Below are 115,343 nucleotides of genomic sequence, written 5' to 3'. Positions count from 1 at the left end.
ATTCCGAGTCGTTTTGCCTCCTTTGTAAGTGCATTTATTACAGCATGGGAGTCTTGTGCCTTGGGAAACACACATTGGTCTTCCTGAATAATGAGTGGAACCCCATGAGAACGAAACCATTGCATACATGCCTCGTTGTCAAACGATTTGAAAAGGCGCTTCATCAGTTTGCTACCACGTGGATACGCCTGTTTCAGATCGGTGATATTAGCAAATGTGTTGGTAAGGTTGCAGCGCCCACCTCCTGTTACTTCGACCTTTGCCAGCACTTTGTTGCCTCTTTCAAAAATGGTTATGTTAGCTTTGGGGTAAGTTTTCTTTGCTGTGATGGCTGCAAAGAAGCCCGCAGCTCCACCACCAATAATGGCTATATTGAGAATATTATTCATTGGCGTCAATCTTTTTATCTACCGCAAAGGTAAGACCTATTTGTATAAAAAACTATTAAAAGGTACTTTTTTATTTGAAAAGAATTGTGGTTACTTAAAGTAGTTTTTGTATATTTGCAGCAGATCTATAACTTATGAAGCCATTCAATGGTAACCTTACAAATGGTGGCTTTATCTAAACATTTTTTATAACTTATGAGAAAAGATAATACTGTTTTCGATTTAATCGAAAAAGAACATCAACGCCAGTTAAAAGGCATTGAGCTAATCGCATCTGAAAACTTTGTCAGCGACGAGGTTATGGCAGCTATGGGTTCATACCTTACCAATAAGTATGCTGAAGGCTATCCTGGTAAGCGCTATTATGGTGGTTGTCAGGTTGTTGACGAGGTAGAAACTCTCTGTATTGAGCGTGTTAAGAAGGTATTCGGTGCATGCTGGGCTAACGTTCAGCCACACTCTGGTGCTCAAGCTAATCAAGCTGTGCTTCAAGCTATTTTGAAACCCGGCGATTGTTTTATGGGTCTTGACTTGAACCATGGTGGTCATCTTTCTCATGGTAGCCCTGTAAACAATTCTGGTATTCTTTATCGTCCAATAGGTTATCAATTGAACAAAGAGACGGGTCGTGTTGACTATGACAACTTAGAGCAGCTTGCTCGTGAACATAAGCCAAAGCTAATCATTGCTGGTGCTTCTGCCTATAGCCGTGAGTGGGATTATGCTCGTATCCGCAAGGTAGCCGATGAAATTGGTGCTATCTTTATGGTAGATATGGCTCACCCTGCTGGTTTGATAGCAGCTGGTTTGCTAGAAAATCCTGTTAAGCATGCTCACATCGTTACTACAACTACTCATAAGACACTTCGTGGGCCTCGTGGTGGTGTGATCATGATGGGCAAAGACTTCGATAACCCATGGGGCTATACTACTCCTAAGGGCGTGGTTAAGAAGATGTCTCAACTGTTAGACTCTTCTGTATTCCCTGGCAACCAAGGTGGCCCATTAGAGCATGTTATTGCTGCTAAGGCTGTTGCTTTTGGCGAAATTCTTGAGCCAAGTTGGAAAGAATATGCTACACAGGTAAAGAAGAATGCTGCTGTTTTGGCAGAGGAGTTGGTTAAGCGTGGTTACGGTATCGTTTCTGGTGGTACGGACAACCACTCAATGTTGCTAGACCTTCGTACTAAGTTCCCAGAACTTACGGGTAAGGTAGCTGAAAATGCGCTCGTTGCAGCCGACATCACTGTTAATAAGAATATGGTACCATTCGATACACGTTCTGCTTTCCAAACGTCAGGTATTCGTCTAGGTACTGCTGCTATCACTACTCGTGGTGCTAAGGAAGATTTGATGGTTCTTGTTGCTGAACTTATCGACAAGGTGCTTTCTGCTCCAGACGATGAGAAGGTTATCGCAGAAGTTCGTGAAAAGGTTAATGAAACAATGAAGGCTTATCCTTTATTTGCTTATTAAAATTTTTCATAAGAAATAAGTTTTTGCTCCCGCAGCCCTTTGTTGGTTGCGGGAGTTTTTTTTATATCTCATAGCCTTGTTATAGGACGATATATAATAGGCTTCTGTTTCAACCCTTTCGTATATGTTTGTTAAAAAACAGCTTTGAAGTAGTATGAAGTGGGGGGATATGATGTACAAAAGTGTAAATTATATTCAAGAATAAAAAGTAAGACATAAGCTATTACATTGCAAAACATGATCTTTTTTCAATGAAAAGGTGATGTTTTACGGCATAAAAGGTTACCTTTTACTACGTAAAACATCACCTTTTTCAAGATGTTGAAAAACAGATAGTTAAGTAAGCATTTTTTCAGAATACTAAGCAATATTGTTTGTAAGAATATTTCTTTTTCCTTTCCCTTTCGCCTTAAAGTTAAGAAAAACTATATAGGAAAGTCTTTTTGTCTTTAAATAATGCCTTTATCTAATATAAAGTGAGTATATTTGCTATCAGATAAAAACCAAAATATTTCGTGCATGTTGACACTAGAAGACAAAAAGCTCTTAGACGAGAAAGGAATTAATGAAAGTACATTAGAAAAGCAACTGAATCGTTTCAAACAAGGTTTCCCCTATATCCGATTAGAGGATGCTGCCACCATTGGTCATGGTATTACCGTTGTGGAGGGTGATGAGCAAGAGCCGCTTACCACGCTGTGGCAAAAATATCTTGATCAGGGGCATAGTGTAGTGAAGTTTGTGCCTGCTTCGGGTGCAGCAAGCAGAATGTTTAAAGATTTGTTTGCTTTCTTAGAAGCTAGTTATGAGGAGCCTACAACTGCGTTTGAACAGCGTTTCTTTGAAAGTATTCGTAGCTTTGCATTTTATGACGAATTGAATGAAACATGCAAGCGTAACGATGCTTTGGGAATAGATGCGCTTTTAAAGCAAGGGCATTACAAGGCTGTTATAAGAAATTTGCTCTTGCCACAAGGTATGAATTATGGGCAATTGCCTAAAGGATTGTTGCTTTTCCACCGTTATGCTGAAGGTACACGCACACCTATGGAGGAACACTTGGTGGAAGGCGCACTTTATGCTTCGGCAAAGGGAAAGGCTAAACTCCATTTTACGGTCTCGCATGAACATTTAGATTTATTTAAACACAAGGTGGCAGATAAGGTGGCTTTGTTTGAAAATCGCTATGGACAAAAATATGAAATAAGCTTCTCGGAGCAGAAGTCAAGCACCGATACAGTGGCTGTAAATGCCGATAATACGCCTTTCCGCAATGATGATGGGTCGCTATTATTCCGCCCCGGAGGGCATGGTGCTTTGATAGAAAATGTAAACGAGATAGACGCCGATGTTTTGTTTATTAAGACCATCGACAACGTATCGCCAGATGCGTTGAAATCGACCACCATTCTTTGGAAGAAGATCATAGCAGGGTTGTTGGTAAAATTGCAAACAAAGGCATTCAACTATCTTCGCTCGTTAGAGGCAAAATGCTATTCTTCGGAAGATTTAAAAGAAATGTTGAACTTTTTAGAGCGTGATCTTTATTGTAAAAAGGCAGAAGCAGCTAGCTTTACCGATGAGGCTTTAGCAGCCTATCTTCAAGAAAAATTGAACCGCCCTATGCGTGTTTGTGGTATGGTGCGCAATAGTGGTGAACCAGGTGGTGGACCATTTGTTACTATTGCTGCCGATGGTGGTATTAGCTTACAAATATTGGAAAGTTCACAGATTGATAAGAATAACGCTGCAGATATGGCTTTGTTTAAAAATGGAACCCATTTTAACCCAGTCGATCTAGTGTGTGGTTTGAAGGATTTTCATGGTAATCGCTTTGATCTTCGCCAATATGTAGACGAAACAACAGGGTTTATTAGTGCTAAGTCGAAGAATGGACGTGAACTTAAAGCGCTCGAATTGCCCGGTCTTTGGAATGGAGCTATGAGCAATTGGAACACTGTTTTTGTGGAAGTTCCTGCCGTTACTTTTAATCCTGTTAAGACGGTTAACGACCTATTAAGAAAGGAGCACCAAGAGAGTTGAGGGTTGAGAGTTGAGAGTTGAGAGTTGAGATTTTTCCCATTCCTATATGTTCTCGTTATGGACGAAGCTCTTATCAAGTCCTCTTAACGCTACGACGATTGCCGCTTTTAGATATTTTCCAACCACTCCATAAGCACCATGCAATACCTAAACCTATGATAAAAATATAGACGATAGTACCCATTCCAAGGAAAGTATAAATGCGTCCTGTGTGAATTTCTATGCAAACATTGCGTAAAGACATGGGGAGCGTTGCCATCCAGTGGGGTTGTGGGAGATTATCGCACCCTGTTTTATAGTCGGCAATCACTTCTCCACATGTAAAATCATGGCTATAACCCGCCACTGCATGTGTCCCAAAAGGTATTCCTTTAATAGGTTGTGCTGGTTGATGAGTGAAGTGATCGATAAGTGTACCATGTTGGCGATCCCACTCATACATACCACTAAATGAGCCTATAAGCCAAACCCCATGGGCTGTTTGTTGCATCACATTCACCCCCATAACGCTAACGGGGGGGTGATGTAGCACGGGGGTAGGCGCAGCCATAAGGTCTTTTATCGCATAAAATCCCTCAGAAGTATAGAGGAGCCAATCTTTTTTCACACGATCATAACGCAAGGCTCTTAAGCCATCGTTCCAAGAATTGTCAGTATCCATTGTAGAGAAGGGGACGGCAGATACTCTAGCAGAGGCGATAGCGATGAGGGCAGGAGGGCGAAGTAGCCATCCCGTAAAGCATAAAAAGAGGGTTAAAGCGATAGATATTCGTCCGATATAGTTATGCCAGCGTAACCAGCGACTAGCCAATTTGCTACTACCTTGTCGCTTGCGTTTGAGTATAAACCAAAAGACAAAACCTGAAATAGTCAAAAAGAAGAGTGCAAGACCGATGCCGTCGGCTATCAGTTTGCCCACAAAACCAAACAGCGCACCGCTATGCAACTGCCATACGGTGCTGAATAACGATACCTTTCCATCGTAGTTGGTGGGCTTTTCAAGCGTTATCTTCTGGTAAGTTTGATAAGGTTTTACCAATAAGTAAATGTAGGATCTGCTTGTTACGATAAGGCTATCGCCCTTTGTCGTAATATCGCTCAGGCGTTCTTCTTCACCGTTTGAAAGAGGTATTTTCTTCCAAGTATGATGACTTGTTAAGGTATAAAGCTCATATTGGCTTACCATGAATAGCTGATGCGAAGGCGTTTCTGCTATCCCACGGATATTTCTAGCGTCGGCATCAGTGGGTAATCCACGATTGAAGTCGGAGAAATGTTGTCCCAAGCTATCAGTGAGCCACAATCCATTATAGCCATAAGCGATAACATGGTTGTTCCATTTCAGCGTACCGCGCAACAATCCCTTATCCCATTTCTTATATTCATAGTCCTTTGGGAGATAAGCGCGACTGATGCTATATTGTGTGATAAGAGAAGGATGATTGAGCATTACGCCAGAAATGCAGAACATAATAAGGAAAAATCCCAATACCAATCCCAACCATTTATGATGTTTTCGCCAAGTTGCTTTCTTCATGATGTATTCTAAAATTTTGCAACAGCAAAGTTAATCATTTCCGCATTAATATTTCCTTTAAGGACATATAATCACTACCGTACACCCGTTGTCGGAATTACAAAGGCAAAGTCCTGCGTGGACTCGTCAAACGAAGAAAGGTGGAGTTTTGCCTGGTTTTTCGTGCCGTGAGCGAAAAAATGGCGAGGGCTTGCGAGCCCTCGCCAAATTCCGATGTCTATGTAGTCGCCGCTTACGCTATCCGCTCCGTGTCTGTGCCTGCCGCCAGTACGGTGAATTTGACCGCCCCAACGGTGAAGTGCGAGCTCTGCTCGTACTCGGCAATCAATGTCTTGAGCCTCGCCAGCTCCTCGGCGTGCGGGTCGGTAAGGTCGCCGTACTTTCTGAACAGCTGGTACACCTATTGAGCGGTGCCGGCGATGTCCCCCCCCTCGGGGTTCAGAACTTCTTTTCTCGCGGAAGTGTTGTTCCCCTGGGGGTTGGTGTTATTTTACGACGCGCACCAAGCGCACGGAGTTGCCGCCGAGTTCGCCTTTCGAGCCGAACACCGCGCCGATCGTAATGTTGTAGTGGATCATTGACACGTTCTCCGGTATCGCCTTACCGTCGGACGTGGAGGTCCAGTAGTTGAAGTGGCGGCCTATCTGATCTATCTTGCATTTGCCTTTGTTAAAGCCTGTGTTCCATCCGGCAAAGGGCAAGAAGAGGCAGCCCTTCTCGGTGACGGCTTCCATCTTGAGGATCTTGCCCTTATTGCCGCTCGGCCCGTTGGTGTCGAGGGTATGCTTGCCGAAAGTAGAGCCATTCGGTGCGGTGAAGAGCGACATTGCAGTCGACTTGTTCATTCCATCGGGGAATATCACGATTCCAGCCTGGTCCACTTTTCTCTCCACAGTACCGTTGCCGTTGAGGTCGAGGAACGCGAGGGCGAAAGCAGGCGTGCTGGCGTCGTCAGGAAAACGGCGCACGTCGAATAGGTACTGCCAATCGCTATTGCTGGGGGTTACTAATGGGTCGGGGCTGTCGGCCAGCTTTGCGTATTTGGTCCAGTCTTGGTCCGTGCCCTGGTACTCTGTGTTTTTTATGGGCAGGAAGTATTTGCCCTTGTTCTTTTCGATGAGGGTGGGGTACTTTGGGCGTCCGAAGAAGAACATGTCGAACACGGGGTTGTCGGTGCAGCTCACGTTCCATGCGCCGTCGACGTCCTGCACACAGGTGTACTCACCGAAGTAGCCGTTTTCGGTCGTTGTGTTGGTGGGGGGCACTATGATCCACTGCTCGGGGGCGAGTCGGTAGTATCCCTTCAGCACGTTGTACTTGGCTTCCAGCGCTAGTGGTTGGTCCTTGCCCTTGCGGTAGAGGGTGTTGGAGTCGATGTGCTTGCGCACGGTGAGTGAATATACCTGCTTAGGCATCATGTACTGCAGGTTGCCGTCGGTGAAGTTTACCTTCTTGCCATCCTTGCTCACGGTGAACTGGGATGGGGTGCCAGCGGCGTTGCGCACGAAGGCGTCGGCGTTGTTGCCTACGGTCGCCGGTTCGGCTCCAGCGGAGACGATTTCGTTGGAGGTTTGCTTGTCGGTGTAGATGTTGGAAAAGCCACACTAATTTGACCCACGCTGGCAAAGTATTTTAGACCCAGTAAAACGATTTATTATTGACCCACTAAATGCCCTGGTCGGGTGGGTCATTTTATTTCGCTATTACCTACCAATATTCTTTGCTTTTATCTTTCTAAGACTCTCTCCAGTTAGTTCTATTTGATATGAGCTATGCACGATTCTATCTAGTACAGCATCTGCCACGGTAGGGTCGCCTATTGCATCGTACCAGTTGTCCACAGGAAGTTGAGAAGATATGATAATCGACTTCCTTTCATGCCTATCTTCTATAATATCAAGTAATATAGGACGCTCTTTTGCATCTACAGGTACAAGGAAGGCATCGTCGAGGATTAACAAGCGACATCGCTCTATCTTCTTTAGCTCTGTTTCTAACGTTCCTTTATTCTTGGCGACTTTAAGTATCCCTAGTAATTTTGACATATTAGCATACATCGTTCTAATACCATTTTTACAAGCATGATAGCCTATAGCTGTAGCGATAAAACTTTTACCAGTTCCTGATGAACCAGTAATAAATATATTGCGTCCTTGCTTGATAAAATCAAGTGAGAGTATTCTCTCCATTTTGTTTTGGCTAAGGTTGCGATTGATATTATAATCTATTTGCTCAGGATAGGCTTTATATCTAAACCCTGCTGATTTTATGAGTCTTTCAATAGCAGCTGCGGAACGATAGTCCCATTCTCGAGATAAGAGCCATGATAAAAAGGCATCTGGTGTCATCGTATCTGCAATTGTAGTTGTTAGACTTTCTTCAAAGGCAGTTGCCATACCCGTAAGCCTCATTCTATGCATTAAATCAAGAGATAACTGATTCTTATCCATTTCTTGCACAATAGGTGCTGTCTTATTATTATTTAGTTCCATAGTTGTTTACTTTAATTGTTTGCTATTATTGTTATTATTGGATAATTGCTTTGAGAAATAATCCTTGCCTCGTATGTTCTTATGCGTTTTTGATTTATATTCAGGAGATAGCTCCATATTATCTTCATCCATAGATATATAGGAAGCATCATCACCCTTCTGTAGTATATCCTTTATCTCATTATAGCCATAGCGTCGTCCTTCCGAAGCACAGTTACAAGCTGCTACTAGACGAGCCATGCCATACTTCTTCTCCAGCGACATGATACCACGGCAAGAGCGGAAGGCTTTTGGTGGATATTTCATCTGCGTAGCGACTTCCTTGAGATAAAGCAGAAGGATGTTGTCTATTTGCCCTGCCCGTTGATATATTTCCTCCAAATCCTTTTCAAAGCTACCATGATGACCAGGAAGATTATGTGCATCTTTCTGTGAGTAGGTATAGGGAGTATCATCTCGCTGATGGATGGTAACTAACTTTAACCCATAGTAGATTTGAACATTGTCATTATCGTAAATAAGCTCCATACGTTTGCCGATATACTCTGTTGGAACACTATAACTATGCTTTCTTAGCATAACGAAGCTATTAGCCATGACAGTAGCAGACTTTCTAGACTTCATCTGATAGCGAGCGGTAGGAAGAGGACGAAGAAAATCTTTTTCCATTTCCTCAAATAGTTCTTGGCGGGATTCCTTACGTCCACTCAATCTACGGCTATTAAATGCTTCTAAAGATGTGCGTATAGCAATATTAAGTGATTCTAGATTATGGAAAATTTGCCCTTCAATATCTACATATACCGACCGATACATTAGCTTTACAGCATTCTCAACCAGTGCCTTGTCCTTGGGACGGCGCACCCTAGCTGGATAAACAGCCATGTCATAAAATTCAGCCATAGCAGCGAAGTCGTCATTGATAACAGGCTCATTACGATCACTGCGGATAACGGCTGATTTTAAGTTGTCAGGCACAACAGCCTTGGGTACACCACCAAAGAAATGAAGAGCATTCTCGCAAGCAACGATAAGGTCTTCCTTCTTCTGCGACCACACTGCCTCGCAATAGGTGTAATGACTGCATGGAAGGGTAGCCACAAAAACCTCTACCTTCCGCACCTCACCCGTCTGTTCTTCGACTATCTCTAGTTTATCACCCGCATAATCAATATACATCTGATCGCCAGCAAGGTGCTCTACATGTCCTACGGCTCGTGTTTGACATCTGTAGGCATGGATTGCGTGTTTGAAAGTAGAATACTGGTAACCATTAGGATGAGTTTTGAGATACTCCGTGTGAAGAGATAAGATAGAAACACCCTTCTTGCTAAGCCGTTTCACATAATCAGGAACAAGTGCCTCTAACTCCAACTTACGAGCAGAAGGCGGACGGTTACGAGAATGCCCATCTGAAAACAAGTCCGCTAGCTTATCATCTGAAAGCGACAGAATTTGCTCCATAGACAAGCCACTTTCTTGGAATTTACGGACATACTTGCGGAGGGTGTTACGAGATATATGGAAAGTACTAGAAATACTTCTTATTCCCATACCAGATGCGTAACAGCGCAATAAATTCTTTAATTTTGTCATATAAATAATAGTTTTATGTTTTTAATGCCGACCAGGACAGTAACACAAAACTACAAAATGACCCTAAAAAACTAGCGTTTCAAAGGGTCATTCTTATTTTGGCAAGGTGGGGCTGGTTATTTTAACCTTACTGGGTCTAAAATACTTGCCAGCGTGGGTCAAATTAGTGTGGCTTTTCCAACTTCGTCAGAGTATTAATCAGTCCTATCTCGTTAAGGGACAAACTCCTGAGCTTTATTGTAAGGATAATTTAGGAAGTGTTGCTTTAGCTATTGGACCATTTGTTCCTAATAAGGGTGTTAGTGGCGATATGAAAAAGATGCATATGCAGCTCTACACTTATGAAAATAAGGCTGACGAATTAATTGTTGAGGTGCAAGGTCTCTACAAAGGGCAGAAAGCTCAATTTGCAATTCCTTTTACTGGCAGAAAAGTAAAGCGTAATACACGTTATATCGTTCAGCTTCGCAATGCAGATGATATTTCTCATGTGACTTTTAATATTGTAGAAGTAAAAGATTGGGATGAAGGAGGTGTATCGACACTGAAGCCTGGAACAGATGCTGCGATGCCTACAGTAAAATCGATTGCAGCTTCTAATGACAAAGGTACTGCTGCTACTGCACACCATACTGCCAACAATGCAGAGGCTAATAAGGTAACAAGCATTAACGTCACCACTCCTGAAGCTTACTATTTGAAGGTGAATGTGGAAAGCCCTGCTATGGAAAGCCGTATCTTGATAAATAAGGCAGAATACCCTTGGATTTCTGTTAGTGAATTGGGTACGGCTAATATTAGCGGTGGCAAATTACAACAGACTTTTTTGGTGAAGATTGGCAAAAATGTGGATTTATATGACCGCTCAGCAGTATTGGAAGTGCAGAATGCTTACGCTCCTAATAAGGTTGCACCCAAATTGATTACTTTGACCCAGAAAGCTGCTACTACATCGTTAAATCCTGTTGCATGGATAGCAAAGGCTTATGTTACAGATCTAAATACTTTTGGTCCTGTTGTAACAGACGATAATTTCGGTCAAAAAAATCTTGGAAAGCTCTATCAATGGGGACGTAATAAAACAGACTTAACAGGCGGAAATGAGAAGGCTTCTATGCAAGCAACAGATGCTCGTTTGTGGAGTAGCAATAAAGTTTTTTTAGGTGATAATATTAATATGTATAATTCCGCTTTGCCTTCTGTTAAAAGTTGGAAGGAAGCTATTGCAAAGTCTACCAATGCGCCAGCGTCCTATAAAGGTAACAATGATGGAGATCCTTCGCCTAAAGGATGGCATCTTCCTAAATGGGAAGAAGCTATGGTTATAACGTATTATGTGTGGACTTTTGATGGTGCTCAAACTTTCTTTTCTGGTGCAGTAAATGCACAGAATGTTAAAGAAACTGTGAAATTTCATGGAGAGAAGGCTCCTTTATCCATCACTTCTGATTATTATTCTACTGAGAAAAATGTAGCTTATGCTCTTAGATTTAAGGGGGCTAATAATAAGTATCTTACAGCTTTTAAATTTACGTCTCGTTATCCAGGCGTTGTTGTACAAACGCGTTATTTAGGTGAGAAAGGTGCCTCTGTAAAAGTGCAGGATATAGCTAACGAGAATTATTGGAACCAATCTGCTGGTAGTGATGTTGTTAGATATATAATAGGAGATTTGTGGACTGGTGATAAAGAGTTGGGAACTACAATAGGTTCAGTAGGTACTAAGTTGGGTACTTTATTATATGTATATTATTATCCCAATCAAAATTATCTCTCTTTCATTCTTCCTTTCCGCAATTAAGGTTTAAGTAATTAGTTTTTTTTAGGCGTGTTAGCACTCGGGCTCCCGAAAGCGCACGCCTAATATATTTTAAGTAAGATTTCTATATATTCTTTTTGCAGTAGCGTTAGAACAAGCTATACTGTAGAGGATTACCTAATTGATTATATCGTCTTATCTTTGCTTTTATGCGTATAATAAGTTTATGTTTTGTCTTTAGTTTCTTTATTCTTTTTTCTTGTTCGAAAGAGGAAAATATCTATCAACAGCAGTATAAGACCCGTACAGTTTTGGCTTATATTGCAGCCGATAATGACCTATCGGCAGAAGCTAAAAGTAAGTGTGAAGCATTGTTAACAGGTTGGAATGCTAGTATGGGTAAGCTCTTAGTGGTTACAGATGATGGGAAGCATCCCCCCTTGTTATTGCAAGCTACTATGAGCAATGGTCAAAAGCAATGGGATACGCTTCGCGTTTATACTCAAGATAATATGGCTGACCGCGTGCTACTCACAACCGTTATTGCTGATATGTCTCATTTTGCTCCAGCAGATACTTATGGTTTCATTGTTTTTAGTCATGCTACGGGATGGCTACCTGCAGAAAGAAATACTTCTGCTGCTACTAACATACAGGAAGCTCATATGCAAGGTATCCCCAAGGTGCAAGGTGAAGGGATTGTAACACGTGCGCTCATTAAAGATGGCACACACTATATGAATATCGACGATTTTGCAGGAGCAATACCCGATCATCGATTTACATTTATAGCTTTTGATATGTGTTTTATGGCAAATGTTGAAGCACTTTATTCGTTGCGTAATAAAGCCGATTATTTTATTGCCTCTGCTACAGAAATTCTCAGTCCAGGGTTTACCCCTATTTATCGTACCCATTTGAGTAAACTCTTTTGTACTCGATGCAATCAGCCTCGTCCTCTAATAGCTTTTGCAACAGCTTATTTTGACTATTGGAATAAGCAGGAGGGTATTTATCGTTCTGCCACTATTAGTGTTATTAGAGCTAGTGCGTTTGAGGAAATGGCAGAATTAAGTAGGCATATCCTTTTTAAGAGTTCCTTGTATAAGGATTTGTCTAGCCAAAGGAGTTTGTTTCAACCTTATGATCGGTATTCTACGCATCTATTTTTTGACTTTAGCCAATATCTTAACTATTTAGCTCTAACAACAGAGCAGCGTAAAGAGATAGCTAGGGTGATGAACCATCTTGTGATTTATAAGAATAATACATCTCATCTTATTTCCCTACCAATTATTCAGCATTCTGGGTTGTCTGTATATATCGATAATCCCTATAATCCAGCTCTCAATAAAGCTCATAATCATACTGATTGGCAAAAACGAGTGATATCAAATTAGTAAATGCTCCTGTTCGGGATAAGAATTATTTAAGGTGGGTTCTATAAATGAGCTTTTATGGATTTTTGAATTATTATCGAGATCAGTTTGAAAGTTAATGAAGAAGTTATGCGGGCATAACGACTGAAGAAACTTACAAAATGAGCCGATAAGAAACGAAAAGACATAAAAAGGTAAGTAGCTCATCAATGATATTAATAACCGTAGGAATTAATAGAACCCACCTCTACACCCTAGACCGTGGGTTGAGTCGATTACAGATGATAATGTGGAGTCAAATTGCTCCATGATTGAAAATAATCCCCCAAAAGGAGTGAGTCTCTCAGATTTAATTTGTATCTTCGCCATATCTATCGTCGGATTCTCTTGTTTTTTTTGCAACACTAAGATAAGTAAAAATTCTGACATGGCAAAATCCTGAGCAACTTTTTGTTGCTCAGGTACTTAAAAAGTTTAATTTATAATAGTGTTGCGGAATTAAGGTTAAATATAATCCTCACTATCCAGAATTTCGGCAAGGGAAATTAAGATGATCACTATCTCAAGTAAAATCACATAAATGAAAACATACTTTATTCCACAAAAAGACAAGATATCATTTTGTGATAATATATTTTATTGGCTTTGGCACAATACACCCAAAAGAGGTTTTCCTGATCGTACTTTTGCTATAATAGCAGTTCTTCAATTTTCTTATATAGTGTTCTTTGTAATAATGCTATTAATTTTACTAAATATAGTAATAGAGAGAAGTATTGCCGATAGTTTTGAACTATTGAGTAGCCCATTGTTCATATTATTTGTATTTTTAATTCTTATCAATATGAAAATATACAATGAAAACAAATATGAAAAACTACAGACACACTTCAATAAACTCTCATTGAAGGAAGTGAAGATTTATAAAAAGAAATTCTTCTACAGTATGCTTATAAGCGTTATAATAATAGTCATAGAATTATTGTTTTTTTTATTATCCTCAAATCCGCAACTAAGCCCTTGAACGTCCTTATTGCGTGTACATGTCCTCTCATTACTGAATTAGCAGATAATTTGAACTTGAAGCACCCACTTGCGGCCTACAATATCCCCTTACCCCACAATGCGACTTGAGGCAATACGCTGTATCATACCCATAAGTTGTAGGCATTGTCCAAAATCAGTCTGGAATACATCTGCGTAAGCATTATTACAGGTATAGATATTCAGCACATACCGCCTTGATGTCCTGATCCTTAAAAACCTAGACTAACTCCACCGAGCAAATAGGTCTTGTCGGAGGAAGGTGCCACAATAGCTTGCACAAATAGCGGAATTGAAAATCGCTCTGTAATTTTTATATCCTTGCTTGCCTTGAGTGCAATATCTGCAACAGTAGCTCCATCTGCATTATACATACCTTTCCAAGGCGTAAAACCAATTGACGGAGTAAGAGTTACCTCATAAGGGCATTGAATATTGTATGAGGCATTGATGTAGGTTGAATAAGCACGGTTGCCCGATTGATTGTCATCTCCCCCTGCAAACATTGTTGACCAACTTAATGTAAGTGGGATTCGTTCGCTAATGGTATAGCTCAATGATGCTTCGAAATGGTGATCATGTTTGTAGTCACCATAGGGTGCGGCAATACCATTCCACCAATAGTCTAATAATGTTATACCAAACCGACCAATGGAATAGTTCAAAATCAAGTCAAACTCCTGTGCACCATCTGACTTAGTTAAACTTTGACTGCCCCATGCCGATAAGGATAGATTGCGGTAGGAAAGCGCCAAAGTAGGTTGTACTGAAAATCCTGAATTCTGATAGGCACCACGCCACACATAATCGCTTACCAGATCTATTTTCCCATTCACTTTGAAATCATGTGCTTGAAGTTTAGGCGACACAATAAGAGTGCTTAGCAGGAATACTGACAATATTTTTTTCATAAGATCCTTACTATTTGGTTATATTATTTAGTGCTACATTAAGCTTCAATACATTTACTTTCTCAGGTCCGAAGAGTCCAAAGAGAGAACCTTGTACTTGCTCATCGACAATCTTCTTGACATCCTCCTCACGCCATCCGCGAGCATGGGCCACACGTTTCACTTGTACGTATGCACATTCGGGCGTGATATCAGGATCGAGTCCAGAACCACTGGCTGTGACCATTTCGGCGGGGACTTCGCTACGCTTCAAGTAGGGGTGATGTACCAAGAATGTATCAATGTGTGCTTCGACTTCAGCTAGATACTCCTCATTCGTCACACCCTTGTTGCTTCCGCACGACGAGGTCGCATCATAGCTATCGCCCGCACACGATGGACGTCCCCAGAAGTATATGTCTTGGGTAAAGAGCTGTCCCACATTGGCAGCTCCAACAGTTTGTCCATTCAGCGTTATCGTTTCTGCATTTCCATCACCCGGAGAAGCGATACGTGCAAAGAGCCATAATACAAATATGTATCCTATACTAAGAACAAGGCAGAATGCGATTGTAATTCGTGCCGACTTGATTAAATTTTTCATTGTTATGATAGTTTTTAGAGATTAAAAGAAAAGACCTACTAGCAGATCGATGAGTTTGATGCCTACAAAGGGGGCGATGACTCCACCTAATCCATAGATAAGCAAGTTGCGACGGAGCAGGGCCGATGCACCTATAGGCTTATACTGTACTCCTCGCAAGGCCAATGGAATCAGGATAGGAATGATAATGGCATTGAAGATGACAGCAGATAGTATCGCACTCTCGGGGCTATGCAGTTGCATAATATTTAGAGCTTGTAACTGAGGAATGGACACCATAAACAAGGCCGGAACGATGGCAAAGTATTTGGCTACATCGTTGGCAATAGAGAAGGTGGTCAGAGTGCCGCGAGTCATGAGCAGCTGCTTACCGATCTCTACAATTTCTATCAGTTTGGTAGGATCGTTGTCGAGATCTACCATATTACCGGCTTCCTTGGCTGCCTGTGTACCGCTATTCATTGCCACACCCACATTGGCTTGTGCCAAGGCAGGAGCATCGTTGGTGCCATCGCCCATCATAGCCACCAGCTTGCCTGCTTGCTGTTCGCGCTTGATATACTCCATCTTATCCTCGGGTTTGGCTTCGGCAATGAAGTCGTCCACGCCGGCTTGCTCGGCAATATATTTGGCGGTGAGCGGATTATCGCCTGTCACCATCACCGTTTTCACTCCCATCTTGCGCAGACGGCTGAAACGCTCTTGAATGCCCGGTTTGATAATATCTTGCAATTCGATAACTCCGGCCACCTCTTTGTTGATGCTGACTACCAACGGAGTGCCACCATTGCTGGTTATCTGATCAATGCGCACCTCAATCTCCGTGGGGAAGGTATTGCCTGCCGCCTCTACGATGTGACGGATAGCTTGATAAGCGCCTTTACGGATTTCGGTACCGTCTTGCAGGTCGATGCCCGAGCATTTGGTTTCGGCCGAGAACTTGATCATGTGTGAACCCTCTATGCAGAGCTGCCGCATGTGGGCTCCTTGTTGGCGGCCCAAGTCGATGATTGATTTTCCTTCAGGGGTATCATCGGACACGGACGAGAGCAGACAGGCTGATACAAAACGTTGCGGATCCATACCTTTCACCAGATAAAACCCAGTAGCTTTGCGGTTGCCGATGGTGATGGTTCCTGTCTTGTCGAGCAAGAGGGTATCGACATCGCCAGCCGTTTCCACTGCCTTACCGCTCTTGGTGATGACATTGGCACGCAAGGCACGGTTCATACCAGCAATGCCTATGGCTGAGAGCAGCCCTCCGATGGTAGTGGGAATGAGGCAGACGAAGAGCGAGAGGAAAGCTGCGATGCTAATGGTAGCGCCCGAATAGTCGGCCATAGGCTTTAAGGTGATGCACACGATGATGAACACCAAGGTAAAGGCGGATAGGAGGATGGTCAGCGCTATCTCATTGGGAGTCTTCTGACGCGAGGCCCCTTCGACCAAGGCAATCATCTTGTCGAGGAAACTCTCACCCGGACTGGTGGTGACGCGGGCTACGATGTGGTCGGACAGCACCTTCGTTCCACCTGTTACGGAACTCTTATCACCACCTGCCTCACGAATTACGGGGGCTGATTCACCGGTGATGGCACTCTCGTCGATGGATGCCAAACCTTCGATAATCTCACCATCGGCTGGAATCACATCGCCAGCCTCGCAAGTGAACAGATCGCCTTTACGGAGCATCGAACTACTTACATGCTTTACCTTACCATCTATCAATTGCTTGGCTGGTGTCTCTTCTCGCGTCTTACGCAGGCTATCGGCTTGGGCCTTGCCGCGAGCCTCGGCAATGGCTTCGGCAAAGTTTGCAAACAGCAAGGTGACCAGTAGAATAATGAAAACCAACAAATTGTAGGTAAACGAGTCTTGAGCAGGACTAAAAAGCGAATAGCCGGTGACTAACATCATGAATACTGTGCATACCTCTACGGTGAACATTACCGGATTCTTGATCATCAAGCGAGGATTGAGCTTTACAAAAGATTGCTTGATACTTTCTTTGACTTGGTCTCTCTGAAACAGAGAGGCTGATTTATTATCTTTCATACTTCTTGTTATTGCTAAATGATTAGAGACTAAAATGTTCGGCGATTGTACTCAGTGCTTGTGCAGGGAAGAACGACAAGGCGGCTATGATGAGGATCACGGCAAAGGTCATCACACCGAAGGTAGCGGTATCGGTGCGCAGCGTGCCTGCACTCTCAGGCACATAACGCTTCTCGGCCAACAAACCTGCTATGGCTACTTGTCCGATGATGGGGACGAAACGGCCTAATATCAACACCAATCCACAAGAGAAGTTCCAAAACCAAGTATTATCTCCCAAACCCTCAAAACCAGAACCATTGTTGGCTGCCGAAGAGGTATATTCATAGAGTATCTCACCCAGTCCATGATAGCCAGGATTGTTGAGCCATCCGCCTTCACTCGCTACAAAGTCGGGGGCATAGACAAAGAGATAGGCAGCCAAAGCTGTTCCCACCAAGATAATAAAGGGATGAAGCAGGGCTACGATAGAGGCAATCTTCATCTCACGCGCTTCTACCTTATGCCCTAAGAACTCAGGCGTACGACCCACCATCAATCCGCTGATGAATACAGCCATGATGATGAATGTGAAGTAATTCATCCAGCCTACACCCACGCCTCCAAACCAAGTGTTAATCTGCATATTTAGCATCTCCATCATACCAGAAAGTGGCATGGTAGAGTCGTGCATACCATTGACTGAACCGTTGGAAGTGACAGTGGTCACTACGCTCCACAAACCGGTAGCAGCTGAACCAAAGCGCACTTCCTTGCCTTCCATGGAGCCTCCGTTTTGGGCGATGCCCATAGCATCAATACGCGAGTTGCCACCCATCTCCTGGCTAACATTGATGCCCACACCCATTAAGAAACCCACCAGCATCACACCATAAATCACAGAACCCAAACGCTTACGTTTCAGATAGAAACCAAAAGCGAAAGCCATGGCCATGGGGATAAGCAGGATGGAGATGCACTCTACCATATTGGTCAGGTAAGTGGGGTTCTCAAGGGGATGAGAGGAGTTCACACCAAAGTAGCCACCACCATTGGTACCCAGTTGCTTGATGGGAATAATAGCGGCCGCAGGACCTTGTGAAATCTGCTGAACGGTTCCTTCCAAGGTAGTGACTTCCATCTTGCCATCGAAACCCATAGGTACACCTTCTACAATGAGGATGAAACCTACGATAAGGGAGAGTGGTAGAAGGATGCGGGTGACACTCAGCACTAGGTAGTTCCAGAAGTTGCCAATAGTCTGGGTAGTCTTGGCCGCCAATGCTTTCATGATGCCCGCCATAGCTGCCATACCACAAGCAGCGGTGATAAACTGGAAGAGCATGATGACGAAGAGCTGAGTGAAATAGGTCAAGCCACTCTCGCCGCTATAGTGCTGTAGGTTGCAGTTGACCATGAAACTGATGCAGGTGTTGAACGCCTGATGGGCAGTCTGTCCTAAGTTGCCGTCAGGATTGAGCGGCAGGCTACCTTGAAGTACCAGCAGCACCATGCCCCATACAAACCAGAAGAGGTTCACCGTGAGCAAGGCACGAAGAAACTGTTTCCAGTTCATTTCTTCCCCAGGATTGATTCCACTCAAGCGGAATATCATCCGTTCTACGGGACGCAAGAAGTCGAGCCACGTTTTCTCTCCTTTATAAACTCTCGCTATGTATTTACCCAAGGGATAGCTGAGCCCCACCATGAGTACGATTTGCGCCGCAACGCCTACTAATTCTGTATTCATACCTAAATTGTTTTTTAGTTTAGAACCTTTCCGGCTTCAGAAGTACATACATCATATAGCCGAACAGGAGGATGCCTACGATAAATAAAGCTGTGTACATCATTTTTTGAGTTTTTTAGATTTTCTCGAACCAGTCGATACATTTGTTGAACATCACAAAGCAGCCGATGCCACTGAGCATACAGACTGCAAAACCTACTGAAAATAATTCCGTCATTTCATACTTTTTTAGAGTTAAACTTCTGTTATAAAATTCTACTTCTCTATGGGCAATGCACATGCCAGATGAGACAGACACTCCGTAAGGAGCTCATAACCAACGAGAAATAATTTTATCTCTCGAAATTGAGTTATTTTATCCTTCCCAAAATGGAAAGGTGTATTTTCGGAATAATAAGACCTGTCTGAAGTGGACTTTCAACTATCTGAGACAATCATTTTTTCATTTTGAAAAACGACCCTTCCAAAATAGAAGGGTATAAGCCGGGAAAAGAAAGAAATATACTCAAATATAACACATTACGATGCTGGCATATAATTTGCACGACTTATTAACGATAGTAAAAAGGAATAAACTTCATGAATAAAACAGATACGCATAGTGCCGAATACTTTCTGCAACTCATCAAACGCCAGCGCAGGGGGAAGTTCAAGATCTACATCGGAATGATTGCCGGTGTGGGCAAGAGCTATCGGATGCTGTGCGATGCGCACGAAATGCAGCAGCAGGGAGTGGATGTGCAGATTGGTTATATCGAAACACATGGCCGACCAGGAACGAAGGCTCTAATCGACGGACTGACTGTCATCCCCCGCAAACAGGTTTACTATAAAGGCAAGCTGGTAGAGGAGATGGATGTGGATGCCATCGTGGCCAGACATCCTGAAGTTGTTATAGTAGATGAACTGGCTCACTCCAACATCGATGGAAGTCGAAACGCCAAACGCTGGCAAGATGTGATGAATCTGCTGGATGCAGGTATCAACGTCATCAGTGCGGTCAATATCCAGCACATCGAAAGCCTGAACGAAGAGGTGCACCATATCGTTGGTATTGATGTAGGGGAGCGCATCCCCGACACCGTGTTGCGCGAAGCGGATGAAGTGGTCAATATCGATCTTACCGCCGAGGAACTTCTTGACCGCCTGAAAGCCGGAAAAATATACCGGAAGGAAAATATCCAGCAGGCCTTGGACCACTTCTTCCAAACCGACCATATCCTCCGTCTGCGTGAACTGGCGCTGAAAGAGGTGGCTTTTCGAGTGGAAAAGAAGGTGCTGAGTGAGTCTAGTGCTGAGACTCAACAATCGCCTACCAAACGGGGGCCTCTCTTGGCTTGTATCAGCAGCCATCCCACCTCACCACGACATATCATCCGACGGGTATCGAGGTTGGCCGAACAATACGACTGTAGTTTTCTAGTGCTCTATGTACAAACTCCACATGAAAATACAGATAATATTCCTTTAGCTGACCAACGTCACCTGTTGGATCATTTCAAGCTAGTGGCAGAGTTGGGTGGAAAGGTGGTGGAGCGCACTTCGCCTCATGTGTTGGAAGCCATCATCGATTTATGTCATGAGCAACCTATCTCCACCGTCTGCTTGGGACAGCCTGCTTTCCGAATGCCCAGAATTTTATGGGATATCAAAAAATATCGCACGTTTTTGGACGCTCTGAAGCAACTGAATACTGATTTAATCATATTATCCTGAAAAACAGGGAGCATTAATAGAAGAATAAGCGTGCTTTTGTAGGTACAAAATGAAAGAAGAATATAATTTATGAATCAAAATAAGAAAGTATTGATAGTAGATGATGAACCGAGCCTGCGTAAACTAATGGCACGTCTCATCTCGCTCGAAGGATATACGGTAGTCGAGGCTGACTCATTGACTACTGGTAAGAAGATGTTGCAGAAGGAGGCGCCTGATGTAGTGCTGCTCGACGTATTCCTGCCCGATGGCAATGGGGTGGAAGTAGTGTCCGAATGGAATAAACTGCTACCCGAGGGGAAAATTATCCTCTTGACCGCCCATGGAAACATCCAGGACGGAGTAAGTGCCATCAAAAATGGGGCTTACGATTACTTAGTGAAAGGAGATGACAACATTCGCATCATCCCGATGATTGGCCGTGCGTGCGAGGAAATCGGACTGCGCCGCAAGGTGACTCAACTGGAAAAAATCATCGACAAGGAGTATTCGTTCGACACCATCATCGGGAAGTCCAAACCCTTATTGGGGGCTATTGATATGGCTCGCAAAGTAGCTCCTACCGATACGACCATCTTACTTACGGGGGAAACCGGTACGGGTAAGGAAGTCTTTGCAGGGGCTATACATCAACTGAGTAACCGTCGTGGTGGCTCTTTTGTGGCCGTCAACTGCGGTGCGTTAAGCCCGGAACTGCTCGAAAGCGAGCTCTTTGGTTACAAGGCTGGCGCCTTTACGGGGGCTACAAAGGACAAACGAGGCTTGTTTGACCAAGCCAAAAATGGTACACTCTTTCTCGATGAAATTGGCGAAATGCCCCTATCGCTACAGGTGAAGATGCTGCGTGTGCTAGAAACAGGCGATTACATCCCAGTGGGCGATATGGTAAGCCACCATGCCGATGTGCGTGTGATTGCCGCTACCAACCGTCATCTAAAAGAAGAAATTGCGCAGGGCAACTTCCGCGAAGATTTATACTACCGCCTCTCTATCTTTTCCATCGACTTACCTCCTCTTAGAGAGCGTGGTGAAGATATCCGTCTATTGGCTGAAAACTTCATGCAGGCTTTTGCCCATAAGCAAAACAAGCCGATTGATGGCATGGATGATTCTTTCATCGCATTGATTAGACGATATCCGTGGAAAGGAAATATCCGCGAACTTCGCAATGTGATGGAACGGAGCGTGATTCTTGCCTCAGGAGACAAGCTGACGGCTCAAGATCTTCCCTTGGAGGTGCAATGGAATGAAGGTGAAAGTGGAAGTGGATTGGAATTAGCCACAATCGAAAGACATCACATCATCAAAATGTTAGCTTATACAGGGGGCAACAAGACAGAGGCGGCTCGACTGATGAAGATTGGGCTGACTACTCTCTATCGGAAAATCGAAGACTATGGTCTCAAATAAATCTGAGCGAATATGAAAATCAAGACCAAAATATCCTCTCTCTTTGGTTTGCTGCTGGGCACCATTCTGTTGATGGGTGCCTTTGCTTGCATCACTGTGTATCAGCAGAAAGTGAGCACGGAGCGTATTCTCAAGGACAACTATCACTCGGTGACTTATGCGCAGCAGATGCTGAGTGCCACCAATATCTATTATACAGATAGTGTCAACTCGCTCAAGAACTTTCGAGAAAATCTGGCTCTGCAGAAAAAGAATGTCACGGAGCAAGAAGAACGGATGATGACCGAACGACTCGAATCTCGTTTTAATGCTTTTTTGGCGCAACCTACCACTACCAACATGCTGCAACTACACGAAGCTATCAACACCATTATTCGTCTCAATACAAATGCTATTTATTACAAATCGGAACAGGCCTCAGATAGTGCTAAAACCGCCTTGTTATGGACCATATTGATGGCATTGCTTTGTGCTGGTGTAGCAACATTCATGCAGATTCATTTTCCCAAATCATTATCTTCGCCTATCCAAAAGTTAATAGAAGGCATCACCGAAATTGCCAATGGCCATTATGGCAAGAGATTGGAGTTTGCCGAAGACGCTGAGTTTGCTCCTGTAGCTACTTCCTTCAATCACATGACCGAGCAGCTGGCACTCTATGAAGAGAGCAACATGGCTCGTATTATTGCCGCCAAGCAGTATCTGGAGACCGTGGTACGTGCCATCAACAAGCCAATTTTGGGCTTGAACCAACAGCAAGAGATACTTTTTGCCAATACGGCTCTAAGTAATCTGATCAATCTGCCTGAAGATAAGTTAGTAGGTCAGTCCGCTTTGGCTCTCTCCGTAAACAATGATTTATTGCGCAGGTTGGTGAAAGGAATGCCTGAAAATGGAGGCTCTGAAAAGGAACCTCTCAAGATTTATGCGGATAACAAGGAGAGCTATTTTGAGGTACATTATCTGAAGTTGGCCGACGAATATGGCACCGTGGTGATGCTCAACGATGTGACGAAGTTCAAGGAACTCGACAATGCCAAGACCAACTTCATCTCTGTGATTTCCCATGAATTGAAGACTCCTATATCAGCCATTCTGATGAGTCTGCAATTGCTCGAAGACAAACGCATAGGCACGCTGAGCGACGAGCAGCAGGAACTTGCCAAAAGCATAGGTGACAACAGTGACCGTCTGCTCAAAATCACTGGTGAACTGCTCAAAATGACTCAAGTAGAGAGTGGCTCCTTGCAACTTAGCCCCAAGGTGACCAAACCTATTGAGCTTATTGAATATGCTATCAAGGCTACCCATGTGCTGGCCGAGCGATTCGAATGCAATATTGAAGTAGAATATCCTACCGAGAAGATGCCCAAACTTTTTGTGGATTCAGAGAAGATTGCTTGGGTAATCACAAATCTGCTCGGCAATGCCATTCACTATTCACCACAACATGGGCGTATCATAATCGGTGCCCGCCAAACAGAGAATCGCATTGAAATCTATGTACGTGACTTTGGAAAAGGTATTGATCCTCGTTACCATGACACTATCTTCGAACGTTATTTTCGTGTACCAGGCACCAAGGTGCAAGGATCTGGCTTGGGATTGGCCATCTCGAAAGATTTTGTGGAAGCGCATGGAGGAAACATTCGAGTGGAGAGCGAAATCGGAAAGGGAAGTTGCTTTATTGTAACTTTAGATTCGATGTAAGCAAGAAAATTTATCTATCTTCGGATATTTCACCTTATTTTTGACAGCGGCATTTATAGCAATAGTTCGTTAAAATTTGAGGATATGGCTACGCAGCCTTAGGCTGCCAGCCAATGAGTTCTTTGACAATCTTACTAATTAAAGTTCGGTTCGGTCGGCATCGGGACATGTCGAAAATTAATTTTGTATAGTTCGCATTGAACATCAACGACTTAACTTTTGCTATGGAATTGTACATACCATTGTCTTTCATAAAGACCTTGGCGGCATTCAGTGAGGCGAACGATGCGTTGAACGCAAAGTCCAACTGTCTCTTGTGTCTTGCCTGACAATCCATAAGTCCCGTAAACTGCTTGCTGTCGCGATAGCAGAACTCTATCTGGAAACGAGTGCGGTATGTCTTCAATACTTCCTCACCCGTCATTGAGAGTTTTGTCGAGAAGAACAACTTGCACTTTCCACCTGGCATTCGCCAGATGACAAGTCGCACCCTCTTCTTTAGAGCCTTGGCATAAACCTCGAGGGTGTACGCCTTTCCGTCCAGTCCATCAATGTGCAGTTCTTCCATACATGAGAGGTTGAGGTTTGCCAAGTCAATCTTGTCTCCCTTGACTCTTGGTCGTCCACGCCTCTTTTCCCTCTTGGAAATGTAATGCAGGCAAGCGTTGTCACGGAAGCGGCTGACCAGATAGAAGCCAAGCTCCGACATACCCTTCTCGAACGTGGATGTGGAGAAGAATGCGTCAGCCACTACTATATCAGTGATACTCAGCAGTTTCTTTGAATACCGCTTCATAACATTGATGTAATATTCGACGAGTGTCTTGTTCCTCATCTTCAGCGCGAGCTCCCTATTGTCTGATGGGCACGCAGCATCATGCACTTGTTGTTGGCAACATCCAGCAAGCCGATGCCTATGATTTCAAGTCCGTGCTTCACCGCCCCTGCACATCCCGACCAGAACCGTCCGATATGAGGAGTCTTCTTCCCGACCTTGCTGATATAGCATAGGTCTATGGCAATGGCAAGTAAGCCATCCATGTCCAACACACGCCTTGCAAGAGACAGGTTCAACAGAAGCCAATCGGTGCAGTCTTTCTTCTTTCGGTTGAAATTCTGACGATAGGTCTGCTCGCCGTAGCGAGCCATCTGTGTGAAGTTTATGCAAGTTCGTATTCAGAGCTTCGGTGTGACGACCTTTTACTCGCTCTTTTTCGTGATCCCATTGGGACTGCACGATGGTGATGCCAGTGGAGCCTAGTGACATCCGCTCATTGTTGAGATAGATGCGTAGCATTACTGGCGTTTTTCCTTCCTTGTTCACATAGTTGCTGCGAAGGTAGAATGCTGTTCTGAAAATTGATTGCATACATTGTCTGTTTTTATTGTAGACAAGCATAGAAAGTTTGCTACCAGAAAAGCTACACATTTACGGTGCTAATAACTCTCTACAACTCGCCTACAAAGTTGCACATAATTATTTGAACTACAGCAATGTACAAGTACTCTAAACAGACTCTCTACGTACTCTTGGCTACAATTATTTTTTGCGAGAAAAAAGTGTAGCCAGATTGTAGCCATTGGAGAGTATTTTGGGCGTTTCGGCTATCTCTGTAACTACTCTGAAGAGGTAGAGGCTTATAAAACAAAAGTATCGTAACTCGTTAGAATTACGATACTTAGGCTTTTCTAGTAGTGCTCTCTGGCGGTGCTGCCAGAGTACTTAAAGCGGAGAGAGAGGCTCTTTCTCTTGAACTATCACAACCTATCAAATCGCATCAATCTATTGTAATATAGTCGTTTACGTAAAGTGTTATTAAAATGAGATTTCACGGAAAATCTTTGGTTATATCATTTTTAGGGTGTAACTTTGGGTGCATAAATCAATACACCCGAAGGTATGAATATCAAACGGAACATCATCTTCACGTTGGAGAGCAGGAAGAAGGACGGAGTTCTTATCACAGAGAACGTGCCGATTCGTATGCGTGTTAATTTTGCGTCCAAGCGGATTGAGTTTACCACTGGCTACCGCATCGATGCTACCAAATGGGATGCAGATAAGCAACGTGTGAAGAATGGTTGTAGTAACAAGTTGAAACAATCAGCTTCCGAAATCAACGCTTCGCTCTTGGAGTATTATACAGAAATACAGGCAATCTTTAAGAAGTTTGAGGTAGAGGACGTAATGCCAACACCCGAACAGATTAAGGAGGCTTTCAATGCTTTGCACAAAACTGCGAGCAAAGAGCCTAAGTCCCAAAAAGAAGCATTGCCTTGCGACTTCTTTCAGGTGTTTGATAATTTTGTCGAGGATTGTGGACGTCAGAACAATTGGACGGACTCCACTTTTGAGAAATTTGCAGCCGTGAAAAATCATTTGACCAACTTTCGTGAAGGACTTACCTTTGAGTTCTTTGATGAGCGAGGCTTGAATGACTATGTGGGTTATCTCCGTGACGTAAAGGAAATGCGCAATTCGACCATTGGCAAGCAACTGAGTTTCTTGAAGTGGTTTTTGCGCTGGGCTTTCAAGAAAGGTGTGCATCAAAACAACGCCTACGACAACTATAAGCCGAAACTCAAGAGTACGCAGAAGAAAATCATCTTTCTCACTTGGGACGAACTCAATCGTCTCCGAGAGTTCAAAATCCCCTCCAACAAGCAGGCTCTCGAACGTGTGCGTGATGTATTTCTCTTCCAATGCTTCACTGGCTTGCGTTATTCAGATGTATTCAACCTCCGCAGGAGTGATATTAAAGGCGACCATATTGAAGTTACAACGGTCAAGACTTCCGATAGCTTGATTATCGAGCTGAACAATCACAGTAAAGCGATTCTTGACAAATACAAGGATGTGGCGTTTGAAAATGATAAGGTCTTGCCTGTGATTACCAATCAGAAAATGAATGATTATCTTAAAGAATTGGCAAAATTGGCAGGAATTGACGAACCCATTCGCCAAACTTATTACAAAGGTAATGAGCGTATTGACGAAGTTACACCTAAATATGCCCTGCTTGGCACACATGCAGGTCGCCGCACTTTTATCTGCAATGCGCTTGCATTGGGTATTCCTCCTCAAGTTGTGATGAAGTGGACAGGGCACAGCGATTACAAGGCTATGAAACCTTACATAGATATTGCGGACGATATTAAGGCAAATGCCATGAGTAAATTCAATCAATTATAATATATTTGGAGCAGTTTGGCTGGTCATAAATTCAACAAGAACATTCACGCAAGAGCCTCTTGCGTAAAATCATAAAGACAAAAGTATGGATAATGAAATAATACTCTCTGCGAATAACCCTCAGGGCCAACTATCAGAATATGCTGAATGGTTGGAGAATATCAAATCGCAATATCGTAATGCACAACTCAAGGCTGCTGTTAAGATAAATTCTGAGTTATTGCGCTTTTATTGGAAGTTAGGCCATGACTTGGTCACCCTAAAAGCGGAAGAGCGTTGGGGTGCAGGAATTATAGAGCGTATAAGCCTTGATTTCAAAGAGGCTTTTCCTCGACAAAGTGGTTTTTCAAAAACAAACTTGTGGTACATTAAGAAATGGTATGCCTTTTATTCTCTGTCTGATACAATTCTCCACCAAGCTGGTGGAGAATTAGAAGATTTACTCTTTCAGGTCCCATGGAGGCACCATTGTGAAATCATCACCAAATGCAAAACTATAGAGGAGGCAAACTTCTATTTACAAGAAACTGTAAACAATGGTTGGAGCCGCTCCGCTTTAGAAAATGCACTGACGGCAAACTTCTATCAACAAAAAGGAAAGGCTATTACCAATTTTAAGGAACACTTACCTGCCCCACAGAGCAAACTTGCTCAGGAGACACTAAAAGACCCCTACAACTTTGATTTCCTTACAATGCGAGAGGACTATGACGAAAGGGATTTGGAAGATGAATTGACAAAACACATTACCCAGTTACTTTTGGAGCTGGGCAAAGGCTTTTCGTTTTGTGGCAGGCAGGTAGAACTTGTGGTATCAGGAACGTCTTATCGAATTGATATGCTCTTTTACCATATTCGCCTTAAATGCTATGTGGTTGTAGAGTTAAAGACGCATGCTTTTCAGCCAGAATATGCAGGCAAACTCAACTTTTACGTTACTGCAGTGGACAAACTGCTCAAGCAGGAAGAAGATAATTCTACGATAGGACTTCTTATTTGTAAAACAAAAGATGAAACAAAAGTTGAGTGGGCATTCAATGGCATCAATAAGCCATTAGGTGTAGCTGCTTATGAATTGAATAATATCATACCGAAAGAAATTGTTTCAAAATTGCCCACAATAGAAGAGGTGGAACAAGGACTCAATAAGGTAGATGTGTCTAATAAATCTGCAAGCAAATAGGATAATCTCCCCTAAATAGCATGAACGCTACTTAGGGGCGTATTTTATTGTTTCAAGTGTTTCTGAAGCCCCGCTTGTTCTTCCGTAATACTCTTCTGTTGTAGCAACAATTCCGCTTGCCTTTGCAGGGCTTGTTCGTAATCAACAACTTTCTGCTGCACCTGTTGAATGGCTTTGGGATTGCGGTGCGTGATAAAAAGGCTGTCGAGATGGGCGAAGTCTTTACTTGTTGCTTTGCCTTGCATACGCAGGTAGCGGTAACGTAGGTCGTAATCGGAGGCTGTTTGTAGCTTGTTGGCTCCCATACCGAAGAACCAACAACTTACAATAACCAGCCCACAAACCAATAAGAGCAGCATACGCTCGGCTAATTGCACGCTTGCAAAGAGCGAGTAATTCTTAAATACTATGGGCTTTTGTTGTTTGCTGATAAGCTGTTGCAACGTTTCAAACTTTGGGTCGAGCTTCTTATTCGACTCTGATAGTGCCTCCAAAATAAAAAGTTGATGTTCTTTGATTTTGGTTTGGGTTTCTTTCGAGAGATGGATTTGCACGGTTTCTTGTGTTTTAATGCTATCTCCCTTTGGATTAGATAGCTGTTCAGCAATAGTAGTGCGCAGTTCTGCTTGTGCTTTACTGATGGCTTTGCAGTCTTGTTTGAGTTCTTCGAGCATATCGAGAACAGGTGCTATTTCGTTATTCATACTGATATAAATTTGATGTGATTAAATTCTACGTTTGCGATTAGCTCTATTACGGAGTTTCTTTTGAAATCGAAGTTCATCAACATCTACGCCATTACTTGGTGTTGGCATAGAAAACACTTCACTAATTGCTTCGGATAGGTCGGTAATGAAATTGCTTTCATCTACAGAATCTGCCATAGGCTCATTTTGTAGATGAATTTTCTCTTGTTTGTGAGAATTTTGTTCTATCTCAGCATTGAGGCGAGAGAAAGAGCATGAGCGGTCTATCTTTGAGCCACTGAAACTACATCCGTCTTTTTCAAAGATGATTCCTTGTACATCATCGGTATTACCTTTTGTTTTGAAACAAGTTGTAATATCTTGTTGCTCTAATTCTGCAACAAAATCTTTCCAAGTCTTAGATTGAGGTAATATAGAGTTGATAGCATCAAATATCTCATAGCGTAACTTGTCTTCGCCTCGCAATCGGTGGCGATTTACGGCTCGCTTACCTTCTCCAATGGTCAAACCATAACGCTCTGTCAGTTCACGGCAAATCTTCGTTGAACGATACTTCTCATTGCGGTCGCTAATGGTCTTGCTTTTATTACCAATGCGGTTGATACAAATGTGAAGATGCGGATGCTGGCAATCGCTGTGCCTTACGATAAGGCTCTGCGTATCTCCGTAGCCCATTTTCTCTATATATTCATTGGCAATCTTGACCATCACATCATCTGTCAATCGCTCGGCATCTCTAGCAGAGAACGAGAGTATCGTATGACAAACAGGCTTCTGTACACTTGGACGCATAGAGGCTTGCAAGTTGAAGTCGTGTGCAATGTCATTTGGCAAAGAACTGCGTACACCTATGGCTTGTAAAACCTTGGCTTCATCTTCACGTTTGCTAAGCATATAATTGACAACTCCACTGAAGTTTGTTCCTTTGATAATTTTTGCAATCATGGTTTCAAGCGTTTCATAAGTTCGTTAATAAGTTGTTTCAGAGCATTCAAATCTTCATTGAGTGCAGAGATTCCGAAAGCATTGAGTCGATGGGCTATCTGATTGAGATTGTTTGCCATGCCCGAAACCGTACGGATGAGTCGCATTTCCTCTGGCTTGATTCGGCTCTTTACTTCTGCATTTATAATGAGCAGTCGTAAAAATTCTGTTCGAGAAATGGAGGCTTCACGTGCTTTTCCCAACAAGGTGTAATACTCCATTGTATTAAGTCGAAGAAGCACTTGATATTTCCGTTTCTCTGATAAAGTCTTAGTGGGTCGTCCACCTTTATTTTTCTGTTCCATTTTTTATTTTTTTGATGAGACCAACGGGATTTTCACCTCCCAAAGGTGGGAGCAAGTAGGTTTTGAGATACTCAAAACACAAACTTGCTTCCCTGATAAACTCTATCTTCTGATACCACGCTTCGTGGTCGGTAATAATGTCAGCTTCTTTTTGATTTTGGATTGAGCAACGAGCCATTCGTTGAGGTCTTTATGCTCTCGGTAGCGTACAGAACCGTCTATAATGTGTGGACAAAACTGCTTCAAAATTTCAAACGATTTTCGCCCCGCATCGTCACTGTCCAGAAAACTCTCCACTTGTTTGTAGCCTTTTATCTTCTCTTGAATGCGTGGCAAAAGAGTCAGAGAATTAAGAACTATGGTGTCGCAAGTTGAAGAAGGATTTAGCGTTTGCCACGAAAGAAAATCCATAAACCCTTCAAAGATTTGTAATACGTCTGTGCCTTTACTAATAGTTGTAATCGCTTTTGGAGCAATGCAGCCTTTGAAATAAGGACTACGAATTTCCCAACCGTCAGCATCGTTTGCAAATCCAATGGCATAGTATGTCCGATTGGTATTATTGTATCGAATTTCAGAACAGAATCTATTAGCGATGCTGAGAGATATTCCTCGCTCTGCAATGTATCGTAACAAATAAGGATTGGTAAGTGATTGCACAGATATGATCTCTAATTTGTGCTTAGAGGTTTTTCTTTCACCGCCAAAAGAAAAATCTTGATGCACTATTTGTTTTGAACCGATTAGAAAGTCAATGGCTTCGTACATAGTACAATGCTGTAAAGTACGTACAAGGTCAATAATATCTCCATGTTCGCCAGTTCCAAAGTCATACCATTGGTTGCGCTCTGTATTTACTTTGAATGATGGTGTACTTTCGTTGCGTAGTGGGGAGCAGTACCAAAAATGAATACCTTGTATTCGTGCAGGTGAATAACCCTGTTGCTGCAAATAATCTGTGATAGAGATTTGCTTGATATTTTGTATCTCCATTGTGATTTTGTTTTGATGTTTGAAATGAATAAATCTCAGCCTTTTTCTTTTGGAGGCTGAAGGTTTTAGTATTGGTCGGACGGTCGTTCACTATAGGCTCACCTTTACGTCCGACCAAGTTTGTTTCTCTTTGGTCGGATCGGTTCAGGTATATATAGCCTGTGTCCGACCGACCAAAGGTTTTATTGAAGAGAATTATGACTGAGCCGATATTTTCCTCGTTCTTCCTTAACCACTATACCTTTGTTGAGCAAGAATTGCAAAAGTTCCTTGAGTTTAGTTTGCCCATAGGATAGCCCCACAATCTTAGCATAAGCCTCTTTAAGAGCTACAATTAGTGTACTATATGGCAAAATTTCGCTTGTAGAGAATACTTGTTCTAACGCCTTTCGATGTTCGTTAGTGCTTAACTCTTGGTAGGAGAAACGATGCGACTTCCGTTCATTGTCGGAATACGAGAAATCTAATTGGGGAATGCAAATCTCATCTTCACCCTCCTTAAGTCGAAAGGCAAATTTTTCAAAAGGCTTGGAGCGAATGATAGCAGGAGCAACGATACTGCGCTCGGGCATAGTGTTATCCCTTGTAATTTGGAGGACGGTCTCTGCTTTGTTGTTAAGTTCTGTACCGATATGCCCTCGTGCATTGTCATCGCCCTTGTTGAGGTGCAAGACGGTCTGAATATGGATATTCTGTTCACTCGTCCATTGCATCAGGTCGCCCACTAACTTGGTAGCCTCCGTAGAGTTGTTGATATCAAGCATCAAGTCACGAATACCATCAATGACCACCAAGCCCACATTGGGTGTGTTGTAAATAGCATAACGGATGATTTCTCTGCGCTCGTTTGGGTCTGCAATCGCTCTGAGATGGCTGAACCTCAAATGCTCTGGCTCTCGATCTATCGGCAATCCTGCCAACCGCAGAATGCGTTGCATCACAAGTTGGCAGTGATAGGGACTTTGCTCTGTATCGAAGTAGAGAATATTTCTTTTCAATTCTGGAAATGAAGCACGATATTCCAATACTTGTCCATTGATAAGGGCTGCTGCAACGATGGCACTCACATTGAAAGTCTTCTTTGCTTTTGCCTTACCTGTCGACACACTGAAGTTACCTAATGTGCCAATAATGGCTTCACCTGCTTGCAGCACAACGGGCGGAAGCGCAAACTCATCCGTTACATGAATGAGCGACTTTTGCCAAATGTTTTCATAATCAGTCGTGTTCATCTTCGCCCTCCCGTCTTTCGTCCTGCCAATTCAAGTGCAAGGTCAGCATCAACAATAATCTTGCGACCTACTTGCGTAATGGCACGATTGATTTTGCCACTTTGTTTGATACGGTTGGCTGTGGGCAAGCTGCATCCGAAAAGACGTGCTATGCCAGCCAATCCATACACATATCGCTTTTCTTCTTTGGAGGAAGAAGCCTTGGTTGATTCCCCGCACGTGAATATATTACTGTGTTGTGCAAGGAAAAGTAATTCTTCACCAGTCATCTGCCATACAGGTTTGCCCAGTAATTCGTTTATCGTCATAATTCGATTGTTTTGAAATGAATAACTCGCCCTTGCGCATAGGGCATTCAGTCAGCTCTGACGGTGCAAAAGTAGAGGGCTTTTAATGTTATTCCAAAAGGCAAGGATGTAGCAGGAAGTATAGGGAAACACAAGGAAATCAATAACTATCAAAAACGCTAAATACATATTCAAAAAGTGGATAGTTTTGGGCAAAATGATATTCGTTTCCAATCATCATTGACTACTTAAGAGATTACCTTAATGTCTTCCCACAGGAAAAATTATTTCCAGTAGCGTGAAAGTTCCGCTTTTCTTCGTTTTATTCATTATAAGTTCATAACTTTGTAATTAATATCAAGATAAACAATCATCCGATGGGACAGAAGAAAGAGCATAGCAATCTTATCAAGGATCATTTGAAGAAGCGAGGTATCACCCAAACGTGGCTCGCCAAAGAGTTGGGCATGAGTTTCAGCATTACCAACGCCTACGTTTGCAATCGCAAGCAACCTAATCTTGCTACCATCTTCAAAGTGGCAGACTTGCTCAATGTTTCACCCAAAGAATTAATAAAGTAGAAAGTTTATGAGTACTAAATTTTTCAATAATACCATTGGTAATACTCTCTTTAATAAATTTAAGGGGATAGCTGATGGAATGTCGAACTTCCATTCTTTCCTTGCAGTTGTTGGCTATTTTCGTTCGTCCGGCTACTTCAAACTACGCAAAGAATTGGCAAATGTACAAGACATTAAGATTCTTGTGGGGATCAATATTGATAGTATTTTCAGAAAGCATAATCAGGCATTGCTTATGCTTGACGGTGACGATGAAGCCAGAGAAATTTACACGAAGTACTTCATACAAGATGTCAAGGATGCTCAATATTCACCTGATGTTGAAGATGGAATTCTTCAACTTTGTGATGACATAGTTTCGGGCAAGTTGCAGATGCGCATTCACAAGTCAAGGAATCTTCATGCCAAGTTTTATCTGTGTCTGCCTCAGAATTTTAGTCCCAACACAGACGGATGGGTGTTGATGGGGTCGTCTAATATTTCAGATTCAGGGTTGGGCATTACTCAACCACCTCGATACGAGTTAAATGTTGCCATGAAAGATTATGACGATGTGGCATATTGCAAGAATGAGTTTGAAACTCTCTGGAACGAGGGAGTAGCCATTACAGCCGAAGATATTGAGCGAATCCGTAAAAAGACCCACCTCGAAAATCTTCCTACTCCATATGAAATCTTTATGAAAATCTTGATAGATGCCTTTGGTAATCAGGTTGAAGATGATTTTGCACTCGATTTGCCAAAAGGTTATATGCAGTTGAAATACCAGAAGGATGCAGTCATTCAAGGATTTCAGATGCTAAAGGAGTACAATGGTTTCTTTCTTGCCGATGTGGTCGGTACAGGAAAGACTATTGTGGCAGCCATGATTGTTAAACGTTTTGTCGAAGAAAATGGCAAGAATACCAAGATTCTCGTAATATATCCACCTGCTGTAAAAGAAAATTGGCGTGACACTTTTAAAGACTTTAGCCTCACAAAGTATACTCAATTCGTTACAAACGGAAGTTTGAACAAAATCATCGCAGGGAGTGATAATTACGATGATCCAGAAATTTTTGACCTTGTAATTGTTGATGAAGCACATAATTTCCGCACAGACACGTCTGGTCGATATGATGATTTGCAACGTATATGTAAAGCTCCACGTATCAATGAGGGACTGATAGAGGGTATACAAAAGAAAGTTATATTGTTGTCTGCCACGCCACTCAATAATCGTCCAGAAGATTTTCGTAACCTGATACTGTTATTCCAAAATGCTCGCAAGCCCACCCTTGATGGCATTACCAACATTACAACTTTGTTTCAGCCCTGGATTAAACAGTATAATGACCTTATGCGCAAGCGTGGCAAGACAGACAACAGCGAGATAACCGCTGCTGCTGATAAAATTTATGAAGAAATGCGCACAAAAGTACTTGATAAAATCCTTGTTCGCCGAACTCGCAAGAATCTTTGGAACAACGATGATTACAAAGCAGATCTCAAACTGCAGAACATCCATTTTCCTAATGTTGAGCAGCCAAATGAATGTATATATCAGTTGGACGAGGAACTGAGTGAGTTGTTCTACGATACCATTACAATACTTACCGATACACCTGATGAAGACAACCCTAGTGGTGTGGGGCTACATTTCGCGAGATACCGCGCCATTGAGTACATTATCGGTGAAAAAGCTTCGAAGTATCGTAATGCAGTGCAGTTTGCTCGTGTGTTCTCTGGTATTTTCCGTGTTCACATGGTAAAACGACTTGAAAGCAGTTTTTATGCTTTCAAAAAGTCGCTGCATACATTCTTGCGTATCACCAATGATATGATTAAAATGTGGGATGAAGACAATATTCTTATTGCACCCGATATTGATGTGAAAGGAATGTTAGCAAACGATGTAGAGATTGATGTTATTATCGAGAAAGCTCTGAATCACGGCTATGACAAAGAGGATATTCTTTTTACTCAGGAAGACTTTAACCCTGAATACATCAAGAAACTTCGTGAGGATGTAGAAAAGCTTGAAAGACTGACAGCTCTTTGGGACAAGGTTGAAAAAGACCCGAAATACGATAAATTCAAAGGACTTCTTGAAACTGAATTGATGAGCCCTACGAAAGTCATAAATGACAAAGAGGTGGAGCTCAACAAGGAAGGAAAACTTGTTATTTTCTCAGAAAGTGTTGACACCATTAACTATTTAGGTGACAGACTAAAAAACGAATTGCACTGGACTGACATACTTGTTGTTAGTGCTTCCAATAGAAAAACTGTTTTGAATAGTATTCGGGCGAATTTTGATGCCAATTATTCCGGCGAAAAAGAAAATCAGTTCAACATTATTATTTCATCGGATGTGCTGGCTGAGGGTGTGAATTTACATCGTTCAAATATTATTGTCAATTATGATTCTCCATGGAATGCGACGCGCCTAATGCAGCGTATTGGTCGTGTAAATCGTATTGGATCCACATCTGACCATATCTATAATTACATGTTCTATCCGTCTAAGGATGGTGATAAACAGATACAACTCTATACCAATGCCCTTATAAAACTGCAAGGGTTCCATTCTGCACTTGGCGAAGATGCACAGGTTTATTCACGTGAGGAGATGCTGCGTGAATTCCAGCTCTTTGATGATAAAGTGCGTGACAACGTTGACAAGCAACTTGAACTTTTACGTGAAATACGTGAGCTTTATGCAAAGAACAAAGAACTTTACAACAAGATAAAGACTTTACCTTACAAGAGCCGTACGGTTCGCTTGCCCAAGCATCGACCGCATGATGTCGCCCCGCTATCAACCATTGTATATATTACCACAGGACAACGATCACAGTTCTATCGAATAACGGGTAACGAAGCCCCTATGCAAATAGAGTTCTTGCAAGCAGCTGAATGGTTACGTGCAAAACAAGATGAGCCGACTGGCAACATGGAGGCTGTTAAAGATGCTCATTATAAACATGTACGTAAAGCTCTCGCTGCCTATGAGCAGGCAACTTCGGTAGTTGAAACCACGGAGATTTCTATTGCTGAGAAAAAGAAAGACAAAAATGCTATCACTGCATTAGCATTCTTACGTGAAATGAAACGTATGTTCGATTCAGATGACATATATGCCAAGATACAAGTGATAGAGGAATATGTCAATGAAGGCATATTCTCTAACCTCACATTAAGCCTGAATAGGTTGAGCCGAGAATTAAACAAACAAAAGAAAACGGTTCAGTTGGCAACTCTCAAACCGATACTTTCAATGCGATTGGAGGGTTTGTATGACCATTATTATATCAGCGAGGAAAGAAAGGAGATAGAGAGTCTATATCAACAATCAGAAATAATCACATCCGAAACATTCGAGTAAGCGAGTACAAAGAAAATAGGTTTTCTTTGCCGAGCGTAAGGATGTTCAATGACAAATTAAAAATTCGAGTAAATTATGGCATACACAGCGGAACAACTCAGAACTATATTTCAAAAAAAGTTCAATCTGAATGAATGGATACGGTTCTTAACCAATTTCATAGAGGCTAAGACCATTCGCCAAGTGCCGGAACAATTGGAACTTGACCCCTCAGAGGGCAAAGGCTATTACCTTGGTCAGAAAACTACAACCGATAATTACGAAATCGGTCTGTTCTATATTCAAACCAATTCTTCTGTCACAAATCGCCGAGTTGGATTACGACAGATAGTTAAGCCTTATCTTCGCTATTTGGTTGATGCTGCTTTAGTTGTTTTCGATGACGGAAGCAATTGGAGACTCTCTTTTGTGTGTGACATTAAAGATGAACGTACTTCACCGAAACGATACACATTTGTGTTTGGTGATAGTGGAATTTATTATAATACGGCTGTCCGCCGTTTCTATGACCTACAAAGTAAGGGGGTGAATTTCGCTAACCTAAAGGATACTTTCTCAGTAGAAGCCTTGTCAAAAGATTTCTACACCCAATTGTATTCTTGGTATCAATGGGCATTGTCTGATGAGGTGCATGTTACTTTTCCCAACAATCCCAATACGGAAAAGGATGATAGAGAGAATATGAATGTAAAGTTGATACGTCTTATAACACGGTTGCTCTTTGTATGGTTTATAAAACAAAAGGAATTAGTACCCAATAAGATTTTTGACATAACATATTTAAAGAATATCTTGGTAGGTTTCAATCCATATTCCAAAGATGAGGGTAATTATTATAATGCAATACTGCAGAACTTATTTTTTGCTACATTGAATTGTGCCATCATAGATGAAGATGGCAATCAACGACAATTTGCGACAGCAAAATCTGCACGTGACACTCGCAATCTGTATCGTTATGCTGAAATGTTTAGCATTTCAGAAGATGATGTGGTAAAGTTGTTTGCTAAAGTTCCATTTCTCAATGGTGGATTGTTTGAGTGCTTAGATAAACCAAAAGGGTTATATCTAAAGCAGGAGTACGATGTGCTATATGATGGTTTCAGCCGCAATGGAATGCGGTCGCCTAATGGAAACCTTAAATATCGTGCATTTATTCCTAATATTCTTTTCTTTAATGATGATGAAATACGCCCCGGTCTTATCAACTTGCTGAACCAATATAACTTTACTATAGAAGAAAATTCTCCTACAGATGCAGTAGTTTCACTTGATCCAGAATTGCTTGGGCGGGTTTTTGAGAATTTATTGGCAGATTTCAATGAAGAAACGCATGAATCCGCACGAAAATCCACCGGATCATTCTATACTCCACGCGAGATAGTTGATTATATGGTGGATGAGTCTATAAAAAATTATCTTCTTGGAAAAAATAATTTAGACATTGATGCAAATAGCCTGAATGAATTGTTTGTGAAGAAGAATATACCGACTAATTGGAATACCAGCACATGCAATGATGTTGCTGATGCTCTAAGAAACATCAAGATACTTGACCCTGCATGTGGTTCAGGAGCCTTTCCTATGGGCTGCCTCCATCAAATTGTTGAACTGCAAGAAATACTCTGTAAAGGCAAAATAGACAGATACAACCTTAAATTGGCTATTATAGAAAATTGCGTATATGGCGTGGATATTCAGCCTATTGCCATGCTTATTTGTAAATTACGTTTCTTCATCTCTCTTATCTGTGAACAGACTAATGTGGACTTCAATAGTCCTGAAACTAACTTCGGTATCAATACTTTACCTAATCTCGAAACAAAGTTTGTCGCAGCAAACTCTCTTATTAGTGCTGACATCAGAAGTTATGAAAATGATTGGACCGCTGACGAGAAGCTTTCTCAACTTAAGGAGGAACTTCTCAACATACGAAACGAACACTTTTTGGCAAAAGGAAGAAAAGCAAAAAGACAAAGCCAGCGTATGGATGAGGCAAAGCGAGAAGAGATAATGAATTACATCGTAAAACACTCTACTCAACCTGACCCTTCTGTGATTTCCGTTTTAGAAAATGAAGTAGCGCGCTTACGAGTTAACCTTAAAGAATATGAAAAAGAAGTATGGGTTGACAAAACTCACCCTGCCGAGGTAACACTATTTGGTGTAGTAGAATCGCCAGATGCAATATTCCGTGAAGACATCAATAAGAAAAAACGTGAAGAACTTAATGCTCAAATATGCTCTCTAGAAAATAATATCAAAAAAGAGAAGAGCAAAGGTGAAATCGTAGGCTTTGAAGCTGCTGTAAAACAAATAACAGAATGGAATCCATACGACCAAAATTCTGTTTCAACATTCTTTGATCCAGAGTGGATGTTCTGTCTCAAGGGAAAATTTGACATAGTGATAGGTAATCCACCTTATATTTCAACAAAAGGAGTCAAAGAAGAGGATAAAAAATGTTATGAGAAAGAGTTCGGCTTCTCAGATGATACATATAACTTGTTTACCTTCAGGGGACATTCTCTTTGTAAGGAAGGTGGATCGCTTAGCTATATAACTCCTAAGACTTTTTGGACTACACAGACTAAACGCAACATGCGCGACCTCATTTTGTCAAAGCGAATAGACTATATCTTTGATACGGCTAATCCTTTTGAGGCTGTAATGGTTGATACTTGTATAACCCAGACTACAAATCTTCCTATGCCAGAAGGACATAAAGTTCGTTTCTACGATGGGACTAAAGACCTTGCAACCCCGTTACAATATACACCAATTGAACAGAGTGTGTTTATTAATACGCAAAATTCTGTTATCTTTAAACCTACAGACTTGAATCTTCGCATATATGAATTATATGGACAAAAGGTAAAAGAGTTGTTTGATAAATGGTGGGATAAAATAGAAACATCAAAGAAGATTGCAAAGAACCAAAAAGAACTTGAAACTTATCGTGCCAGTTTAAAGCCTGGTGACGTTGCCCTACTTGGCTGTTTGACAGAAGGAGGACAAGGGCTTGCAACAGCAAACAACGGAAAATATATCGCTGTTCGTCGTTCTACAAAATGGGCAAAAAATATTATTGATTCACGTCCAAAAAAATTAGCCGAAGCTGTAAAAAAGAAAAAAGTCAGTGTTCCAAAGATGGCAAACTTCGCTAATGAAAAGGAATTCCTAGATTCTCTTTCTGAGAAAGAAATTGCAGCATTGTTTGATACACTTAAGGAGCAATATGGAAGAGATATCTTTGGTCAAGGATATATCTACAAAATTATCGAAGATAGCGAACTGGCTAATGTAGATGAGTTGACTACAGAAGAAAAAGAAAATGGGATCGATACCTCAAAGAACTATTATGTACCTTATGATAAAGGAGACAAAGATGGAAACCGTTGGTATCTTGAAACACCATTTGCCATTGCATGGTCTAAGGAGAACGTCCAGTTTTTGAAGACTAATTCTGGCAAGAAAGGTGAAGGTATGCCTGTTGTCCGCAATCCCCAATTCTATTTTAGGGAGGGATTTTGTTGGATAGATGTCAACTCAACCTATTTGAAGGCAAGAATTAAAACAAATGGAGTATTCGACGTACTAAGCATGAGTCTTTTTACGATGACAAAACTACCTGACTGGTATTATGTTAGCTTGATAAACTCAGAGTTTATAAGCCTGTATGTAGATAACTTTATCAATAACACCTCTCATTTTCAGATCAATGATGCTCGTCAACTGCCAATAATCATACCTTCATCTCATGAGTTAGAGATATTCAAGGAAATTAGTGAAGCCTCCATTGCAGCTAAGAAAGCCTATTTTTCTTCTACAATTTCTATCGATTTTGCAGGAGAAGAACTTATTGACAAACAATCTGAACTTGACAAAGTTGTATTCAAATTATATTCGATATAGTGATAGCACAGCTTTGTCTATTTCCTGCTTAATAAGTAGTAATTCATCAATTATATGGTCAGCTTCGGAATACAGGTTCGAAGCTGACTTTTTGAAATTAATAGCCTTATTCACAAGTGATTCGAAATTTTGCAACTCTTCGGCATTAGGTATAACAATCGGTATTTGTCTACAATCATTTACTTGAAAGTTAACTGTAAAATTGATATATGCTTCAGTATATTTATTTGTTATTATAGAATTTCCAATCGCTAAAATTAAGTTATTTGAAAGGAATCTATTTTTACATAGACGCAAAGTCATAGCTCCTACATCATTAACGCCAATAGGAGCCATACGGAATTTTAAGTCATTAGTACTTCTCGTTCCATTAATTAAATTCCAACAAAATCCCTCCATCTTTAAAGATGATACAACTTCTCAATATATAAGTCAACTTCTTTTTGAATGGTATCAAGTGATTCATTAGCTAATGCAGCACCTTTCTTTATTTGTATCGCTTTCGTAACAAACTTTACTGTCTGTTCGTTCTCTTCCTTTCGAGGGATAATGACTGGTAATTGTCGTGCATCGTTTATTTGGAATGTCTGAGTGTTGTTTACAAAATTATCAACGTAATAACTAATAAAAGTGGAATTGATAAGAGTGATGATATAGTCTTCTTCAACTAAATCAGAAACTCCGAAAATACTCATACTTTTAACATCATGAATACTTTTTTCTTTTTTGCGACATTTTAAAAAAGTAGTATTTATATCACTCCAGCACAATCCCTCCCTAAAGTAGAACGAATACCCCTGATATCGAGCTTTAGGGTCAGTCTTCAAAAACTGGACCCTATTAATAGATTCCTCTTTTCCATCTACCATTAACAGATTTTGTCGGCAGTCTTATTTCTGTATATGCAAGATACCTGTATAACGTTCCTCTTGCAACCTTTATCTTTTTAGCAATATTTGGTATGCTAACACCTTCAGACAACTTCTTTAATATATACTCATGTTTTGCCAAACACTTAGAATTAAGTTGATTATTCCTTTTCCCATAACCTCGTCCTATTTGTTTTCCTTCTGATTTCAGTCTTGCCAAAGCCTCTTTGGTACGCTGGCTGATTAGGTTACGCTCTATCTCTGCAGATAGTCCAAAAGCAAAGGCAAGTACTTTGCTCTGAATGTCATCGCCCAAACGGTAGTTGTCCTTGATAGTCCAAACGCGACACTCCTTATTCATACATATATTGAGAATTTCCATTATCATAAATAAGTTACGACCAAGCCGAGATAATTCACTGCAAATGATAATATCATCTTTACTCACTTTTTTTAGTAATTTACCCAACTGACGTTTGCTATAATTTTTCGTTCCGCTAATAGTTTCTTCTATCCAGTCGTCGATTGATAGTTTTCTATGCTCACAAAAATTGCTAATTTCAAAACGCTGATTTTCTACTGTTTGCTTATCGCTGCTTACTCTAATATATCCGTAAATCATATTTGTATGTGTGATAGTTGTTACTTTCACGAATACAAACGAATATTGTAATAAAAAAATGCGATAAGTTTTCTAATACAATGAAGTTTTTTGGGTGTAATAAAGGGTGTAAATCACGCAACTTACTGATTTACACCCTTGTTTGCGGAGAGAGAGGTTTATGAACTAAACTCTGCAACTCCTTGTATCGTAATATTTTATACGTTTCAAACTTTTTTCGTGTAGCCATATTGTAGCCACGAGAGAGTATTTTGAGAGTACTCATAGATACTGCTGATAGAATTGCACTCTTGCAAATCTTGGGTTCAAAAGTACTAAAAAAATGAACCTTCTCCAAGTATTTGATGTTAAATATCTTAGAAATTTTTTGGCTACAATTTTCAGTGCACGGTGCAAGCCCTTATATATAAAGGGTCTTGCACCGTGCACTGAGGTCATGATATTGTGTAATTATATAAAATAACAAAATGGTATAATAATGCCAAATAATGGTTTTGTAATATTCTTATAAAAACTCAATCCATATGAACTTTGCATTCTAAAAAACATAGATCTCATTTTATATGGCTCGTAAAAAAGAATGTAAATCAAATAAGGAAGGACGAATTTTCATGGTAAAACCAACCATTGACATGATGTTATCAACTTGCATTAATGTGAAGCTGGTAGCTAATTTAGGAGGTTTTGAGTATTCTAATTTTGTAAAAACCTGCAAGTTGGGAAAAGACATACGCCTAAGTTCTTTAGAGCGATGTGCAACTGCGTTTGGTAGGGACACACTTGTCATTCATCTACCCGCAGGACTTGTCGAATCGGTAACAAACCCACAGGTACACCATAGTGGACTTTTTCATACGATAGAGGAAGCTGAACTCAAAATAGTGTTGAGGGAGATACTCAAAATTAAAAAGTCACAATTCTTGCCTTACTTGGAGTTGTTCTTTTCAGTTCTTGAAGAAAGTAATGGCTGTACAGAAGATCTTTTGCAAAGGCTGATAAAAGTGCTTCAAAATACTATAGATGAAAATGGAAAATAATAATTCTCTTTTTGATGAAATCAGAACATTGCGTGAAGAATTGCATCAAGTGGTTTCGTTTATCGTGGAGCTTAAACGTGACTATACCGTTTTGGAGGAACAGATAGAATTAGGCTCTTCGGACGTTCTTCGTCTTCTTGGCATTTCCAAGGCATCCCTTGCACGATGGCGAGATAACAACACGATTCCTTATCGCTACATATCAAGCAATCATGTTGTATATCCCTTTAAGGGAGTCTACATTGCTATAAAATCTGGGCGTGCAACTTTTAAGGGGTTCCGACGGCTGGAAGCCTTGCAGCGTCTTAATGCCTATAGGGATGGAATTATAAAAGGATACATGGGCGATAATCCCCAAACTTTGTTTGAAGAGTTATGAACTTAAAAGAAGAAATTTTACAAAGAACCAATCATGGATTGGAAGTGTTTTATTTTTACATGCCGATAGATTTCGTTCCAAAGCGCAATTTTCGCAATCCTCTGTATAATGACAGGCGTGCGTCATGCAATATATACTTTGACGAAAAATCACAATGCTATCGCATGAAGGACTTCGGTAATGAAGCGTATTCTGGGGACTGTTTCTGGTTTGCTGCCGCAATTATGGGACTTGATGTTCGTACAGAGTTTAGAAAGGTGCTGGCTATGATTGTACATGACTTGGGACTCAATATTTCTATTGAAAACAGAGGCGCATCGGAGCAAAATAGAAGTTATACAAAGAGTACTTTTTCTGTAGGACATAAGAATGCTGTTTCTGGAACTCCAGAAAACAAACGCTGGTTTAAGATTCATGAACAGCCTTTCAATGAAGAAGAAAAGAATTTTTGGTTACGATATGGAATAACGGACAGAACATTGACACAATACAGCGTGAAGTCGCTGCGAAGTTATGAAGCCATCTCCTGTCAAGGTAAACAGTTCACGCTAAGCTCTACGAAAGAAGAGCCAATATTCTGTTACATCATGGGAGATTTTATAAAGATATATCGTCCGCACAGCAAATTGCGCTTTCTCTACGGAGGTGAGAAATTGAAAGATTATGTCTTTGGATTTGAGCAATTGCCCACCAAAGGCGACATTCTCTTCATCACAGGTGGGGAGAAAGATGTCTTGTCGCTTTCTGCCCATCATTTCAATGCTATTTGTTTCAACAGTGAAACGGCTTCTATACCAGAAAATATCATTGAAAGCCTACAACTCCGCTTTAGGCACATCATCCTGCTTTATGATATGGATGCCACAGGACTGCGTGAAGCACAGAGACAGATGGAACTATTGGCACAATATAATGTACTACACTTGGAGTTGCCTCTTCAAGGAATTAAGAGTGAAAAAGACATCTCTGACTTCTTTGCCTTGGGGAGGACGGAACATGAATTACAATCTTTGCTTACGGATAAACTTTCTGAATTATACACACAAACAATGATGATGTTACGTTCCTGTGAAATAGACTACGAAAACCCTCCTGACATTTCCAAATCGGTGGTGGCTGTGAATGGTGTCCCATTGGGAACACAAGACAATCTATTCTGCATCACCGGAGGAGAGGGTACGGGCAAGAGTAACTATGTCGGAGCCATTCTTGCTGGAACATTGGGAGTAGAACAACTGCCAATAGAGAAAACCTTGGGCTTGGAGATTACCGCCAATCCCAAAGGCTTGGCAGTCCTGCACTATGACACAGAACAGTCAGAGGCACAACTTCATAAGAATTTAGGCAAGACACTCCGTCGGGCTTCACAGGCAACAGTACCTGAGTATTATCATTCTCTGTATCTTGCTTCGCTCTCCCGCAAAGACCGGTTGAAACTTATCCGTGAGAGTATGGATTTGTTTCACCACAAGCATGGGGGCATCCATCTTGTGGTGATTGACGGCATAGCTGACTTGATACGTTCCGCCAACGATGAGACGGAAAGTATTGCCATCGTGGATGAGCTTTACCGTCTGGCAGGGATTTACAACACCTGCATCATCTGCGTGCTGCACTTCGTGCCAAATGGTATCAAACTCCGTGGGCATATTGGCTCCGAACTTCAACGCAAGGCGGCAGGCATTCTCTCCATAGAGAAAGATGACAATCCTGAATACTCTGTGGTGAAAGCTCTGAAAGTCCGTGACGGAAGCCCCTTGGATGTGCCGATGATGCTTTTTGGATGGGACAAGGCAGAGGGTATGCACGTCTATCGTGGTGAGAAGTCCAAGGAGGACAAGGAAAAGCGTAAGACCGATGAACTCGTTGGCGTTATAAGAGAAGCCTTCCGAAATTCTTTCAAACTCACCTATCAGGAACTTTGTGATGTTCTGATGCGAGAAATGGAAATTAAGGACAGAACAGCAAAGAAATACATCGCCTACATGAAAGAGCAACATATCTTGGCACAGGATATCAATGGCAACTATCAAAAAGGAGAATTATGCCGTACATAAACTATAATGCAGAAGACACTTGGCAAAAACGCCTGTTCGATAAGCTCATGAATGTCGAGGACAAACTCGACCGTCTGCTTGTCCTGCAAGAGCAATCCGTCGATACGACTGTTCATCCACCATTGAAACCCGAATATTTGGATATCATAGATGTGTCCAAGATACTCAAAGTGGAACAAAAGACCATCTACAACTGGGTGTGGGCAGGGAAAATTCCTTATCTCAAGGCTAATGGTCGATTGCTTTTCCTTAGGAGTGAGATAGATAAAATGTTACAAAGAAGAGAGGAGTGAGGAAGAACTATCTCACCCTTTCACTCAATCAAACTTTAATCGTTATGACAATTCAATAACAAAAAAAGAAACTTATGAAATTACGAAAATTATCAAATCCACCAGCTGTGGTGTTGTTAGTCTTTATCCTGTTGGGGATGGTATCTTGTTCTGATGAAGAACAGGTTGTATCCAATGTAGCATCTCCTTCTGACTTTATCAACTTTTCTGTTGCAGAGAACAATCAAACTCATACACGAACAGCGTTTGACTCGCAAAACTATGTCAAGAAATTGAAAAACTTTTATGTGTATGCGTTCCTTGACGACCCAGGAGAAGAAGAACCATATATGGATAATGTAGAAATAGTCAATCAAGGTAATGGCAAATTCTCATATAAAGACGATAATATGAAAAAGAGATGGCTGGAAGATGAATCCCTGCATTTTGTTGCGGTCAACTCTCCCAATAATTTTGGAAGCAGACCGGAAATAGATGTATGGAGCAACCACGAGGTAAGCCTTGGTGTATATTCGGGTGGAAACGAGGATTATATGGCGGCTTTCGAATCAGATGAATATAAACAAGCAAATCATGGTACCGTAAAACTACAATTCCATCACCTCCTTTCACAAATCAAGTTTGGAATTTCCAATATGTCAAACAATCTTGAAATCATGGACATCAAGCAAATTGGCTTAAAGGGGGTGTATCATGAAGCAGAGTTTACAATGCAGGGAAATGGGGCGGTTCAAACACGCATGGCAAGGGATTATTTAGGACTTGGTGAATATTCATTTGAAATAGAAAACTTTGAAAAAGCAGATAAATCATATCTTAATGCCAGCAAAGACATTTTTATAGTTCCGTTGAATCATCAACCGTGGAATCCCAAGTCAGGCGTTAGAATTGCAGACATTAATAAGGCTATTGGTGAGAATGACGCACAAAACGTTTATTCCTATGTATGGGTTAAATGTAAAATTTATAACCACAGCACAGGTCAATATGTTGTTGGCGACTACAATAGTTATGGCATTACTTATTTTCCTTTCAAAGCTGATTTGAAAGCAGGAAAAAGATACAAATACACGATTACTATTATGGATGACTTCATTGGCTACCCTGACCAAAATACAACACTCCAAGAGCCTAAACTTGGTTGGGTGATATCCGATGCTGGCAATATTTATTCGACTTGTGAAGAAGCAGACAATGCAGGTGAGAAACCTGTTGCCATGATTGCATATATAAGTGATAATGGTAACGGCCCTGCACCTTATAGCAAACATGGACTTGCCATATCTTTGCGAAATCTAAAAAGCCCGGACAGGACCAACTTGTTTTTAATAGAGGAATTGGAGAAAGTAGACACATACCTTTCTGAATATCAGAAAGTAGCGCCATCTTGGACCCAATGGTATGTGCCAAGATTCAAAGATTTTGATTTAATATTTGATGCTTTTGGCGGTACTAAATATAGTAATAAACCACATTATACAACCCAACCGTGGGACTATGGAAGACTTAATGATTTTATGGAATCAACAGAACGGTATGGTGAAGACGAGGTTTATCATGATTGTTTTATAGGATACCTACCACCGTATTACGATTGGCAACCATCCCGTTATTGGATTAATGTTTCCGAGAATTCAAAGTCATCATTTTTGTGGTTATATGATATTAAGGGTAAGCAGTACTTACAATGGCACCGTACAGCACTGGGAGGCTGTTTTATACGTCCTGTATTTAAATTTTAATTCTTAAAATGTAAAAAGATGGAAACAAAAAAAATAGAAATAAATAATCAGATAAAGAAGAAATATATAGCACCAAAAATTACGATTTTTGAAATGGGAGAACCCGTACTGGCAGCAACTTCGTCAAGTGAGAATCCGAGGATGGAAGTTGGAGTAGACGATTGGATTGATGATGAAGAAGTAAACTCAACAAATGCAAAACATTTTTTCCATGTCTGGGAAGATGAAAATAGAGAAGAACTTTAATGATTAAGATACTCTACCACTTGGTTTAACAAAATCTACAAGTTATATCATGTGTATTAAGACATGTTAGATTTTGGCAATAAATTAATTTTGTTGCCATAATCTAACTGATTCAATAAATAATTACAGATACACTTCCATTAGTATTATCATTCTCTGTATCTCGCTTCGCTTTCTCGTAAAGACCTGCTGAAACTTATTCGTGAAAGTATGGACCAGTTTCATCACAAACATGGGTGCATTCACCTCGTGATGATTGACGACATAGCTGACTTGATACGCTCTGCCAACGATGAAACGGAAAGTATTGCCATCGTGGATGGGCTTTACCGCTTGGCAGGAATTTACAACACCTGCATCATCTGCGTGCTACACTTCGTGCCGAATGGTATCAAACTCTGTGGGCATATTGGTTCAGAGTTGCAGCGCAAAGCTGCTGGTATTCTCTCCATAGAGAAAGATGACAATCCCGAATACTCTGTGGTGAAGGCATTGAAAGTCCGTGACGGAAGCCCGTTGGACGTACTGATGATGCTTTTCGGCTGAAACAAGGCTGAGGATATGCACGTCTATCGTGGTGAAAAATCCAAGGAAGACAAGGAAAAGCGCAAGACTGTTGAACTCGTTGGCGTTATAAGAGAAGCCTTTCGAAATTCTTTCAAGCTCACCTATCAGGAACTTTGTGATGTTCTGATGCGAGAGATGGAAATCAAGGACAGGACCGCAAAGAAATATATTACCTATATGAAAGAGCAGCGTATTTTGATACAAGATACAAGTGGGAATTATCAAAAAGGAGAATTATGCCATACTTAGATCAACAGCCAGAAGATACATGGCAGAAACGCCTGTTTGATAAACAGAAGAATATGGAAGACAAGCTCGACCGTCTGCTTGTCCTACGGAACAGGAAGTAGATACGACCATTCACCCTCCATTGAAACCCGAATACTTGGATATCATAGATGTCTCCAAAACTTTGAAGTTGGAACAAAAGACCATTTAAAACTGGGTTTGGGCTGGAAAAATTCCTTATCTCAAAGCCAATGGACGATTACTTTTTCTCTGGGAAGAGATTGACGAGATGCTGAGAAGGCGAGATGGTTGGTTATGCGTATTTGTTGGTTTTTATTGTTGCTTTGTTGTGTAAATGCAAGCAGTTACATTACAAAATAACGGTTACAAAATTGATTATACGTACATTAATACTGGCATAGCTCGTTAAACTCGTACTTTTCTCTATTTTTTTGTGCTGATTATGAGATTTTATATGTACCTTTGTTGTCGTGAATAATGCATTATTTCGCGACAAAATATAATTATAATTATGACAAAAAGCATTGAATGTAAAATACTTATAAAATCAAAGAAGTGCGGACGTGGTTCTGTGTTTTTTGTGGGGGATTTTATTTCGTATGGCAATCGAGATGCCGTTAATAAGGCTTTGGAACGTCTCGTAAAAAAAGGACAGATGCTTAGGGTTGCACGTGGCATTTATTGCTACCCCAAAATGGAAAAAGTATATGGCCTGGGTATGGTTCCTCCATCGCTTGAGGATATTGCCAAAGCAATGGCAAAAAGGGATGGCGCAAGAATTGTCCCAACGGGACTTTATGCCCAATACCAGTTAGGACTGACTCAACAGATACCGATGAATATAGCTTACTTAACCGATGGCGTCTCACGAACTATAAATCTTGGCGAAGGGAAAAACATAAAATTCAAGCGCGCCTCTCCCAGATATTTCTCCATCCGTAACCGGTTGGCTCTTCTCTTAACAACAGCCCTTAAAGACTGGAAAGTAGAGAACCTGACTAATGAGCAGGTTGCTACCATTAAAATGAAGTTAAACGAAAATCCTCACCTTCAAGTTGCCGACCTCAAACTGATGCCTTCAAAGGTAAGGGAATTTATAGTTGGTCTATATGAATAGGTTTCTTGGATTATCCGACTCACAACGGAAAAGCGTCTATGAATCAATTGCAGATAAAGTCGGGTTACCCGCACAAGTGATTGAGAAAGATTTTTGGGTAACAGCAATCTTGCAAACAATATTTTCACTTCCTATAGCAGAGCATCTTGTTTTCAAAGGCGGCACAAGTCTGAGCAAAGGTTGGAAACTTATAGAGCGATTCTCGGAAGATATAGATGTTGCTATCAATCCTGTTTTTCTTGGTGCTCCTGAAGGAGATCTCACAAAAAAACAAATCAAGAAATTGCGCAAGGCATCATCGCTTTTTATTTTAGAGAAACTAACCCCTATGATTTGTGAAGGACTAAAAAGACAAGGCTTGCTGTCGTTTGTCACAGTTAATGCCCAACCTAATGGCGAAGGTGACGCCACCTATCCCGAGCCACGTCAGATTTATCTTCACTATAAATCAGTTTTTGACAAGGGGCTTACATATCTCCGCCCTGATATTGTATTGGAAGTGAGTGCACGTTCTTTGCTTGAACCGACAGAATCAATACAAATTAAAAGTATTATTGGAGAGCATCTTCCGATTACACCATTGGCTGACAGTGCCGTTCATACTGCTATTCCCGCAAAGACATTCCTTGAAAAGGCGTTCTTGCTTCACGAACTCTTCTCCATTCCCGGACACGGAATGATAGCAGAGCGCAAGAGTCGACATCTTTATGACCTTTATGCCATGATGAATAAAGATTTTGCAAAGAAAGCCATTGCAGATGATGCATTATGGGAATCTATTCGTCATCATAGAGAAATCTATACTTCAGTGAAAGATGTGGATTATACTCCCGATGTACGCAAACGTCTCCAGATTGTTCCCCAGAAAGATATTCTTGAAGAATGGAAATCAGATTATCAGGCAATGATGGAATCAATGATTTATGGGAAAAAACCTTCATTTGAAGAACTATTAGATGCGCTATCCGAACTTCAAGAAAGGTTTAGGATAAGCAAATAGTAAACAACACAAGCAATCTATTACATTTTGGCAATAACAAGCGTTATTTGCCAAAATCTAATAGAGAGAACTAAGGAATAAAATTAAGGATAATGTCGCCATTTCGGTTTGAAACTCTGCGAATGTTTCTCCTCTTTTGCATCCTGAACAGAAAGGTTATCATTCTCTTTCCCGACAGAATGATTGTTGCCGGACAGACCCTCTCCTTGTTTCATTTCATCCTTTACATCTTGTTCCTCTTCCGGAGGTGAAAGTGTTAAGGCTATTTTTCTGTCCAGCTCCGCAGCTTCACTTTTAAGTGAACGCAGTTCGTCCTCTTTCTTCCATGAGCCGTTGGCAATGTTGGTGTAAACGTCCTTGTTGGACACAACCTTTGCCATTTCTTTTTCATGCGACTCTATCACCTTTGGAATACGCTCCAAGGCATTTACGAAGTTCTCGCAGGCAAGTTTCGGGTCTGCCGCTAACTTACCGTTATTATAGGTATAGTAGATGCTTTCCTGTCCCTTGACAAAGAAGCGATTCACCGAGCAGTCGAACAAGTCCTTGGAAGTGCTCTCAGTCTTGACCATGATGGAAAAGCCGTAAACCTCGCCAATCTTGTTGTACTCGCTCTTGGTACGAGCCTTTTCCTCTATCTCATGCAGACGGGCGGCGATGACCTTTATGTCGGTGCTGTCCTCTACACCTTTGATTGTCAGTTTATTGACGGGCAGTCCCTCCTTGTCCCGTTCCACACGCTGCTCAAAGCAAGCCAAGTCAGCTTTAGCTTCCTTAATCTTGTCGGAATGGAAGGACACGGAACTCTCAATCTCTGCCAGCTTGCCCGTTGCGGCATCACGCTCACGGAGAAAGTTCTTGCGCTCGGATTCCAAGGTGGTAATCTTCTTGTCAAGTCTTGCTTTTTCCAAAAGGTCGGTATTGCCCGAAAGCACTGCTACATATTCTGAGAAGTTCATACCGCTGTCCTCGTCCATCGAACCCTCATCAATGGTACGACTACCAAGCGTGTTTGTCTTTAGTTGGTTGATGAAAAGCTGCTTGTTGTGCAGCAAATTGAACTTATAACTGTCCAAAGAACGTTCTACAGCGTAGATAATCACATCAACCTTGTTGTCCGCAAACTCCTTGGCAACAAGATTTCCCTTTCGGATGGCACGCCCGTTCCGCTGCTCAAGGTCTGACGGTCGATCGGGTAGGTCAAGGGCATTACTGCCCTCTTCCCCCCTAAGAACCGTACTTGAGAGTTTCCTCTCATACGGCTCAAGCTTTTCTAAATCCCTATTCTTATATAGAGACCGGCTCATATTACTTCTTGTTGTTGTCATTGGATTTGCGGGATAATTTGAAACATTCGTCATGAACCAATAGGTTGCATTTTCGTCCGTTTTGGACGGTAGGCATCACATTCCATGCCTTGTGCGTGTTTATCGGCTCACCACATATTGGACATTTTCTACCCTGCTTTTCCCATAGGTGAAGCAAAGACTTACGCCCTTTCAGTGAAACAAGCATTTTCGACTTCATTCTTTGGTTGAAGTATAAACGACAGTCCACGTCAAACGGATTCATATCTCCTTTTATCTGCGTATATTGCAGAAAGGGGAACGAGGAAGTCAAAGTCAACAGTGTTAGTTGGTCTTCCTTTCCATTTGATTTCTTGAACTTGGCTGCAAAAGTCCAACTGTTACCTCGGATATTATGCCAATAGCGGTCTTTAATCCATCGCTTTCCTTTCTTGGAGTGGCGACGTTTAGCCCATTGCCATAGGGAGAGGAATATCTGATGGTCAATTCTGTGAAAGGAATCACGCGTTGCACCATGCTGATAGTATGCTCCCCATCCTCGGATTTTAGCATTCAACATTCTGATTAAGGACTCCTGCCTGCAACCCTTGTTGCCTTTTATCACCTTACGAATATTCTCCATAAAGCGTTTTTCGGCTTTCTTGGTCGGCTTGGTCAATATTTCATTGCCGTATTTGCGGATGTTGAAACCGAGAAAATCGAACCCGTCACGGACATTGGTTATCACAGTCTTTTCTTCTGATAAGGTTAAACCTCTTTCAGCCATGAATTCGGCAACCAATGGTTTGATTTCGTTCTCAAGCGTTTCCCTGTTCTCGCAGGTGATGATAAAATCATCGGCATAGCGTACCAAATTCACCATGGGGGAATAATGTTTCCCTTTTATGGTTCTTCTTTTATACCTCTCTGCGAGAACTTTCTGCAATCCATCCAATGCCATATTGGCAAGCGTCGGGGAGATTATACCTCCTTGTGGTGTACCCTCCTCCGTCGGGAACATCTGTTTGTTGAAGATATAGCCGCATTTCAACCATTTGCGGAGCATCGCCTTGTCCATAGGGATGTTGGCGAGTAGCCATTCGTGGCTGATATGGTCGAAGCATCCTTTGATGTCACCCTCCAAAATCCATTCGGGAGAATAGCCTTTTCGGAGAATATTATGGCATTGCATTACAGCGTCCATACAGCGGCGTTCCTTGCGGAACCCGTATGAACGAGTATCGGCTGTAGTTTCGGACACTGGTTCCAATGCCATGAGGTAGAGTGCTTGCATGGCTCTGTCTTTCATTGTCGGTATTCCCAATGGGCGCAGTTTGCCATTGCTCTTTTTGATGTGAACTCTTCTCAGGGGCTTCGGCTGATAGCCTCTGCGTCTGAGGTCGTTTATTGCTTGCATTTTTGTTTCGGGTTTATCCCATGTCTCCATGTCAACCCCAGGGGTGTTGCCACCTCCGTTAGAAGTTACTCTCTTTACGGCTAAGGCTTTTGCGTAAAAAGAGTGGGTCAACGTCCACTGTAAGGCTTTCACCTTATTGTGTCTGCCGTCCTTTTGAGCCTTTACAATACGTGCTTGTAGCTTTCTGACAGCCAACTCTGCCTTGGTCCAGTCTATGCTGTCCCAAAGTGTCAGCTGATTGTCAGCAGGTGCACACGATGTTTTGTTTTCGTTCATTTGCATTCCTTCTTTTGAAAGTTCTAAAAGTTAATTGTAAAGAATTACCATTAGACAACAGTCGGGTATCTTGCCTCCCGAATATTGTCACAGAAGTCTGCCCACTTTCGTGTCGGGTGATGTCGCCCAAATCAACTCGTGATGTCGGCTCAATCCGTATCCGTTCCATTACAGAACGGCATTCGCTTTTTCTGTTATCTTATACCTGCACACCGTTCAGCTTCCATTGCTGTCAGCTTACCTGCCACTTTGACATGACAGGAGATATACAGGCTTACCATGTTCCACATAGATAACTAACGGATAGGTTAGGTTCTGTCTCATCCTCCGGCGGTGCTTATATCCGTGTAATCCTACCATGGAGAGGATTAACTGACCGCTTCCCTTTTGGGAAGAGTGTACCAGTATCTTACACTCATTTACGACATTACGAAGTTTACTAACAGTTCGCTTACGCTAACCATACTATCCAGCCTCGCCACTCTACGGTATGATACTAACCGCACTTGACTTTCCCTCACGGTTCTGTCTTGTCCTTTCGGAAAGTGTACTTTGTCACAACCGCTTAATACAACATTAAGGTGCATTGGTCGGTAGGCTACCGCTGACGGAACAGCGGGTTAAAGCTGATACTCGTAAGTATCATTCTAACAATTATCTATGCGACTTCATGTCGCACCCAAGGCGTGTCCAAATGATGGATGGCCACGGCACGTTGTTGAGCATTCACACCAGTACCCAACATAGAGGTAGAACCGAAGATAATGCGAATGTCGCCACGGTTCATGGCATCGACCATTGCTTTCTTTGCTTTCTCGTTCTTGCACTCTTGAATAAAACGTATCTCGTATGCCGGGATATGGTAGTCCTCTACCAATTTTCTCTTGATTTCCGAATAGATATTGAAGTCTCCGCTGGGCTTGTAAGTACCCAAGTCAGAGAAAACAAACTGCGTTCCCTTTTGTGCATCATACTTTTGGTAATAGTCATTCAAGAGTTTCGCACAGTGACTTGCCTTGTTGTCGATATGATCTGAGTAAGCATTTTCATCTATCATGCGTAAATCAAGACTCATCTTGCGGGCATAATCAGTCATTAAGAATGAAGGGAAATAGGGGGAAACGCAAGGAATGTAACTATTTGAAATATCATCATTTAGCATTTTTATGCCATTATCGAGTTAGGCGAAAGGAAGCATCAAACGGCAGGAGTTCCGTTACCAAATCGTAACCCATCAGGGAAAAAGCAAAAAGGGGTTACGAATTGAAGGTAAACAACTGTGTCATAGGTTTTTATTCTTCATCTTTCATTTTTCTGCATCGCTCAGGAATACTTGTTCATCTGTACCTTTGCAAGCAAAGGAAATTTAGAAAAAACGACAGAAAAATGAAAGAAAACAAACTCAAAGTATCGTTCTTCGTTCAGGCGAAACGAACCGACAAGAAAGGACTTGTGCCTGTTATCGGGCGCATCTCCGTAGGCAGAACCCATTCGGGCTTCTCCACCAAATGCAAAACTCCGCTTGCTCTTTGGGACAGTCGTAAGTAAAGGCTTATCGGCAAGAGCAGCATGGCTGTGTCCGTCAATCAGAAACTTGGTGAATGCACCGCACTTATCCACACACGCTTTCACGAACTCTGTGAAAGGGAAGAAACTTTCACAGCCACAGACGTGAGGGATGCCTATCAGGGGCAAATCCACTGTCAAGCCTTGCTCTTGGAGAGTTTCGAGGAGTATCTTACACAGACTAAGGAGCGTATAGGCATCGACCGAGCCTTAAAGACGTTCAAACTCCGTACCTACCAGCTCTCCTTGCTCCGTGAGTATGTGCAAAAAAAACATAAAGTAAGCGATATTCCCCTTTCACAGTTGGACAAAGCCTTTATCGAGGGCTTTGAGTACTATCTCACCATCGACCGCAGACTGAAACGCAGCAGCATATCGAGTACCGTGTCTACTTTGCAGACCATTGTCCGTATGGCGGTGAAGAAAGGTGTGCTGAACTTCTATCCATTCTTGGGCTACAGTTACGAGCGACCAAAGGGCGAACCGAGAAGCATTACGAAGGAAGAACTTGAGCACATCATCGACTTGGAGATTGAATGGGAGAACTACCGCATTGTCCGTGATCTCTTTGTCTTTTCCTGCTTCACAGGTCTGGCAATCTCAGATGTCCGCAATCTTCGGGAGGAGAATATCGTCACTGAAGAAGGCAAACTCTGCATCAAGGGCAGACGCATAAAGACCAAGACCCCGTATCGGGTACAGGTGCTTCCCCCTGCGCTGACTATCATGAATCGTTATAGAGGGATAAGGGCAGGCTTTGTCTTTGACGTGCCGACCACCGACATTGTCCTCAATGGTATGCACTACATACAGAGAAACATCGGCATGGAGACTCCGCTGACCTTCCACATGGCTCGCCATACCTTTGCTTCGCTTATCACGCTCTCGGCAGGCGTTCCTATTGAAACGGTGAGCCGTATGCTCGGACACACCAACCTGAGAACAACACAGGTATATGCAGCGGTTTCCTCCGAAAGAATCCATCGGGATATGCAAGCGATACAGCAGCGAATACAAGATACATTCACCTTAAAACTTTGACATTATGGCACGAAGTACATTCAAGACACTCTTTTATATCAATCGCTCAAAAGAGAAAAAGAACGGCAGCTGCCCGATTATGGGACGCATCACCATAGACGGAGAGCAAGTGCAATACAGCACGGGAAAGGAAATCGCTCCCGAGCTTTGGGACAGCCATAAGGGACGATGCAAGGGTATAGGCGAAGAGACAAAGGAAATCAACCGCTACTTGCAAACCAAAGAGGAACAAGCCAAAGGCAAATACCAAGAATTAGTTTGGCAACGTGGCTATATCACCGCCGAGTTGTTGAAACGTGAACTCATGGAAGAAGACAATCCCAAAGGCTTTCTTTTGGAGGAAGCCCGACTATTTATTGAGGAAAAGCGTCCATGCGTAGGACTGACGATAGCCAAGCCTACCTTTGCTAATTACATCTATGCAGCGCAGCTCATTAAGTCCTATCTGCGTGAACGCTTAGGGCTGGAGGATATCCGCTACTCTCTGTTGGACTATGGTTTTATCGAGGGGCTGGACTTCTACCTTAAATCAGAGCGCAACCTTTCTCTTGCCACTATTCAGGTAGCGGTCATCTTCCTTAGGAAACTCATCGGCATCGGTCAGCAGAAGAAGTATATCCGTATCGATCCGTTTGCGGACTACAAGGCAGAACTGCCACATCGCACACGCAGGTATCTCACTACGGAGGAATTGCAGAGGGTCCTGCAAACACCCATAATTGACAAGCAGTTCGAACGGGCAAGGCAACTCTTTCTTTTCTGTGCCTTTACTGGTCTGGCTCGTGTGGATATGCAACGGCTCAAACCGAAGCATATCACCCATAATGCTGACGGCACGGAGGAAATACGCATCAAAAGGCAGAAAACCAATGTGGAAGCGATTATCCCACTTCTGCCCATTGCCAAACAAATCCTTTCGCTCTATATAAAGGACAAGAAAGCGGACGACTTGATATTCCCCAATCTTACAATAAGGAAAGCATCCTTTGCGTGTGTGAACATCGGGCAGATATGCTGGATAGAGAAGGGCCTGACCTTTCACATGGCTCGGCACACATTCTCAACCACGATTTGCCTTTCCAATGGTATTTCGATGGAAACGCTCAGCAAGATGCTCGGACACAGCAATATAGGTACGACACAAATCTACGGAAAGATAACCGACCACAAGATACAAGAGGATATGACTGCACTCACAGACAAGGAGCATACTGTATTTGAGGGTTATTGTGAGTCGATAGCACGACAGAACGTTCCATTGCAACAAGCATAAAAAGGAAGTAATTACCAAACATTTATTATTCACGATTGAAAACCAAACGATTATGAAAGAGAACAACAAGCTGGAACTTTCTTACTTTCGATTGAAATTAAGAAGTTACATGAGTGAGCATCACCCTGAGAGATTGAAAGACAAGGAATTTATCACTGCACGGGCAGATATGGCTCTCACAGCTTACTGCGATGCCGTGGCACAAGGTTTCACTCACTCCGAAGCGGAAAGCATGGCAAGCGAGGTTTTGTATTATGGCTTGCATTTTTCCAAGTATGACACGCTTGTATCTGTATTGGAAAACGAGTTTGAAAGGGAACTGCCTGCACCGCTCCCAGAGAAACTCGTACCTATACTGTTGTCGAACAAGGCTATTCAAGCCACATTCGACAAGTTCGGTTTGACGGACACATTTGCTTCTGACGAGCAATACGACCGTCTTTACACCGAACTCACAGGCACGATAGTGCTGCTCATCGAGAGCAATCATCTGCCAATAATCGGTCAGACAGGTGGATAACCCCAACATTTTTCTTCGTACACTTCGTAAGCCATACTTATGCAAAGCCCCTGAAGCCGTTTCTTATCGTGCAAAGGTATAACGGCAGCCTATCTGCCCTGACAAGGTCGAGTCCTGCGGATGGAGAGAAGAATCTCCACCGCAGGATTTTCCTTTTTTTATGGCTGTATGGCAATTCCCAATATCCGTGCGGTCGTATTCATCTCTCCCAACCTTGCAGGGCTGGGCTGCCGTAGAGAGTATAGGCACGACAAGAATACGGCATACTCAGGCTCTTTGGACGCAAGGCGTAACAACCAACAATAGATAGGACTGACGATAATACGGACAATTTTTTGTTTGTACAATCTGTTGTTTGTACAATCTGTTGTCATGACTATCTGTTGTCATGACTATCTGTTGTCAAAACTATATATCGTCAAAATAATCTATCGATAAAACTATCTATCGATAGTTCTACATATCGATTTGTCGAACTATCGAACTGTCGAGAGAATAATTGCTATGTGATAAAAGGGAAGAGCCGGCACCTCATCTCATTACCGCAATAACACAGATGGATCTCCTTTGGTCTTTTCTCTTGTTTTCTCTCTATTTCCCTGCTTTTCCTCATTTCTTGCAGCGGTGCTTCCGAGGGTTTACTTTTGCACTCGATAAGTACGGCAATGGACTGCATAACAGTTTGTTTGCCGAGTAACAATAAACCCAAATCGGTCATTAGCCCGCAAAGGCTTTTTAAAGAGTTTAGATGTTATGCTTTTCTTCGTCTTTGCACCTTATTTTGGCTCTTTTCGTTTGTTTTTTCAGTTGTTTAGCTCGCTAAACGTCTTCAAAAACAACCAAAAATAGCTCAAAATAAGCTCGCAAATCTCGAAGAAGTCTAACGACCGATTTGGGATAAAGTAATCAAAAAAAAATCAAGGAAATGAAACTCATTATCATCGACCGCAAAGCGTGGGAGCAACACCGCTCCGAATTTGCAGACTTTATCCACAGTATCGAACAACTCATCGGCAATCCGCCCGAAACGGACGAATGGCTCGACAATGAAGCCGTATGCCGCAGGCTCGGCATCAGCAAACGCACCCTGCAATCCTATCGCGACACGGGTAAAATACCCTTCTCCATCATTGGGCATAAATGCTATTATAAGGAGAGCGACATCGCAGAGTTACTGAACGTAAACAATGAATGAATTATGTCGGAGAAAGAAATCATTACACAGCAAGACCCTCAGATGCAGTCGTTTTCACAACTGATGGAAGGAATATTGAAGAAATTGGAGCGGTATTGCGCTACCGCCCGTCCGATGCTGAATGGTGAAGTTTACCTTTCGGGCGAGGAGGTTTGCAGCCAATTACGGCTCAGCACACGCACGCTCCAAGAGTACAGAAATGCAGGAATACTTCCTTTCTACAAAATCGGAGGGAAGATACTATACAAACAGAGCGACATACAGACAATGCTTGAATGGCATTATAATCCAATACCGCAAACAGGTAAGTTATGAGTTAAGTTAAGACATCAGTCGCGACTTAAGTCAAATGGTCAGTTATAACTTTGGTCAAGAAATTAGTTTCGACCTAAGTTAAAATTAACTTTAGTCAAAAATATGTCAGCTCATTAAGTCAGTAAGTCAAGAAATTAGTCTAAACTTATCTCTTGACTTACTTCTTGAACTTTGAACTCTCGTCTATCAAAAGCACCCCAGAAAAGTTACTTTATGGAACATAACAAACTATCTCTTTCTCTATACTGGCAAGGTGTGTCTTTGTGACACAAACTGCCGTTTGTCCCACAAAGACCCTTGCCCCAAATGGGTGATTAAATCACTCCAAAGTCGTGATTAGAGAAATAAAAACAAAAAAATATGGCAAGCGATAAATCAAGGAAAAGAGTAGCGAAAAAGTATGGTGATATGCCCGACAAGTGGGACGATTGGCACGTCCGTTTACCAGACCCGAAAGACCAAATACGAGTGATAGATCTCTATCACAAATCAGGCTCAATGTCCAAGTCAGAGTTCGTGCGTGCAAGATTATTGGGGGAGCATTTCAAGGTGATAACGGTGGACAAGTCCGCCGTGGAGTATTATCGCAAGCTCTCTGAACTCACAGCCCAAGTACATAAAATCGGCACAAACTACAATCAGGTGGTGCGCTTTCTCCACATCACCGAGAGGGAAACAACGACACAAATCCTATTACAGGAGCTTATCCGCTTGACAAAAGAACTCACCGCCTTGCAAGAACAGACGGTGAGCTTGACGATTGATTATCGAGAGAGGGATGATAAATGTCCGACTCCATTATAATCCCCCAAGTATTTTTTGTAGGAGATTACCAGATGAGTGTACTATTTGAAAATCTACAGTTTGGTTTTTACCGATTTTACGTCGGCAGACTTGAAACGACAGAGGGCTTCCTGACGATCCAAAGTATCACGGACAGCAGAAAGGTCTCGTAGCTGTCCTACGATACTACGGATTTTCTCGCTACGCCGTTCAAAACGCCGTTCATATTTCTTTTATTCTTCCATATTAGTTGCCAAATTCTAATTGGTTCTTTACTATTACTGTCCAATCAAACTTTTTTATCTTTTAAAAATTTGAACTGTCCGATAATTTTTCATGCAGAGATTACCCCAGTTCGGGTTAAGCCGTCTATATTTTGATAAGTTAGGAGCATTATTCCTTGTTAGAATCATATGCACGATAATACATCCCACTCTATCATGAATGGGATATGATTTAGATAAAAAATGTTGCTTAAAACAACGCCAACTGTTTAGTGTCTTCTATGCAATATCCCTGGAGATCTTCTGGCTTGTTTTCAAAGAAGCAGTATGCCCCAAGGCAGATACAAGATTCATGATAAAGTTTGCCACAGACCTATGGCGTGAATGTACAATTTGGGCAGTATTTTTCAGAAGATCATTGATGGTTTCTATGATATATCTTTTGCGCAGCATCATTCTATCATAGAAAGGCATGAGTTTGTTTTTCATATTTGCCCTGAGCCCCGTCACCAACTGAATACCATCTTCAAAAAGAAAGTCAAAAAGTTTTTGTGATATGTATCCTTTGTCAGCGAACAGTTTGCCATACAAACGTTTGGCAAGAACCTTGAAAACTTTTGTGTCTTTGTCACTGACATTTGCTCCAGTAAGAACGAAAGCTATGATTTCCCCTCTGTCATTACATGCCAGATGAAGCTTGAATCCGTGACACCAGCCCATTGTTCCTTTCCCATTTGTTGCAACGCCTTTGAACACCTTGTTGGCATAGCGTCTAAGATTGTGGCATACAGGAATCATTGTTGAGTCAACAAATGTAATACCTGTACATCTTCCAAATGCACGCAGATTAAGAAATAACATAAGAGGAAAAAACACTCTACTTTCAAGCTCAACAAAATGGTTGTAAGAGACAGCGTTAGGGAAGTACGTCTTAAAAGTCCCCTTGATGAAGAATAAATAATAGTGCTTGAAATTACGAAATGTTCCGAAATGGAAATACAATAAAATAGTCATGATTTCGCTGTCGGAGAAGGAAGCCTTACGCCTTCTACGCTTCGTGGTATCGTCACCTAAAAGCAGTTTCCCGCCATTTCAGCTTCAAAATGCTTGCAAAAATCATCTATAACACAGAATAATTCAGTAATTTTGTAATCGGTAGTCTGTATAAGTATATTTGTAACTGTTTGATTATTAACTATAAAGATACTGTTTTAATCTCAAATAAAAAAGAGTTAAGAAAGATTAATTGCCGTCATTTTGTTTTTTTATATGTTTTCAGCCTGATGGGGGCTTCTCGCCCCCTGGCCCCTCGGTGTTTTCAGGTATAGATTATTAAGGTTTTAATATTTTTGGATAAAACAGTCGCACATTTCAAAAAATCTTCGTAATATTACACACGACAAGTGAAGACACCCGATTTCAGGTATCTATCACGTGAGGTTGGAGGCGTGTCAAACTGTTCCAGCCTCTTTTCGTGTAATTGGCTATGGATTAAGTCTTATTTCTTCTTCTTGTGGTCTTCGTCATAAGGTTTGTCGCTCTTCCAGAGAGCATAGATAAGGAGCAGTAGTCTGCGTTCCATGGCAGTGACTGCTATCATCTTCTTGTCGGGATGCTTCTGCACAATCCTGTCGTAGGCTTCTTTTAGATGCTTGCTGCGCAGTTGGGCCTGCACAGCAGGCATATAAAGTATGGCACGGATACGGGAGTTGCCTTTTTTTGAGATTCTGGACGTCCCTTCTACATTCCCCGACTGGTTGTCCTTGACATCGAAGCCGGCATAGCTGGTGAGTTGCTTTCTGTTCTGGATGAGCGCGAAGCCGTTAGTCTCAGCAATGACTGTAATCACAGAGGTGAAGCCAAGTGAGGGAGCAGTAATGATGTTCTCTACCTTCTTGTTAAGAGCCTCGTCAGATGCGACTTTCTCTTTCATGTTCTTGAGGTTCATCTTCAGACGCTTGTCCAAATACGACACCATAGCCTCGTAATGTTTGACTACGCTCTTCTCAGCCTGATGGCTGTGCTCCAAGGCTTCGAGATGGTTTTTGAGCGCAAGGCGCAGCTTTTTCGTATCCTGAGCAAATCTTGTCATAGCTCTCAGTTCGTGATAGATCTCCTTGCTTGGCTGCCATGGACGCATACTCCTCTTCACACATCCCACAAGGGCCAACACACGGCTGTCGATGGTGTCATTCTTGGAGATCATCCCCTCCCAAATGGCAAACTCTCTTGCCTTGTTCGGCATCATGATGATTACGGTGCAACCAATCTTCACGAGATGGTTGGCCAGTTCTTCATGATACACGCCTGTGGCCTCCATGACATACCGTAGCGGTTTATCGGTGTAAGCCTCCTTGCGACTCCATTTTACCAGCTGGTTAAAGCCAGTCTTGTTGTTCTTGAACGTCTTGACGTCAGAGTTGTGAGCCTCCTCTGCGAAGCTGAACATACACATGGTAACTACCAACGTCTCTTTGGAAACGTCAATGCCTACACATTGTCTTAAAATGTAGTCATTTTCCATCAACAATTTTGGTCTCATAAGCTAAAACTTTAAGTTAATAATGTTATGAATATAGACCAAAACCTTCCTGCGCCTTAACTCTTGGATCTACACTTGATCATTTAGAAATGTCCTTAGATACTTTGTCCTGACTCTAGAAGATAATGAAAAGAGGGACGGGCATCTCTTTATAGCGATATGGATTACACCTACCTGGTACGAAATTTCCTCGCCCCTCAAGGCCTATTTCACTAGCAAAACTACGATAAATAAGCCTCACTTCTGTTACCAGAAGTTAATTCTATAATCGGATGCAAAGGTAAGAGGTACAAAATATTTATGAGACTACCTTATTCTTTATTTATTTTTTTGCGTTTTCTTATCTCGAACTGAGGTAGTCTTTCTGTTATCTATATCTTTATTATAGAATTACTTTATATTCAAGCAGTAACTATTCAGCGATAAGGTGTATAAACTATTATTGATTATCAATAAGTTACATAAAAAGATATATGCAAATTCTAATAAAGAATTTCATTTCGAGCTTTTTTGCCACAATGTTACGTTTATAAGTTATTGATATTCAACGTTTATTATCGCTGAATAGTTACATTCAAGCATACGTAATGTTAAAAAATTATTACATCTTCATCTGTGCAATTCTTGAATTATTGGAGAGAGAAGTCCTTTCTGTTTTCTGTACGAAATAATGTCGTCAATGGAAATTACAACAGTTTCATTGGCATTGGCAAAATCTACAATCCCAGTAAGTCTCGCCATAGTCCCATCAACGTTGGTTAATTCACACAATACAGCACAAGGATTAAATCCTGCAAGAGATACTAAATCTACACTTCCTTCTGTGTGACCAGCCCTCTCAAGAACTCCGTTTTCCTTAGAGATTAAAGGAAAAACATGTCCAGGAATATGTATATCCGATGCAGTAGAAGCTTCTTCTATTGCAATCTTTATTGTTTGGATACGATCATGAGCAGAAACACCCGTCGTGACTCCGACAGCGGCTTCTATAGATTGCGTAAAGTTTGTGCCATAAGCACTCGTGTTGTGATTAGTCATTAATTTCAGCCCTAGGCGATCGGCCTGATTCTGTCTTATACACAAACATACAATACCACTGCATTCCCTAATGGTTTGTGCCATATTAGAAACTGTCATTGTTTGTGCGGGGAAGATGTAATCCCCCTCATTTTCTCTTTCGGGGCTGTCTACAAGCAATATTCCTTTTCCCATCCTTAAATGCTTAATAGCATTATTTACTCGTGCTTCAGCGTCTTTACCATACTGTACGAGAAGGTTTTCATTCGAAATGTCTTTTTTCATTACTTTTTCTTCGTTAATAATTTGCACATTATTTCTATTCCATTTTCAATATCACATTTGGTTAAATCGTTTATAAAAGCATATCTTCCAATTTCTGTAGGAAAAGGAATTCTTTGTAACCCACGCATGGGAAGGAAGCAACTGGTCTGGAGTACTTGTACCACAAGCTAAGAGAGTGACATCAGTTGATACCGTCTTATCTACAAACAATTTCACTATCGCTTCTTTTGCAAGTTGAGAGTTAGAATGGGTAATCTTCTGCTTTTTGTTTAGCCCATAATACCTTGTCTTAATTCCATTCTGTCTAAGAACAATTGAGCGAACTCTCGATGGTTTTCCCCCGATTAGTCCAATATAGTCTTCCATTTCTTCGTTACTTATAGGGGTGTTTGGAAGAAAGGTTGAAACATTGTTGATATAAACACTTCTCATAAGCGTATGGTATTGTATAATAATGAATACTTATTTTTTAGTTCTTCTATATCCAATTCTCCTCCAATGATGGATAAACAGAATGCATCTCCATAATAGAGGGAACGAAACATTGAAACCACTAACTGAGGGGCAGTATGTTTCCTTAACTCACCTGCACAAATACCTTTTTCGTAATAGTTTAACCAATGCTTCGAAATATTTATCTCCAACTCCTTACACTTGTCTTTAAACCCGTCATAGTGAAAGCTGGCTGAAGTCAATAGACTAAAATATTGTGTAGAAGTTGCGTCTATATTTAATCTCTTAATCGTGTTCATTCTATCTCCGACTAGTTCTAACTCACTAACTAAGAAATCCCAAAACGGGGTTTCTTTGGAAACTGATATATCCCGATTCGCAGAGGTGGACATCGGATCAAAGATAAATCTATCAATGACAGCCTTATATAAGCCCCCTTTATTCTTTACTTTATAATAAATAGCCCCTCTTGTAACCCCTGTTTGTTGCTTCTTCTAAATCTGCGGTTACAACATCGCTATACTCCTTACTTAAAAACAGCTTAAAAGCCCCAAGCAGTATATTGTTTTTTCTTTCTTCTTTATCAACCATAGTTATAAATTATTACGGTAGTAATTATATCTTCGACCGCAATAGTACTAAGAAAAAATGAGAAAAACAAATTTTTGGGCAACATTTCTGCAATTTTCCTCGTTTCATCCCGTTTTTCGGGTAGAAATAACTACCTTTGCAATATCAAATCAGGTGTTCATTGAAGCATTGCAGAATAAAGAAAGGGTAAGAAACTCGCTCGTTTCCAACTTGTAACCCTTTTATCCTTTATTCATTCTTATTTTATTGATTATCTGAAAGATACAATATTCTTGAATCTTTTGCGGGCGTAATCAGTTGCAATGAGCATCTTCGCCTTTTCCTCGCTCTCGCTGAGTGGTTCGCGCCCGAGCAACGTGGCATTACCCGTCTTGGCGAACTCCATCAGTTTGCCGATAAATTCTTCCTGCTCTGGTGTGGGCGGTATGTTGTGCAGTATCTCATTCTTCTCGGGTCTGTCAATGCCGATGTCCTTGGCAGTGCGAAAATCGCATATCTCCGCATAAAAGTAATAGAAGCGAATGTAATCGGCTGATTACAAAAGGAAAGCATAAATAAGAATAATAAAAGGTGAACGATTTGGAAACGAGCGAGTTTCTTTCTCCTTCTTTATTTTGCAATGCCTCAAAGAACTCTTTATTCTTGTTTGCAAAGATATAAATTTTTCACAAGAAGGTATGCAGATTTGAGGTTATAATGATTCGAATCAGTATTTCTGGTTATTTTTATCATAAACTAATCCATTTCTTTTGTCGAGTGAAATGAAATCACTATTTTTGTGAGCAAGTAACAAATTTTGCCAAGATGGAAATAGATATAAATCGTCTGAAAGTTGTTTTAGCGGAGAAGAAGAGAACAAATAAGTGGTTGTGTGAGCAATTAAATGTCAACCCATCCACCGTTTCAAAATGGTGTACAAATAGTTCTCAGCCAGATATTGAAACCCTAATTAAAATATCACACCTATTAGATGTCGAATTGACCGATTTAGTGAATAAAGACTTTAAAAATTTTTAACCTATAAATCAAATGTCTGATTTATGATAAAAATCCGAAATGAGGAATAAACGTATTGAATATATAATAGATGAAATTCTTGACCAGTATGCGTATGCTGATGAATCAACCCGACCATGGATTATAGGATTCAGTGGAGGAAAAGATTCAACAGTATTATTAATGCTTGTATGGATTGCGCTCGAAAAATTAAAAGAACTACCGGGGCCATTTCAACTTCGTAGACCGATATATGTAGTATGTAATGATACAATGGTTGAAAATCCTATAATTGCATCGTATGTTGATCAAGTTCTTGAACAGATAGAAAAAAAAGCGAGAGAAGAAGATTTGCCTATTTTTGTCCGGAAGACTACGCCTCGATTGGAAGATTCATTTTGGGTGAATGTTATCGGGAAAGGTTATCCTGTCCCGAACACAGCATTTAGATGGTGTACAGAGAAAATGAAAATTAAACCTACTGCTCGTTTTATAATTGAACAAGTTGACGAGTGTGGGGAAGCTATAATTTTAATAGGAACAAGAAAGGCTGAAAGTGCAACTCGCGCTCGTTCCATCAAGAAACATGAAATTCATGGCAAACGACTTACCAATCATACTCTGTTGACAAATACATATGTCTATGCACCAATCAAAGAATTGATGTTAGAAGAAGTCTGGTACATAATCAATACCATTCCATCTCCTTGGGGATTTGATAACAAAATCCTGTTTAACATTTATGTTGATGCGAGTGCGGACGATTACGAATGTCCAACCGTTGTAACAGACAAAAGTCATGGTTCTTGTGGTCAAAGTCGTTTCGGTTGTTGGACTTGTACTGTTGTGAAGGATGATAAGTCCATGCGTTCGCTTATAAAAAATGGGCGAGAATGGATGCAACCGCTTTATGATTTTAGGTTAAAACTGGATCAAGAACGGAATATCATTGAGAATCGGTTCCCGTTGCGACGGGATGGAAGAAGAGCCGTGAACGATATGGGATCCTACACTTTCACATATAGAGCGAAAATGTTGGAAGGGCTGTTAAATGTTCAACATGAATTGCAACAATATAATCCTGAAATAAAACTCATTACAGATCAAGAATTGATTGCAATTCAAGTGAATTGGTATCGAGATTTTAACTTTGCACATCAAGTATCAGAAATATATAACAAAATCTATAATTCCTCATTAAATATGGAAGAGGGCAAGATAAAAAACAAATTGGAAGCAGATTTGATGAAAGAAATTTGCCAAGAGAACCTTGAAGAAGGTGAATTGATAGAGCAACTTCTTATGCTTCAGAAAAGCAAGTCACTCATGCAGCGACGCCGTGGCTTGAAAACAGAAATTGAGTCTCGTTTAGAGGAATTTGTAAATAAAAAGAAATCATGACGATACGCGAAATAGAACTTAATAATTTTCGAATTTATAAAGGGAAGAATAAGATTGAACTTTTTCCCGATGGGAATAGGAATCTGATTATCGTCAGTGGTAATAATGGTTTCGGCAAAACAACTTTTCTCATGTCATTAGTTTGGTGCCTATATGGTAAGAACATGGGGAAGGTTGATGAACTATATCGTAAAGAAATTGACGAAAAAGGAGGTTATAGTAAATACATTGGTAATAGTCTCAACTTTGCTGCACAGAAAGAAGGCGAAACTCGGTTCTCTGTGTCCGTTACATTTACGGACGTAGAAATTCCTGATACGCCTTGCACCGAGATAACAATTGTTCGTTCCTATGATAGTGCAACAAATTATGATGACGAGTTAGAAATTCTGATTGATGGCCGGAAGAACGATCTGTTCACGGGATCAAAAGAGGAAATTGCAAAAGAAGAGGAAATATTTATTCGGGATTACATACTTCCAATAGAGATTGCAAAATTCTTTTTCTTTGATGCAGAAAAGATAGTTTCATTTGCCCAAATAAATACTCCAGAACAACGAAAAGATTTAAGTCTTGCATATTCTCAAGTTCTTGGCATACAGAAATACGAAGATCTCAAAAATGAGTTGGTTAGAATTCAGGATGATTATAGGAAATCATCTGCTAAACCTCAAGAGAAGCGCGAGTTTAATGGGCTAATCGCAGATATTGATTTTAAAGAAGGAGAAATTGGCAGATTGATCGAAGAAATATCTAATTTGGAAGAAGACAGAGTGTTTAAACGTCATAATTCTGCCGAACTTCAATCAAAATTGATTCGTGAAGGCGATATGATGTCAGCCGATGAATTGCAAAAATTGAATAATCGAAAGGAGGAACTTGGCATAGTGTTAAGGGAAGCAGATGATTGTCTTAAAGATTTATATAGTCTTATTCCATTTGGCTTGGCTGGAGGTATTATGTCTGAACTTTCAACCCAATTAGAAACAGAAAAAGCGTATAAGCAGAACAAGCTTCAGTTGGAAGGAGTTAATGATAAAACTGATGTCATACTTGGCGATATTGAAGAAGCAAAGAAGGAACTTCATTTCTCAATAGATATAAAGACTAGAGACTTCTACGAGCTTCAAATCAGACAACTCATCAAAAAGCATTTTTACAATGTTTCTGATGAAAGTAAGTTTGATCACTTCAGTACGTTGCATGACTTTAGCCAAGGACAGATTGATGAATTTACGCATATTATTGCGAAAATCAAAGATAGTAAGTCCTCTTTTGAAAATCTAATTAACAAATACACCAAGGCTAAATCAGAATTATACACAATCGAAAAGAACATTCGAGAGGCTGAGAAAAAGGCAGAGAGCGATTATGTTCAAGATTTGAGAACCCGAAAAGAGAATATCGACCGTCAGATAGATTCTATAGGTATTGAGATCGGGAAAAGACAAGGTGAAACAGAATCACTTCAAGAACAAGTGATTGCTCACAAAAAGCAAAAGGAGATTCTCTCTAAAAAAATAAATGTGTCTGATCAGAACCGCGCAGTTGACAATGAGGCTACGCGTCTGATCAATACGATACAAAAATTCCTTATTCGCTTCAAAGATGAAAAGAAAAAGGCTCTTGCGAAGAAATTAGAGACAAAACTTCAATCATATTTGCACAAGACCAATCTTGTTAAAAAGGTAATTGTTGACATCAATGGCAATGGCGATGATGTTGACATCTGCCTATTTGGATATGATGACAAGAAAATTGACAATAGCATTCTTTCCATGGGTGAACGCCAGATGTTTGCATCTGCGCTGTTAAGTGCTTTGGTTGATGAAACAGAAATTGATTTTCCTGTTTTCATAGATAGTCCTATGCAGAAATTTGACCCACAACATACAAAGAATGTACTCACGAAGTTCTATCCAAATGTTTCAAAACAAGTGATTCTCTTTCCCCTTCTTAAAAAAGAATTGACGAAAGAAGAATATCAATATATTCAACCGATTGTGAATAAATCCTATTTAATAAATAATGAGAAGAATGGTTCACACTTTGTTGAAGTGAAACCAGAAAATCTTTTCGAAGAATACAACAATAGCGGATATGCAAATTAACATCAAAACATCTGGCGAAAATCAAGCCATTGTAACCCAATTAACAAAAAAACTTACTGGGGGTACAAAAGAAAATGTGATAGCTCGTATTGCATTAGGCTATTCTTTGTCTACGGGAAAACGCTTTACCCAACAGGAATTTTCTACCTACGATTCACAAGGAAAAGAATACAAAGACCATATTCTGTTTGATGGACAATATAGAGATTTCTATATTGCCTTAATTTGTCAGGCATATGGAATAACTAAAAATGATGAGCTTATTCCCAAATATATAAAGTTGCATATTGACCATGGATTAGAAAAGATAAATTATCTGTTTGAAAACAATCCACAATATACTTTCTTCGATTTCTTAACTGAATACTTCAGAAAAGGAATTGATTTAATTGAGGATACTCCTGAAAGATTTGATTGTGTTGAAAATCGAAATCAACATATCACAAAAACTACCTTTTCAGGGCCAATCCAAATAAAAGTGGGCTATAATATTTCGACAGGTGAGAATATATATTGCTGTTTCAACGATTCCACTCGTTACAATAATCAGCATATTGCTGTTGCCGGAAAGTCAGGTTCCGGTAAGACTCAATTCGCACTTGAGTTTCTTCGTCAACTATATAAGCAGACGCAAGGGCAAGTCAACTTCTTGTTCCTTGATTTTAAGGGATTGAGTGAGGATGACAAAAACAAAATGAGTGACTTTCTTACAGAAACTCATACAGAATGTATAAATGCACCTCATACACCATTCCCTTTGAATCCCGTTTCATTCATTGACAATGTTAACGAAAAGAACAAACTGGTAGGTATAAATAAGTTTGTTGACATTATTGCTAAATACTCCAATATCGGCAAGAGGCAGCAACAAACACTAAAAGATGCTACCAAAGAAGCGTTTATTCAACATAAAGACGGTAAGCATCCTTCATTGAAGGAAATCTATGATTTGGTAATTGAATCGGTTGGCGATAACCGTGACACTCTTACTGAAATTATGGAACGTCTTAGTGAATATGAACTCTTTGCGTCAAGAGTTAATGATCCAAGTATCTTCTTAAATAACAATTATTATTTTTCTCTATCAGGTGAGCTGGATAGTACGGTTCGATTCACGTCAATCTTCCTCATCATTAACTACATCTTTAATGTGTTCACAAATATGGGTGGCACAGAAGTCATTGATGGTAACCGAAGCATGCGTTATGTGTTAATGATTGATGAAGCTCACGATTTATTCCGAGAAAAAAAGTCTTTGGAGATTTTGGAAGTTTTACTTAGAAAAATTCGGTCATATGGAGTCTCTATAGTTCTTCTCTCTCAAGGCATATCGGAGTATAACCAAGGCAATTTCGATTTCTCGCAAGAATGTGAAACAGCATTCCTTTTACCGATAAACGACCTTAATAATACAAAAGCAATAAACAAATTCTTAGGTCTGAGTGAAAAGGATGGATCTCGAACTCTGCGAAATCTTGAAAAATTAGATAACGGACAATGTGTATCTAATATTAAAGAATTGCAAAAAGGCGACTTGTTTGAAGTTGTTCAGTATTGGAAAGAAAAATAATATAAGAAAAAATTATGGACTGGATAAAATCACATAGGCGCAAATTGATGTTCTTCATATTATTTTTCTTAATATGTGGATCTAGCAGTATATGGATGTCTATTCTGTTTCTGGATATAGGATGGAAAGACGTGGCAATTGGATTGATTACAATTGCTATTGCTTCTGTATGTGCTTCTGCAGAAAGAATCTTAGAAATGATAGACAACAAGTCAGAAACTAGAGATGACAACGATGACTTTTACGGTATTGCATGGTTAGTTGTACCATTATTGGCATCAATTATAGTAGTTGGTATTCTTAAACGATCTGAGATTGCTGCTCTAATTATATCTATACTTGTTTATTTCTTATATTGCTGGTTGTGGTGGTATCAGAATAGAAATAGAAATATTTTCAAAAATCCGACAAGTCCACTTGGAGGAGATATATAGAATTATATTATCGTATGAAAAAAATATATGGAATAAGAGTTAGCCAACCTCTTGGAGACTTCTTTATTGCAAAAATCAAAGCAAAAGATTTACTTGAGATTTCAACATCTTCTGTTGCTCGTTACAATAAAGAGGGGAAATTGGTCGGAAATCAAAGACCTCTTAAATTGCCGAGATTAAAGGCAATCGCGAATTTTATAAAATCTGCCGAGATGTGCTTTCCTACTTCTATTTTAGTTGCCGCAAACGTTGACAATGAAGGAAATATTATAGAAGAGCAGTCTAAAAGATGGAGTATACATCCAACTTCTATTTCTGATTGCTTTGAAATAAAAATTCCGTCAGAAGTTTCATCACTAATAATTGACGGTCAACATAGGCTTAATGCGTTCTCTTATACAGAAGAACAATTTAAGGATATAGAATTAGTCTGCTCCATATTTTTGGATTTACCCAATCCTTATCAAGCATATCTTTTCGCTACAATAAACGGTAATCAAAAAAGAGTTGATAAAAGCTTGGCTTTAGAACTTTTTGGATATGATGTTGAAGACAAACCTTCAAATACCTGGTCGCCAGAAAAATTAGCTGTTTATCTTACTCGAAAATTTAATTTTAGAAAAGATTCTCCGCTTTATCAAAAGATAAAGTTAGCCCCGCTTTTCTCGTCAATAGAAGAAATTACGGATAGAACAAAATGGCTATTGTCAACAGCAGCTATGGTAGAAGGGATCATGCACCTCATATCTTCTAATCCTCAAAAAGATAGAGATTTCCTTGCCATGAAACGTTCTTTGTGGTCTGGAACTGGTACTCGTTCTGATTTGGGAAAAATGGAAAGTAATGGCAAACGAGATACTTCTGTATTAAGGGACTTGTATATAGAAAACAAAGACGAAGAAATATATGAAATTATATTTAGGTATTTTGATGCAGTGAATGAAATTCTATGGAAAAATGCGTCAGCAGATAGTGTCATTACTAAGACAATAGGCATATCTGTGTTGTTTGATATATTGAAAGCTATCATTGAGAATGAAGGCATTCAAGATTCATTTGAAAAATATATTTCATTAATTTCAGATGTTGATTATACTAGTGATTATTTTTCTTTGTCAGGAGAAGGGAAAGTGAAACTTAGACGTATCCTAAAATATAAATTAGGTTTTTTGACAGACGCAGATTTAATAGAGTCTGACATTAAATTTCTACAGGAACCATAAAGTATCCGAGTTAAAGCTGAAACATATAATAAGCAAAAATTATTATCAAAGAATATGACAGAGCAAGAACTACTACAAATGCGTGACTTGGCAGAGGATGGAAAGTTACAGTTTAAGGAGCGTGCGAATGATCGATATGACATAAGTTGCGAGATAGTGGCGTTTTGCAATTCTCGTGGTGGACAACTTGTTATAGGCATAAATGACAAGACGGGGGTAATCAATGCTCTGTCTTATCAAGAATTGCAGGAAGTGACAAATCTACTGACAAATATTGCATCAGAAAATGTTATTCCCAATATACTAATAGAAGTGGAGAATGTTCCAGTGAAAGGTGGTGGAGTTGTTATTGCCACAATTCCAGAAGGTAAGAACAAGCCATATCATGACAACAAGGGGATTATATGGGTGAAGAATGGTGCAGACAAACGTAAGGTGTTCGACAATTCAGAGCTTGCGGAGATGATGAGTGAATGCGGTAGTTTTGCCCCTGACGAGGCTACTGTACCTAATGCCACTATTGATGATTTGGATGCAGATACTATCAAACTTTATCTAATGAGCCGTTTTGCACCGGTATTTAAAGGGAAAAACATCGACGAGTTGAATATGAAAGATTATTCGCTTGATGCAATGGCCGAAACCATTATAAAAGGAACAACCATCGAAAAATTGCTCAGAAATCTACATTTCATCCGTCCGGATGGCAAAATTAATGTTGCGGCAATGCTGCTATTCGGCAAATATACGCAACGTTGGCTACCTGTCATGACAGCAAAATGTATCAGCTATATCGGTAATTCTGTTGGTGGTACACAATTCCGAGATAAAATGCATGATATGGAAATTGAGGGTAACTTGCTCCATCAATTCCGTACCATTATGAATTTCTTTACTCGCAATCTGCGTAAGGTTCAGGTTGAAAAGGAATTCAATTCTATAGGTGAACTGGAGATACCTTACGAAAGTCTTACCGAGTATGTCGTTAATGCACTTGTACACCGCTCGCTGAATATTAAGTCTCCGATTCGTATTTTCATATTTGACAATCGTGTAGAAATTCACAGTCCGGGAACCTTGCCAAATGGATTAACTATTGAGGATGTTAAGAATGGTACATCAATGCCTCGAAATATGTTTTTGTTCACGAATGCAAATTACTTGTTGCCCTATACCGGAGCAGGAAGTGGGGTGCGCCGTGCGCTTGAATACAATCCAAATGCCGCTTTTTCAAATGGAGTAGAAGACAAAGAAATCACTCATGCCGCCAACGAGTTTGTTATTACCATACCTCGCGAAAGTAACCAAGTTCAAGCAGAAAGTAATCAAGTTATGATTGCTAATGAGCGTAAAAGTAACCAAGCTAATGAAAAAAATAACCAAGTTCAAGCAGAAAGTAACCAAGTTATGACTGCTAATGAACATAAAAGTAACCAAGCTGACAAGGAAAGTAACCAACCTCGCGTAAACTTGGTTACTCGTAAACTGACAAAGAAAGAAGAGGATATTAGGAACTTTTGTTCCGTACCGAGGACTGCGCAGGAGATTATGGATAGGTTGAAAATTTCCAATCAATCTAAAAATCGGCAGAAGTATATTACTTCCTTAATAGAGTTCGGTGTTCTTGAACGTACTATTCCCGAAAAACCCAATGACCCAAATCAGAAATATCGTCGCAAAAAATAACTACATAACAAGAATTTAACTTGCCGGTGATTTGCTGGCAAGTTAAAAACAGCGCAAACCTTGACTATTATATCTGATACTTCAAGTGGCGCAATATACAATTAATCCCACCCCCACTGTATAGACGAGCAAGAATATCACCAAGACTTTCATTCAAAAATCTGAGTACCAAACACCCTCATTACATCTGAGGATTTTGCGCATATTGGATTCATGCTCGGTAATAAGTTTCGATTGTTCGGCGCGGTGATTAGCCAATACCGAACCCCAACTTTCTATAGAATAGGGTCTGCTAATTAGGGTCTACTAATTAACTTTAACTGTCTGACAATTAGCTATTTATATTGTATAAAATTTGGTCAATTCGCCCAAAATGACTACCTTTGGATGTTAAAACATTCAAGAATCGAGATGAAATACTATTCACAATATCGCAGTCACGACCTGTTTGAACTTCAGAAGTCACTTTCGGGATTGAGCAAATCCAACCGTTGGGTCAAACTGGCCGACCACCTTCCCTGGGGCAGAATAGAGAAGGAATACAACAAACGTCTGAGGAATAGTCACAACGGTGCCGGCAACAAGCCCGCCCGCATGGTGGTGGGAGCGCTAATCGTAAAGCATGTGGAAAAACTGAGCGATGAGAAAACCATCCAAGCCATTCAGGAGAACCCCTACATGCAGTACCTGCTTGGGCTTGAGAAGTTTACGGAAAAGCCGGTATTCGTTCCAGAGTTGTTCGTCCTTGTCCGCAAGCGACTTGATCATGACTTCTTCAACATGCTGACCCTGATGCTGGCGGAAACAGACGGGAGCAAGCCGAAGAAGGAACACACCGACGAGGACGGCAACGATCACGGCGGTACGATGAAGATTGACGCCACATGCTGCGACGCAGAGGTACGCTATCCAACGGATTCCAACCTGTTGGAGGACGGCAGCAGGCTGATAGACCGCTTGCTTGACAAGTTCTGCGCACGCCACAAGGTGAAGAAACCTCAGACCCACCACACGGAAGCCCGCAAGGCCTTCATCGAACTGATTAAGAAAAAACGCAAGGGGAAGAAACTCATTGACAAGACAAAACTAATCCAGATACGATGCCTGCAGGCAGACTTCCAGCTGTTTCTTAAATTCCTGGGCAAACAGTCAAGCACACTTCTTGCTTGCTTCAGCCGCCATGACTACAAATGTCTTCAGGCAGCGTTCAAGATGTATGAACAGCAAAAAATGATGTTCGAGCAGAACGTCCGCAGATGTGCCGACCGCATCATCAGCATCTACCAGCCACATCTCCGTCCCATAGTCAGAGGCAAGGCGAAGGCCACGGTTGAGTTCGGTGCGAAAATCGGTGCCAGCATCGTGAGCGGTTACACCTACGTGGACCATGTCAGCTGGGATGCCTATAACGAATCATCCGACCTCGGCATGCAGCTGGAACTCTACAAAAGGCGTTTTGGAATGCTGCCCAAGGAGATACAGGCCGACAAGCTCTATCTGGGGAAAGAGAACAGGAAGCACATCAAGTCCTGCTATGTCAATTGCTACAACCGTCCACTGGGCAGACCTCCCAAGGAAGAGAATGATACACACGCAGAGGATAAGAAGAGAGCCATCGGCGAGCGAAATGAGATAGAAGGCACGTTTGGAACAACCAAGAGAGTTTACCGAGCCAACGACATCCGAGCGAAACTTGACCAAACGGCTGACACTTGGATAGGAGCTTGCTTCTTCGCTAAGAACATCATGAAGTTCCTAAGGGGACTTCTTTGTCTCATTTTCGAAAAATCGGGCTTGAAGACCTTCCAAAAGAGAATTATGAGCATTTTTGACAGCATGGAGGCTGTATTACCCACACCACAAGGTTGTATGAAAGAAATAGATTAGCAGACCCTAATTATCAATTTATAATTATTTTGTCAGGTAGCGATAGTTTGCAAAACAAAGGTTATGGAGAAACTTGGGAAATAGATGACATCCCTGCATTCGAAGCACCATACACTCTTAATTATTATTTTGAGAGGCAAGCTCCACCCGATACCATTGTGGTTAAAATCTATAACATTTGCGAATTACCTAAAAAAAGTTATAAAGGATATATATTTTTATAAGATGCAGAAGGAATAGTTGTTATATGAATATGACGATAGACCTCTGTTAACTCCACAGTTTGTTACTGAAGTAACTTGAACTTTTCCGTGAATCTTATAATTTTGTACGTTCTTATCAGTTGGAAAAGCCACACTAATTTGACCCACGCTGGCAAGTATTTTAGACCCAGTAAGGTTAAAATAACCAGCCCCACCTTGCCAAAATAAGAATGACCCTTTGAAACGCTAGTTTTTTAGGGTCATTTTGTAGTTTTGTGTTACTGTCCTGGTCGGCATTAAAAACATAAAACTATTATTTATATGACAAAATTAAAGAATTTATTGCGCTGTTACGCATCTGGTATGGGAATAAGAAGTATTTCTAGTACTTTCCATATATCTCGTAACACCCTCCGCAAGTATGTCCGTAAATTCCAAGAAAGTGGCTTGTCTATGGAGCAAATTCTGTCGCTTTCAGATGATAAGCTAGCGGACTTGTTTTCAGATGGGCATTCTCGTAACCGTCCGCCTTCTGCTCGTAAGTTGGAGTTAGAGGCACTTGTTCCTGATTATGTGAAACGGCTTAGCAAGAAGGGTGTTTCTATCTTATCTCTTCACACGGAGTATCTCAAAACTCATCCTAATGGTTACCAGTATTCTACTTTCAAACACGCAATCCATGCCTACAGATGTCAAACACGAGCCGTAGGACATGTAGAGCACCTTGCTGGCGATCAGATGTATATTGATTATGCGGGTGATAAACTAGAGATAGTCGAAGAACAGACGGGTGAGGTGCGGAAGGTAGAGGTTTTTGTGGCTACCCTTCCATGCAGTCATTACACCTATTGCGAGGCAGTGTGGTCGCAGAAGAAGGAAGACCTTATCGTTGCTTGCGAGAATGCTCTTCATTTCTTTGGTGGTGTACCCAAGGCTGTTGTGCCTGACAACTTAAAATCAGCCGTTATCCGCAGTGATCGTAATGAGCCTGTTATCAATGACGACTTCGCTGCTATGGCTGAATTTTATGACATGGCTGTTTATCCAGCTAGGGTGCGCCGTCCCAAGGACAAGGCACTGGTTGAGAATGCTGTAAAGCTAATGTATCGGTCGGTATATGTAGATATTGAAGGGCAAATTTTCCATAATCTAGAATCACTTAATATTGCTATACGCACATCTTTAGAAGCATTTAATAGCCGTAGATTGAGTGGACGTAAGGAATCCCGCCAAGAACTATTTGAGGAAATGGAAAAAGATTTTCTTCGTCCTCTTCCTACCGCTCGCTATCAGATGAAGTCTAGAAAGTCTGCTACTGTCATGGCTAATAGCTTCGTTATGCTAAGAAAGCATAGTTATAGTGTTCCAACAGAGTATATCGGCAAACGTATGGAGCTTATTTACGATAATGACAATGTTCAAATCTACTATGGGTTAAAGTTAGTTACCATCCATCAGCGAGATGATACTCCCTATACCTACTCACAGAAAGATGCACATAATCTTCCTGGTCATCATGGTAGCTTTGAAAAGGATTTGGAGGAAATATATCAACGGGCAGGGCAAATAGACAACATCCTTCTGCTTTATCTCAAGGAAGTCGCTACGCAGATGAAATATCCACCAAAAGCCTTCCGCTCTTGCCGTGGTATCATGTCGCTGGAGAAGAAGTATGGCATGGCTCGTCTAGTAGCAGCTTGTAACTGTGCTTCGGAAGGACGACGCTATGGCTATAATGAGATAAAGGATATACTACAGAAGGGTGATGATGCTTCCTATATATCTATGGATGAAGATAATATGGAGCTATCTCCTGAATATAAATCAAAAACGCATAAGAACATACGAGGCAAGGATTATTTCTCAAAGCAATTATCCAATAATAACAATAATAGCAAACAATTAAAGTAAACAACTATGGAACTAAATAATAATAAGACAGCACCTATTGTGCAAGAAATGGATAAGAATCAGTTATCTCTTGATTTAATGCATAGAATGAGGCTTACGGGTATGGCAACTGCCTTTGAAGAAAGTCTAACAACTACAATTGCAGATACGATGACACCAGATGCCTTTTTATCATGGCTCTTATCTCGAGAATGGGACTATCGTTCCGCAGCTGCTATTGAAAGACTCATAAAATCAGCAGGGTTTAGATATAAAGCCTATCCTGAGCAAATAGATTATAATATCAATCGCAACCTTAGCCAAAACAAAATGGAGAGAATACTCTCACTTGATTTTATCAAGCAAGGACGCAATATATTTATTACTGGTTCATCAGGAACTGGTAAAAGTTTTATCGCTACAGCTATAGGCTATCATGCTTGTAAAAATGGTATTAGAACGATGTATGCTAATATGTCAAAATTACTAGGGATACTTAAAGTCGCCAAGAATAAAGGAACGTTAGAAACAGAGCTAAAGAAGATAGAGCGATGTCGCTTGTTAATCCTCGACGATGCCTTCCTTGTACCTGTAGATGCAAAAGAGCGTCCTATATTACTTGATATTATAGAAGATAGGCATGAAAGGAAGTCGATTATCATATCTTCTCAACTTCCTGTGGACAACTGGTACGATGCAATAGGCGACCCTACCGTGGCAGATGCTGTACTAGATAGAATCGTGCATAGCTCATATCAAATAGAACTAACTGGAGAGAGTCTTAGAAAGATAAAAGCAAAGAATATTGGTAGGTAATAGCGAAATAAAATGACCCACCCGACCAGGGCATTTAGTGGGTCAATAATAAATCGTTTTACTGGGTCTAAAATACTTTGCCAGCGTGGGTCAAATTAGTGTGGCTTTTCCAACAAGTATCAACTGGATTAAAACTCTGATAGACTTATGAGAGAACATCAAGTAGATTTCAAAGCTTTGAAGGCTAAGGTTGGTATTGACGATATAGCATATAGCCTCGGTTATCAAGTTGACAGAAAAGCAGGAATGGGGCGGTACGTTGAATTTGTACTTCCCGATTCAGCAGGAGGAAGAAAGGACACCATCATTGTAAGTCATATTCATGACAAGTCACAACAGACTTTCTTCCGCCGTAATGGTCAGCGTGGTGATGTAATCAACTTTATTCAGGAGAATGCAAATTCTTTTGGTGTAAGTGGTCGTAATACATGGGATTTAATCAGCAAAGTCATGGCCAAGTTTGCTAACCAACCCATAGATGACACTCAACAAAAAGCATATACTCAAATCAACAGGGAAAGCAAGCCCTATGATCCCAAGCTTTATCAGATAGAACCTATCCTACAAAATATGGATGCTGCTCAATATATCTTCCGTCAGCGCAATATCAAGAAGGAGACCATCGAAGATTTTGCTCCATGGATTAAGAGAGTAAAGGACACACGCTTTAACAGCGAGTTTGTCAATATTGGATTCCCTTACGTTAAGCCTGGTTCGGATAAAGTGGAAGGCTATGAGATACGTGGTTATGGCAGTTTCAAGCGTAAAGCTACAGGAACCAATTCCACCACTGCTGCTTGGATTGTGGACTTCTCAAAGAACAACAATCCGCAGGACATCAAGCATGTGTACTTCGCCGAAAGTGCATACGATGTTATGGCTTTCTATCAGGCAAATAAGGCAAAACTAAAGGGAGAACTGGAACAATCTGTCTTTGTTTCGATTGGAGGCACTTTCTCCAATCAGCAGGTCGGAGGTATTATGGACTATTACTCTAATGCTCGTGCCGTCGATTGTTTCGACAATGACGCGCCTGGGCGTATCTATGGAATGCGGATGGTTGGCGTTGTAGAAAAGATTCCACTCAACATTGTGCAGACCAATGATGCCATCAGAGTAAGTGTTAATGGAATCGAGCATAAACTGGACACTCAAAAAGCAACACTGAATAATCTGCATGATTTCATACACTTCAAACGCAAATATGGCGTAGAGAAAGCGCCATCTGCCTTCAAAGACTGGAATGATGTAGTAATGAACAAACCATCGTCTCAAATCCTTTCCAAAAGTAAGTTTGAACGTGAAGACAATCTTAGGGAAAAGCGGATGGGTGGGCTAAAGATATAGGGTTATGGACGTATATATCAAACCAAATTACAGACAGTTTTTTGCTGAATACACAGGATTGACCTTATTGTTTATGATGTCGCTTGTTGTCATGCCCTTCTCATTTATCTTCAATAATGGATATATCCAAATCGGCTTATCTTCTCTTTCCCTGCTGTTGGCTATCGTGGGGATAGCGAAGTATATCACTCTCACGGCTGTCGTCTGGATCATCAGCGATACTTCGCTATGTCGTATTCGTGGTGTATTCTCACGCCATACCGACTATATAGAATTGTATCGTGTGGTGGACTATAGCGAGTCGCAGACCTTTCTACAAAAGTTATGGAGGGTAAAAACAGTGTGCATCATTTCCACCGACAAGACTGACAGTACGATGGTGATGTATGGTGTGTGTGCCCGATATGATATAGTCCAGCTCATCAGAAACAGAGTGGAAAATTGTAAAAAAGAAAAGAGAATATATGAAATCACAAATCAGTAAAAAAAAGACTTTTTTCATCGCATTGTTGTGCTGTTTCAACAGCTATATCCATGCATCTGTCGTACAAGTAGATCCTGTCCTGGCTGGTGCCATTACATTGCAGATGAACACGTTGAAGAATATCTATTCAAAACGTGAGAAGACACAGAATAAAATCATCGCTGCAGAAGCTGCCGTAACGGTGGCTTTGGATCAAATGCACAAGGTGGAGGACAAGGTGCTGGGCTATATGTCCAACGTACAAGGTGCCTTTAAGAATCTTTATCAAATAAAGCGTGCTGGCGAATTGGTTGTTAAGGAAATTCCTGCCAACATGAACAATGTGCGCCGTGCCATCAAGGTAGGTGGCTTCCAAGGAACATTCCTCGCAACAACGGTTGGTACGGAGCTTAGCAGCATGACCATGGATATGATGAGTCTCTATCCTTTCTTAGAGCAACTTGTTACCAGTGGTACATACAATACTAAAGAGTTTGATGAGAAAGGTAATATAATAGACAAGAAGCATAAGGTTAATCTACTTAACTCAGCAGAACGCTATTACATCTGCAATACTGTGGTTGACAAACTCGAAAGCATTAACACCTCGCTTTATCTTCTCGCATGGGAAATCCAAACTATGCGCTGGCGTGATCTTTTCTTTAAACTCGATCCCGAAGGATGGGCAACTATGATGACAGGTAAGAATATCGTGGAAGGCGTTATTAGCGACTGGAATTATAATCTACGCAGATACAATTAAACTATAACTATAATAAGGTACTTTAATGGAACAATCAGATAGAGTGTTTGGTCTATGTCCTGTATGTGGGCATGGCCATATTATCAAGACTAATAGAGATTATGTTTGTACTAACCGATTAAAACCATCGTCAGAGCATGGTGGTTGTCGATTTTCAATACCTCTCCATGCACATGGTGTTGATATAACCGATGGAATGATCCGGCAGCTGATAACGACTGGCAATACAGAATACATGGAAATGTGCGATCAAAAAGGGTTCCCTTATCAAGGACGCTTTGTCATCACCCCCGGCAAGGGTTATAATATAGAAACCGAGACACGACCTATTGATGCAATCTGTCCTAACTGTGGAGGAAAAATTATTCAGACACGGTTTGGGTATGCTTGTGTCAACCATCTACCCCCCAACTCTTTATGCAGCTTCATCATACCCAACTTCATCTGTAATCGTTATATCACTGTAAAAGAGGCAGAAGACTTCTGCAATGGGAATGGTGATATTCTTGATGGTTTCCTCAATAGTCACGGCAAATGGTTTTCTGCTTATCTTACAAGTGGCGAAAATGGAAACGTGGAGCTATCTTCTATCATTGGTAAATGTCCTGCTTGCGGACAGGATTTTTTGATAGGTCCGACTGCCTTCAATTGTTCCAATTTCAGACACGGCTGTGATTTTAAAATATGGAGGCATTACTACGGCCACAAGGTCAATCTCCATAATGCAAAGGAATTGCTGACTCATGGTAAGCTAAGGAGGCCTTTCGAAGCCTTCGATAAACTCGGTCATGTACATGCCCTTACGTTGCAAGTCGGATTCCATAACGAAATACAAGTAACACCATATAAATAAAATGAACATGAAAGAGAAACAACTTTCTTCTAACGAACTTTTGCAGAAAGCAAAAGAACGCTCAGGCTTGTCTAAAGAAGTGTTGAGACAAAGCCTTCACTCCTTATTAGGGGTAATCAGTGAAGCTCTGGACGATGGCAAGTGTATCGTGCTGGATAACTTCGGTAGTTTTGATTTGAGAACCGTAAAAGAACACACAGTTACACCTCCCCCTCCCAACAACAAACCAATAGTAGTTCCAGAACATCAGGTTGTTCGATTCAAACCCTATAAGAATATCCTCTGTTATCATATCAAATATTGATGAAGATGAAGAAATTATCTATAATAGCTACAGTAATATCTTGTATCGTTTGGGGATCCTGTAGTCCTTCGAAGTCAGGAATGGTTCATAAAGCCAAACAAAACCTCGAAGCATCTCTTGATTATCCCAAGCAGTTAAAACTGACAGCCCATACAGAGCCTGACTCTGCCTTCGGCGTGAACTATTTTACTCGTAAAGAGATCACTGGTATGCTAAAGGTTATGGATGTTGTCACCAAGAACCTCATGGCAAAGACACAGGGAGTAGCAGATATTTCTAATGCGGATGTATATACGGTGAACCTGATGCGCCGTCAGATGAATGCTGCCACAGAAGTACAGACAATGATCTTCAAGAACACTCTCAAAGGGGAATGGTCGGGGTGGAAAGTGAAACTGGACTACGAATGTGTCGATAAGGACGGTATGAAGTATCGTGCTGAACGCTGGGTTTTCTTCGATCGGGAAGGTAAGGATGTAGTAAAGACTTTTGAAATACCATTGCCGTGAACGAATACCCTAAGAGGCAACAAAACCTCGTAAAAGAATTATACAAGTGCCACTCTCTGTATGAAACAGAGAAGGCACTTGTGCTTTTTGATGTAGGCACTTCTTTTGTTGTCATTGGTAACGATGCCGATAAGCTATACCTTACGCTTGGATGGGAAATTACCGATTTCTCTGATGGAGATAGCATCTATTCGTATATGATTATTTCTCCCTACGGAGCAAAGATATTGCAGGACTTACGACTCAATGTAGAATATTACAATGCAGGAAATCTTCCGCAAATCAGTGCTCAACCTATAGTAACTATCCAACAGATACTGGACTATCTTCGAATGGTTGTCGGTCAGGAAAGTCTGACCTATCCCATTATAACAGCCCCTATTACAATAGAGGAAGTCGGATTTATCAGAGAGATACGTATTACTTCACTTATCATTGATACACAATCTGTTTCTGTGCGCGTCGACAATACTGAGCTGATAGAATTAGTCAAAGAGCATGAATGGAATTTCAGTCATACAGGGCTTACTCTGTTAGACAATTTATCAGGAGTAGTAGAGCCCCAGCTTCCTTATATGGTAAACCTTATACAAGCCCAGCCGCAAACCCTTAGAAATCAAAGACTACATAATACGGTATTGTATAAGCTTTTTCTTGATAAGAAAAGTATTGTTTCGTCAGACACCATTGTTTTTATTCAAGTCGAAGATTCTTACCTAACTTTTGACGATGATGCCATTGACGTTGTTACCTTTCAGAAGGAGGTGCTGTTATATGAGTGTAGCTTATTTGGCTTGCGTGGTCGAACCGTTGCATTATTGTCTCGTCTCCAACTCGAAATATTGAGAGATACTCATTCTCTATTAGTAGTGAATAGTTCGAAAGATATTCCACTATATAAGTTAGGGTTGCAAGAAAGTTTTCTTAACATGAAATTTAATTATGAGCTTTCTTATTCAGATGTAGTTATTCGCAAGCAGAAAAGTGGCGAATACGTCATTTCAGCAAGCTATAATAGTTATCCACTACCCGAATCTCCAATTCACAATACCATTGGAGGATATTTCTGTACTCTACCATCTTGTAAAGAACGCAGTGCAATACTATCATCACTCGCTCATCGCACCTACGATACCCTGATTTCATCAGTTTTTGACTCCAGTGAATGAAATAGTTGACAAATAATAATAAAAATCCATATCATAGCGTTATCTTTGTAGTCATTAATCAAAAGTTATAAATTATGTTCTATCGGTACTGCCTGCTAATCCTATCAGTCCTGTTTTCATGTACAGCCTTTGCACAAGAAAATACTGTCAATAATCCACAAGAGCCTATCCTTGGTTACTATCATTTGGGAATGAACTTTGACGAGTATTGGGGGCAAGTACAAAAAATGAAAGAGGCTACAGAGGTAACAGATACAATTACATCAATGTCAAAATATCTTATATCCATCAATGGTATTACTTTCGATGTTGCTGCCGCTGTTTCTCCTCCTGGAGGTATCGGAGGGGATGACTATGATAATTATACGAAAGAAACGTTACCACTTTACTTTACAGATAGCAACTATTTTCTTGAAAACAAATTGGTTTCTGTTACAGTTAATACACCTGTACATGAAATGGAGAATGTCTTTTGTTATATGCCAGCTGGCTTATATGAACAACAGCATTTACCCAAGAATCGATGTATGTTTGATGTATATAACATTGAACTCCATAACCAACTGGTTAGCCTAACAGAGACTTTAGAATCCTATCTATCCAAAAAGTATGGCACACCAACTAAAGAATATCCCATTGCTAAACTGCAACCTTTAGACAAAGGTGAGCCGTTCCGCCAATTCTCTGCTCACTGGTTTAGCTTATGCAAATCAGGTGCAATCTTGCCAAAAGCAGAATGGCAAACAGGGAATATGAAGGTTATAATGGGAATAACCTATTTTGCCACCATCTTCATATCTTTCTTAGACGAAACGCTGTTATCTCATCAAAACCTTGACAGAATTTTTGCACCAGCAGACCAACCAAGACCTAAAGTCGAATGGTAGTTCCAGTTTATCGCTTAAATCTTCTTTCATCATCTATATCATCCCAGTTGCTTCCTCCTCCAACTTCCCACTCACGGTTAGAATGATGATCAGAGCCAGTCGGACGTAACAGATTCTCTGCATTGATATGTTGGGAATTTGTTTGTTGTGGGCTTGTCGACTGTACCTTCGCAACCGTCCCTCTCTCATGCTTCATCAATAGGGATAAGTCTATATTCGTATCTCGTAGATTAACGATTGTGGAGTTACCCATATCAACAGCATAAACCGATTCCTCTTTTCTGAATATAAGGATCTTGGCATTATGGAAGTCATCATATAAGTGTCCTCTTTCCGCCGTACCCAAAATTTCCCTGATTTGATTAACGGTACCATCTATCTTTTCTTTATTTTTATCAAGGTTTAGCTGAATAACACTCTCATCTTCGATATGCCCAAATTTGCATAGGATAGTCCTCTCTTCTTCAGTCGCTGGATTGAATTCTTGAATCCATTGCCTCCTAAAATTCTTGCGTAAAATAGAAAAATCTTTCTCTTCAACGGCAATCGAAATTGTGCGCTGCTTATCTCTAATATACCCATCATGATAGATATTCACTCTATATTTCCACCATAGCGACTTATTTACTTCACCAATAGTAAGTTTATCGTTTTCCTCAATCAACTTATGTACAAACCCTAAAATTGCCTTTTCACGTTCTCCGACGGATATATTCTCCTGCTGCTTAAACTCAAGCAAAGTCTTAATATATAAGACTTCACTACCTTTATATACAGCCTTGTTTTTGTGATCTACCACCATATATCCATAGGGAGCATCTTTTTTCCCTACAAAGACAAGCGATATACCCAATTTCTTTTTCAGCATCTTGTTGAGATCTTCTTTGTTAGAAGTCAGTTCCTTGTATTTTAAAAGAATAGCCTTTAGTCTTTTGCGCTGCTTACTACTTTCTTCTTTTGTTTTCTTCGTCATAGCCAACTCTATATCCTTGATGGAAATATTATCCAGGACAGTACCTCCTTTTTTAACATTGAGTTTGTCATCTTCTACATAACTCTCATATCCATTACTCTCCAAAATAGCTTGAAATTGCCCCAACGTAGCAAATGAGTATTCCATAGCCTTTTGAATGATACCCTTCACTTCACGCTTTGGCTCAACTCCCATAATTTTATTGATGATAGCCTGTGAGCGTAACCGTTCGTTGTGATCGTTTATCTTTTCTCCATTAGGATTTACTCTGCTCGTCACAACATGAATATGGTTGTTGCCAGTGTCGTGGTGTGCGTAGATCAAAATAGGCTGCCCTTTACCGTCATACCCCATTTCTTTCAGGTATTGATGCGCAATATTCAGTAGTTGATTATGCGTATATTCCTGTTTCTTACATGAGATAGAAACGTGAAATTGGGTATTCTTGATATTCTGATTGACCGATGAATATTTCATAAGATACTCCTGTAAATTGGCTGCGGTTACGTTTCCAGTCTTTTGAAGATAGTCAAAATTAGAAATCTCTAAGAGTTCCGCCGTACCCTTAGACACCTTTCTTTCGTTATAATTGACAGCATTGAATGTACTGCTTGAATGGAGAATAGTTGCTATCATTGCACTTTAATTGATGTAAAGATAGCTTCGCTAAAAATGACCAAGGAGACTTTCTGCCACACTGCGCTGGTCAATAAATTAAAGTGCATCGAAACTATGCTGCAAATATAGCATTTTTAGTTGAATTTTAGTTCGATAGGCTCGCCTAAAATTTGTATCTTTGGTTAGGAATTTCAAAAAACATCGCATGAAAGAAGACAAAAGAACAAATCGTATCTTCCTTGTTTTGAACAATAAAGAACTTGATTTGTTCAAAAACAAGGCAAAGAATTATAATCAATTATCGGCTATGATACGTGATGCTGTGGCTCAATTTGATGATAAAGGAACAGTAAAACGTATTGAATCTCTGAATAGATTAGCCGATTTGATAACAGAATTTAATCACGAAATATCTAAGCAAGGTGTAAATCTTAATCAAATTACCAAACGTGCAAATGAGCTAATTTATAGTGGAGAACTAAACGAAGAATACTACAATAAAATCATTCTCCCTCATGTTTCTGACCTAAAAAAAATGATGAACAACATAAAAAAGCAGCAATCTGACATCTTCAAAAGATTGCTGGAAATCTAAAAAAGGCATCATTTTTTGTCCTAATATCGGAGTTGCGACGATATTTCTCCCACTTTTGTGGGCAAGTAGCTTTTATGTGCAGATTTGAAAAATATGCGTATAAAAGCACAACTTGCTACACATTTTCTACGCCTTATTTCTATCCATTTGTACATAGGATTTACGTCTAATTTTCATCATTCCACCCTAATTTCATCTTGGAAATTTAGATTACATCCGTTTAGCCTATATGTTTTTATGTTCATCATAAAAGCAAAACAGCAAACAACCATAAAAACAAGATATATGTTTTACAAACAATTATAAAGTTTGCCAATCATAAAAGCAAAACAGCAAACAACCATAAAAACAAAATATATGCTTTACAAACAATTATAAAGTTTGCCAATCATAAAAGCAAAACAGCAAACAACCATAAAAACAAGATATATGTTTTACAAACAATTATAAAGTTTGCCAATCATAAAAGCAAAACAGCAAACAACCATAAAAACAAAATATATGCTTTACAAACAATTATAAAGTTTGCCAATCATAAAAGCAAAACAGCAAACAACCATAAAAACAAAATATATGCTTTACAAACAATTATAAAGTTTGCCAATCATAAAAGCAAAACAGCAAACAAAAACAACAAGGGCAAAAAAATCATCGGTGATACCAATATTCAGTATGGCAGACAGGAGGGGAAAGTGGTCGTATAATTTCTGTGCTGCCTATTGTTTTATTGGCTACCGTTGAAAAAAATCGTAATGTTATTGTTATTTTATCGGGATAAAAATAAATTAACCTTGATTTTTGGAGATTTTTTCAACCAAATATTGATGTATGGTTGCCCGATATGATATACTCCTTTGTAACCTTTTGAGAACGATTAAGTAACCTCTCGGTAAAATTGGAGACTTGTTTTTTGTACGTCATCGACCTTATTTTTTTCCCTTTAGTTCAAAGTTTCTCTCGCGCGCGTATAAAGCTTTATTTATTATATTTATTTATAAGCTTTATTTAAGAGCCTCGTAACTCACTGAAAATCATAGAGATTACTTGTTATTAAGTAACCTTTTGGGAACGATTAAGTAACCTTTTGGGAACGATTAAGTAACCTTTTGGGAAAAGCCTCCTTCTTCTCCCTTGATTGTTTGATGTGCCAATCCGACTTTTCAAAGTTTTGTCATCTTTTCTTTGTTTTATCTTATAATCTTCCTATATTTGCATTGTCGTTTCGATGCACTTTAATACATTTACCGAAACAGCTGACAGTTGTCTTCCCGGTACCCTTTAATCAAATTTTCGCTACGACATCAGAGATTATCAATTCTGGAAGTTTAATTAAAGGGTTTAGTAATGACAACAAGACGAATCACCCTCATAAAAAATGGCGACGTGGGCAAATGCTCATTCAGTTTCAACAACCTTATTCTCCGTTCTCCTCTTCGCTATACGATGATGGAACGCCGTTTTCTCTACAAGCTGTCAGAGGCTATCAAGATGCGATATGAAGAAATGGGATTAACAATGCGTGATAACTGGCAGAATCTTATATTCAACATGACAGATCGAGATTTAGCTTCGGTCGGTGGAAATACTCATGTTATGCGTACTTACAAGACAGTGCGGTCGCTTGCACAAAAAGCCATCGTCCAGTTTCATGAGAATGAAGACAAACAGCTGGTGGTGGATTACTTTCACTGGATAGACGCTTTCAGATGGAACACCTCAACGAACGACTATACGGTGCGTGTCTCTCCAGAACTGTATGACTACGTCATCAATCTTACCAAGTCGTTTACAGTCCTCAATTTACATACGGCAATCTTGCTGGAATCGAAATACTCGCAAAAATTCTATGAGATATGTTGCCTCTATTCGGGCGATTTCCGCTATATCGATCCTACAATGCTCAACGAGACTTACAAAAAGAGAGTCCTGAAAATGTCGGTCGAAACCTTCCGCTTTACCTTCGGACTATCAGAACTCCATGATCCTAAGACTGGAGAGCTGCTGGAAAAAGAGAAATATCAGCGTTTCAAAACGATGGTAGAGAAAGTTATCCTGCCAGCACAACGAGAATTGTATGAGCTTTATCAAAACAATCAATGTGATGTGTGGTTCGATTTTGAAGTGGCAGACCGTTATGGGCGTGGCAGAAACGGCTCACCCAGGAACCTGCGCTTTTACGTTTATTCAAGAGAGTTTCCAAAGTCTAAAGATGCTGATAAGGATCGACCATGGCAGGAAGGCGATACTCCGCTATTTCCATTCGAAAAGAAAGATGACAAAAAGGCTCCAAAGGAAAGAACTTATAAGCAAACTGACTGGCTTAGCCTCGATGGAGACTTCCAAAGAGACACGGTACACCAACTGCTGAAAAGCTATTTGGATAATGATGCAGCAGACTACTATATGGCCAAGATTGACGAGGAACAACGGCAAAACAACGATACCTATTCACAGGTGATTCAGGTAATCTACGAAAAACAGAAACAAGCCAAGTTCCAACAAGGGACTAAGAAATATAAGCAGAAGTGCTTAATCGATTTTGTGTTTCCTAAAAATTTAAAAGTATATGGCTGGCATATAGATCCTATAAATTTTGAACCAAATAATTATGCAAAATGAAACATTTTAATTTATTACATTCAATGGTTTTTGTGTTTATAGCCATGTTATCATTGGGCTTCATGTCTTGTACGGAAGAAGAGCTGGAGGATAGAAGCCAGATGCCGAGCGATGCCATTAAGTTCACTGTTTCCGAGGCGAAAACAGAAACTCGCACCTCGTTGGACTCAAAAAAAATTCGCCAACACTTGAAATCTTTCTATGTTTCGGCATTTCCTGCTAAAACCTATCAAGGTATGATTCCTGACAACGACTTTTACATGAAAGATGTTGAAATTGTCAATGACGGTAAGGGAAATTTTTCGTATCGAAAAGATGAAAAAACTTATCCATGGCCTGCTTACCCTCTTAATTTCGTAGCGGTTAATGACAGTCGAACTCCATCCCAATTTATTGAAGGTAAGTTGGATATAGGATGTTTCCGTGGGGGCAGCATTGATTATGTGTGTGCCTATACAACTAATCAAGATAAAAACAAGAACGGCGGAACTGTTGATTTACAGTTTCATCACTTGATGTCGCAAATTAGGTTTTATGTAGCTGAGCGTTCACTCAATCTAAATTGTGATATTAAGAAAATAGGATTGAAAGGTGTATATGATATTGCAGATATGCATATAGATCCTGCAGGCAATATCACAGTCAGTGAAGCTCAAGATAATCTTGGAAAGGGTGATTATTCTATTGATGTTACCGATTATGTCCCAGACCAGGAGCCCGTACTATTGAATTATAATAAAGAACTCTTTATTCCACCACTTACTCAAAAAGGCTGGAATCCTTCCAGTAATATTTTGCCAAAAGATATAGACGATGCTATCGAAAATAATAACCCAGAGAATGTTTATGCATATGTATGGATGGAGTGTAAAATTCAAAAAAATGGAAAATATTTGGTTGGAAGTGAGAACTCTTATGGAAGAACCTGTTTTCCGTTTAAGGTCAATTTGAAACCAGGCAAACGATACAATTATGTGATTACTCTAACGGATGACTTTATTGGTTACCCAGACCAAAATACAACAATCCAAGAGCCTAAACTGGGTTGGGTCATATCTGATGAAGGTAATATTTACCGCTATTGTGGGGATGCTGTTGCAGCTGGCGAAGATCCCATTGCTATGATTGCATATATAGACGAGAATATTAATGGTCCAGCACCTTACAGTAAGCATGGATTAGCCATTTCATTGAGCTTGTTGCAAAAAAAGAGCGGTGATACATTTTTTACCTACTCGGATTTGGAAAATATAAGTAAATGGTTTAGTAAAGCACCTTCATGGACTCAATGGTATGTACCAGGGTTCAGAGAATTTGATTTGATATTTCATGCTTGTGGCGGTACTCAATATGATGGGCGGCCACATTACAGAAACCAGCCATGGGATTACGGTGGTCTTAATGAATTGTTGGAAGCTACCAACGATGCGCTGGACCCATTTTCAGCTCACTACGTTTATGATCCTTTTATAATGCTCGGGAATAACGGTTATTGGGGTGGACGGTACTGGCTGAATCCATCTGAAAATTCAAATTCCTCGATGGCATGGCTTTATTATAGCGGAGAGAAGAAATACTGCCAATGGCTAAAACTACCCCCAACAGGATTAGAACCTACAAATCAGGTACGCCCTGTTTTTGAATTCTGATGTCTAACAAGTAAAATAATAGGAAAAGAAAATATACATAAGATGAAAAAGAAATATATATCACCTAAAATTACTATTTTTGAAGTGGGTGAACCTATATTGGCAGTTACTTCTCCAAGTAAGGATCCAAAAATTAACATAGATGTTGATGACTGGGAAGATGAAGAAATCGGACCAAATAGTGTTAATAACTTTGACTTTCCTATGGATGAATAGGAGTTAGGTAACCATACTATAAATATAGGGGCATAGTATCAATAATCTATGTCCCTATATTTTTTCTACAAAATATTAACTATTTATCAACTACAACATTAAAATGGATATTGTCGTCATTTTCATTGTGAAGTCCGTCCCCTTCATGTCTTTTATCAGCAAAAGATTTGTCGCTGTAGAAAATTATCCATGCTTTTGGTTCTTTTAAGTTGATTTTATAAGTTACTTCACGTACCAATTTATCTTTGATAAAAGCTTTAATATTTACATTTATATCGCCGCTTTCCTCTTTTCTGTAGTTTGCCTTTGTAACAGTTTGACTAAAATCTTCATAGTACCCAAAGCAGGCAATATCTGCAGATGTATAGTATGTTCTACTAATCAATTTTTGTTTTTGATCCAATACAGTAGAAGGCAAATAGATTTTATTCAATGTAGGCAGTTCATTACCTTGCATTGCCCAATTTAATCCAGTATGAAAGTCTTTTTTGTTGTCAACAAACATACTATAACGAGATAGTTTATGTGCATCAATGGCATAAACATAACTTTTAGAACTAAACTTGGTTGTATCTCCTGTGTAAGTTACAATCAGTTTGGCAGTCACTGGCTTTGTTGTTTCTTTCGTATCATTCAAGTATTCTTTCTCGCAAGCTGTAAAGCAGAACACAGCTACATAAAGAATAAATAAGTGAAATAAATTTAGTCTTTTCATATGGCAGATTTTTTTGTGTGAAACAATTTTGTTTAATGTTTTATCAATTTTGTGTGTAAAGATACATATAAAAATTTTAAAAATATTGTTTTTATCAGGAAATTACTATTATGTTCAATTTTTATGCAAACGAAACTTTCATACACTGCTTTGAAAGCAATATCAATTCGTTTTTTTGTCTGTTGCCACTTTCGTCTAAGGTATCAATAACAACCTTTCCTTGTTTTAACAAGGTCTTGATTTCACCTACGGTTATCTGATGACCATTATACATACGCTGAACTCTGAACTTAATAGATTTTTCTCGTTGGAAAGGCTCACAAACAAAAGATTTAGTACCCACAACAATACGTCCTTGTTTAAGTAGGGCTATTGTATTGTCAAGAACAATCGTATAGTTTTGTATAACCGGAATGGAAGAGAATATCTTTCCAGTATTAGTAGAAAAACCGTCTATTATTATTTCTTCTCCCATTAGTACTTTTTCTATTTCTTCTTTATTAAAATGTCGATTACAAATATAATTTTTAACATGAAAATTACAATGTTCACATTGATAGCCATGACTATTACGATAGATGCGACTACCACAATAAGGACAATGAGTTGATAAATATTCTTTATTCATAGTTGTTCAAATAGTTTAATGATGATTGACCACACTTTGAGTAGAACAGCCACAAAAATGCAGAAACAATAAACAGCAGAAAGAAAGCGCATTTCATCAAGTCGGATAACTGATTCGCAACAATTAAGTTTATACTGTTTACAACGAAACAAGTTAATAACATAAAATCTTTCATTGGAAGTTATTTTGTGGAGGGGTGGCTAATCCCTCCGTTTCCTTGTTAGTCTGTTACCTCGTAGAAGTATTGCAACTCCTTACCGTGCAGATTCTCCTGCGCCCACTCATCAGCTTTGCGCCAAAGCTTGTCGTACACCCTTGCGATGGTGTCGTTCTTATCATACCACTGCCAAATCTTGTGGTTGAGCACCATCACAAGCTCGGGGAGGTAGATATGATTGGTTTGCCACTCTTTGAAAGCACGATTGAAGGTGTCAACGATAGCCTCGATACCCAACCTGTCCGCAATCGAAAAATCCATCCAAAAGGTGGTCTTCGGTTCGTAGCCAGTCATCGACATTGCGGTATTGAAACTGGCAGGAATTTGAATTGTTACCATGTTTTAAGTTTTATTGAAGTGATACTTTTCCCTTTAGTTTCCCACTGCTTGTCAGTGGTAGCTGGTCGGGATTGAATTTTTATGTGCATGGTAAGAGTGGGGGCGGAATGGATGCGCAAGGAATTTTTAGGGAATTTGGAATGGAAACCCAATTTTGATAAGTAGAAAAATTGTGGAGGGTCTATCCCAAATTCCCTAAAAATAGCTTTAGCGGTACTTTCGCAGAAATGAAGGCTACACTACCTTCGCACAATAAAAATCAATACTGACCAGCTACCCGATAAGAAGTAGGCAACGCCTACTGAATAAACAGCTCCGTAGGAGTAATGTAGGGATAAGAGAAAAAGAACAAAACTTACGATGGTGTGTTTTGCAGGGCTATCATGAAGTCTGTGCCATTGGCTCTGACGAATAAAGTAAAAGACTTTAGGGTAAAGTAGAGATAATAGGGATGGGGGGGATTCCCCAAAACATAAGGGCTACCTATTTTTTTTACAGGGCTAAAAGGAGTTCGAAAAAGATAAAAGTTAATCGAACTTCAAAATTAAAAAGAAAAATACCGCTTTAGAGTTGTTTTTGAGTTCGATTTACATTATCTTGGCAAACAAATAATAATCGAAAACACGCTATGGCGAATATTGGCTATGCAAGGGTATCAAGCAGAGAGCAGCATCTTGATATGCAGCTCACGGCATTGAGGGATAAGGGATGCCAGACTATCTTCCAAGAGAAGGTATCGGGCATCAGGCAACGCCCAGAGCTTGAAAAGTGCCTTTCCTTTCTTAGGGAAGGTGATACGCTCGTGGTCTATAAATTCGACCGATTGGGGCGGTCGCTCAATAACCTGTCGAAGTAAGATTAAATTACTGTGACTGGTTATTGTTTTAGGGCTATTATTCTTCATTAGTCAGAACATTAGTGAAGTAGGAGTTATCTTATGGTTGTGTTATATACTTCTTCGCCATCCTCATTGCAGACGATTGATACGGTGCCACCCTTGTAATCGGCAAAATAACTTTCGTTCGTCCCATTATATATTCTGATGTACTCCTTTGCCTCTTCAAGAGTCATATTGAATCCCTTGTTGTTGCTATTCTCACTGTCGTTGAAATAGATATCGTAAGTATTCATATTGTTTATAAGGTATTTTATTTCTAATTATGTTGCAAGAATACGAAAAGTATTCTATTTTTACCAAACAGAAAGGTTTGCTTGATATATTTTAACTTTCATTGGGTAGGGCATCAAGAATATTGGTAACATCCTCTTGTAGGAGATTAGCCCAGCCCACTTCATAATATTCTCTGTCCTCGTCGAGCATGATCAAAATACCGCTATACTCGGTTATAGGATACTTTACTGCCATAACTTTTGCTTCAACTTGACCTTCCATACCACCAATGGCTGCCTCGACATAAGGGTAATCGGCGAACCAATGGTATTCCTGGTCGAGACGGTTTCGCATATTCTCATTGAGTGAGCGTACTACCTTCTGTAATCCGCTGGTAGGCTGTTGTAAAATATCTATCTGTTTCATTTTTTTTCTTTTTTGTGAAGGGGTGGTTAGCCCCTCCGTTACCTGTATAGAATTACTTTAATAGCGTCTAAGCGATACAGACCATCCTTCCAATAAGAGATTCTTATGTATGACTTTTTGTCTATCAAAATCTGCTTGTGCAGCATCCTCGTTATTAACATAAACCTGTTGATAATTAACACCTGTCTCTGATGATACAACTGTTACAACCTGTACTGATATTGGTATATTCATAATTTACCTATTGTGGAGGGGGTGGTTAGCCCCCTCCATTACCTTTGTTATGCAACTACCTTATACTCGTGGACGTAGATGTAAGCATCGTAGTCTTCCTGTTCTTCATTCCACTTGTCGATGTCCTCTTTGGTGACGTGTTCCCTGCCCATCAGTTCTGCCACATAGCTCATAGCCTCTTCTTCCTCTGAGAAATACTCATGGTCGTACTGGTTGTTAATGGCAGACTCCACATAGAACCTATCGGAGAAATACTTGCCTTCGGCATCGTTGGTGGCGTATATCTCACATCCCAGTTCCTCCACACTGAAATAGATAGTTAGGTTAGGCATAAGCTCTCCCAAAACCTCGTAGAAATCCGTTGCACCCCATGCCTCTTCTGCGTCGATGCGAAGTACATCCCCATCATATTCATAATACTGGATGAAACCACGAAGATATTTCTTCATCTGCTCGTTGGTAGCTCCCAACGTCTTTACGATGTTACCTTCCCAACCGTCGCTTGCCGTTTCTGCTACAGGTTTCTTACGACCTTCCATAAAGTCATCAATTACTTGATATACTTTGATTACATCCTCTTTGCTACCCTCAATAACGTAGCTTGTACTTGCCCAATTTGCCATAGTCGTTTATTTTATATGTTTATACTAATCATTTGTTCTTTCTACTAACAAGTAAATGTGTTGATGCGCTGCTCGTCCACTTCCCATTCGTAACCTCTATTATTGCACTGGGTTTGTCGATAATTCATAAGCTGCTGCACATCATGTTCTGTCATATCCTCATAAGCAACAAGTTGCGTACAAGCATCAATAAAATCTTCTCCAATGTAGATAAGCTCTTTCGAGTTACGAGTATGCCATTCGTCGGTTTTATAAAACAAATAAATTATAGCTTGCATATTGATAATATTTTAAGTGTGATACATTTCCCTTTAGTTTAGCTGCTTTTGCAGCATCGCTGTCGGGATATCAAATTTTATGTGCAATGGGAGAGCAAGTCCATAAAGTAGATAAACCAAGTAATTTTGCGATATTGTTATGGAAATCCCAAATCTCTGATTTGTGGAAGGCTGCCATAAGAATATCACAAAATAGCGCAGCGGTACTTCGGTGTTCTGACGGACTTGCTACCTTTGCTAAGTAAAATTAAATCCAGGCAGTGATTGCAGGAGTGTAAACGATACATATAGGGTTATGATTATGACACCAGGTGTAATTTAGTAGCTATTGCCTGGCAAGGCACCAATATTGGAAGATGTCCTAACCTCTCTCCCGAAGTCCCTTGAAAGACTCTGCTGCGCCTCTGAATAGAGGTAGGAATAGTGTCTTTCATGGGATGAAAACGGCACGACCGTTTTCAGGGTTTCTGCGTAGCCTGTGTTCTATCAAGCTGCTTCCCTCTTAGCCGTTGTCGAAGTGAAGCGGATGCGGAACAGGACTGAGGCGTAGATGGGGGCAGAATGATGGTACACTGGCGGAGCAGCTGGGGAATGAGGTAATACAACATAAGGGAAAATGTATAGACCAAAACTTGCAGCAGCGTGTTTTGAAAGGAACGGTAATTGCTATTACACAAAGTAATGGCTTTTGCTAACCAGGACTAAATCTTAATGAATAGGGCATAGAAGAATGTATGCTGCGAACTGTGGAAGCAGCACCTGGCGCACAAAATGCCCCTACGACAAAGTAGGGACATCATGCAAGTAGATTATGGACAAAAAGTATTCAAATCTACCATCATTGAGTTGTACACTGCTTTTGTGTAGCCTTCTTTTTTCAACTTGGCGACCTCTCGCCTTGAATATGACATTGCTTGACTTTTATCCATACCAAACTTACTTTTCATTGGGCGATTAGGGCGCATAGTTTGTACCTCGTAATACTCTTGATAGATGGGGACGTATGTCTTGCGCTTGATAATTTCTACTCTTGGATAACGTAACATATTAGAAAAAATTTGCGCCCCGATGGTTAGTCGGGGCATTACCTTAGATTTAGAGGGTTGCAAGCCTTTCAGCTGCCTTGCAAATGAGGTCTTTTAGTTGCTCTTTGTTGAGTTCGGGCAAAAGGTCTATGACCATAAACTTTTCTGTGTCCTCGATAGCTACACCTCGCTTGGCAAGGATATACTTGATGTCTAAACTGCTGAAATCGTTGTATGCCTTACCACTACCAACTTCATTGCTTGGCTCAGCATTTGTGAAAGATGCGTGGTTACTACTTTCCAACTCGGCAGGTTCTCCAATACCGATGAAAGCATCAATACGAAACTTGCGTTCTTCGCCCTTGTCGGTGTCGAAATAGACAAAGTATCTGCCCGATACATCAATGTTGTCTGAAAGGATGCCATGTGCATATCTGATTGTTCCGTCTGCCTTGCGATAGGCAAAAGCGGTCTTGCCCTCTTTCTTCATCTTCTCTTTGAGTTTGACTACCAATGCAAGGCAAATGTTATGATGCTCGTCAATGGTACTTTGGCGAAGTTCGCCCACCTCGACAAGGTTCTCAATTATAAATGACCTCCAACCTTTGCAGTCTACATCATAGTAGGCAAATGTATAGTTATATTGGTGATGCTTAGAAGTGCCTTTGATGGTGTGTCCGATGCCATACAAGGTTCCACACGCATGACGCTCTGTGCCGTCTTTCTTACGATACACAAAGGAAACGATACCCCTACGAAGTTTCCAAACCAATGTTTCAAATAGTTTTTCCATATCTTGCAATATTATTTTTAATGATACATTTCCCTTTAGTTTAGCTGCTTTTGCAGCATCGCTGTCGGGATTTCAAATTTTATGTGCAAGTGGTAAGTAAGTCCATAAGGCAGATAAGCAAAGTAATTTTGTGATATTCTTATGGAAAACCCAAATCTTTGATTTGTGGAAGGCTGCCATAAGAATATCACAAAATAGCGCAGCGGTACTTCGGTGTTCTGACGGACTTGCTACCTTTGCTAAGTAAAATTAAATCCAGGCAGTGATTGCAGGAGTGTAAACGATAACAAAGAATTTAGGGCTTTGCGCAAAGACTAAAGGGTAAAGAATGGCAACGTTGCCGTAGGCTTTAAAATAAGATACTGTCACGACCGCTCTCCCAAAGTCCCTTGAAAACCTCTGTCGAAATGCTTCGTAGAACATGAGACTGTGGTTTTCATGGGATTAAAACAACATTGTCTGTTTTAAGGGTTTCAGCGTAGCCTGTGTTCTGTAAAGCAGAAAGGATAAGTACACTCATGTATATGAGATAAGTGCGTTCCTGATGCTTTACAGGACACTGGCGAAGCTGTCGAGGGGGATAGTAGAAAACATTAGGGAAGATAAGAGTACGAAAAATAGGCTATAGCGTATTTTAATCGGGCTATTAAAGACTTTGTGCGCTATGCCGTCATGTGTTTTAGGGTTGGTTAGATTAATGAGGGCTTTATATCTCTGTGTGCTGCGACCATTAGGAGCAGCACACAAAAAGATGCTGACAATCTTTTGACGAAAGCCAGCATCTAAAATGATATATACACTTATTGCTACAAAAGGATTACGCTAAGCAAAAGGGGGATTTTATACGATTTCAAAAGTATAAACGTAATCATCACTTCCAGAGTCAGCATAGTTAGCATAGAACTTTACTTCTCTTGTCTCTACTTCTGCTATTGTAGCATTTTCTGTTAACAAGCTGTTGCCATTCTTTAGCTCAACAAAGAAACGCCCAATATAGTCAGATTTATATCCCCATGGAAAGAAGTCATATAGAGAACAACCTTTCTCACGGACATCATAGCCGTAGTTTCTTGCACATACCTCAATTTTCTCTCTCAGCTCAGTTTCTGTTGAAACATTAGCACACTCGATTTTAAACTTTTCGATTGTAAACATAGCTTTTAGTTTTATTTGTTTGTAAATTTAATAATTTCCCTACTTGCATGTAAGTACCAAGTAGGGAAATGTATTCAACGTATTATTGTAAGTTGCTTAATTCTGCTTTGCGTTCCAACTTCACAATATCCTCCCATGAACACCATTCAGGTTTTAAGTCTTCGGTGATTTCGTTCCAACGTCTCTTTAACTCATCTATGGTTTCCGCAATGGTATCACCCCAAAGCCCATATTTATCATTGTGATAACGAAAGTCTTGTTTATCAAGTTCTTCATCGCCTGTCTTTCCAAAATATGCTGTCAAGTCATTGTATATCTTCGATAACATCATATACCCTCCTCTGCAATGGTACTCTCTAATTTCTCTATCTGTGATAGGGTTTATGACTTCAAAATCACACTGCAAAGGAAATCCTGGTTCTCCGTCCATATCATTAGATGGAAGACAATGATATAACTCCGTTGGAATTACGTTGGTAGCTGGATTTAGGTCAAGGTAAAAATTACCTTTCTCATCCTTATAAGCAATCTGCCCACTGTAGTTTCTTCCTACTCTCTGTAACTTTAATTTATCCATATGTGCTATTTTAAAGTGAATACTTTTCCCTTTAGTTCTCTGCTGTTTACAGAAGGAGACTATCGGGCTTTCAAATTTTACGTGCAAATAAGGTAGTAAGGTCATCAGGAAGATAAGCAAAGTAATTTAAGGATATTCTCATGGAAAACCCAAATCTCTGATTTGTGGAAGGCTGTCGTGAGAATATCCTTAGATAGCATGGCGGTACTTTGTGTTCTTACGACCTTGCTTACCTTTGCAAAGGAAAATTAAAGCCAGATATATCTACTATAGAATAGTTGAAAACTAATCAAGATAGATATTTTGAAGATTTATCACTCAAAATATCGTATATAGGGCTTATTTTGTAACTTTGGAGTAATCAAAGACAATAAAGGCTATGGTAAAGGTAATTCATGTGCAACTAATGGAAGGGAGGAAGAACTATTATTTCGGATCTATTCCTGCAATTTATAGTGTACTGACAGCAGAAGATATTGGTATCAAGCAACGTTCACTGGAAAGAGTAGGGCTAAGTAAAGGAGGGGTGGTGTTAAACAAGAAGGCTATCATTCGAGCTTCGGAGTTGATTAGGGCGAAAACGAACTGCAAGGGAAAGGGAATTGGAAGTGTTGAAAAGTCAACTAAATGAAACATTTGATATAATCTGATATAAAAGGTTCGATTCCTACTTTTTGCGACTTCTGTTATTCATTGAAAAACAGGTAATTACAAATGCTGAAAAATATTTACATAAAAAAGCGTTTTTCAGGATTGAACAAATTTTCGGAGAAAAAAGTGGGGCAAAAAGTGGGGCAACTTTGGGGCAAAAAGTGGGGCAACTTTTTAGTATAGATAAATAAAAAGTCCCTAAGTTGTTGTAACTAAGGGACTTAACTTGCTGTGTGATGCGGAGAGAGAGGAAAATGACCATTTCGCTGCAACTCCTTGTATCATAGTCTTTTATTTTTTTATCCTTTTTAATTGTAGCCATATTGTAGCCACAACAGAGTATTTTGAGAGTACACGCAGATACTGCTACCCGAAATGCGCACTTGCATTTCTTGGGTTCAAAAGTACAAAAAAGTAGAACATCCTCCAAATGATTGTGGGAAAATGTTTTAGAAATCTTTTGGCTACAATTTTCAGTGCATGGTGCAAGTCTATATATATAGATAGACCTTGCACCATGCACTGACAGTCCCAAAGGTGTGATTGATATGGCAGGCTCAATATTTTCGCCTACGTATTGGGCAACACGGCAACAAATAACGCATAATGTTAAAAATGCAAAATGGCAATATAATGCCAATATTGGCAATTTAATATTCTTTCTAAAGCCCTATTTGTTAAGAACTTTGCAGCATTATTTCTAACAAAAAGACGGATACATATGAATACAAAGAAACAAAACTCCGGAAGTAATGCAAAATTCTACGTTGTACTTCCGACACTTGAAATCATGCTCTCCGCCAGCAAAAACTGCAAGCTAAGGGCAGGCTATGCCAATATGGAATATTCCAACTTTATGAAACACTGCAAGATGCAGACCGACCTTCGTATCAACACTTATGCAAGATGTGCGGCAGCCTTCGATATGGACGTGCTCTTGATACATCTCCCCAAGGGTATGATTGAGTCCATGATAGCAACCACGCCCCATAAAAGCCTTCGCTTCTCCACAATGGAGCAGGAAGATCTCATCGTCATTCTCAATCGGCTGTGCAAGCTGGACAGTAGAAGATTTAAGCAGCATCTTATGCAGTTATTGCACCAATTGGGGAAGGACTCTGAATTTCCAGACGGATGATAATCCACGGAGAGCAACTATTCAATCCTAAACTGAAAAGAGAAGTGGCATATGACAGAAGAAGACAATTTACAAAAGACGGTAATTGCAGAGTTACGCTCACTAAGGAACGACATGGAGCGGATAGCCGGCTTTATCGTGGAAATGAGACGCGATTATTCCGTTTTGGAGGATAAGATGGAACTCAGTTCCTCCGACGTCATCAGACTCTTGGGCATTTCGCGGGCATCCCTTGCCCGATGGAGGGACACCAACGCAATCCCGTTCAGGTATATATCATGCAACCACGTTGCCTATCCGTTCAAGGGACTTTACGTCGCCATCAAGAGCGGACGTGCCTCCTTCAAGGGTTTCAGACGAGTGGAAGCCCTACAACGGCTCAACGCCTACAAGGATGGTGTCCTTAAAGGATATATGGGTGATGGTCAAACTTTATTTGAGGAGCTATGAACATCAAAGAAGAAATACTGAGCCGAACCAACAAAGGACTGGATGTGTTCTGCTTCTATATGCCTATCGACTTTGTGCCAAAGCGCAATTTCCGAAATCCTATGTATGACGACAGGCGTGCATCGTGCAATATCTATCTCGACAACAAGTCCGGCTGCTACCGAATGAAGGACTTTGGCAACGATGCCTACTCCGGCGACTGCTTTTGGTTTGCAGCCACAATGCTCGGACTGGACGTGAGGAAAGACTTTGTTAAGGTGCTTGAAACCATAAATCGGGACTTGCAGCTGAATATTTGCATTGAAAGGAAAGAACATAGTAATCCCCACACAATGATGATGAAGCCTTGCAAACCACCCTTAGTACAACCACCTAACCAGCTCAAGAAGATGGAAGGTAAAAAATGGTACAAGCTAATTGAGCAATCTTTCAATGTCAAAGAACTAGACTATTGGGAGCAATACGGCATTGATGCTAAGACTCTGCAACGTTTTCATGTAAAGTCGCTTGCTCGCTATGAGTCTGTCTCCAATCAGGGAAAGCCGTTTACTCTTGGTTCTACACATGATGAGCCTATGTTTGGATATAGCATGGGGAAGTTTGTAAAAGTCTATCGCCCTAAGAGTAAGCTGCGCTTTCTTTATGGGGGTGAGAAAGTGAACGACTATGTCTTTGGCTTCCAGCAGCTGCCCAGCAAAGGGGATGTTGTTTTCATCACAGGTGGGGAGAAAGACGTGCTTTCACTTTCGGCTCATGGTTTCAACGCCATCTGTTTCAACAGTGAGACGGCACAGATTCCTGAGAATATCATCGAAGGATTGCAGCTTCGCTTTCAACACATTATTATATTGTACGATACGGACGAGACAGGTGTAAGGGAAGCTAAACGGCAGACAGATGCATTTGCTCAATACAAGGTATTGAGTCTAACCTTACCATTGCAAGGGGGTAAGTCGGAGAAGGATATATCGGACTTCTTTGCCTTGGGCAATGAAGCAAAGGACTTGAAAGTGCTTCTTAATGATATGTTCACCAATATGTATGCACAGACGATGATGATATTGCAATCTTGTGAGATAGACTACGATAATCCGCCAGACGCTTCAAAGTCGGTGGTGGCAGTAAATGGTGTTCCGCTTGGAACGCAGGACAATCTGTTTTGTATCACAGGTGGAGAAGGAACAGGCAAAAGCAACTACATTGCCGCCATCCTTGCTGGCACTCTTGGGAGAGAACGATTAAAGGCAGAGCAAACCTTGGGATTGGAAGTAACTGCCAACCCCAAAGGATTGGCTGTACTTCACTACGATACAGAGCAATCGGAGGCACAACTCTATAAGAACTTGGAGAAGACACTTCGCAGGGCTGGTATCAAGTCCGTGCCAGAGTTTTATCATTCCCTCTATCTAGCATCGCTATCACGCAAGGACAGACTGAAAATCATTCGTGAGAGTATGGACTTGTTTCATCACAAACACAGTGGAATTCATCTTGTGGTCATTGACGGTATAGCAGACCTGATACGCTCCGCCAACGACGAAACAGAGAGTATAGCCATCGTGGACGAACTCTATCGATTGGCAGGAATTTACAATACTTGTATCATTTGCGTACTCCATTTTGTACCCAACGGCATCAAACTCAGAGGACATATAGGGTCTGAACTGCAACGCAAGGCTGCGGGCATTCTCTCCATCGAGAAAGATGACAATCCCGAATACTCGGTCGTCAAGGCATTGAAAGTGCGTGATGGAAGCCCGCTAGATGTGCCGATAATGCTTTTTGGATGGGACAAGGAAGCCGATATGCACGTTTATCGTGGAGAAAAGTCGAAAGAGGATAAGGAAAAACGCAAGACCGATGAACTGTTGGCTGTTGTAAAGTCTGCATTCCGTGCCAAACTAAAGCTATCATATCAAGAGTTGTGCGATGTGTTGATGCGTGAAATGGAAATCAAGGATCGAACGGCAAAGAAGTACATTGCCTATATGAAAGAGCAGCGTATCTTGTCGCAAGACACAAGTGGTAACTATCAAAAAGGAGAATTATGTCATACATAGACCAAAGAACCGAAGATACATGGCAGAAACGCTTGTTTGACAAGCTGATGACTGTTGAGAGTAAACTTGACCATCTGCTGTTTTTGCAAGAGCAATCTGTCGATACGACCATTCACCCTCCATTGAAACCCGAATACTTGGACATCATCGACGTTTCCAAGATACTCAAAGTGGAGCAGAAGACCATCTATAACTGGGTTTGGGCAGGGAAAATCCCCTTTCTCAAGGCTAACGGTCGATTGCTTTTCCTTCGGGAAGAGATAGATGAAATGGTACGGAAGCGAGATGGCTGGTAATTGATTTCCTGATTAGATTATTTTTGTTGTGTAAATGCAAGTGTTTACACAACAAAATAATTACCTTTACAAGTAAAAAGTTAGTTGCGGATTTACCGCTCACAAAGATAACAGTACTCGCTTATTTCTTTGATAAGGAATTTACCATATATTGTTTGAAACTATTGAACCGATAAAGATAGGGTTGCAGACAAAAAATATTTGTAATTTCTACATTTGATGCTACTTTTAATGGAAAATTCATCGCTTGCAATGATTTTTTCGGCATTTTCCTTGCGCATTCAAAAAAAAGTAGTAACTTTGCAGTCAATATGACCTCCCACGCTTCTCATCAGAACAGCGCACCCGGGGAGGTCTTCGAGTTTATATACGGTTATGAGGTACGAAAAGAAGCCCATAGACACATCTGAGCAGGTTAAAAAGTTATGCGATCGAGGACTTAATATTGGAGACGAAAAACTTGCGTCCCAATATCTTTATAATATAAGTTATTATAGATTACGAGCATACACATACCCTTTTCAAAATAACGGGTCAGTCGTAAAACCCAGTTGCATCCCTCTCCTCTCATGCACATAATTTCATAAGCCTGTAAAGGAAGAAAGGAATATCCGTTACTCCCCTGAACTGTGCCCTGAAGGCTTTGACTTTTGCATTGAAGGATTCAGCATTGGCATTTGTGGCTCTGTTGACAAAGAAATTCAGTATGCTATCATAATGGTTCTTAAAGGTGTCAATCACCGTATAGAAATTATCCACGCCCAACTTCTCTACCTTATTAAACCACTTAGCCAGTTTCAATCTTGCCGCGTCCTTGATGCTTCTGGCATTATAAATATCGGTAAGTTCCATGGCCAGGTCATAGGCTTTTTTGAGTTCGGGGTAGTTTTCAAAGATTATTTCCGCCCTTAGCCTTTGCGATTCTGTCCACTTGGACTTGTGTTTAGTCAGTATAAACTTCGCCCTGGCAAGCAGTTGCTTGCGTGTGTCACCGTTGCTATATCTGAATGGCTTGTAGGTTTCGTTCTTGGCTTTGGCTTCCTTCATCTCCTCATTTTCTCTGTCCCTTGCCATCCACCGATAGGCTATACGCATGTCGTCCAAAGCGTCATAGTAAAGTTTCTGCACATGAAACCTGTCACTGGTGATGAGTGCCTTGGGGAACACCGTGCGCGCAATGATCATCATAGAGGAAGACAAGTCGAGCGTTATCTCCTTGACAGTCTTTCTTTTGGAAAGGTCAATCTTTTCCAGAACACGGATCACATCTTCGGCTTTTGTTCCCCTGACCACAGCTACCAGCGTACCCCTGCCACCTTTGCCAGCCTTGTTGGTCAGAAACGTATAGACCTCACCGCTGCTCAGACAAGTCTCATCGATACTCAGGCTCTCTCCCAGGTTCTCATCAAACAGCAGCCAGTCTCCCGCATGCGACAACTGCTCCCACTGGCGATAATCGCTGAAATGCTCCTTGTATTGGGTGGAAAGCTGCTTACCGTCTACGCCATAATGAGAGCCGATACCTGTAATGCTCTCCGCAGTAGACTCAATTCTATTCTTTTAAAAAAGAAACGAACTCAGGGGATAGTTTGCTGCCCTCAGCCGTCAGGTCATCGTAAGAATAACTGAATATCTCACCCGTGGAACTGTCACGCCATTTTCGACGGCGGACATGAAGGTAAACTGGCTTGCCACGAAGGGGAAAGTCATGGACAACCCGTTCGGCGGTAAAGCCGTAACTGCTTACTGTGCCAGCCTTGCGGTCTGCTTCTTCCATAAAGTTACGCTCATCCAACCAGAAGTCTATCTGGGAAATACTCTCTTGGATATCTATCACATCAAAATAATCTGCGAGTATCTCTGGAAAGATACAACGCAACAATTGCTCGGTCTTCATGATGCAAAGATAACAAATACTTATGAAATTATGTGCATAAGGAGAGAGGGATGCAACTGGGTTTTACGACTGACCCAAAATAACGGGGAAGGTGCTAATCACGAATTTCTGAGAAAGGACATTTCTTTTCAAGATGTGATAGACCTTTATTGTTTTGATAGGCGTTTACGCTCTTTAATCTTCAATGCCATTGAAAAAATCGAGGTGGCATTAAGAACAAGAATCGCCTTAACTTATTCCGTTGATGAAAATGACGCCTTTTGGTTTCTCAATCATAAGTTATACTTTCAGCACGATAAGTTTATCGCATTGACACGCAACGAGATTATAGATGATAAACCTGTTGTAGGGGATTTAATGAAAGAGGTCAAGCGAAGTAATGAGGAATTTATAGCTCATTATTATCAAAAGTATAGCGAACCTGCTTTTCCGCCAGCGTGGATGACCTTAGAGGTTGTTTCTATGGGAACATTGAGTAAGTTGTTTTTTGCTTTGGACAAGAATAATCCTTCTAGTAAAACAATCTGCAGAGATTTGGGACTATACAATGTCGATATTTTGAAGAATTGGATGCACGGTTTATCGTCTTTACGCAATACTTGTGCCCATCATAGTCGTGTATGGAATCGCCGCTTTACAATAGCCTTGAAGTTTCCTTATAGAACGAATTATCCTTTCTTGTCAAAGCAAGAAGCTGCAACGATAAGGGACAATAAGTTGTTTGCCTACTTATCTGTAATTTTGTATTTGCAGCAAATAATCAGTCCTGATAGCTCATTTAGAAAGAGTTTGCTCACCCTATTGGACAAATCTCCCAAATTGGTAGTTTTGAAAGATATGGGCTTTCCTGAAAAATGGAGAGAATACTCTTTGTGGAAATAATATAATACGATGGTGTATCAATTATGATACACCATCGCTATTTATCTCAGTCTGGATTTTACAATATATCCCTTACTTTCTTCTTGTTTGTTTCTATTATTCATAGAACTTGAATAAATTACCCCCTCCTCTTCCTTTTTAGTATTTGGGCTATTACTACTATTTTGTCTTAAATACTCGGGTTGGTCATTTTCGTTTGATTTTTCATTTTCTTCATTTGGTTCGTTCAATGTAAGTGCAATTTTTCTGTCAAGTTCTGCTGCCTCACCTTTGAGTGAGCGAAGCTCGTCCTCTTTCTTCCAAGAACTGTTGGCAATGTTGGTGTAAACGTCTTTGTTGGTCACGACCTTTGCCATTTCCTTCTCATGCGACTCTATCACCTTAGGGATACGCTCCAAGGCATTTACGAAGTTCTCGCAGGCAAGTTTCGGGTCTGCCGCTAACTTACCGTTATTATAAGTATAGTAGATGCTCTCCTGTCCCTTGACAAAGAAGCGGTTTATCGAGCAATCAAACAGATCCTTTGAACTGCTCTCCGTCTTGACCATGATGGAAAAGCCGTAAACCTCGCCAATCTTGTTGTACTCGCTCTTGGTACGAGCCTTTTCCTCTATCTCATGCAGACGGGCGGCGATGACCTTTATGTCGGTACTGTCCTCCACACCTTTAATGACAAGTTTATTGATAGGATTACCTTCTTTGTCACGCTCCACACGCTTCTCAAAGCACGCCAAGTCTGCCTTGGCTTCCTTGATCTTGTCTGAATGGAAAGACACGGAGCTGTCAATCTCCGCCAACTTGCCCGTTGCGGCATCACGCTCACGGAGGAAATTCTTACGCTCTGATTCCAGCGTGGCAATCTTCTTGTCGAGTTTGGCTTTCTCTAACAAGTCCGTATTACCAGATAGCACGGCAACATACTCTGAAAAGTTCATACCGCTATCCTCGTCCATCGATCCCTCGTCAATGGTACGACTACCGAGCGTGTTGGTCTTCAACTGATTGATAAACAATTGCTTGTTATGTAGTAGGTTGAACTTATAACTGTCCAACGACCGCTCCACGGCATAGATAATCACATCGACCTTGTTGTCAGCAAATTCTTTGGCAACCATATTACCTTTACGAATTGCCCGACCATTTCGCTGCTCCAAATCTGAGGGTCGCCAGGGTGTATCAAGTTGATGCACCGCCACCGCACGCTGCTGGGCGTTGACACCCGTTCCAAGCATAGAAGTAGAACCGAAAATGATGCGGATGTCTCCACGATTCATCGCTTCTACCATCGCTTTTTTGGCTTTCTCGTTCTTGCACTCCTGAATAAAGCGTATCTCGTAAGACGGGATATGATAATCTTCTACCAATTTACGCTTCACCTCAGAATAGATATTAAAGTCTCCGCCGGGCTTGTAAGTACCCAAGTCAGAGAACACAAACTGCGTACCCTTCTGTGCATCATACTTCTGATAGTAGTCATTAAGTAGCTTTGCACAATGGCTTGCCTTGTTGTCAATATGATCCGAGTACCCGTTTTCGTCTATCATGCGTAGATCCAGGCTCATTTTGCGGGCGTAATCAGTTGCAATCAGCATCTTTGCCTTTTCCTCACTCTCGCTCAACGGCGCACGCCCCAAAAGCGTGGCATCACCGTTTTTGGCAAACTCCATCAACTTGCCGATAAACTCCTCCTGTTCAGGTGTCGGCGGAATGTTATGGAGTATCTCGTTTTTTTCGGGACGATCGATGCCTATATCCTTTGCTGTGCGGAAATCGCAAATCTCCGCATAGAACGAGGCAAGTTCAGGCACTTTAATAAAGGTTCTGAAGCGTTCCTTCTGAATAATCTCATTGGTGATGGAAAACTCATAGTCAGTGGACTTCTTGGCAAAGACCGCAGCCCATGCGTCGAAACTGTTAATGCCCTGCTTCTCCAAGGCTTGCGGGCGCAAGTATTTGAAGAGCAAATATAATTCTGTTAGCGAATTACTGATAGTAGTTCCCGAAAGAAAAGTTGCTCCCAAGTCCTTGCCTGACCGCTCCTGTATGGTGCGAATGGCAAAGAGCATATTGAGCGCACGCTGTGAGCCATCCGGATTGCCCAAGCCCGACACTCTGTCGTGGCGAGTATTGAACATCAGGTTCTTGAATTGGTGGCTTTCATCTACAAAAAGGTGGTCAATACCCATCATCTTAAAGTCCACGGCATCGTCCTTGCGCTCGGCAATGCTGTCTTGAATGTCCTGTAACTTGGCTTCCAAGGTCTGCTTACGTTTTTCTAAGCCTTTGAGCATGGCACGGGAGATGTCCGCTCCCTGCATACGGAGCACTTCAAGATTATCTTCTACAGAATCTTTTTCTTTCTGCAAAATCGCTTCTTGTATCTCCAATGCTTGCGGTATCATGCCGAACTGCTCATGCGTGAGGATAATGCAGTCCCAATCATTATTCTTGATGTCATTGAAGATGCGTTGGCGATTCTGCTTGCTGAAGTCATTCTTTCCCGGATAGAGTATCTTGGCATTGGGATAAGCCTTGCGAAAAGTGTCGGCAATATCGAATACATTTGCTTTGAGTCCAATAATCATCGGTTTGTTAGCCAATCCCAACCGCTTCATCTCGTAGGCTGCTGTACACATGATAAGCGTCTTACCTGCACCGACCTCGTGGTCGCAGATACCACCTCCATTGGTCTTCAGCATCCACACGGCATCTTTCTGACTCTTATAAAGGTCTTGTATGCCCAATCTTTTAAGGTCGAGGTCGGGAAACGACTGATGCGTACCGTCGAAGTTGGGACGCACAAAGCAGTTAAAAAGGCGGTTGTAACGGTCAGAGAGCTGCTCCTTGAACGTGTCGGGTGTCCGTCCGAGCCAATCTACAAAGCCTTGTCTGATTTCCTCAATCTTGGCATTTGCCATCTGTATGGCATGACCGTCACGAACCTTAATCGTCTTCTCATTACCCTCCGCATCAAGTATGGTCTTGCTTTTGTTAATGTCAGGAATGGTATTGTGAAGTGCGTGCTTCAATAAATTGAGTCCGTCATAGCGTCTAAACTCACCTTGTACAGCATATTTGTGCCAGATATTACCGTTCTTTTGGTCGCAGCCAATGGCATACTCGTCCATATTAGAATGATAACTCACCCTGATGTCCGTCTCGAAGAACTCCGAGGCGAACTTGCCATAGACTTTCGCGGGTATCCAGCGTTCACCGAGGTTGAAATCCAAATCAGCAAAGGGAATGGGCGTGGGAGTGGCGGCACGCAGGGCAGTCAGACTCTGTTTCGCTTCCTCATGCTCCGGATGATCCAAGAGCCACGACTCGATACGCTCCGCCTTTTCAATCACATTGCCAGAAATAAACTTGTCGGCTACCTCATAGCTGTCCTCTTCGGGATTGTAGAAGATGCGTCCTTCCAAAGCAGAAAGCATATCGCTCTCTTCCATATCGGGAAGCAAAGAACTCATATAGTCAAGCTCCACCGTGCCGTATTTGTTGAGTGATGCGCCCAATGCCTCCATCGGGTCTGAAGCTATGGACAGTTCGGAGGTGGAAAAAGCCGTCGGGTGGTCGAAGATGTCCGCCTTGATGTACTTGCCGTTCTCGGAGCGTTCCAAGAACAGCATTTCCACTCCGGTGGCATCCATCTTGATGACATCGGTGTTTGTCTTCTGGTTGAAGTACCCCCAACGACCTACATAGCCGTCATAAAGCCGATTGAGTTTCTCACGCTCTTCCTTGTCCTCCGCTTGGTTGTTCGCCTCATAATCATAGAGTCGGTGATAACTCTCCCTAATCTCAATATATGCTTTCAGCCGTGAGAGCTGAGCAAAGGGTAAGTCCATCGGGTTGAAGGTAGGATGTCGTTTCAAGTCAGACAGGAAACCTACCTGCCCATTCTGTACGACTATCGAGCCGTCACGCAAATGTGAGTCGGGAGAAGAAAGGAACGGACGCGGTGAAGCATCAAACTCTTTCTTAACCTCTGCTATGGGCTGTGGCTTGCGAGGTTCGGCTTCCTCCATAAAGTCAAAGAGCGAGGGCTCTCTGACGGGAGCAGATGCAGTTTTCTTGCTTCTGCGGGAACTGCTTGGCGTGCTTCTTGCCGGCTTGGGTTGCCTGCTCGCAGAAAGTGGTTGGTTATCGCTGACCTTCTTTTGTTGAGCAGCCTCTTTGATTTCATTATTTACACGGGCTACATCTTGTGTCCAAAGACTATATTCCTCTGGGGCAAACAAGAACTGTTCCATGGCTTCTGTCTCTATGGTGCTATCCATAATCGGATGATGGTCTTCATCAAAGAATACCGTCTGACCGTTCATCTCGCGTGGGGCTTCCACGTCTGTGCGAATTTCACGGCTTTCTTGTTCGTATTGTCTTTGAAGGGTAATTACGGGGACACCTTCTGGGGCTGGTTCGGTTTCAGGCTCTGTATGTAAAACTGGCGCAGCTTCTTCGACTTTCAAAACCTCCTCGACTTGTTCTACCATTGCTTGTGGTTGATTGTCTTCCTGTACAGGTTTCTGCACTTCCTGACGGCTTTCATCCTTGATTTCCTCAATGATGGGTTCTTTAGTGTATTGTCCTCTGACAATCTCTTCCAGTTCTGCTATCTCGTGCAATTTAGTGGGTTTGAAGTATAAGTCCCGTTCTATACCCAATCCGTGTATCTTGACTTCCTCCATTTCTTTGAGGGACATATACCCAAGTTCCCAACCATAGCCCATCGTAACGGCTCCGAAGCCGATGCGTTCCTTGGGGTCGTATTCCAGCATATAGGCGGTATAGGCTCCCATAGGGAAAAAGTAGCGAGCGTATGCTGTGCGGTCGCCGATGAGTTGCTTTTCTGTTGCATAGAGTTTGGGAAGTTGCTTCTTAGTGCTGTCGGGCATCAAATTGTAAGCATTTTCTTCTTCTTTTTCATCTTCCTTATCCTCTTTCTTTTCCTCCTTATCCTTGGATTCTTGTAACAGAGGTGGTTGTTCTGTTTTTAGACCTCCTTGCACTTTCTGCACCATCTTGTCCACGTGTACCTGCCATTCCTCCTCGGTCATGGGTATGCCGGTTTCGTAGAGCTTGCGGTCGAAACGCTGCTCCACTTCCAAGGATAGTTGTGTACACAGACTGTCAGCCATATCCTCGATACTGCCGTCAAACGTATATTCCCAAGCGGGCTTACCATAAGGGTCTGTACCCATCGTGCGCTCTGTGGCAATCGTGCGGTGGGAAATGTCCTTCCATTCGCCCTCAAAGAGGGAGTTATGGTTAAACGCAATAGAAAAGCCGTCGCCTTTGGGAACAGAGGCGGTTTGTACAAACTGCTGTTCGATGCCCTCACCAATTTCCTTGCCCGATTGTTTTTGCAGGACAATCAGGTCGCTGCCCACATCCGTACCTGCATTCTCGGAGAACATACCCGAAGGTAGGCGGATGGCGGAGATAAGACGGCTATTCTGCAAGAGGTAACGGCGGATGGCTTCATTCTTGGGGCTGTCCAATACACCCTGCGAGGTAATAAATGCAAGAAGTCCGCCCTCCTTGATAGTGTCCAGCCCTTTTACAAAGAAATAATTGTGAATGGTTCTGGTGGATTCCCGTTTAAGGATATTCTCTCCCTTGCTATAACTACGGTCATAAACCATAAAGTCGCCAAAGGGGATGTTGCTGGTAATCAGGTCGTACTTGTCCTTTTCTTCCAGTTCTCCGATGGCTTCAAAGGGTTCTTGCCGAACAAAGATATTATCCTTGCCGTAAGGATGAAGGGCTTGTGTGATGCGCGCCGTCAGTAGGTCTTTCTCCATCGCATCGACCATACCGGCACTTTTGGCAAAGGTTTCGGTAAAGGCTCCCATACCTGCTGAAGGGTCTAAGCACCTTCTTACTTGCACGTCGGCAGCACTAAGGGCTTCGGCAATGGCGGAGACGATACGGGTGTCGGTATAGAAGGAGGTCAGTACGCTTGCCTTGATACTCTCCCAATAGCGTTTGGCGGTGCTGGCATCGACGGCATCACGGTAAATCATCTGTTTGAGCCTTTGGGTAGGCGCGAACAGGTTTTGCTCCGATGCGCTCCAATAGCGGAGGTCATCGGGATTATCACAACGGTTCAACACGCATTTCAGACCACCGAAACCTTGATAACCTCTGAGCAGGACTTTCTCGGCTTCGGTGGCTTCACGTCGTTCTTTTTCTAATCGGAGGATTACACGGATGGCTTCCGTATTGCCCTCCAAGACTGCTTTCTTATTGTATGCCATAATTTTTCTGTTTAAGATGGAGAGGAAAAATTAGTCGGAAGATAATTTTTCCTATCTCCCAACTAATTTGTTTTATCTCTGAGTCTGTGGTAACTATCTCCCTCGTGCTTTTCCTTTCTTTCCTTCAAACTCAAAGGCGGTGGTGTGGTCTTCGCCCAAAACAAGACGTGCGTTGAACTTCTTGCCTGCCTTGCTCGTCAAGCCTTTGAGGATAGGCGTTCGCCCGGTAGTTATCAAATCACGGATATTGTCCTCGGAAAGGAACGTGCCGCAGATTTCACGGAAGATGTGAAAGTCGCAGCCCTCGTGCCTGCATTTCGCAATTTTGGCATAGATGCCCACACTCTCATTGCTGCATTTGGGGCAGTGGTAGGTGGGATAGGACTTTTGTACCTGTGGAGCAAGGGCAAGGAGTTCCTCGCAAATCGTCTCCACATAGGAGTTGATGCCTTGTGCGAACTTCTCGGGTGGCATTTGTCCAGCCTCGATGGCGGCAAGGGTCAGTTCCCACGAGCCTGTCATCTCTGCATTGGCAATTCGTTTATCCTTGACAATCTCATAGACTGCCAAGCCTTTCTCTGTCGGGACTACCGTTTTCTTTTCTCTTCGGATATAGTCTCGCAGAATCAATGTCTCGATGATATTGGCACGAGTGGCTGGTGTACCGATGCCGCACTCTGCCATTGCTCTTTTACTTTCTGCATCTGCGACCTCTTTCCCTGCGTTTTCCATAGCAGAAAGCAAAGTCGCTTCTGTATAGAGCGGTTTGGGCTTGGTCTTGTGCTCGGTAATTTCTGAAGAAAGCAGTGGTAACACCTCGTTTTCTATTAGATTGGGCAATACGGATAAAGTCTGTTCTTCTTCCTCT

At 41.0% G+C, this 115,343-nt stretch carries 94 protein-coding genes and 13 pseudogenes (2 of these 107 running past the window's edge); 58 read left to right on the top strand and 49 right to left on the bottom strand.

The window, feature by feature from the left end; all coding sequences use genetic code 11:
* Positions 1–389: the 5' end (the start) of an aminoacetone oxidase family FAD-binding enzyme gene (locus PREBIDRAFT_RS08770; protein ID WP_004338543.1), read on the bottom strand. The gene continues 853 nt to the left of window position 1, outside the view; 389 of the gene's 1,242 nt are visible here — the first part of the coding sequence; the start codon lies at positions 387–389; its stop codon lies beyond the left edge, outside the window.
* A 195-nt stretch (positions 390–584) separates the two neighbouring features.
* On the opposite strand from PREBIDRAFT_RS08770, the gene glyA reads away from it, so the two are divergent.
* Together glyA and PREBIDRAFT_RS08760 are read left to right on the top strand one after the other, a co-directional pair.
* Complete coding sequence (gene glyA, locus PREBIDRAFT_RS08765; protein WP_004338542.1) at positions 585–1,865, top strand: serine hydroxymethyltransferase; 1,281 nt, start codon at positions 585–587, stop codon at positions 1,863–1,865.
* Between the two features lie 519 nt (positions 1,866–2,384).
* On the top strand, positions 2,385–3,908 hold the full coding sequence (locus tag PREBIDRAFT_RS08760; RefSeq protein ID WP_004338541.1) for a DUF4301 family protein: 1,524 nt from the start codon (positions 2,385–2,387) through the stop codon (positions 3,906–3,908).
* A gap of 73 nt (positions 3,909–3,981) precedes the next feature.
* Here PREBIDRAFT_RS08760 and PREBIDRAFT_RS08755 read toward each other — a convergent pair whose 3' ends face one another.
* The 4 genes from PREBIDRAFT_RS08755 to istA (PREBIDRAFT_RS08740) form a co-directional block, all read right to left on the bottom strand.
* Positions 3,982–5,445 carry a PepSY-associated TM helix domain-containing protein gene (locus tag PREBIDRAFT_RS08755; protein ID WP_004338540.1) on the bottom strand — a complete coding sequence of 488 codons (1,464 nt, stop codon included), beginning with the start codon at positions 5,443–5,445 and terminating at the stop codon, positions 3,982–3,984.
* A gap of 485 nt (positions 5,446–5,930) precedes the next feature.
* A complete protein-coding gene (locus PREBIDRAFT_RS08750) occupies positions 5,931–6,950 on the bottom strand; it encodes a hypothetical protein (protein WP_004339738.1) in 1,020 nt (339 codons plus the stop codon).
* A 198-nt stretch (positions 6,951–7,148) separates the two neighbouring features.
* Entirely contained in the window at positions 7,149–7,937 is a 789-nt protein-coding gene (istB, locus tag PREBIDRAFT_RS08745) for an IS21-like element helper ATPase IstB (RefSeq protein ID WP_004337048.1), read from the bottom strand.
* Positions 7,938–7,943: 6 nt separating this feature from the next.
* A complete protein-coding gene (istA, locus tag PREBIDRAFT_RS08740) occupies positions 7,944–9,533 on the bottom strand; it encodes an IS21 family transposase (protein WP_004337046.1) in 1,590 nt (529 codons plus the stop codon).
* 106 nt (positions 9,534–9,639) lie between these two features.
* Here istA (PREBIDRAFT_RS08740) and PREBIDRAFT_RS08735 point away from each other — a divergent pair, with 106 nt between their 5' ends.
* Together PREBIDRAFT_RS08735 and PREBIDRAFT_RS08730 are read left to right on the top strand one after the other, a co-directional pair.
* Positions 9,640–11,334 (top strand): hypothetical protein, encoded by a 1,695-nt coding sequence (locus tag PREBIDRAFT_RS08735; protein ID WP_155122324.1) that lies wholly within the window; start codon positions 9,640–9,642, stop codon positions 11,332–11,334.
* Positions 11,335–11,603: 269 nt separating this feature from the next.
* Positions 11,604–12,692 (top strand): clostripain-related cysteine peptidase, encoded by a 1,089-nt coding sequence (locus PREBIDRAFT_RS08730; RefSeq protein WP_004336036.1) that lies wholly within the window; start codon positions 11,604–11,606, stop codon positions 12,690–12,692.
* A gap of 950 nt (positions 12,693–13,642) precedes the next feature.
* Here PREBIDRAFT_RS08730 and PREBIDRAFT_RS11735 read toward each other — a convergent pair.
* From PREBIDRAFT_RS11735 to kdpF, 6 genes and pseudogenes are all read right to left on the bottom strand, one after another.
* Positions 13,643–13,829: pseudogene (locus PREBIDRAFT_RS11735) on the bottom strand (hypothetical protein).
* Positions 13,830–13,927: 98 nt separating this feature from the next.
* Complete coding sequence (locus PREBIDRAFT_RS08715; RefSeq protein ID WP_004336041.1) at positions 13,928–14,626, bottom strand: TorF family putative porin; 699 nt, start codon at positions 14,624–14,626, stop codon at positions 13,928–13,930.
* 10 nt (positions 14,627–14,636) lie between these two features.
* Complete coding sequence (locus PREBIDRAFT_RS08710; protein ID WP_004336042.1) at positions 14,637–15,209, bottom strand: K(+)-transporting ATPase subunit C; 573 nt, start codon at positions 15,207–15,209, stop codon at positions 14,637–14,639.
* Between the two features lie 21 nt (positions 15,210–15,230).
* Positions 15,231–17,264, bottom strand: coding sequence for a potassium-transporting ATPase subunit KdpB (gene kdpB / locus PREBIDRAFT_RS08705; protein ID WP_004336043.1), 2,034 nt, complete (start codon positions 17,262–17,264; stop codon positions 15,231–15,233).
* A gap of 22 nt (positions 17,265–17,286) precedes the next feature.
* Positions 17,287–18,993, bottom strand: a complete 1,707-nt coding sequence (kdpA, locus tag PREBIDRAFT_RS08700; RefSeq protein ID WP_004336044.1) for a potassium-transporting ATPase subunit KdpA — start codon at positions 18,991–18,993, stop codon at positions 17,287–17,289.
* Between the two features lie 19 nt (positions 18,994–19,012).
* Entirely contained in the window at positions 19,013–19,093 is an 81-nt protein-coding gene (gene kdpF, locus PREBIDRAFT_RS11900; protein WP_004336045.1) for a K(+)-transporting ATPase subunit F, read from the bottom strand.
* A gap of 479 nt (positions 19,094–19,572) precedes the next feature.
* Here kdpF and PREBIDRAFT_RS08695 point away from each other — a divergent pair, with 479 nt between their 5' ends.
* From PREBIDRAFT_RS08695 to PREBIDRAFT_RS08685, 3 genes are all read left to right on the top strand, one after another.
* Positions 19,573–20,709 carry a histidine kinase gene (locus PREBIDRAFT_RS08695; RefSeq protein WP_004336046.1) on the top strand — a complete coding sequence of 379 codons (1,137 nt, stop codon included), beginning with the start codon at positions 19,573–19,575 and terminating at the stop codon, positions 20,707–20,709.
* Between the two features lie 69 nt (positions 20,710–20,778).
* Positions 20,779–22,119 carry a sigma-54-dependent transcriptional regulator gene (locus PREBIDRAFT_RS08690; RefSeq protein WP_004336048.1) on the top strand — a complete coding sequence of 447 codons (1,341 nt, stop codon included), beginning with the start codon at positions 20,779–20,781 and terminating at the stop codon, positions 22,117–22,119.
* A gap of 12 nt (positions 22,120–22,131) precedes the next feature.
* Complete coding sequence (locus PREBIDRAFT_RS08685) at positions 22,132–23,829, top strand: sensor histidine kinase (RefSeq protein WP_004336050.1); 1,698 nt, start codon at positions 22,132–22,134, stop codon at positions 23,827–23,829.
* 88 nt (positions 23,830–23,917) lie between these two features.
* On the opposite strand, the gene PREBIDRAFT_RS08680 is transcribed toward PREBIDRAFT_RS08685, so the two are convergent.
* The 3 genes and pseudogenes from PREBIDRAFT_RS08680 to PREBIDRAFT_RS11235 form a co-directional block, all read right to left on the bottom strand.
* Positions 23,918–24,664, bottom strand: a complete 747-nt coding sequence (locus tag PREBIDRAFT_RS08680) for a transposase (RefSeq protein ID WP_238295889.1) — start codon at positions 24,662–24,664, stop codon at positions 23,918–23,920.
* 2 nt (positions 24,665–24,666) lie between these two features.
* Complete coding sequence (locus PREBIDRAFT_RS11730) at positions 24,667–24,978, bottom strand: transposase (protein ID WP_238295891.1); 312 nt, start codon at positions 24,976–24,978, stop codon at positions 24,667–24,669.
* Positions 24,979–24,994: 16 nt separating this feature from the next.
* Positions 24,995–25,228 (bottom strand): annotated as a pseudogene (locus PREBIDRAFT_RS11235) (Arm DNA-binding domain-containing protein); the annotation flags it as partial.
* A 501-nt stretch (positions 25,229–25,729) separates the two neighbouring features.
* On the opposite strand from PREBIDRAFT_RS11235, the gene PREBIDRAFT_RS08675 reads away from it, so the two are divergent.
* Both PREBIDRAFT_RS08675 and PREBIDRAFT_RS08670 read left to right on the top strand, forming a co-directional pair.
* Positions 25,730–27,022: a site-specific integrase gene (locus PREBIDRAFT_RS08675; RefSeq protein ID WP_004336056.1), complete on the top strand. Its 1,293-nt coding sequence runs from the start codon at positions 25,730–25,732 to the stop codon at positions 27,020–27,022.
* Between the two features lie 85 nt (positions 27,023–27,107).
* On the top strand, positions 27,108–28,205 hold the full coding sequence (locus PREBIDRAFT_RS08670) for a PDDEXK nuclease domain-containing protein (RefSeq protein WP_004336059.1): 1,098 nt from the start codon (positions 27,108–27,110) through the stop codon (positions 28,203–28,205).
* Positions 28,206–28,249: 44 nt separating this feature from the next.
* Here PREBIDRAFT_RS08670 and PREBIDRAFT_RS08665 read toward each other — a convergent pair whose 3' ends face one another.
* From PREBIDRAFT_RS08665 to PREBIDRAFT_RS08640, 6 genes are all read right to left on the bottom strand, one after another.
* Positions 28,250–28,909 (bottom strand): hypothetical protein, encoded by a 660-nt coding sequence (locus PREBIDRAFT_RS08665; RefSeq protein ID WP_004336061.1) that lies wholly within the window; start codon positions 28,907–28,909, stop codon positions 28,250–28,252.
* Positions 28,910–28,930: 21 nt separating this feature from the next.
* Positions 28,931–29,857 (bottom strand): relaxase/mobilization nuclease domain-containing protein, encoded by a 927-nt coding sequence (locus tag PREBIDRAFT_RS08660; RefSeq protein WP_004336063.1) that lies wholly within the window; start codon positions 29,855–29,857, stop codon positions 28,931–28,933.
* Positions 29,854–30,201 (bottom strand): plasmid mobilization protein, encoded by a 348-nt coding sequence (locus tag PREBIDRAFT_RS08655; protein WP_004336065.1) that lies wholly within the window; start codon positions 30,199–30,201, stop codon positions 29,854–29,856. The genes PREBIDRAFT_RS08660 and PREBIDRAFT_RS08655 overlap by 4 nt, the downstream gene beginning before the upstream one ends.
* Positions 30,202–30,303: 102 nt before the next feature.
* Positions 30,304–31,194 (bottom strand): CHC2 zinc finger domain-containing protein, encoded by an 891-nt coding sequence (locus PREBIDRAFT_RS08650; RefSeq protein ID WP_004336067.1) that lies wholly within the window; start codon positions 31,192–31,194, stop codon positions 30,304–30,306.
* 182 nt (positions 31,195–31,376) lie between these two features.
* The gene (locus tag PREBIDRAFT_RS08645) at positions 31,377–32,426 is read right to left on the bottom strand and encodes an AAA family ATPase (protein ID WP_004336069.1); all 1,050 of its coding nucleotides are present in this window, start codon (positions 32,424–32,426) and stop codon (positions 31,377–31,379) included.
* Positions 32,423–32,734 carry a DUF3853 family protein gene (locus PREBIDRAFT_RS08640; protein WP_004336073.1) on the bottom strand — a complete coding sequence of 104 codons (312 nt, stop codon included), beginning with the start codon at positions 32,732–32,734 and terminating at the stop codon, positions 32,423–32,425. The genes PREBIDRAFT_RS08645 and PREBIDRAFT_RS08640 overlap by 4 nt, the downstream gene beginning before the upstream one ends.
* A gap of 356 nt (positions 32,735–33,090) precedes the next feature.
* On the opposite strand from PREBIDRAFT_RS08640, the gene PREBIDRAFT_RS08635 reads away from it, so the two are divergent.
* From PREBIDRAFT_RS08635 to PREBIDRAFT_RS08625, 3 genes are all read left to right on the top strand, one after another.
* Positions 33,091–33,294 carry a helix-turn-helix domain-containing protein gene (locus PREBIDRAFT_RS08635; protein ID WP_004336075.1) on the top strand — a complete coding sequence of 68 codons (204 nt, stop codon included), beginning with the start codon at positions 33,091–33,093 and terminating at the stop codon, positions 33,292–33,294.
* Between the two features lie 7 nt (positions 33,295–33,301).
* Positions 33,302–36,661, top strand: a complete 3,360-nt coding sequence (locus tag PREBIDRAFT_RS08630; protein ID WP_004336077.1) for a helicase-related protein — start codon at positions 33,302–33,304, stop codon at positions 36,659–36,661.
* 75 nt (positions 36,662–36,736) lie between these two features.
* On the top strand, positions 36,737–40,576 hold the full coding sequence (locus tag PREBIDRAFT_RS08625; RefSeq protein WP_004336079.1) for an Eco57I restriction-modification methylase domain-containing protein: 3,840 nt from the start codon (positions 36,737–36,739) through the stop codon (positions 40,574–40,576).
* On the opposite strand, the gene PREBIDRAFT_RS08620 is transcribed toward PREBIDRAFT_RS08625, so the two are convergent.
* From PREBIDRAFT_RS08620 to PREBIDRAFT_RS08610, 3 genes are all read right to left on the bottom strand, one after another.
* Positions 40,562–40,975 carry a hypothetical protein gene (locus tag PREBIDRAFT_RS08620; RefSeq protein WP_036875563.1) on the bottom strand — a complete coding sequence of 138 codons (414 nt, stop codon included), beginning with the start codon at positions 40,973–40,975 and terminating at the stop codon, positions 40,562–40,564. The two genes, PREBIDRAFT_RS08625 and PREBIDRAFT_RS08620, sit on opposite strands and share 15 nt — an antisense overlap.
* Positions 40,976–40,977: 2 nt before the next feature.
* A complete protein-coding gene (locus PREBIDRAFT_RS11725) occupies positions 40,978–41,271 on the bottom strand; it encodes a hypothetical protein (protein WP_238295890.1) in 294 nt (97 codons plus the stop codon).
* A 145-nt stretch (positions 41,272–41,416) separates the two neighbouring features.
* A complete protein-coding gene (locus tag PREBIDRAFT_RS08610) occupies positions 41,417–42,067 on the bottom strand; it encodes a master DNA invertase Mpi family serine-type recombinase (protein ID WP_004339726.1) in 651 nt (216 codons plus the stop codon).
* Between the two features lie 563 nt (positions 42,068–42,630).
* Between PREBIDRAFT_RS08610 and PREBIDRAFT_RS08605 the strand changes: the two genes are divergently transcribed.
* From PREBIDRAFT_RS08605 to PREBIDRAFT_RS08565, 10 genes and pseudogenes are all read left to right on the top strand, one after another.
* Entirely contained in the window at positions 42,631–43,104 is a 474-nt protein-coding gene (locus PREBIDRAFT_RS08605; protein WP_004339724.1) for a hypothetical protein, read from the top strand.
* The gene (locus PREBIDRAFT_RS08600; protein WP_004339723.1) at positions 43,088–43,483 is read left to right on the top strand and encodes a hypothetical protein; all 396 of its coding nucleotides are present in this window, start codon (positions 43,088–43,090) and stop codon (positions 43,481–43,483) included. The genes PREBIDRAFT_RS08605 and PREBIDRAFT_RS08600 overlap by 17 nt, the downstream gene beginning before the upstream one ends.
* Positions 43,480–45,540 (top strand): bifunctional DNA primase/helicase, encoded by a 2,061-nt coding sequence (locus PREBIDRAFT_RS08595; RefSeq protein WP_004339721.1) that lies wholly within the window; start codon positions 43,480–43,482, stop codon positions 45,538–45,540. Before PREBIDRAFT_RS08600 ends, PREBIDRAFT_RS08595 begins: the two co-directional genes overlap by 4 nt.
* Positions 45,528–45,833 (top strand): helix-turn-helix domain-containing protein, encoded by a 306-nt coding sequence (locus PREBIDRAFT_RS08590; protein ID WP_004335487.1) that lies wholly within the window; start codon positions 45,528–45,530, stop codon positions 45,831–45,833. The genes PREBIDRAFT_RS08595 and PREBIDRAFT_RS08590 overlap by 13 nt, the downstream gene beginning before the upstream one ends.
* Before the next feature lie 74 nt (positions 45,834–45,907).
* Positions 45,908–47,575, top strand: coding sequence for a fimbrillin family protein (locus tag PREBIDRAFT_RS08585; RefSeq protein WP_004335484.1), 1,668 nt, complete (start codon positions 45,908–45,910; stop codon positions 47,573–47,575).
* 18 nt (positions 47,576–47,593) lie between these two features.
* A complete protein-coding gene (locus PREBIDRAFT_RS08580) occupies positions 47,594–47,821 on the top strand; it encodes a hypothetical protein (RefSeq protein WP_004339718.1) in 228 nt (75 codons plus the stop codon).
* A gap of 144 nt (positions 47,822–47,965) precedes the next feature.
* Positions 47,966–48,637, top strand: a pseudogene (locus tag PREBIDRAFT_RS08575) (bifunctional DNA primase/helicase); the annotation flags it as partial.
* Positions 48,625–48,971 (top strand): annotated as a pseudogene (locus PREBIDRAFT_RS11490) (helix-turn-helix domain-containing protein). The pseudogenes PREBIDRAFT_RS08575 and PREBIDRAFT_RS11490, both read left to right, overlap by 13 nt.
* Before the next feature lie 177 nt (positions 48,972–49,148).
* Positions 49,149–49,754 carry a DUF6088 family protein gene (locus PREBIDRAFT_RS08570; protein ID WP_004335467.1) on the top strand — a complete coding sequence of 202 codons (606 nt, stop codon included), beginning with the start codon at positions 49,149–49,151 and terminating at the stop codon, positions 49,752–49,754.
* Positions 49,747–50,754, top strand: coding sequence for a nucleotidyl transferase AbiEii/AbiGii toxin family protein (locus PREBIDRAFT_RS08565; protein ID WP_004339717.1), 1,008 nt, complete (start codon positions 49,747–49,749; stop codon positions 50,752–50,754). Before PREBIDRAFT_RS08570 ends, PREBIDRAFT_RS08565 begins: the two co-directional genes overlap by 8 nt.
* Before the next feature lie 83 nt (positions 50,755–50,837).
* Here PREBIDRAFT_RS08565 and PREBIDRAFT_RS08560 read toward each other — a convergent pair.
* The 3 genes and pseudogenes from PREBIDRAFT_RS08560 to PREBIDRAFT_RS08550 all read right to left on the bottom strand — a co-directional run.
* Positions 50,838–51,959, bottom strand: a pseudogene (locus tag PREBIDRAFT_RS08560) (helicase); the annotation flags it as partial.
* Between the two features lie 103 nt (positions 51,960–52,062).
* Entirely contained in the window at positions 52,063–53,733 is a 1,671-nt protein-coding gene (gene ltrA / locus PREBIDRAFT_RS08555) for a group II intron reverse transcriptase/maturase (protein WP_004339342.1), read from the bottom strand.
* Between the two features lie 679 nt (positions 53,734–54,412).
* Positions 54,413–54,832, bottom strand: a pseudogene (locus tag PREBIDRAFT_RS08550) (hypothetical protein); the annotation flags it as partial.
* Positions 54,833–55,119: 287 nt separating this feature from the next.
* Here PREBIDRAFT_RS08550 and PREBIDRAFT_RS08545 point away from each other — a divergent pair.
* The 6 genes and pseudogenes from PREBIDRAFT_RS08545 (at position 55,120) to PREBIDRAFT_RS08515 (ending at position 60,447) form a co-directional block, all read left to right on the top strand.
* Positions 55,120–56,340: pseudogene (locus tag PREBIDRAFT_RS08545) on the top strand (site-specific integrase).
* 4 nt (positions 56,341–56,344) lie between these two features.
* Entirely contained in the window at positions 56,345–57,613 is a 1,269-nt protein-coding gene (locus tag PREBIDRAFT_RS08540; protein ID WP_004335915.1) for a site-specific integrase, read from the top strand.
* A 52-nt stretch (positions 57,614–57,665) separates the two neighbouring features.
* Positions 57,666–58,133, top strand: a complete 468-nt coding sequence (locus tag PREBIDRAFT_RS08535) for a DUF1896 domain-containing protein (RefSeq protein ID WP_004339715.1) — start codon at positions 57,666–57,668, stop codon at positions 58,131–58,133.
* Between the two features lie 925 nt (positions 58,134–59,058).
* Positions 59,059–59,328, top strand: coding sequence for a helix-turn-helix domain-containing protein (locus PREBIDRAFT_RS11225; RefSeq protein WP_004335918.1), 270 nt, complete (start codon positions 59,059–59,061; stop codon positions 59,326–59,328).
* A 3-nt stretch (positions 59,329–59,331) separates the two neighbouring features.
* Positions 59,332–59,643 carry a helix-turn-helix domain-containing protein gene (locus PREBIDRAFT_RS08520; RefSeq protein WP_004335919.1) on the top strand — a complete coding sequence of 104 codons (312 nt, stop codon included), beginning with the start codon at positions 59,332–59,334 and terminating at the stop codon, positions 59,641–59,643.
* A gap of 360 nt (positions 59,644–60,003) precedes the next feature.
* On the top strand, positions 60,004–60,447 hold the full coding sequence (locus PREBIDRAFT_RS08515) for a plasmid mobilization protein (RefSeq protein WP_004335920.1): 444 nt from the start codon (positions 60,004–60,006) through the stop codon (positions 60,445–60,447).
* Between the two features lie 453 nt (positions 60,448–60,900).
* Here PREBIDRAFT_RS08515 and PREBIDRAFT_RS08510 read toward each other — a convergent pair.
* The 6 genes and pseudogenes from PREBIDRAFT_RS08510 to PREBIDRAFT_RS11895 all read right to left on the bottom strand — a co-directional run.
* Positions 60,901–61,816 (bottom strand): annotated as a pseudogene (locus PREBIDRAFT_RS08510) (IS982 family transposase).
* Between the two features lie 332 nt (positions 61,817–62,148).
* Positions 62,149–63,192 carry an IS110 family RNA-guided transposase gene (locus tag PREBIDRAFT_RS08505; protein WP_004335924.1) on the bottom strand — a complete coding sequence of 348 codons (1,044 nt, stop codon included), beginning with the start codon at positions 63,190–63,192 and terminating at the stop codon, positions 62,149–62,151.
* A gap of 609 nt (positions 63,193–63,801) precedes the next feature.
* Positions 63,802–64,494, bottom strand: coding sequence for a 3,4-dihydroxy-2-butanone-4-phosphate synthase (gene ribB, locus PREBIDRAFT_RS08500; protein WP_004339712.1), 693 nt, complete (start codon positions 64,492–64,494; stop codon positions 63,802–63,804).
* 123 nt (positions 64,495–64,617) lie between these two features.
* Positions 64,618–64,926: pseudogene (locus PREBIDRAFT_RS08495) on the bottom strand (3-oxoacyl-ACP synthase); the annotation flags it as partial.
* A gap of 471 nt (positions 64,927–65,397) precedes the next feature.
* Positions 65,398–65,538, bottom strand: coding sequence for a hypothetical protein (locus tag PREBIDRAFT_RS11720; protein WP_004339710.1), 141 nt, complete (start codon positions 65,536–65,538; stop codon positions 65,398–65,400).
* Between the two features lie 250 nt (positions 65,539–65,788).
* Positions 65,789–66,046: pseudogene (locus PREBIDRAFT_RS11895) on the bottom strand (hypothetical protein); the annotation flags it as partial.
* A gap of 296 nt (positions 66,047–66,342) precedes the next feature.
* On the opposite strand from PREBIDRAFT_RS11895, the gene PREBIDRAFT_RS08480 reads away from it, so the two are divergent.
* Genes PREBIDRAFT_RS08480 through PREBIDRAFT_RS08450 form a run of 7 tightly spaced genes read left to right on the top strand, consistent with a single transcriptional unit; the run spans position 66,343 to position 74,959 of the window.
* Positions 66,343–66,555 (top strand): helix-turn-helix transcriptional regulator, encoded by a 213-nt coding sequence (locus PREBIDRAFT_RS08480; RefSeq protein ID WP_004339709.1) that lies wholly within the window; start codon positions 66,343–66,345, stop codon positions 66,553–66,555.
* Positions 66,556–66,594: 39 nt separating this feature from the next.
* The gene (gene dndC / locus PREBIDRAFT_RS08475; RefSeq protein ID WP_004335930.1) at positions 66,595–67,935 is read left to right on the top strand and encodes a DNA phosphorothioation system sulfurtransferase DndC; all 1,341 of its coding nucleotides are present in this window, start codon (positions 66,595–66,597) and stop codon (positions 67,933–67,935) included.
* On the top strand, positions 67,932–70,046 hold the full coding sequence (locus tag PREBIDRAFT_RS08470; protein WP_004335934.1) for an AAA family ATPase: 2,115 nt from the start codon (positions 67,932–67,934) through the stop codon (positions 70,044–70,046). The genes dndC and PREBIDRAFT_RS08470 overlap by 4 nt, the downstream gene beginning before the upstream one ends.
* Positions 70,036–71,616 carry a DndE family protein gene (locus PREBIDRAFT_RS08465; protein WP_004335936.1) on the top strand — a complete coding sequence of 527 codons (1,581 nt, stop codon included), beginning with the start codon at positions 70,036–70,038 and terminating at the stop codon, positions 71,614–71,616. The genes PREBIDRAFT_RS08470 and PREBIDRAFT_RS08465 overlap by 11 nt, the downstream gene beginning before the upstream one ends.
* Positions 71,617–71,630: 14 nt before the next feature.
* Positions 71,631–72,050, top strand: a complete 420-nt coding sequence (locus PREBIDRAFT_RS08460) for a hypothetical protein (RefSeq protein WP_004339708.1) — start codon at positions 71,631–71,633, stop codon at positions 72,048–72,050.
* Positions 72,051–72,064: 14 nt separating this feature from the next.
* Positions 72,065–73,273, top strand: coding sequence for a DNA phosphorothioation-associated DGQHR protein 1 (locus tag PREBIDRAFT_RS08455; RefSeq protein ID WP_004335941.1), 1,209 nt, complete (start codon positions 72,065–72,067; stop codon positions 73,271–73,273).
* 54 nt (positions 73,274–73,327) lie between these two features.
* Complete coding sequence (locus PREBIDRAFT_RS08450; RefSeq protein WP_004335944.1) at positions 73,328–74,959, top strand: RNA-binding domain-containing protein; 1,632 nt, start codon at positions 73,328–73,330, stop codon at positions 74,957–74,959.
* 81 nt (positions 74,960–75,040) lie between these two features.
* Here the strand turns inward: PREBIDRAFT_RS08450 and PREBIDRAFT_RS11715 are convergent.
* Positions 75,041–75,241: pseudogene (locus PREBIDRAFT_RS11715) on the bottom strand (hypothetical protein); the annotation flags it as partial.
* A 129-nt stretch (positions 75,242–75,370) separates the two neighbouring features.
* Here PREBIDRAFT_RS11715 and PREBIDRAFT_RS08445 point away from each other — a divergent pair.
* The 11 genes from PREBIDRAFT_RS08445 to PREBIDRAFT_RS08390 all read left to right on the top strand — a co-directional run bounded on the left by PREBIDRAFT_RS08445 (position 75,371) and on the right by PREBIDRAFT_RS08390 (position 86,050).
* Entirely contained in the window at positions 75,371–76,846 is a 1,476-nt protein-coding gene (locus PREBIDRAFT_RS08445) for an IS5 family transposase (RefSeq protein WP_004339707.1), read from the top strand.
* 524 nt (positions 76,847–77,370) lie between these two features.
* Positions 77,371–78,960 carry an IS21 family transposase gene (gene istA / locus PREBIDRAFT_RS08435; protein ID WP_004337046.1) on the top strand — a complete coding sequence of 530 codons (1,590 nt, stop codon included), beginning with the start codon at positions 77,371–77,373 and terminating at the stop codon, positions 78,958–78,960.
* Positions 78,961–78,966: 6 nt separating this feature from the next.
* Positions 78,967–79,755, top strand: coding sequence for an IS21-like element helper ATPase IstB (gene istB / locus PREBIDRAFT_RS08430; protein WP_004337048.1), 789 nt, complete (start codon positions 78,967–78,969; stop codon positions 79,753–79,755).
* Positions 79,756–79,902: 147 nt separating this feature from the next.
* A complete protein-coding gene (locus PREBIDRAFT_RS08425) occupies positions 79,903–81,102 on the top strand; it encodes a toprim domain-containing protein (RefSeq protein ID WP_004336529.1) in 1,200 nt (399 codons plus the stop codon).
* Between the two features lie 4 nt (positions 81,103–81,106).
* Positions 81,107–81,586, top strand: coding sequence for a PH domain-containing protein (locus PREBIDRAFT_RS08420; protein ID WP_004336530.1), 480 nt, complete (start codon positions 81,107–81,109; stop codon positions 81,584–81,586).
* Positions 81,567–82,328, top strand: coding sequence for a hypothetical protein (locus PREBIDRAFT_RS08415; protein ID WP_004339706.1), 762 nt, complete (start codon positions 81,567–81,569; stop codon positions 82,326–82,328). Before PREBIDRAFT_RS08420 ends, PREBIDRAFT_RS08415 begins: the two co-directional genes overlap by 20 nt.
* A 25-nt stretch (positions 82,329–82,353) precedes the next feature.
* Positions 82,354–83,181, top strand: a complete 828-nt coding sequence (locus tag PREBIDRAFT_RS08410) for a hypothetical protein (RefSeq protein ID WP_004336532.1) — start codon at positions 82,354–82,356, stop codon at positions 83,179–83,181.
* 1 nt (position 83,182) lies between these two features.
* Positions 83,183–83,485: an HU family DNA-binding protein gene (locus PREBIDRAFT_RS08405; protein ID WP_004336533.1), complete on the top strand. Its 303-nt coding sequence runs from the start codon at positions 83,183–83,185 to the stop codon at positions 83,483–83,485.
* A 5-nt stretch (positions 83,486–83,490) separates the two neighbouring features.
* Positions 83,491–83,994: a hypothetical protein gene (locus PREBIDRAFT_RS08400; RefSeq protein ID WP_155114389.1), complete on the top strand. Its 504-nt coding sequence runs from the start codon at positions 83,491–83,493 to the stop codon at positions 83,992–83,994.
* Positions 83,991–85,163: a hypothetical protein gene (locus PREBIDRAFT_RS08395; RefSeq protein WP_004336535.1), complete on the top strand. Its 1,173-nt coding sequence runs from the start codon at positions 83,991–83,993 to the stop codon at positions 85,161–85,163. Before PREBIDRAFT_RS08400 ends, PREBIDRAFT_RS08395 begins: the two co-directional genes overlap by 4 nt.
* A gap of 74 nt (positions 85,164–85,237) precedes the next feature.
* Positions 85,238–86,050, top strand: coding sequence for a hypothetical protein (locus PREBIDRAFT_RS08390; RefSeq protein WP_004336536.1), 813 nt, complete (start codon positions 85,238–85,240; stop codon positions 86,048–86,050).
* Positions 86,051–86,057: 7 nt separating this feature from the next.
* On the opposite strand, the gene PREBIDRAFT_RS08385 is transcribed toward PREBIDRAFT_RS08390, so the two are convergent.
* On the bottom strand, positions 86,058–87,659 hold the full coding sequence (locus PREBIDRAFT_RS08385) for a relaxase/mobilization nuclease domain-containing protein (RefSeq protein WP_004336537.1): 1,602 nt from the start codon (positions 87,657–87,659) through the stop codon (positions 86,058–86,060).
* Positions 87,660–87,846: 187 nt separating this feature from the next.
* On the opposite strand from PREBIDRAFT_RS08385, the gene PREBIDRAFT_RS08380 reads away from it, so the two are divergent.
* From PREBIDRAFT_RS08380 to PREBIDRAFT_RS11595, 4 genes are all read left to right on the top strand, one after another.
* On the top strand, positions 87,847–88,236 hold the full coding sequence (locus tag PREBIDRAFT_RS08380; RefSeq protein ID WP_004336538.1) for a mobilization protein: 390 nt from the start codon (positions 87,847–87,849) through the stop codon (positions 88,234–88,236).
* A 1,344-nt stretch (positions 88,237–89,580) separates the two neighbouring features.
* Positions 89,581–90,855 carry a replication initiation protein gene (locus PREBIDRAFT_RS08375; protein ID WP_004338286.1) on the top strand — a complete coding sequence of 425 codons (1,275 nt, stop codon included), beginning with the start codon at positions 89,581–89,583 and terminating at the stop codon, positions 90,853–90,855.
* Complete coding sequence (locus PREBIDRAFT_RS08370; RefSeq protein WP_004339703.1) at positions 90,852–92,504, top strand: fimbrillin family protein; 1,653 nt, start codon at positions 90,852–90,854, stop codon at positions 92,502–92,504. The genes PREBIDRAFT_RS08375 and PREBIDRAFT_RS08370 overlap by 4 nt, the downstream gene beginning before the upstream one ends.
* A gap of 42 nt (positions 92,505–92,546) precedes the next feature.
* The gene (locus PREBIDRAFT_RS11595) at positions 92,547–92,720 is read left to right on the top strand and encodes a hypothetical protein (RefSeq protein WP_004339702.1); all 174 of its coding nucleotides are present in this window, start codon (positions 92,547–92,549) and stop codon (positions 92,718–92,720) included.
* 79 nt (positions 92,721–92,799) lie between these two features.
* Here PREBIDRAFT_RS11595 and PREBIDRAFT_RS08360 read toward each other — a convergent pair whose 3' ends face one another.
* The 3 genes from PREBIDRAFT_RS08360 to PREBIDRAFT_RS08350 form a co-directional block, all read right to left on the bottom strand.
* Positions 92,800–93,435, bottom strand: coding sequence for a hypothetical protein (locus tag PREBIDRAFT_RS08360; RefSeq protein ID WP_004338284.1), 636 nt, complete (start codon positions 93,433–93,435; stop codon positions 92,800–92,802).
* 121 nt (positions 93,436–93,556) lie between these two features.
* Positions 93,557–94,063: a hypothetical protein gene (locus PREBIDRAFT_RS08355; RefSeq protein ID WP_004338283.1), complete on the bottom strand. Its 507-nt coding sequence runs from the start codon at positions 94,061–94,063 to the stop codon at positions 93,557–93,559.
* Positions 94,064–94,283: 220 nt separating this feature from the next.
* Positions 94,284–94,619 carry a hypothetical protein gene (locus PREBIDRAFT_RS08350; protein WP_004338282.1) on the bottom strand — a complete coding sequence of 112 codons (336 nt, stop codon included), beginning with the start codon at positions 94,617–94,619 and terminating at the stop codon, positions 94,284–94,286.
* A gap of 628 nt (positions 94,620–95,247) precedes the next feature.
* Between PREBIDRAFT_RS08350 and PREBIDRAFT_RS08345 the strand changes: the two are divergent.
* Positions 95,248–95,466, top strand: a pseudogene (locus PREBIDRAFT_RS08345) (recombinase family protein); the annotation flags it as partial.
* Between the two features lie 83 nt (positions 95,467–95,549).
* On the opposite strand, the gene PREBIDRAFT_RS08340 reads toward PREBIDRAFT_RS08345, so the two are convergent.
* The 8 genes from PREBIDRAFT_RS08340 to PREBIDRAFT_RS08305 all read right to left on the bottom strand — a co-directional run bounded on the left by PREBIDRAFT_RS08340 (position 95,550) and on the right by PREBIDRAFT_RS08305 (position 100,841).
* Entirely contained in the window at positions 95,550–95,750 is a 201-nt protein-coding gene (locus PREBIDRAFT_RS08340) for a hypothetical protein (protein WP_004339701.1), read from the bottom strand.
* A 91-nt stretch (positions 95,751–95,841) separates the two neighbouring features.
* On the bottom strand, positions 95,842–96,156 hold the full coding sequence (locus tag PREBIDRAFT_RS08335) for a hypothetical protein (RefSeq protein WP_004339700.1): 315 nt from the start codon (positions 96,154–96,156) through the stop codon (positions 95,842–95,844).
* A gap of 281 nt (positions 96,157–96,437) precedes the next feature.
* Positions 96,438–97,013 (bottom strand): hypothetical protein, encoded by a 576-nt coding sequence (locus PREBIDRAFT_RS08330; protein ID WP_004338280.1) that lies wholly within the window; start codon positions 97,011–97,013, stop codon positions 96,438–96,440.
* 44 nt (positions 97,014–97,057) lie between these two features.
* Complete coding sequence (locus PREBIDRAFT_RS08325) at positions 97,058–97,291, bottom strand: hypothetical protein (RefSeq protein WP_004339699.1); 234 nt, start codon at positions 97,289–97,291, stop codon at positions 97,058–97,060.
* 809 nt (positions 97,292–98,100) lie between these two features.
* A complete protein-coding gene (locus tag PREBIDRAFT_RS08320; protein ID WP_004339698.1) occupies positions 98,101–98,376 on the bottom strand; it encodes a hypothetical protein in 276 nt (91 codons plus the stop codon).
* 10 nt (positions 98,377–98,386) lie between these two features.
* Complete coding sequence (locus PREBIDRAFT_RS08315; RefSeq protein WP_004338278.1) at positions 98,387–99,109, bottom strand: SH3 beta-barrel fold-containing protein; 723 nt, start codon at positions 99,107–99,109, stop codon at positions 98,387–98,389.
* An 840-nt stretch (positions 99,110–99,949) separates the two neighbouring features.
* Positions 99,950–100,264, bottom strand: coding sequence for a hypothetical protein (locus PREBIDRAFT_RS08310; protein ID WP_004339697.1), 315 nt, complete (start codon positions 100,262–100,264; stop codon positions 99,950–99,952).
* Positions 100,265–100,346: 82 nt separating this feature from the next.
* Positions 100,347–100,841 (bottom strand): LPD11 domain-containing protein, encoded by a 495-nt coding sequence (locus PREBIDRAFT_RS08305; protein ID WP_004339696.1) that lies wholly within the window; start codon positions 100,839–100,841, stop codon positions 100,347–100,349.
* 379 nt (positions 100,842–101,220) lie between these two features.
* Between PREBIDRAFT_RS08305 and PREBIDRAFT_RS08300 the strand changes: the two genes are divergently transcribed.
* The 6 genes and pseudogenes from PREBIDRAFT_RS08300 to PREBIDRAFT_RS11835 form a co-directional block, all read left to right on the top strand.
* Positions 101,221–101,472: a hypothetical protein gene (locus PREBIDRAFT_RS08300; RefSeq protein WP_004339695.1), complete on the top strand. Its 252-nt coding sequence runs from the start codon at positions 101,221–101,223 to the stop codon at positions 101,470–101,472.
* An 876-nt stretch (positions 101,473–102,348) separates the two neighbouring features.
* Positions 102,349–102,630 carry a hypothetical protein gene (locus PREBIDRAFT_RS08295; protein ID WP_231093088.1) on the top strand — a complete coding sequence of 94 codons (282 nt, stop codon included), beginning with the start codon at positions 102,349–102,351 and terminating at the stop codon, positions 102,628–102,630.
* 51 nt (positions 102,631–102,681) lie between these two features.
* Positions 102,682–103,080: a hypothetical protein gene (locus PREBIDRAFT_RS08290; protein ID WP_004339692.1), complete on the top strand. Its 399-nt coding sequence runs from the start codon at positions 102,682–102,684 to the stop codon at positions 103,078–103,080.
* Entirely contained in the window at positions 103,077–105,140 is a 2,064-nt protein-coding gene (locus PREBIDRAFT_RS08285) for a bifunctional DNA primase/helicase (RefSeq protein ID WP_004338288.1), read from the top strand. Before PREBIDRAFT_RS08290 ends, PREBIDRAFT_RS08285 begins: the two co-directional genes overlap by 4 nt.
* On the top strand, positions 105,128–105,436 hold the full coding sequence (locus PREBIDRAFT_RS08280; RefSeq protein WP_004338289.1) for a helix-turn-helix domain-containing protein: 309 nt from the start codon (positions 105,128–105,130) through the stop codon (positions 105,434–105,436). The genes PREBIDRAFT_RS08285 and PREBIDRAFT_RS08280 overlap by 13 nt, the downstream gene beginning before the upstream one ends.
* 375 nt (positions 105,437–105,811) lie before the next feature.
* Positions 105,812–105,970: pseudogene (locus PREBIDRAFT_RS11835) on the top strand (Abi family protein); the annotation flags it as partial.
* Positions 105,971–106,003: 33 nt separating this feature from the next.
* Here the strand turns inward: PREBIDRAFT_RS11835 and PREBIDRAFT_RS08275 are convergent.
* Together PREBIDRAFT_RS08275 and PREBIDRAFT_RS08270 are read right to left on the bottom strand one after the other, a co-directional pair.
* Positions 106,004–106,987: an ISAon1 family transposase gene (locus tag PREBIDRAFT_RS08275; protein ID WP_434783405.1), complete on the bottom strand. Its 984-nt coding sequence runs from the start codon at positions 106,985–106,987 to the stop codon at positions 106,004–106,006.
* A 1-nt stretch (position 106,988) separates the two neighbouring features.
* On the bottom strand, positions 106,989–107,333 hold the full coding sequence (locus tag PREBIDRAFT_RS08270; protein WP_004339691.1) for an ISAon1 family transposase N-terminal region protein: 345 nt from the start codon (positions 107,331–107,333) through the stop codon (positions 106,989–106,991).
* A 30-nt stretch (positions 107,334–107,363) separates the two neighbouring features.
* Here PREBIDRAFT_RS08270 and PREBIDRAFT_RS08265 point away from each other — a divergent pair, with 30 nt between their 5' ends.
* Positions 107,364–108,215, top strand: coding sequence for an Abi family protein (locus tag PREBIDRAFT_RS08265; protein ID WP_004339690.1), 852 nt, complete (start codon positions 107,364–107,366; stop codon positions 108,213–108,215).
* 41 nt (positions 108,216–108,256) lie between these two features.
* Here the strand turns inward: PREBIDRAFT_RS08265 and PREBIDRAFT_RS08260 are convergent, their stop codons facing one another.
* Both PREBIDRAFT_RS08260 and PREBIDRAFT_RS08255 read right to left on the bottom strand, forming a co-directional pair.
* On the bottom strand, positions 108,257–114,475 hold the full coding sequence (locus tag PREBIDRAFT_RS08260; protein WP_004338297.1) for a helicase-related protein: 6,219 nt from the start codon (positions 114,473–114,475) through the stop codon (positions 108,257–108,259).
* A 93-nt stretch (positions 114,476–114,568) separates the two neighbouring features.
* A protein-coding gene (locus PREBIDRAFT_RS08255; RefSeq protein WP_004338303.1) for a type IA DNA topoisomerase crosses the window boundary here: on the bottom strand, positions 114,569–115,343 show its end. The gene runs 1,310 nt beyond the window's last position; only the last 775 of its 2,085 coding nucleotides appear in the window; the start codon falls outside the window, past its right edge; it ends in the stop codon at positions 114,569–114,571.

Origin of the sequence: Prevotella bivia DSM 20514, from assembly GCF_000262545.1 — a bacterium.
Taxonomy (GTDB): domain Bacteria; phylum Bacteroidota; class Bacteroidia; order Bacteroidales; family Bacteroidaceae; genus Prevotella; species Prevotella bivia.
The sequence above is the reverse complement of the archived record's forward strand: the minus strand, read 5'-3'. Positions and strand labels throughout refer to the sequence as shown.

What these genes read in the sequence shown, in the direction of transcription:
- glyA (WP_004338542.1), top strand. Translation starts at nt 585, where the DNA reads ATGAGAAAAGATAATACTGTTTTCGATTTAATCGAAAAAGAACATCAA.
- PREBIDRAFT_RS08760 (WP_004338541.1), top strand. Translation starts at nt 2,385, where the DNA reads ATGTTGACACTAGAAGACAAAAAGCTCTTAGACGAGAAAGGAATTAAT.
- PREBIDRAFT_RS08755 (WP_004338540.1), bottom strand. Translation starts at nt 5,445, where the DNA reads ATGAAGAAAGCAACTTGGCGAAAACATCATAAATGGTTGGGATTGGTA.
- istB (WP_004337048.1), bottom strand. Translation starts at nt 7,937, where the DNA reads ATGGAACTAAATAATAATAAGACAGCACCTATTGTGCAAGAAATGGAT.
- istA (WP_004337046.1), bottom strand. Translation starts at nt 9,533, where the DNA reads ATGACAAAATTAAAGAATTTATTGCGCTGTTACGCATCTGGTATGGGA.
- PREBIDRAFT_RS08715 (WP_004336041.1), bottom strand. Translation starts at nt 14,626, where the DNA reads ATGAAAAAAATATTGTCAGTATTCCTGCTAAGCACTCTTATTGTGTCG.
- PREBIDRAFT_RS08710 (WP_004336042.1), bottom strand. Translation starts at nt 15,209, where the DNA reads ATGAAAAATTTAATCAAGTCGGCACGAATTACAATCGCATTCTGCCTT.
- kdpB (WP_004336043.1), bottom strand. Translation starts at nt 17,264, where the DNA reads ATGAAAGATAATAAATCAGCCTCTCTGTTTCAGAGAGACCAAGTCAAA.
- kdpA (WP_004336044.1), bottom strand. Translation starts at nt 18,993, where the DNA reads ATGAATACAGAATTAGTAGGCGTTGCGGCGCAAATCGTACTCATGGTG.
- kdpF (WP_004336045.1), bottom strand. Translation starts at nt 19,093, where the DNA reads ATGTACACAGCTTTATTTATCGTAGGCATCCTCCTGTTCGGCTATATG.
- PREBIDRAFT_RS08695 (WP_004336046.1), top strand. Translation starts at nt 19,573, where the DNA reads ATGAATAAAACAGATACGCATAGTGCCGAATACTTTCTGCAACTCATC.
- PREBIDRAFT_RS08690 (WP_004336048.1), top strand. Translation starts at nt 20,779, where the DNA reads ATGAATCAAAATAAGAAAGTATTGATAGTAGATGATGAACCGAGCCTG.
- PREBIDRAFT_RS08685 (WP_004336050.1), top strand. Translation starts at nt 22,132, where the DNA reads ATGAAAATCAAGACCAAAATATCCTCTCTCTTTGGTTTGCTGCTGGGC.
- PREBIDRAFT_RS08680 (WP_238295889.1), bottom strand. Translation starts at nt 24,664, where the DNA reads ATGAGGAACAAGACACTCGTCGAATATTACATCAATGTTATGAAGCGG.
- PREBIDRAFT_RS11730 (WP_238295891.1), bottom strand. Translation starts at nt 24,978, where the DNA reads ATGGCTCGCTACGGCGAGCAGACCTATCGTCAGAATTTCAACCGAAAG.
- PREBIDRAFT_RS08675 (WP_004336056.1), top strand. Translation starts at nt 25,730, where the DNA reads ATGAATATCAAACGGAACATCATCTTCACGTTGGAGAGCAGGAAGAAG.
- PREBIDRAFT_RS08670 (WP_004336059.1), top strand. Translation starts at nt 27,108, where the DNA reads ATGGATAATGAAATAATACTCTCTGCGAATAACCCTCAGGGCCAACTA.
- PREBIDRAFT_RS08665 (WP_004336061.1), bottom strand. Translation starts at nt 28,909, where the DNA reads ATGAATAACGAAATAGCACCTGTTCTCGATATGCTCGAAGAACTCAAA.
- PREBIDRAFT_RS08660 (WP_004336063.1), bottom strand. Translation starts at nt 29,857, where the DNA reads ATGATTGCAAAAATTATCAAAGGAACAAACTTCAGTGGAGTTGTCAAT.
- PREBIDRAFT_RS08655 (WP_004336065.1), bottom strand. Translation starts at nt 30,201, where the DNA reads ATGGAACAGAAAAATAAAGGTGGACGACCCACTAAGACTTTATCAGAG.
- PREBIDRAFT_RS08650 (WP_004336067.1), bottom strand. Translation starts at nt 31,194, where the DNA reads ATGGAGATACAAAATATCAAGCAAATCTCTATCACAGATTATTTGCAG.
- PREBIDRAFT_RS08645 (WP_004336069.1), bottom strand. Translation starts at nt 32,426, where the DNA reads ATGAACACGACTGATTATGAAAACATTTGGCAAAAGTCGCTCATTCAT.
- PREBIDRAFT_RS08640 (WP_004336073.1), bottom strand. Translation starts at nt 32,734, where the DNA reads ATGACGATAAACGAATTACTGGGCAAACCTGTATGGCAGATGACTGGT.
- PREBIDRAFT_RS08635 (WP_004336075.1), top strand. Translation starts at nt 33,091, where the DNA reads ATGGGACAGAAGAAAGAGCATAGCAATCTTATCAAGGATCATTTGAAG.
- PREBIDRAFT_RS08630 (WP_004336077.1), top strand. Translation starts at nt 33,302, where the DNA reads ATGAGTACTAAATTTTTCAATAATACCATTGGTAATACTCTCTTTAAT.
- PREBIDRAFT_RS08625 (WP_004336079.1), top strand. Translation starts at nt 36,737, where the DNA reads ATGGCATACACAGCGGAACAACTCAGAACTATATTTCAAAAAAAGTTC.
- PREBIDRAFT_RS08620 (WP_036875563.1), bottom strand. Translation starts at nt 40,975, where the DNA reads ATGGAGGGATTTTGTTGGAATTTAATTAATGGAACGAGAAGTACTAAT.
- PREBIDRAFT_RS11725 (WP_238295890.1), bottom strand. Translation starts at nt 41,271, where the DNA reads ATGAGTATTTTCGGAGTTTCTGATTTAGTTGAAGAAGACTATATCATC.
- PREBIDRAFT_RS08610 (WP_004339726.1), bottom strand. Translation starts at nt 42,067, where the DNA reads ATGATTTACGGATATATTAGAGTAAGCAGCGATAAGCAAACAGTAGAA.
- PREBIDRAFT_RS08605 (WP_004339724.1), top strand. Translation starts at nt 42,631, where the DNA reads ATGGCTCGTAAAAAAGAATGTAAATCAAATAAGGAAGGACGAATTTTC.
- PREBIDRAFT_RS08600 (WP_004339723.1), top strand. Translation starts at nt 43,088, where the DNA reads ATGAAAATGGAAAATAATAATTCTCTTTTTGATGAAATCAGAACATTG.
- PREBIDRAFT_RS08595 (WP_004339721.1), top strand. Translation starts at nt 43,480, where the DNA reads ATGAACTTAAAAGAAGAAATTTTACAAAGAACCAATCATGGATTGGAA.
- PREBIDRAFT_RS08590 (WP_004335487.1), top strand. Translation starts at nt 45,528, where the DNA reads ATGCCGTACATAAACTATAATGCAGAAGACACTTGGCAAAAACGCCTG.
- PREBIDRAFT_RS08585 (WP_004335484.1), top strand. Translation starts at nt 45,908, where the DNA reads ATGAAATTACGAAAATTATCAAATCCACCAGCTGTGGTGTTGTTAGTC.
- PREBIDRAFT_RS08580 (WP_004339718.1), top strand. Translation starts at nt 47,594, where the DNA reads ATGGAAACAAAAAAAATAGAAATAAATAATCAGATAAAGAAGAAATAT.
- PREBIDRAFT_RS08570 (WP_004335467.1), top strand. Translation starts at nt 49,149, where the DNA reads ATGACAAAAAGCATTGAATGTAAAATACTTATAAAATCAAAGAAGTGC.
- PREBIDRAFT_RS08565 (WP_004339717.1), top strand. Translation starts at nt 49,747, where the DNA reads ATGAATAGGTTTCTTGGATTATCCGACTCACAACGGAAAAGCGTCTAT.
- ltrA (WP_004339342.1), bottom strand. Translation starts at nt 53,733, where the DNA reads ATGAACGAAAACAAAACATCGTGTGCACCTGCTGACAATCAGCTGACA.
- PREBIDRAFT_RS08540 (WP_004335915.1), top strand. Translation starts at nt 56,345, where the DNA reads ATGGCACGAAGTACATTCAAGACACTCTTTTATATCAATCGCTCAAAA.
- PREBIDRAFT_RS08535 (WP_004339715.1), top strand. Translation starts at nt 57,666, where the DNA reads ATGAAAGAGAACAACAAGCTGGAACTTTCTTACTTTCGATTGAAATTA.
- PREBIDRAFT_RS11225 (WP_004335918.1), top strand. Translation starts at nt 59,059, where the DNA reads ATGAAACTCATTATCATCGACCGCAAAGCGTGGGAGCAACACCGCTCC.
- PREBIDRAFT_RS08520 (WP_004335919.1), top strand. Translation starts at nt 59,332, where the DNA reads ATGTCGGAGAAAGAAATCATTACACAGCAAGACCCTCAGATGCAGTCG.
- PREBIDRAFT_RS08515 (WP_004335920.1), top strand. Translation starts at nt 60,004, where the DNA reads ATGGCAAGCGATAAATCAAGGAAAAGAGTAGCGAAAAAGTATGGTGAT.
- PREBIDRAFT_RS08505 (WP_004335924.1), bottom strand. Translation starts at nt 63,192, where the DNA reads ATGAGACCAAAATTGTTGATGGAAAATGACTACATTTTAAGACAATGT.
- ribB (WP_004339712.1), bottom strand. Translation starts at nt 64,494, where the DNA reads ATGAAAAAAGACATTTCGAATGAAAACCTTCTCGTACAGTATGGTAAA.
- PREBIDRAFT_RS11720 (WP_004339710.1), bottom strand. Translation starts at nt 65,538, where the DNA reads ATGGTTGATAAAGAAGAAAGAAAAAACAATATACTGCTTGGGGCTTTT.
- PREBIDRAFT_RS08480 (WP_004339709.1), top strand. Translation starts at nt 66,343, where the DNA reads ATGGAAATAGATATAAATCGTCTGAAAGTTGTTTTAGCGGAGAAGAAG.
- dndC (WP_004335930.1), top strand. Translation starts at nt 66,595, where the DNA reads ATGAGGAATAAACGTATTGAATATATAATAGATGAAATTCTTGACCAG.
- PREBIDRAFT_RS08470 (WP_004335934.1), top strand. Translation starts at nt 67,932, where the DNA reads ATGACGATACGCGAAATAGAACTTAATAATTTTCGAATTTATAAAGGG.
- PREBIDRAFT_RS08465 (WP_004335936.1), top strand. Translation starts at nt 70,036, where the DNA reads ATGCAAATTAACATCAAAACATCTGGCGAAAATCAAGCCATTGTAACC.
- PREBIDRAFT_RS08460 (WP_004339708.1), top strand. Translation starts at nt 71,631, where the DNA reads ATGGACTGGATAAAATCACATAGGCGCAAATTGATGTTCTTCATATTA.
- PREBIDRAFT_RS08455 (WP_004335941.1), top strand. Translation starts at nt 72,065, where the DNA reads ATGAAAAAAATATATGGAATAAGAGTTAGCCAACCTCTTGGAGACTTC.
- PREBIDRAFT_RS08450 (WP_004335944.1), top strand. Translation starts at nt 73,328, where the DNA reads ATGACAGAGCAAGAACTACTACAAATGCGTGACTTGGCAGAGGATGGA.
- PREBIDRAFT_RS08445 (WP_004339707.1), top strand. Translation starts at nt 75,371, where the DNA reads ATGAAATACTATTCACAATATCGCAGTCACGACCTGTTTGAACTTCAG.
- istA (WP_004337046.1), top strand. Translation starts at nt 77,371, where the DNA reads ATGACAAAATTAAAGAATTTATTGCGCTGTTACGCATCTGGTATGGGA.
- istB (WP_004337048.1), top strand. Translation starts at nt 78,967, where the DNA reads ATGGAACTAAATAATAATAAGACAGCACCTATTGTGCAAGAAATGGAT.
- PREBIDRAFT_RS08425 (WP_004336529.1), top strand. Translation starts at nt 79,903, where the DNA reads ATGAGAGAACATCAAGTAGATTTCAAAGCTTTGAAGGCTAAGGTTGGT.
- PREBIDRAFT_RS08420 (WP_004336530.1), top strand. Translation starts at nt 81,107, where the DNA reads ATGGACGTATATATCAAACCAAATTACAGACAGTTTTTTGCTGAATAC.
- PREBIDRAFT_RS08415 (WP_004339706.1), top strand. Translation starts at nt 81,567, where the DNA reads ATGAAATCACAAATCAGTAAAAAAAAGACTTTTTTCATCGCATTGTTG.
- PREBIDRAFT_RS08410 (WP_004336532.1), top strand. Translation starts at nt 82,354, where the DNA reads ATGGAACAATCAGATAGAGTGTTTGGTCTATGTCCTGTATGTGGGCAT.
- PREBIDRAFT_RS08405 (WP_004336533.1), top strand. Translation starts at nt 83,183, where the DNA reads ATGAACATGAAAGAGAAACAACTTTCTTCTAACGAACTTTTGCAGAAA.
- PREBIDRAFT_RS08400 (WP_155114389.1), top strand. Translation starts at nt 83,491, where the DNA reads ATGAAGAAATTATCTATAATAGCTACAGTAATATCTTGTATCGTTTGG.
- PREBIDRAFT_RS08390 (WP_004336536.1), top strand. Translation starts at nt 85,238, where the DNA reads ATGTTCTATCGGTACTGCCTGCTAATCCTATCAGTCCTGTTTTCATGT.
- PREBIDRAFT_RS08385 (WP_004336537.1), bottom strand. Translation starts at nt 87,659, where the DNA reads ATGATAGCAACTATTCTCCATTCAAGCAGTACATTCAATGCTGTCAAT.
- PREBIDRAFT_RS08380 (WP_004336538.1), top strand. Translation starts at nt 87,847, where the DNA reads ATGAAAGAAGACAAAAGAACAAATCGTATCTTCCTTGTTTTGAACAAT.
- PREBIDRAFT_RS08375 (WP_004338286.1), top strand. Translation starts at nt 89,581, where the DNA reads ATGACAACAAGACGAATCACCCTCATAAAAAATGGCGACGTGGGCAAA.
- PREBIDRAFT_RS08370 (WP_004339703.1), top strand. Translation starts at nt 90,852, where the DNA reads ATGAAACATTTTAATTTATTACATTCAATGGTTTTTGTGTTTATAGCC.
- PREBIDRAFT_RS11595 (WP_004339702.1), top strand. Translation starts at nt 92,547, where the DNA reads ATGAAAAAGAAATATATATCACCTAAAATTACTATTTTTGAAGTGGGT.
- PREBIDRAFT_RS08360 (WP_004338284.1), bottom strand. Translation starts at nt 93,435, where the DNA reads ATGAAAAGACTAAATTTATTTCACTTATTTATTCTTTATGTAGCTGTG.
- PREBIDRAFT_RS08355 (WP_004338283.1), bottom strand. Translation starts at nt 94,063, where the DNA reads ATGAATAAAGAATATTTATCAACTCATTGTCCTTATTGTGGTAGTCGC.
- PREBIDRAFT_RS08350 (WP_004338282.1), bottom strand. Translation starts at nt 94,619, where the DNA reads ATGGTAACAATTCAAATTCCTGCCAGTTTCAATACCGCAATGTCGATG.
- PREBIDRAFT_RS08340 (WP_004339701.1), bottom strand. Translation starts at nt 95,750, where the DNA reads ATGAATACTTACGATATCTATTTCAACGACAGTGAGAATAGCAACAAC.
- PREBIDRAFT_RS08335 (WP_004339700.1), bottom strand. Translation starts at nt 96,156, where the DNA reads ATGAAACAGATAGATATTTTACAACAGCCTACCAGCGGATTACAGAAG.
- PREBIDRAFT_RS08330 (WP_004338280.1), bottom strand. Translation starts at nt 97,013, where the DNA reads ATGGCAAATTGGGCAAGTACAAGCTACGTTATTGAGGGTAGCAAAGAG.
- PREBIDRAFT_RS08325 (WP_004339699.1), bottom strand. Translation starts at nt 97,291, where the DNA reads ATGCAAGCTATAATTTATTTGTTTTATAAAACCGACGAATGGCATACT.
- PREBIDRAFT_RS08320 (WP_004339698.1), bottom strand. Translation starts at nt 98,376, where the DNA reads ATGCCCCGACTAACCATCGGGGCGCAAATTTTTTCTAATATGTTACGT.
- PREBIDRAFT_RS08315 (WP_004338278.1), bottom strand. Translation starts at nt 99,109, where the DNA reads ATGGAAAAACTATTTGAAACATTGGTTTGGAAACTTCGTAGGGGTATC.
- PREBIDRAFT_RS08310 (WP_004339697.1), bottom strand. Translation starts at nt 100,264, where the DNA reads ATGTTTACAATCGAAAAGTTTAAAATCGAGTGTGCTAATGTTTCAACA.
- PREBIDRAFT_RS08305 (WP_004339696.1), bottom strand. Translation starts at nt 100,841, where the DNA reads ATGGATAAATTAAAGTTACAGAGAGTAGGAAGAAACTACAGTGGGCAG.
- PREBIDRAFT_RS08300 (WP_004339695.1), top strand. Translation starts at nt 101,221, where the DNA reads ATGGTAAAGGTAATTCATGTGCAACTAATGGAAGGGAGGAAGAACTAT.
- PREBIDRAFT_RS08295 (WP_231093088.1), top strand. Translation starts at nt 102,349, where the DNA reads ATGAAACACTGCAAGATGCAGACCGACCTTCGTATCAACACTTATGCA.
- PREBIDRAFT_RS08290 (WP_004339692.1), top strand. Translation starts at nt 102,682, where the DNA reads ATGACAGAAGAAGACAATTTACAAAAGACGGTAATTGCAGAGTTACGC.
- PREBIDRAFT_RS08285 (WP_004338288.1), top strand. Translation starts at nt 103,077, where the DNA reads ATGAACATCAAAGAAGAAATACTGAGCCGAACCAACAAAGGACTGGAT.
- PREBIDRAFT_RS08280 (WP_004338289.1), top strand. Translation starts at nt 105,128, where the DNA reads ATGTCATACATAGACCAAAGAACCGAAGATACATGGCAGAAACGCTTG.
- PREBIDRAFT_RS08270 (WP_004339691.1), bottom strand. Translation starts at nt 107,333, where the DNA reads ATGAAGACCGAGCAATTGTTGCGTTGTATCTTTCCAGAGATACTCGCA.
- PREBIDRAFT_RS08265 (WP_004339690.1), top strand. Translation starts at nt 107,364, where the DNA reads ATGTGCATAAGGAGAGAGGGATGCAACTGGGTTTTACGACTGACCCAA.
- PREBIDRAFT_RS08260 (WP_004338297.1), bottom strand. Translation starts at nt 114,475, where the DNA reads ATGGCATACAATAAGAAAGCAGTCTTGGAGGGCAATACGGAAGCCATC.